Source organism: Algoriphagus ratkowskyi (assembly GCF_002150505.1).
Taxonomy (GTDB): Bacteria; Bacteroidota; Bacteroidia; order Cytophagales; family Cyclobacteriaceae; genus Algoriphagus; species Algoriphagus ratkowskyi.
Window position 1 is genome coordinate 230,685 of sequence record NZ_MSSV01000002.1, and the last position, 115,343, is coordinate 346,027.

At 38.8% G+C, this 115,343-nt stretch carries 84 protein-coding genes, 1 tRNA gene, 1 pseudogene and 1 CRISPR repeat array (1 of these 87 only partly in view); of the genes and pseudogenes, 20 read left to right on the forward strand and 66 right to left on the reverse strand.

Annotated features, from left to right (window positions below):
* Positions 1 to 460 precede the first annotated feature (460 nt).
* From BVH02_RS02690 to BVH02_RS02710, 5 genes are all read right to left on the reverse strand, one after another.
* Positions 461 to 3,058 carry an ABC transporter permease gene (locus tag BVH02_RS02690; RefSeq protein ID WP_086498634.1) on the reverse strand — a complete coding sequence of 866 codons (2,598 nt, stop codon included), beginning with the start codon at positions 3,056 to 3,058 and terminating at the stop codon, positions 461 to 463.
* Between the two features lie 194 nt (positions 3,059 to 3,252).
* Entirely contained in the window at positions 3,253 to 5,574 is a 2,322-nt protein-coding gene (locus BVH02_RS02695) for an ABC transporter permease (protein WP_223271799.1), read from the reverse strand.
* Between the two features lie 199 nt (positions 5,575 to 5,773).
* Entirely contained in the window at positions 5,774 to 6,469 is a 696-nt protein-coding gene (locus tag BVH02_RS02700; protein WP_086498636.1) for an ABC transporter ATP-binding protein, read from the reverse strand.
* Between the two features lie 209 nt (positions 6,470 to 6,678).
* Positions 6,679 to 7,047 (reverse strand): four helix bundle protein, encoded by a 369-nt coding sequence (locus BVH02_RS02705; protein WP_086498639.1) that lies wholly within the window; start codon positions 7,045 to 7,047, stop codon positions 6,679 to 6,681.
* Positions 7,048 to 7,196: 149 nt separating this feature from the next.
* The gene (locus BVH02_RS02710; RefSeq protein WP_086498642.1) at positions 7,197 to 8,444 is read right to left on the reverse strand and encodes an efflux RND transporter periplasmic adaptor subunit; all 1,248 of its coding nucleotides are present in this window, start codon (positions 8,442 to 8,444) and stop codon (positions 7,197 to 7,199) included.
* Between the two features lie 328 nt (positions 8,445 to 8,772).
* Here BVH02_RS02710 and BVH02_RS02720 point away from each other — a divergent pair, with 328 nt between their 5' ends.
* Together BVH02_RS02720 and BVH02_RS02725 are read left to right on the forward strand one after the other, a co-directional pair.
* Positions 8,773 to 10,161 (forward strand): sigma-54-dependent transcriptional regulator, encoded by a 1,389-nt coding sequence (locus BVH02_RS02720; RefSeq protein ID WP_086498647.1) that lies wholly within the window; start codon positions 8,773 to 8,775, stop codon positions 10,159 to 10,161.
* The gene (locus BVH02_RS02725; protein WP_086498649.1) at positions 10,151 to 11,503 is read left to right on the forward strand and encodes a sensor histidine kinase; all 1,353 of its coding nucleotides are present in this window, start codon (positions 10,151 to 10,153) and stop codon (positions 11,501 to 11,503) included. Before BVH02_RS02720 ends, BVH02_RS02725 begins: the two co-directional genes overlap by 11 nt.
* Positions 11,504 to 11,706: 203 nt before the next feature.
* Here the strand turns inward: BVH02_RS02725 and BVH02_RS02730 are convergent, their stop codons facing one another.
* The 4 genes from BVH02_RS02730 to fahA all read right to left on the reverse strand — a co-directional run bounded on the left by BVH02_RS02730 (position 11,707) and on the right by fahA (position 16,903).
* Positions 11,707 to 12,021, reverse strand: a complete 315-nt coding sequence (locus BVH02_RS02730) for a SpoIIAA family protein (protein ID WP_143244176.1) — start codon at positions 12,019 to 12,021, stop codon at positions 11,707 to 11,709.
* Positions 12,022 to 12,263: 242 nt separating this feature from the next.
* The gene (locus BVH02_RS02735) at positions 12,264 to 14,870 is read right to left on the reverse strand and encodes an FtsX-like permease family protein (RefSeq protein ID WP_086498653.1); all 2,607 of its coding nucleotides are present in this window, start codon (positions 14,868 to 14,870) and stop codon (positions 12,264 to 12,266) included.
* Complete coding sequence (locus BVH02_RS02740) at positions 14,860 to 15,201, reverse strand: PadR family transcriptional regulator (RefSeq protein ID WP_086498655.1); 342 nt, start codon at positions 15,199 to 15,201, stop codon at positions 14,860 to 14,862. The genes BVH02_RS02735 and BVH02_RS02740 overlap by 11 nt, the downstream gene beginning before the upstream one ends.
* Positions 15,202 to 15,637: 436 nt before the next feature.
* Positions 15,638 to 16,903 (reverse strand): fumarylacetoacetase, encoded by a 1,266-nt coding sequence (fahA, locus tag BVH02_RS02745; protein ID WP_086498657.1) that lies wholly within the window; start codon positions 16,901 to 16,903, stop codon positions 15,638 to 15,640.
* A gap of 346 nt (positions 16,904 to 17,249) precedes the next feature.
* Here fahA and BVH02_RS02750 point away from each other — a divergent pair, with 346 nt between their 5' ends.
* The 6 genes from BVH02_RS02750 to BVH02_RS02780 all read left to right on the forward strand — a co-directional run bounded on the left by BVH02_RS02750 (position 17,250) and on the right by BVH02_RS02780 (position 28,535).
* Entirely contained in the window at positions 17,250 to 19,136 is a 1,887-nt protein-coding gene (locus BVH02_RS02750) for a CocE/NonD family hydrolase (protein ID WP_086498659.1), read from the forward strand.
* Between the two features lie 213 nt (positions 19,137 to 19,349).
* Positions 19,350 to 22,322 (forward strand): SusC/RagA family TonB-linked outer membrane protein, encoded by a 2,973-nt coding sequence (locus BVH02_RS02755; RefSeq protein ID WP_086498661.1) that lies wholly within the window; start codon positions 19,350 to 19,352, stop codon positions 22,320 to 22,322.
* An 11-nt stretch (positions 22,323 to 22,333) separates the two neighbouring features.
* Positions 22,334 to 23,713 carry a RagB/SusD family nutrient uptake outer membrane protein gene (locus BVH02_RS02760; protein ID WP_086498663.1) on the forward strand — a complete coding sequence of 460 codons (1,380 nt, stop codon included), beginning with the start codon at positions 22,334 to 22,336 and terminating at the stop codon, positions 23,711 to 23,713.
* Between the two features lie 350 nt (positions 23,714 to 24,063).
* A complete protein-coding gene (locus BVH02_RS02765) occupies positions 24,064 to 24,324 on the forward strand; it encodes a hypothetical protein (protein WP_086498666.1) in 261 nt (86 codons plus the stop codon).
* A gap of 793 nt (positions 24,325 to 25,117) precedes the next feature.
* Positions 25,118 to 25,618, forward strand: a complete 501-nt coding sequence (locus tag BVH02_RS02775; RefSeq protein WP_086498671.1) for a GreA/GreB family elongation factor — start codon at positions 25,118 to 25,120, stop codon at positions 25,616 to 25,618.
* Positions 25,619 to 25,901: 283 nt separating this feature from the next.
* On the forward strand, positions 25,902 to 28,535 hold the full coding sequence (locus BVH02_RS02780) for a valine--tRNA ligase (RefSeq protein WP_086498673.1): 2,634 nt from the start codon (positions 25,902 to 25,904) through the stop codon (positions 28,533 to 28,535).
* 149 nt (positions 28,536 to 28,684) lie between these two features.
* Here the strand turns inward: BVH02_RS02780 and BVH02_RS02785 are convergent, their stop codons facing one another.
* Positions 28,685 to 31,222, reverse strand: coding sequence for a phosphoenolpyruvate carboxylase (locus tag BVH02_RS02785; RefSeq protein WP_086498675.1), 2,538 nt, complete (start codon positions 31,220 to 31,222; stop codon positions 28,685 to 28,687).
* Positions 31,223 to 31,396: 174 nt separating this feature from the next.
* On the opposite strand from BVH02_RS02785, the gene BVH02_RS02790 reads away from it, so the two are divergent.
* A complete protein-coding gene (locus BVH02_RS02790; protein WP_086498677.1) occupies positions 31,397 to 32,536 on the forward strand; it encodes a lactonase family protein in 1,140 nt (379 codons plus the stop codon).
* Here the strand turns inward: BVH02_RS02790 and BVH02_RS02795 are convergent.
* Positions 32,533 to 33,615: an o-succinylbenzoate synthase gene (locus tag BVH02_RS02795; RefSeq protein ID WP_086498679.1), complete on the reverse strand. Its 1,083-nt coding sequence runs from the start codon at positions 33,613 to 33,615 to the stop codon at positions 32,533 to 32,535. The two genes, BVH02_RS02790 and BVH02_RS02795, sit on opposite strands and share 4 nt — an antisense overlap.
* A gap of 70 nt (positions 33,616 to 33,685) precedes the next feature.
* Between BVH02_RS02795 and BVH02_RS02800 the strand changes: the two genes are divergently transcribed.
* A complete protein-coding gene (locus BVH02_RS02800; protein WP_086498681.1) occupies positions 33,686 to 34,897 on the forward strand; it encodes an S-adenosylmethionine:tRNA ribosyltransferase-isomerase in 1,212 nt (403 codons plus the stop codon).
* Positions 34,898 to 34,946: 49 nt separating this feature from the next.
* On the opposite strand, the gene BVH02_RS02805 is transcribed toward BVH02_RS02800, so the two are convergent.
* Positions 34,947 to 35,201 carry a hypothetical protein gene (locus BVH02_RS02805; RefSeq protein ID WP_086498682.1) on the reverse strand — a complete coding sequence of 85 codons (255 nt, stop codon included), beginning with the start codon at positions 35,199 to 35,201 and terminating at the stop codon, positions 34,947 to 34,949.
* Between the two features lie 303 nt (positions 35,202 to 35,504).
* On the opposite strand from BVH02_RS02805, the gene BVH02_RS02810 reads away from it, so the two are divergent.
* From BVH02_RS02810 to BVH02_RS02825, 4 genes are all read left to right on the forward strand, one after another.
* Positions 35,505 to 35,593: transfer RNA gene (locus BVH02_RS02810), tRNA-Ser, on the forward strand.
* A gap of 364 nt (positions 35,594 to 35,957) precedes the next feature.
* Positions 35,958 to 37,172 carry a site-specific integrase gene (locus BVH02_RS02815; RefSeq protein WP_086498684.1) on the forward strand — a complete coding sequence of 405 codons (1,215 nt, stop codon included), beginning with the start codon at positions 35,958 to 35,960 and terminating at the stop codon, positions 37,170 to 37,172.
* A gap of 107 nt (positions 37,173 to 37,279) precedes the next feature.
* On the forward strand, positions 37,280 to 38,233 hold the full coding sequence (gene rhuM / locus BVH02_RS02820) for a RhuM family protein (protein WP_086498687.1): 954 nt from the start codon (positions 37,280 to 37,282) through the stop codon (positions 38,231 to 38,233).
* 531 nt (positions 38,234 to 38,764) lie between these two features.
* Complete coding sequence (locus tag BVH02_RS02825) at positions 38,765 to 40,321, forward strand: carboxypeptidase-like regulatory domain-containing protein (protein WP_158093852.1); 1,557 nt, start codon at positions 38,765 to 38,767, stop codon at positions 40,319 to 40,321.
* Positions 40,322 to 40,750: 429 nt separating this feature from the next.
* Here the strand turns inward: BVH02_RS02825 and BVH02_RS02830 are convergent, their stop codons facing one another.
* The 15 genes from BVH02_RS02830 to BVH02_RS02900 form a co-directional block, all read right to left on the reverse strand.
* A complete protein-coding gene (locus BVH02_RS02830) occupies positions 40,751 to 41,746 on the reverse strand; it encodes a nucleotidyl transferase AbiEii/AbiGii toxin family protein (RefSeq protein WP_223271798.1) in 996 nt (331 codons plus the stop codon).
* Complete coding sequence (locus tag BVH02_RS02835; RefSeq protein ID WP_086498690.1) at positions 41,731 to 42,459, reverse strand: DUF6088 family protein; 729 nt, start codon at positions 42,457 to 42,459, stop codon at positions 41,731 to 41,733. Before BVH02_RS02835 ends, BVH02_RS02830 begins: the two co-directional genes overlap by 16 nt.
* Before the next feature lie 246 nt (positions 42,460 to 42,705).
* Positions 42,706 to 42,957 carry a hypothetical protein gene (locus BVH02_RS02840; RefSeq protein ID WP_086498692.1) on the reverse strand — a complete coding sequence of 84 codons (252 nt, stop codon included), beginning with the start codon at positions 42,955 to 42,957 and terminating at the stop codon, positions 42,706 to 42,708.
* Between the two features lie 194 nt (positions 42,958 to 43,151).
* Positions 43,152 to 45,767 carry an ABC transporter permease gene (locus BVH02_RS02845; protein WP_086498694.1) on the reverse strand — a complete coding sequence of 872 codons (2,616 nt, stop codon included), beginning with the start codon at positions 45,765 to 45,767 and terminating at the stop codon, positions 43,152 to 43,154.
* A 10-nt stretch (positions 45,768 to 45,777) separates the two neighbouring features.
* Positions 45,778 to 46,113: a helix-turn-helix transcriptional regulator gene (locus BVH02_RS02850; RefSeq protein WP_086498696.1), complete on the reverse strand. Its 336-nt coding sequence runs from the start codon at positions 46,111 to 46,113 to the stop codon at positions 45,778 to 45,780.
* Positions 46,114 to 46,417: 304 nt separating this feature from the next.
* A complete protein-coding gene (mobC, locus tag BVH02_RS02855) occupies positions 46,418 to 48,406 on the reverse strand; it encodes a conjugal transfer protein MobC (RefSeq protein WP_223271797.1) in 1,989 nt (662 codons plus the stop codon).
* Positions 48,407 to 48,424: 18 nt separating this feature from the next.
* Entirely contained in the window at positions 48,425 to 49,711 is a 1,287-nt protein-coding gene (locus tag BVH02_RS02860; protein WP_086498698.1) for a relaxase/mobilization nuclease domain-containing protein, read from the reverse strand.
* Positions 49,696 to 50,082 (reverse strand): plasmid mobilization protein, encoded by a 387-nt coding sequence (locus BVH02_RS02865; protein ID WP_086498700.1) that lies wholly within the window; start codon positions 50,080 to 50,082, stop codon positions 49,696 to 49,698. The genes BVH02_RS02860 and BVH02_RS02865 overlap by 16 nt, the downstream gene beginning before the upstream one ends.
* A gap of 336 nt (positions 50,083 to 50,418) precedes the next feature.
* Entirely contained in the window at positions 50,419 to 52,689 is a 2,271-nt protein-coding gene (locus BVH02_RS02870) for a lipid-A-disaccharide synthase N-terminal domain-containing protein (RefSeq protein ID WP_086498702.1), read from the reverse strand.
* Positions 52,682 to 53,434 carry a glycosyltransferase family 2 protein gene (locus BVH02_RS02875; RefSeq protein ID WP_086498704.1) on the reverse strand — a complete coding sequence of 251 codons (753 nt, stop codon included), beginning with the start codon at positions 53,432 to 53,434 and terminating at the stop codon, positions 52,682 to 52,684. The genes BVH02_RS02870 and BVH02_RS02875 overlap by 8 nt, the downstream gene beginning before the upstream one ends.
* 77 nt (positions 53,435 to 53,511) lie before the next feature.
* A complete protein-coding gene (locus tag BVH02_RS02880) occupies positions 53,512 to 54,306 on the reverse strand; it encodes a COG4705 family protein (protein ID WP_223271796.1) in 795 nt (264 codons plus the stop codon).
* A 1-nt stretch (position 54,307) separates the two neighbouring features.
* Complete coding sequence (locus tag BVH02_RS02885; RefSeq protein ID WP_086498706.1) at positions 54,308 to 56,719, reverse strand: TonB-dependent receptor domain-containing protein; 2,412 nt, start codon at positions 56,717 to 56,719, stop codon at positions 54,308 to 54,310.
* A complete protein-coding gene (locus BVH02_RS02890; protein WP_086498708.1) occupies positions 56,706 to 57,167 on the reverse strand; it encodes a PepSY-like domain-containing protein in 462 nt (153 codons plus the stop codon). The genes BVH02_RS02885 and BVH02_RS02890 overlap by 14 nt, the downstream gene beginning before the upstream one ends.
* A 59-nt stretch (positions 57,168 to 57,226) precedes the next feature.
* Positions 57,227 to 58,516, reverse strand: a complete 1,290-nt coding sequence (locus BVH02_RS02895) for a sensor histidine kinase (protein ID WP_086498710.1) — start codon at positions 58,514 to 58,516, stop codon at positions 57,227 to 57,229.
* Complete coding sequence (locus BVH02_RS02900) at positions 58,513 to 59,187, reverse strand: response regulator transcription factor (RefSeq protein WP_086498712.1); 675 nt, start codon at positions 59,185 to 59,187, stop codon at positions 58,513 to 58,515. The genes BVH02_RS02895 and BVH02_RS02900 overlap by 4 nt, the downstream gene beginning before the upstream one ends.
* Positions 59,188 to 59,473: 286 nt before the next feature.
* Between BVH02_RS02900 and BVH02_RS02905 the strand changes: the two genes are divergently transcribed.
* Positions 59,474 to 59,755 (forward strand): hypothetical protein, encoded by a 282-nt coding sequence (locus tag BVH02_RS02905; RefSeq protein WP_086498714.1) that lies wholly within the window; start codon positions 59,474 to 59,476, stop codon positions 59,753 to 59,755.
* 3 nt (positions 59,756 to 59,758) lie between these two features.
* Positions 59,759 to 60,019, forward strand: a complete 261-nt coding sequence (locus BVH02_RS02910) for a hypothetical protein (RefSeq protein ID WP_086498716.1) — start codon at positions 59,759 to 59,761, stop codon at positions 60,017 to 60,019.
* Positions 60,020 to 60,123: 104 nt separating this feature from the next.
* On the opposite strand, the gene BVH02_RS02915 is transcribed toward BVH02_RS02910, so the two are convergent.
* The 4 genes from BVH02_RS02915 to BVH02_RS02930 all read right to left on the reverse strand — a co-directional run bounded on the left by BVH02_RS02915 (position 60,124) and on the right by BVH02_RS02930 (position 63,888).
* The gene (locus BVH02_RS02915; protein ID WP_086498718.1) at positions 60,124 to 60,513 is read right to left on the reverse strand and encodes a hypothetical protein; all 390 of its coding nucleotides are present in this window, start codon (positions 60,511 to 60,513) and stop codon (positions 60,124 to 60,126) included.
* Between the two features lie 11 nt (positions 60,514 to 60,524).
* Positions 60,525 to 61,361 (reverse strand): RteC domain-containing protein, encoded by an 837-nt coding sequence (locus BVH02_RS02920; RefSeq protein ID WP_086498720.1) that lies wholly within the window; start codon positions 61,359 to 61,361, stop codon positions 60,525 to 60,527.
* A gap of 101 nt (positions 61,362 to 61,462) precedes the next feature.
* Positions 61,463 to 62,311, reverse strand: a complete 849-nt coding sequence (locus BVH02_RS02925) for an RteC domain-containing protein (RefSeq protein WP_086498722.1) — start codon at positions 62,309 to 62,311, stop codon at positions 61,463 to 61,465.
* Between the two features lie 23 nt (positions 62,312 to 62,334).
* On the reverse strand, positions 62,335 to 63,888 hold the full coding sequence (locus BVH02_RS02930; RefSeq protein WP_086498728.1) for a terpene synthase family protein: 1,554 nt from the start codon (positions 63,886 to 63,888) through the stop codon (positions 62,335 to 62,337).
* A 295-nt stretch (positions 63,889 to 64,183) separates the two neighbouring features.
* On the opposite strand from BVH02_RS02930, the gene BVH02_RS02935 reads away from it, so the two are divergent.
* Positions 64,184 to 64,630: a MauE/DoxX family redox-associated membrane protein gene (locus BVH02_RS02935; protein WP_086498733.1), complete on the forward strand. Its 447-nt coding sequence runs from the start codon at positions 64,184 to 64,186 to the stop codon at positions 64,628 to 64,630.
* Positions 64,631 to 65,012: 382 nt separating this feature from the next.
* Positions 65,013 to 65,264, forward strand: a complete 252-nt coding sequence (locus BVH02_RS02940; RefSeq protein ID WP_086498736.1) for a DUF6520 family protein — start codon at positions 65,013 to 65,015, stop codon at positions 65,262 to 65,264.
* Positions 65,265 to 65,339: 75 nt separating this feature from the next.
* Here BVH02_RS02940 and BVH02_RS02945 read toward each other — a convergent pair whose 3' ends face one another.
* From BVH02_RS02945 to BVH02_RS02955, 3 genes are all read right to left on the reverse strand, one after another.
* Positions 65,340 to 66,689 (reverse strand): RagB/SusD family nutrient uptake outer membrane protein, encoded by a 1,350-nt coding sequence (locus BVH02_RS02945; RefSeq protein WP_086498738.1) that lies wholly within the window; start codon positions 66,687 to 66,689, stop codon positions 65,340 to 65,342.
* Positions 66,690 to 66,833: 144 nt separating this feature from the next.
* Complete coding sequence (locus BVH02_RS02950; RefSeq protein WP_086498740.1) at positions 66,834 to 70,040, reverse strand: SusC/RagA family TonB-linked outer membrane protein; 3,207 nt, start codon at positions 70,038 to 70,040, stop codon at positions 66,834 to 66,836.
* Positions 70,041 to 70,053: 13 nt separating this feature from the next.
* Positions 70,054 to 71,724, reverse strand: a complete 1,671-nt coding sequence (locus tag BVH02_RS02955) for a TlpA family protein disulfide reductase (protein WP_086498741.1) — start codon at positions 71,722 to 71,724, stop codon at positions 70,054 to 70,056.
* An 808-nt stretch (positions 71,725 to 72,532) separates the two neighbouring features.
* On the opposite strand from BVH02_RS02955, the gene BVH02_RS02960 reads away from it, so the two are divergent.
* Positions 72,533 to 72,745 (forward strand): helix-turn-helix transcriptional regulator, encoded by a 213-nt coding sequence (locus BVH02_RS02960; RefSeq protein ID WP_086498743.1) that lies wholly within the window; start codon positions 72,533 to 72,535, stop codon positions 72,743 to 72,745.
* 109 nt (positions 72,746 to 72,854) lie between these two features.
* On the opposite strand, the gene BVH02_RS02965 is transcribed toward BVH02_RS02960, so the two are convergent.
* The 26 genes from BVH02_RS02965 to cas6 (BVH02_RS03085) all read right to left on the reverse strand — a co-directional run bounded on the left by BVH02_RS02965 (position 72,855) and on the right by cas6 (BVH02_RS03085) (position 108,761).
* Complete coding sequence (locus tag BVH02_RS02965; protein WP_143244177.1) at positions 72,855 to 73,481, reverse strand: hypothetical protein; 627 nt, start codon at positions 73,479 to 73,481, stop codon at positions 72,855 to 72,857.
* Between the two features lie 71 nt (positions 73,482 to 73,552).
* Positions 73,553 to 74,500, reverse strand: a complete 948-nt coding sequence (locus BVH02_RS02970) for a putative phage abortive infection protein (RefSeq protein ID WP_086498747.1) — start codon at positions 74,498 to 74,500, stop codon at positions 73,553 to 73,555.
* Positions 74,501 to 74,510: 10 nt separating this feature from the next.
* Complete coding sequence (locus BVH02_RS02975) at positions 74,511 to 77,381, reverse strand: type I restriction endonuclease subunit R (protein ID WP_086498749.1); 2,871 nt, start codon at positions 77,379 to 77,381, stop codon at positions 74,511 to 74,513.
* A 1-nt stretch (position 77,382) separates the two neighbouring features.
* Positions 77,383 to 79,131 (reverse strand): FRG domain-containing protein, encoded by a 1,749-nt coding sequence (locus tag BVH02_RS02980; RefSeq protein WP_086498750.1) that lies wholly within the window; start codon positions 79,129 to 79,131, stop codon positions 77,383 to 77,385.
* A 6-nt stretch (positions 79,132 to 79,137) separates the two neighbouring features.
* On the reverse strand, positions 79,138 to 80,376 hold the full coding sequence (locus tag BVH02_RS02985) for a restriction endonuclease subunit S (RefSeq protein ID WP_086498752.1): 1,239 nt from the start codon (positions 80,374 to 80,376) through the stop codon (positions 79,138 to 79,140).
* A 3-nt stretch (positions 80,377 to 80,379) separates the two neighbouring features.
* Entirely contained in the window at positions 80,380 to 81,948 is a 1,569-nt protein-coding gene (locus BVH02_RS02990) for a type I restriction-modification system subunit M (RefSeq protein WP_086498754.1), read from the reverse strand.
* Positions 81,949 to 82,141: 193 nt separating this feature from the next.
* Positions 82,142 to 83,224: a DUF4917 family protein gene (locus BVH02_RS02995; RefSeq protein WP_205635697.1), complete on the reverse strand. Its 1,083-nt coding sequence runs from the start codon at positions 83,222 to 83,224 to the stop codon at positions 82,142 to 82,144.
* Positions 83,225 to 83,298: 74 nt separating this feature from the next.
* The gene (locus BVH02_RS03000; protein WP_086498755.1) at positions 83,299 to 83,682 is read right to left on the reverse strand and encodes a hypothetical protein; all 384 of its coding nucleotides are present in this window, start codon (positions 83,680 to 83,682) and stop codon (positions 83,299 to 83,301) included.
* Positions 83,683 to 83,871: 189 nt separating this feature from the next.
* Positions 83,872 to 84,393, reverse strand: a complete 522-nt coding sequence (locus tag BVH02_RS03005; RefSeq protein ID WP_086498756.1) for a hypothetical protein — start codon at positions 84,391 to 84,393, stop codon at positions 83,872 to 83,874.
* A 154-nt stretch (positions 84,394 to 84,547) separates the two neighbouring features.
* Positions 84,548 to 84,814: a hypothetical protein gene (locus BVH02_RS03010; protein ID WP_086498758.1), complete on the reverse strand. Its 267-nt coding sequence runs from the start codon at positions 84,812 to 84,814 to the stop codon at positions 84,548 to 84,550.
* A 552-nt stretch (positions 84,815 to 85,366) separates the two neighbouring features.
* Positions 85,367 to 85,513 (reverse strand): hypothetical protein, encoded by a 147-nt coding sequence (locus BVH02_RS21540; protein ID WP_086498759.1) that lies wholly within the window; start codon positions 85,511 to 85,513, stop codon positions 85,367 to 85,369.
* 293 nt (positions 85,514 to 85,806) lie between these two features.
* Positions 85,807 to 86,097 carry an STAS-like domain-containing protein gene (locus BVH02_RS03020; protein ID WP_086498761.1) on the reverse strand — a complete coding sequence of 97 codons (291 nt, stop codon included), beginning with the start codon at positions 86,095 to 86,097 and terminating at the stop codon, positions 85,807 to 85,809.
* A gap of 243 nt (positions 86,098 to 86,340) precedes the next feature.
* Complete coding sequence (locus tag BVH02_RS03025) at positions 86,341 to 86,907, reverse strand: GNAT family N-acetyltransferase (RefSeq protein WP_086498762.1); 567 nt, start codon at positions 86,905 to 86,907, stop codon at positions 86,341 to 86,343.
* A gap of 5 nt (positions 86,908 to 86,912) precedes the next feature.
* Positions 86,913 to 87,071 carry a hypothetical protein gene (locus BVH02_RS21545; RefSeq protein WP_169712829.1) on the reverse strand — a complete coding sequence of 53 codons (159 nt, stop codon included), beginning with the start codon at positions 87,069 to 87,071 and terminating at the stop codon, positions 86,913 to 86,915.
* Positions 87,072 to 87,305: 234 nt separating this feature from the next.
* Positions 87,306 to 89,441, reverse strand: a complete 2,136-nt coding sequence (locus tag BVH02_RS03030) for a DEAD/DEAH box helicase (RefSeq protein ID WP_086498764.1) — start codon at positions 89,439 to 89,441, stop codon at positions 87,306 to 87,308.
* Positions 89,441 to 90,748, reverse strand: a complete 1,308-nt coding sequence (locus tag BVH02_RS03035; RefSeq protein ID WP_086498766.1) for an ATP-binding protein — start codon at positions 90,746 to 90,748, stop codon at positions 89,441 to 89,443. The genes BVH02_RS03030 and BVH02_RS03035 overlap by 1 nt, the downstream gene beginning before the upstream one ends.
* The gene (locus BVH02_RS03040) at positions 90,745 to 93,087 is read right to left on the reverse strand and encodes a tellurite resistance TerB C-terminal domain-containing protein (protein WP_086498767.1); all 2,343 of its coding nucleotides are present in this window, start codon (positions 93,085 to 93,087) and stop codon (positions 90,745 to 90,747) included. The genes BVH02_RS03035 and BVH02_RS03040 overlap by 4 nt, the downstream gene beginning before the upstream one ends.
* Positions 93,088 to 93,377: 290 nt before the next feature.
* Positions 93,378 to 99,932: direct repeats of the CRISPR family, unit length 30 nt; unit sequence GTTTCAATTCCGATAAGGTGCGATTGAAGG.
* A gap of 212 nt (positions 99,933 to 100,144) precedes the next feature.
* Entirely contained in the window at positions 100,145 to 100,408 is a 264-nt protein-coding gene (cas2, locus tag BVH02_RS03045; RefSeq protein WP_086498769.1) for a CRISPR-associated endonuclease Cas2, read from the reverse strand.
* Between the two features lies 1 nt (position 100,409).
* Entirely contained in the window at positions 100,410 to 101,414 is a 1,005-nt protein-coding gene (cas1b, locus tag BVH02_RS03050; RefSeq protein ID WP_086498770.1) for a type I-B CRISPR-associated endonuclease Cas1b, read from the reverse strand.
* Complete coding sequence (cas4, locus tag BVH02_RS03055) at positions 101,411 to 101,944, reverse strand: CRISPR-associated protein Cas4 (RefSeq protein WP_223271795.1); 534 nt, start codon at positions 101,942 to 101,944, stop codon at positions 101,411 to 101,413. Before cas4 ends, cas1b begins: the two co-directional genes overlap by 4 nt.
* A 28-nt stretch (positions 101,945 to 101,972) precedes the next feature.
* On the reverse strand, positions 101,973 to 103,043 hold the full coding sequence (locus BVH02_RS03060) for a CRISPR-associated protein Cas7 (protein ID WP_086498772.1): 1,071 nt from the start codon (positions 103,041 to 103,043) through the stop codon (positions 101,973 to 101,975).
* 26 nt (positions 103,044 to 103,069) lie between these two features.
* Complete coding sequence (locus BVH02_RS03065) at positions 103,070 to 104,401, reverse strand: hypothetical protein (RefSeq protein ID WP_086498773.1); 1,332 nt, start codon at positions 104,399 to 104,401, stop codon at positions 103,070 to 103,072.
* 2 nt (positions 104,402 to 104,403) lie between these two features.
* Positions 104,404 to 106,575: a CRISPR-associated helicase/endonuclease Cas3 gene (locus BVH02_RS03070; protein WP_086498775.1), complete on the reverse strand. Its 2,172-nt coding sequence runs from the start codon at positions 106,573 to 106,575 to the stop codon at positions 104,404 to 104,406.
* A gap of 1 nt (position 106,576) precedes the next feature.
* Positions 106,577 to 107,038, reverse strand: coding sequence for a hypothetical protein (locus tag BVH02_RS03075; protein WP_223271794.1), 462 nt, complete (start codon positions 107,036 to 107,038; stop codon positions 106,577 to 106,579).
* Positions 107,039 to 107,180: 142 nt separating this feature from the next.
* The gene (cas6, locus tag BVH02_RS03080; RefSeq protein ID WP_223271793.1) at positions 107,181 to 107,864 is read right to left on the reverse strand and encodes a CRISPR-associated endoribonuclease Cas6; all 684 of its coding nucleotides are present in this window, start codon (positions 107,862 to 107,864) and stop codon (positions 107,181 to 107,183) included.
* A gap of 105 nt (positions 107,865 to 107,969) precedes the next feature.
* Positions 107,970 to 108,761: a CRISPR-associated endoribonuclease Cas6 gene (gene cas6 / locus BVH02_RS03085; RefSeq protein ID WP_086498778.1), complete on the reverse strand. Its 792-nt coding sequence runs from the start codon at positions 108,759 to 108,761 to the stop codon at positions 107,970 to 107,972.
* 486 nt (positions 108,762 to 109,247) lie between these two features.
* On the opposite strand from cas6 (BVH02_RS03085), the pseudogene BVH02_RS22010 reads away from it, so the two are divergent.
* Positions 109,248 to 109,433, forward strand: a pseudogene (locus BVH02_RS22010) (hypothetical protein); the annotation flags it as partial.
* Between the two features lie 78 nt (positions 109,434 to 109,511).
* Here BVH02_RS22010 and BVH02_RS03090 read toward each other — a convergent pair.
* The 6 genes from BVH02_RS03090 to BVH02_RS03115 form a co-directional block, all read right to left on the reverse strand.
* A complete protein-coding gene (locus BVH02_RS03090; protein ID WP_086498780.1) occupies positions 109,512 to 110,462 on the reverse strand; it encodes an ArdC family protein in 951 nt (316 codons plus the stop codon).
* 505 nt (positions 110,463 to 110,967) lie between these two features.
* Positions 110,968 to 113,250 carry a multicopper oxidase domain-containing protein gene (locus tag BVH02_RS03095; RefSeq protein WP_086498782.1) on the reverse strand — a complete coding sequence of 761 codons (2,283 nt, stop codon included), beginning with the start codon at positions 113,248 to 113,250 and terminating at the stop codon, positions 110,968 to 110,970.
* A 33-nt stretch (positions 113,251 to 113,283) separates the two neighbouring features.
* Positions 113,284 to 114,147: a DUF3347 domain-containing protein gene (locus BVH02_RS03100; RefSeq protein ID WP_086498784.1), complete on the reverse strand. Its 864-nt coding sequence runs from the start codon at positions 114,145 to 114,147 to the stop codon at positions 113,284 to 113,286.
* Positions 114,148 to 114,240: 93 nt separating this feature from the next.
* Positions 114,241 to 114,600, reverse strand: coding sequence for a hypothetical protein (locus BVH02_RS03105; RefSeq protein ID WP_086498786.1), 360 nt, complete (start codon positions 114,598 to 114,600; stop codon positions 114,241 to 114,243).
* A 193-nt stretch (positions 114,601 to 114,793) separates the two neighbouring features.
* Complete coding sequence (locus BVH02_RS03110; protein ID WP_086498789.1) at positions 114,794 to 115,249, reverse strand: nuclear transport factor 2 family protein; 456 nt, start codon at positions 115,247 to 115,249, stop codon at positions 114,794 to 114,796.
* 22 nt (positions 115,250 to 115,271) lie between these two features.
* A protein-coding gene (locus tag BVH02_RS03115) for a nuclear transport factor 2 family protein (RefSeq protein ID WP_086498791.1) crosses the window boundary here: on the reverse strand, positions 115,272 to 115,343 show its end. 447 nt of this gene lie beyond the right edge of the window; only the last 72 of its 519 coding nucleotides appear in the window; the start codon falls outside the window, past its right edge; it ends in the stop codon at positions 115,272 to 115,274.

Below are 115,343 nucleotides of genomic sequence, written 5' to 3' on the forward strand. Positions count from 1 at the left end.
GAAACAATATATCACTGGAATATTTCAGTCTGTGAGCCACAGACCGTGGTAACACCATTCATTAAAACTCAACCTCCGCATAACCAAGACATCGATAATTGTAAAAATTGTTTAGGGTGATGGGTTCTAAAGGTCATTCTACTCACCCTTCAATTCAAAACAAACAGATTGCTTCGCTCCTCTGTCGCTCACATCCAAAAGCTATCGGATGATGAAATCGCCACCTTGGCCTGTGCCTGCCTTGTCGGTAGGCAAATCATCCAGACCATTCACTTGATCGTGAATTTAGGTTTGTGAAGACAAAAACACAGAAATATTACGCAAAATCCACCTTATACTTTTCACCTATCACTTCTCACCACTTACAACCTTTACCAATCACTTCTTCAGTTTTGGCTCTAGCTACTTGATATTCATTTGAAATTATGGCACTTCGTACTTTATCTTGAAAAGACGATACTCATTCACTTTTCAAACTTTTAACCGGATTCACAATTGCAGCAGAAATCGCTTGGTAGCTTACCGTGCCCAAAGCGATAAATAATGTTAGTAATCCTGCTATTGCAAAAACCCATATATCAAGATCAATCTTGAATGCAAAGGAATCCAGCCAAGTTGACATTGCATACCAGGATATTGGAACAGCAATTAAAAATGCCAATCCTACTAACCTGGCAAAGTTGATGGAAAGTAATACTACGATACTTCCAACGGAAGCACCCAAGACCTTGCGAACGCCAATCTCTTTCGTTCGGAGAAATGCCGTATATGTAGCCAAACCAAATAAACCTATGCAGGCAATTATAATTGCCAAGATTGAAAATACACCTAAAATCTGACTGCTAATTTTTTCACTTCGATAAAGCTGGTCTAAATCATCGTCAAGAAAGAAATATGCGAGTGGACTGCCATCAGAGTGCTGACTCCACTTGGATTCCAACCCTTGTACCACTTCAGCTTGTTGGCCGGAAGTGAATCTTACGGACAGAAAATTTTCTCTACCTCGGGAATTATTCACATGGACCATCGCAAGGGGAGTTACTTGAGTATGAAGAGATTCAAAATTGAAATCCTCCACCACTCCTATGACTACTAGCTCTACATCTCGAGATTCACCATTAATATTTGTGCTGGTTTTTAATTTTTGTCCCAAGGGATCCTGAGCTCCGAAAAAAACTTTTACCGCTTCTTCGTTAAGGATTAGAGATAATGAATCGTTGAAAGCTTCATTAAAAACTCTCCCTAACAAAGGCTTAATCCCCATGGTTTGAAAAAAATAATCATCTCCAGCAAAACTTTTTCCAGTTAATACATCTCCCCCTCCTGGTTTGGTGAATTGAATCCCAATTGCACCTTTTCCAGGTAAACTACTGGACACACCTACAGAAACCACTCCAGGCAGTTTTTCTAACTCATCTCTAAGGACTCCTCGTGATTTCTGATCGCCAAATCGCTCCAAGATCAATACGTTTTCTTTTTGAAAACCCAAACTGGTAGATTGGATGAAGTTAATCTGCCGATTTATTATGAGGGTTCCCGTAATCAGAATTATTGCAATCCCAAACTGGAAAACGACTAATCCGTTTCTAAGCCAATTGTTTCCTCCTGTAACCATCAAATCCCCTTTAAGGATACGGATCGTGTTTATTTTGGAGATATGAAATGCAGGATAATAACCTGTCAACAGTCCTACTAAAGCTCCAAAAACTAGCAGAGTTGGGAGCGCTAATACAACAGAATCTGTATCAATCTTAATAGATTTTTCTGCCAAATTATTAAAGAAAGGTAGAGCCAAATTGACAAGCAAAACACCCAAAGCCAGGGAAATAAATGTCAGAAAAAGCGACTCAAGCAAGAACTGCTTGATTATCTGACTGCGATCAGAACCCATTGCTTTCCTCACTCCTATCTCACGCGCACGATCGGCAGAACGAGCCGTGGCCAAGTTGATAAAGTTGATACAAGCCATAGCAAGAATAAAAAGTGCTATGGCAATAAAAATGAAGACATAAAGATAGTTGCCATTCACTCTCATTTCTGACTGGAGATTAGAATGCAAATGGATGGAAGTAAGGGGTTGAAGAAAATACCGATACCCATTTCCCGCGGCAGTGTATTCTGCGAAAGAAACTCCCAATTCTCGTTCTATTTGACCTGCCGCAAACTTGGATACTAAGTTAGGAATTTGACTTTCAACCAAAGATGGATCGACTTTCGGGTTAATTTTCAGATAAGTATAGGCAGAAAACCCAGTGAAGTTTTCTTGTTCCAGATCAGGAAATGAAACTGAAGAGAAAAGGAAATCTAATTCAAAATGGGAAGTTTCATGCAGGTCAGCCATCACTGCCGAGACTTCAAAATCCAAATCAAACATGCTGATCGTTTTACCTATCGGACTTTCTGATTTAAAAAGTCTCTCCGCAGCTGTTTGAGTTAAAACCACTGTATTTGGCTTAGCTAATGCTTCATATTGCACTGCTCCTTGTAGAATTTCTAAATCAAAAACATTGAAAAAATTCGAATCTGCCGCGGCGCCGTATCGCTCCTCAAACTTTAGATTTCCTACATCAATTACAACTTCCCCTCCCAATGTAAACAAGCGAGTAGATTCCTCCACTCCATTGTTTTCTTCCGCGAAAACTTCTGAATAGCTGTCCGGAATAATCGCATAAAAACTCCTGTGATCGGGATAAATCCGCTCCAAAGCCACACGATATATATTTTCATGATTAGGGATAAACTTATCATAAGAAAGCTCATCCTTGACGTAAAGCATCATGAGAATACAACAGACGAACCCAAGTGTCAATCCAAAAATAGTGATCCCAGAATAAACCTTGTTCTTCAAAAGATTTCTCAGCGCAATTTTCAGATAATTTTTGAGCATATTTTTTATTTGAAAAATTGAAAGATTCACATTATGTGTCATCTCGAGGGAGGAACCAACTAAGTAACCTCCATCGAACGTACGACCAAGTTGATTCACACCTTCATCATTGCGAGTTACAGCAAGCCACAGAGCATTCAGTCGATCGTGAATTAGGCTTAGTGCAGTCATAAACTGAGGCACATTAAACTAAGCCTACATAAAACTTTTCACCTATGACTTCTCACCACTTACTAATTTTACCACTCACCACCACCGTGGTCTGTCTCTCTAAGGCTACATACTACTTTTCACCTTTCACTTTCCACCACTTACTAATTTTACCACTCACTTCTCCCATCTTGATACATACGCTTTGATAGTTCTTATTCGCTTTTCAGCGAATTCACGGGATTGTCAGAAGCCGCTTTAAAAGCTTGAAATCCAACAGTCAACACCGCAATCATCATCAAAATCAATCCCGATCCTGCAAAAATCCACCAACTCAGGCTCGTCTGATAAGCATAGGTTTGCAACCAGTTGTTTGCGAAATACCAAGCCAATGGCACTGCTATAATGATCGATACTAGGATGAGCTGCACGAAGTCCTTTGATACCAATGTCAAAATGCTAAACGTGGTAGCTCCCATAACTTTGCGAACTCCTATCTCCTTTTTTCTTTTTTCGGCAGTAAAGGCCGCCAATCCAAATAGTCCAAGGCAGGACAAGAAAATAGCCATCAAACCAAAGTATTTTGCCAGTTTGGAAACTCGCTGCTCGGAGGCATACAGCGTCTGATAATCGGCGTCCATGAAAGAATAATCCATCGCTTGAGCAGTTTGCTTGATAAAAAGAGCATCAATTGAAGCCAAGGTTTCTTGTTGATTTTGAGCACCAATTCTTACCATAATCTTTTGGGCGAAGCCCGGGTCATATTTTAAGAAAGCTGGCTTTACAGTTTCCTTAAGAGATTCGAAATTAAAATCCTTAACTACCGCGATCACCTCTTTGTCATCTCCCCAGAGGTTGACGATTTTACCTACCGGATCATCAAAACCAATCGCACGAACTGCAGCTTCGTTCAGAATTATCTTAGATTCTTCATCTCCAAAGTCAGCAGAAAAAGCTCGGCCATCCGCCACTTCAAACCCCATAGTTTCTATCAATCCAATGTTGACCGATACATTTTCAAACTTCACCTGCTCATCAGGGTTTTTGCCTTCCCAGGTCAGTCCTATAGTAGAGCTATTCAAGCCCACCAAAGGATGACTCAGACTGGAGGCATTCTCTACGCCGGGAGACTTTCTAAGTTCTGCCAAAAAAGAATCCAACTGATTAGGATTCACTCCAGAAGCATTGATCTGAAGGAGTTGACTTTGATTGTAGCCTAGGTTTTGGTTTTGGATAAAAGACATCTGCTTGCCGATCACTGAGATTCCTATGATCAGCAAAAGGGATATTGCAAACTGAAAAACCACTAAGCCTTTTCGCGCCAGCAGTTCCCCAAAACTCCCCTTGATATTTGATTTCATCACCTGTACAGGCTTGAACTTAGAGAGGTAAACGGCTGGGTAAATTCCAGCCAAAAAGCTTGTAAGCAGCCAAATCCCCAATAAAATCAGGATCAACTCTGGCTGAAATGACATGCTCAGCGTTTTGGATGTGACTTGATTGAAAAATGGTTGTAATATAAATGTGGCTATGATCGCAAGAACTAAAGCAAAGAATGTCAGCAACAGTGATTCGACCATGAATTGTCCAAATAAACCTCCTCTGCTGGCTCCCATGGATTTTTTCACCCCAATCTCCTTCAATCGACTCATGGATCTAGCCGTGGTCAGATTCATAAAATTGATGCAGGCGATGATTAAAATAAAAATTGCGATGGCTGAAAACAGCTTCACATAACTAATCCTTCCACCGATCACTTTGCCATCTTCGTAGGTACCATATAGATAGGTATCGCCGAAGGGCTGAACAAATGCCGACACATTACTTCCCTCATCCTTGTTTTTGATAAAATCAGCGATTTGTATATTAAAAGAAGGTATATCCGTCTCAGGACGAAGCAATAAATAGGTTGAAGCATTGAAGTTTCCCCAGTGGACACCTTCCCCAAGCATCTGCTTGAAGTAAGAAAACGATAAAAAATAGTCAGCTTGATCCACCTCCATTGCTCCAAAATCTCGATAAACACCCGTAACCTCCACCTCATTCGCGAAGTCAAATGCCTGCCATTTTAGGGATTTCCCTAGAGCGGCAGCTGGTGAACCAAACAATTTTGTAGCCATGGTTTCAGACAAAGCCACACTATTGATTCCTGTCATTATCTGAGCTTTATTTCCTTCGATAAAATCCACATCGAAAATATTGAAGTAGTCCTGATCTACAAATAGCCCATCCCCTGTCAGCTTTGTATCCAAATTCTCAAAATTTACTCCCTCAATAAATGGAGAAGTCCCGGCAGATAATTCTACCTGTGGAAGCTCAACCTTCATCGCTTCCGCCATTTCACCCGGTGTAATTCCAATCGTCACTATCCCTCCGCTATTATCGTGATTGGTCATCACTGCATATATGCGATCAATCTTTTCATGATTGCGGCTAATATTCAGCTCATCCTTCACCCACATCATGACGAGAATCACCGTGGTCAGCCCTATCGCCAAACCAAACAAGTTGATTGCGAAGATCTTTTTGAACTTCATGAAGCTGCGGAAAGCGAGGGTAAGTTGGTGGCGGAGCATTTTTAGTTGTTGGTTATTGGTTGTTGGTTTCTTCATCCGATGCTTATCATTACGAGGAACGAAGCAATCTCTTTAGCATTCTGCTTCTTGTCTCGCAGTGAAGCCTATTTTCGCAGTGACGTATCTTACTTCCGTCTTTTGTCTTCCGTCTCCGGTCTTTTTACACATGAAACTGCTCTCTGATATTCTCGGTCACGACTTTACCATCGAATAAATTGATGATTCTGTGTGCATAGTTTGCATCATGAGGAGAGTGCGTTACCATCACGATGGTGGTTCCTTCGTTATTGAGTTCTTCCAAAAGACGCATTACTTCTTCGCCATTTGTAGAATCCAAGTTACCCGTAGGTTCATCGGCAAGGATCACAGAAGGCTTGGCGACGATTGCTCTAGCGATAGCGACACGCTGCTGCTGTCCACCAGAAAGCTGCTGCGGAAAGTGGTTTCTTCTGTGCATAATGTTCATACGTGTAAGCACTTCTTCCACTTTTTGCTTTCGTTCTTCTGTAGGAACTTTCAGGTATAGAAGTGGTAGCTCCACATTTTCAAATACAGTCAGTTCGTCGATCAGGTTAAAGCTCTGAAATACGAAGCCTATATTTCCCTTTCTAAGCGAGGAGCGCTGTCTTTCAGAGAATTTGGCAACCTCATGATCCAGGAAGTGGTATTCTCCATCATCAGGATTATCCAATAAACCGAGGATGTTTAGCAGTGTTGATTTACCACAGCCAGATGGGCCCATGATGGCTACAAATTCACCTTTTTTGATTTCGATCTGTATGCTATCCAAAGCTGTTGTTTCTACCTCCTCGGTAGCATACATTTTTCTGAGATTGACTGTTTTTATTACGTTCATTTTTTTGTGTTGGATGTCGGGTGTCGGGTGACCGATGTTGTGGGAGCCTCTGCCGCTGGTTAACTTTAATTTTTTATTGTCGGTTGACCGATGCCCGATGATATGGGAACCTCCGTCTTAGACTATATTAATTTGTTTGATGCTGGATTTATTGCCGATTACTATCATAAGAATGATTTCAGATTAGATATTATACTCAAAATTTCCACTTATATAATTTTGGATTTAAATGCTTGCATCATGTTCATTAAATGAAATGCTTCGGCATACAGTTTATTAAATTGTTCTTGCTCAATGTATTTTCGTCTTAGCGCTTTATGAAGACAAGTGACTACTTCTGCCAGTGACCGAATTGAATAACCCAAAAATTTCTTGTATTCTGGATTGCTTTGGGAGATAGATCCTTCAGCAATATTTAGAGCAATTGAGTCCGCAGCGCGTCTTGCCTGTGAAATCATGTTGAATAATTCATCTTTTGGAAAAGCTTTAGAGACACTAAATATATCCTCTCCAAAATCCATGGCCTTTTGCCAAATTTGAAGCTTTTCGAATTTAAAGTGCGGCGCATATTCTTCCATATTTTTTAAGTTTAAAATCAGAAATCTGAAAACATCAATCTTTAAAAATCAACAACAACAACAACAACAACATCCATCACCAAACATCGGTCACCCGTCATCTGACATCTGACACAAAACATCGGCCATCCAACATCTGTCACCCAACATCATTTAAGATCCAAAATCTCATTCTTCCCGAAATTCTCATAGCCAGAGATGATCACTTTTTCACCTTCTACAAGCCCTTCCAGTACTTCGTAGAACTCAGGGTTTTTATTACCAAGTCGGATGTTTCTCTTTTCAGCATTTCCTGAAGAATTAATTACAAAAACCCAATTCCCGCCTGTGTCCTTAAAGAATCCACCTGTAGGCAAAAGCAAACTTTGCTCGCTATCACTCAACTGCAATCTAATTCTCACGCTTTGACCTCTTCTGATTCCCTGTGGACTTTCACCGGTAAAAACCATATCCACTTCAAATCTTCCGCTGGTAATCGTAGGGTAGATTTTTGAAATCTCAAGCTCATGATCGACGCCGCTTAAAGTGAACTTTCCTCGTAAACCTCTTCCAATTCTCGGTAAATACAACTCATCGATCGGAACACGAACTTTGAATTCATCCTGCACATCGATCTGACCATATCGGGCGCCTGAATTCATGGATTGACCCACTTCTATCTGTTCCATTGCCAACTGACCTGCGATCGGTGCTTTGATCACCAGGTTATTCAGGATCTGCCCAACACCTGTTAAAGAGGCATTCATTCTGCCCTCGGACTGGCGGAGTTGGGTAAGCTGATAAGATCTCGCCATAGAATCACTCTTATAAGACTTGTAAGTCAACTCCTTCCTTTTCAAGTTGTATTCATATTGCTCTTTCACTTCTTCGAATTCACGATCAGAAACCAGCTTTTTCGTATGAAGCTCCTTAAATCTTCTGTACTGCGGCTCCAGTAAACTGATCTGATAATCTATCTCCGCCAACTGTCCCAATTGAACCAAATCATTTTGATCCAAGAAAAGACGTGTTTGACGCAGGTTATTGATCTGCTCGTAAAGCATGGTTTCGCGTTGCATTACGTCCAACTGCAAATTGGAATTGGCCATGATCAAAATCGTATCACCCACTTCTACCACTGCACCTGACTCTCGAACGATCTGAGCGACCATTCCACCTTCCACAGCATCGAGGAAAAAAGTCTGTGCTGGTTCGATCTGTCCTGACACCAATATATAATCAGTGAACTCACCTTTCGAAACAGTTGCGATACTTAAGCGATCCTTCTCTACATTCATGGTAGATCTGTGATCTGCAAATCCTATTTGGTAAATAATTGCTGCCACAATAATGACTCCGCCAAGTATCAAAGCGATTCTTTTAGGTGTCCAGGTTTTCTTAGCTATTTTTCTATCCATTGTATGTAAATGCCATTTTCGGGCTATACCAATATGCCAAATGGTATGCCATGCAAAAAATCGCCCCTACAGCCTTGCTACCTTGTTTTAAGAAAAAACAGAAGCGAGACTCGCGAACATTTTCGTCCGCAAGCGAACAAAATAATTCAAAGTCGCCTATTTTTTCCTTACCTTATAAACTCTCCTTCTTCTTCAAAAACATGCTCCTATTGTCCGAAATCAAACGTTTTGAAGCAAATCCATACTTCCTAGTTTTTCGGTATGCTTTTGGAACAAGAGCCTACAGCAAGCAAGGTATGTTTCCAAGCTTTTTTAATTCCTTTTTATTATGAGCGAGCAACGATCAGGCAAAATTCTCATTATTGATGACAACGAAGACCTTTTAAAGGCCGCAAAAATTTTCCTGAAAAGGCATTTTTCTCAAGTGGATACGGAGACCAATCCCGACCTGCTTCCCATCCTCACGCATAATGAGTCCTATGATGTAATCCTGCTGGATATGAATTTCACCAAGGATGTAAGCTCTGGGCAGGAAGGTTTCTATTGGCTTGATCGGATATTGGAGCTTGATCCATCTGCGGTCGTTGTCCTGATCACAGCTTATGGCGATGTGAATCTTGCAGTAAGAGCGATCAAAGAAGGCGCGACTGATTTCGTACTGAAACCTTGGGAAAATGAACGACTACTCGCTACGCTAAATTCTGCCCTGCAGCTTCGCAAAAAGAAGATGGAAGTGAACCTGCTGAAAGATCAAAAGCAGACCATGCATCAGGACATTGACAATAAATTTAAAGACATTATCGGTCAAAGTGAATCCATGCAGAAGGTCTTCGAAACCATCGAGCGTGTCGCTGTCACAGATGCCAATGTTTTGATTTTAGGAGAAAATGGCACTGGTAAAGAATTAATTGCTCGTGCACTACATAGACATTCCCGTAGAAATCGAGAAGCTTTTGTCGGAGTAGATTTGGGATCTATAACCCAAACACTTTTTGAATCAGAACTTTTTGGGCATAAAAAAGGCTCATTTACCGATGCCAAAGAAGATCGTGCAGGTAGATTTGAGCAGGCTCACAAAGGCACTCTTTTTCTGGATGAAATCGGGAATCTCCCCATGCCACTTCAATCTAAGCTTTTGGCGGTACTTCAAAATCGTCAAGTGACACGCGTTGGCGCAAACCGTCCAGTCGACGTGAACATCCGCTTGATCTCTGCGACCAATATGCCGATTCATGCAATGATCTATGAAAACGGGTTCCGTCAGGATTTACTCTATCGGATCAACACCATAGAAATTCAACTTCCACCACTACGGGAGCGCATTGAGGACTTCCCTTTGTTAGCGAATCACTTTATTGCTTTTTACTCAAAAAAATATAATAAAGACATCCGAAAAGCCTCTGAACCGCTCGTTAAGCGCATGACTAAGTATCACTGGCCTGGCAATATCCGTGAACTTCAGCATAGCATAGAGCGTGCAGTCATCATGTCCAATCACAATGTGCTTCAACCTGAAGATCTCTTTCTACAAAAAATGACTCAACCTGAGCGTCAGGATGAATCGGTGAGTTTGGAGCATTTGAATATCGAAGATGTGGAGCGAATCTTAATTCGAAAGGCGCTGCAAAAGCATAATGGCCATATCACCCGGGCTGCTGAAGAACTTGGCTTGACACGATCTTCTCTTTACCGAAGACTGGAGAAATATGGTTTATAAGCGGTTTTCAGTAGGTGTTGGACTAAGGATTTTCGGGATTATCGCGAGCCTTTATCTCGGACTTTGGCTTTATTACAGTCAGGATCTTTGGTTGGCACCCACGATTTTGGGGGTAATCGCACTTATACAAATCGGAGAAATGATTTTTTATGTCAACTCGATCAACCACAAACTTGCCCGATTTCTAGATTCCATTCGATACGCTGATTTCTCAAGTTCCTTCACTTCTGACAGCAAAATGGGAAACTCCTTTCGTGAGGTAAACACCTCTTTCAACGAAGTGATGGAGGTATTTAAGCAAACCCGAGCCGAAAAGGAGGAACAAATGCTTTTCCTTCAGGTAATCATTCAGCATATCAATACTGGAATTATTTCCTTTAATGATGCTGGAAAAATAGGCTTAGTAAATAATGCCGCAAAGCACTTGCTGCAGATTCCACAGTTTCGGGATATCACAGATCTGGGAAGGTTGTCTCCCAAACTCCTCGCCGATGTGATGGACATGAAGCCGGGACAACGGATTTCGAAAAAGGTCAATGCTTCTCTCCATCTGATTATCCAATCAACTTCGCTGAAAATGGGAGGTCAAAGTTGGACCTTGCTTTCGCTACAAAATATTAACGCAGAGCTTCAGTCGAACGAACTCGAAGCTTGGCAAAACTTGACTAAAGTACTCAGGCATGAAATCATGAATTCTATCACGCCTATTTCCAGTTTGGTAGAATCACTTCGAACAATTTTGGATGAGGATAGCTACGTGCAGCAGGAAGGTTTTTTGATCAAAAGAGATGGCTTTATGGATATGCAGGAAGGATTGGATACCATTGCAAATCGAAGCAAAGGCTTAGTGAATTTTGTAAACGCCTATCGTGACTATACCAATATTCCCTCTCCAAAAAAGGTAACGATGCCAGTCACTCAGCTCTTCGAAAATGTGCTAAATCTGATGAAGGAAGATTTGAAAACTGCCGAGGTAAAAATAGACACTAAGATTCATCCTGTCGATTTGGAAATCCATTGCGACCCTGATCAGATCACCATGATTTTGATTAATCTGGTGAAAAATGCCTCTGAGTCACTTCAAACGCAAGCAGATCGAACGATTTGGCTTTCTTCGATTGGGCAAGGAGATTTGGGCTTGATGATCCAGGTAGAAGATTGTGGTCCAGGAATTATTCCTGAGGCAATGGAAAGGATTTTCGTTCCTTTTTATTCTACCAAAAAGACCGGAAGCGGAATTGGACTTGCGATCTCCAGACAGATTATGAATCTCCACCAAGGCAGTCTACAGGTAACTTCTATCCCAAATGAACGGACGGTTTTTACGATGAATTTCAGGTAGAAAGTGGTTTTTAACCGCAAAGCACACGGAGGGTTACGCAGAGGCCACAATTCGTTAATCCCATTACAAGTGTGAGTGCCTTCATTACTATTGCTTCTAGAAGCTCCTAGTTGTCCTGCCTGTCCAGAAGCAGGATGAAGTCGAATTACTTTTCGAGCTATTTTCCAGTTGTCCTGCTTCTCCAGAAGCTAGACTAGATTGAATTACAATTCCAGCCATTTTACTGCTAGTTCATGATCACTTAGGCAAAATGCTTTCAGCTCACTTTTTAGCACCAAATAATTTAGCAACGAAACCACAGTTCTCAACCAATAACTATCCGTAACTATCGCATACTTGGTAAGATTGGGCAGCATCCTATAATCTCCCAGCAGCGCCTTTTTCATCGCTTCGAAACTGCTATAACCTTTGAAAGAAGTCACTATAGCCAATATTTTCAGAGATGAATTTGAGGAAAGTCGATCTTTTGCTTCCTGCAAAAGTCGCATGTCTTCACTTGTGATTTTACCTTCAATCACATAAGTTATTAGACTTTTATCTATTGAATAGCTTAGCTCCACCACTTACTAACTAAAATTAATACTAAGAGTTTTTCAGCTTGAAATAATATAACCCAGAATTGCCCTACCACGAAAGTAAGTATCTCGTCTGAATGTAACAAGGGCTTCTTTACCCATAGACAATGTGAGTGTCTCCAGTCACATTTCATACAAATATGCTATTGCCGTTTGTGTAGTACAAACGGCGGCTGGTAAGCAACCTACTCCGCTTTCAAAATAGTAGCAGGATTCGCCTTCATGATTTTCCAAATCTGAGAACCGACCGTCACCGCGATTACTAAAAGTAGGATCAACAACCCTATACTTATTTGAAATGCACCAACGCCAGAATGGAAGGCAAAGAAGCTGTCGAGAAAACTAGAAATAATCAACAGAGAAAATGCTCCTCCCAATACCGATGCAATTCCCCAAATAATGAAGTATCGCTTGCCCATTTTCTTGGACAGATCACCCAAATTGGCTCCAAAAACCTTTCTGACACAATAGTCCTTAATATCTGAAGTCATATTCAGCGAAACCAAGCCAAACAATCCCAAAGATGCCAACACCACAGCAAGGATAGCAGCGAAGAGGATAATATTCTGAACTCCGCGGACATCGCTAAACTCACGTTCAAACACTTCAGTTTGTAATTTCCCCTCAAACAAGCCTCTAGGAATGGTTTCATGCCAAATTTCCTTGACTGCTTCCATCGATGACTCAGCCGACCCCGTGGTCATCTTCAAGGTGAGGTAGCTGAAGGTAGTATCCGGAGAAGCTCGGATCACTATGGGTGCAATGGGACTTTGAAAGAAAATTGTATGGAAATCCTCCACCACACCTACCACATTAAAACTCGCGCTATCGAAAGTTATTTTCTCAGAAACGGGAAAAGTCAAACCAAGCTCATCTAAGAAAGTCTGATTAACCACAATAGACTCCTCCATATCGGAGATCAATTCAGGATTGAACAACCGTCCTTGCTTCAGCTTCAAATCCAATACCTCTGGATAGTTTGCTTCCGCATTAAGCAAGCTGATTTCAAACTTTTCATCTTGAAATATTAACTCCCCTTCACGAATCCAATTCCCTACATAATCTTGACTTCCGCTGACTTCGTTGACAGAAGCAAGAGCTAAAAGCTTGTTTTTGAGCGGCAGGTAATCCTCAGAACTAGGCACATTTACAATGATCTTATCTGCACTATCGTAGCCCCAATCTCGATTTTCATTGAGGTAATTCGTCTGAACAAAAGCTACACCAGCCACGATGCTGATGAACGCAAGCATAAACTGAAAAGTCAATAATACACTGGTAAAGACACTTTTGCTCCCGATTTTCTGATTGCCTTTGAGAATATTGATATGCTTAAAAGAAGATACATAAAGCGCTGGATACAAGCCGGAAACGAGCGTGATAAACAAGAGCATACCTCCCAAAAACATCCAAACATTGCTATCTCTGAACAGCTCAATTTTCAGGTTTTTTGAGGCGATTTCATTGAAACCCGGGAGGAAAATAAATCCTGCCAAAAGACAGCCCAAGAAAATAGCAATAAAACAAACCATCAGATTTTCACTAAGAAACTGAAATACAAGCTGACTTCTTCGGCTTCCGATTACTTTACGAACACCTATTTCTTTCAGTCTTCGCGACGCCATCAACACAGATATATTTATATAGTTGAAAACCGCTAAAATCAAGATAAAAAGTCCGATGGCTCCCAACAAAATCTGTGGTCCCAAACCTAGAAAGTCCCGCACACCATTTTTAATTTCATCTACTCTGTAAACCAAATCCGTGAAGGCGACTGTCTCTAACTTCAGGTAAGGTTTTTCAGGGTTAATTTTATTTTGTGTACTAGTTATTTCAGCCAGTCCTGTATTTAAATTTGCTATATCAGCGCCTTCCTCCACTTGCACAAAAGTCCAGACTTCTGAATTCCATGCATCTTTCAGAGGCAGATTCTCTATAGCATTAGGATGTGTATCTATATTCACCAACAAGTCAAAAGTGAACATATCCATGTCATGAAGATCAGCCAAAACACCTCCGACGGTATAGAGTTTTTCTTCTCCATTGACCACCAATGAAAGCTCCTGCCCTATCGGATGGGTATTTCCATAAAGTTTTTCTGAAAGCTCATGAGTCAAAATTACCTGATCAGGTTCCAACAAAGCACCTGGATAGCCGTAGTCCATGCGGTAAATAAACATTTCCATAAATGCTGGATCTACGAACAAGGTGCGCTGATTATAGCTCTCATTTTTACTGATCAAAATCGAGAAATCTCTAGAAACTCGCGTGTGATTGACAAGCTGATTAAATGTCTCTGGAATCAGCTCTGAAATAGGCGCAGCTACCGCTCCATACGTCACCATGCCTTTTTCCTCCTCAACAGTATATGTCAGCTGATAGATCTCGTCTTTGTTAGGCTGATGCATTCCCTTAAACCAGATATTGGCAATGAACAGGTAGGCCACCATACAACAACCCACTGCACATGCTAAGCCAAAGACAGAAATAAATGTGGTTCCTTTCTGCTTGACGAGGTTCCTCCAGCCAATTTTAAAATAGTTCTTAAGCATAGCTCCTTGGGAAAAAGTGTGATAAGTTGATTTTGAACGCTTGATATTACTCCATCTAAAAAAGCTGAGTACATGGATGAGAAATCTAAATCTGGCGAAAGCCAACCCTTTCTCTTCGAGATTAATGTAGAATAGCTCATAGGCATCTCCCTGTATCTGTTCTAACCGGTTAGGGTTGCAGTAGAACTCCAAAAATCGATCTGGCCATTTAGGTGGAAAATACTTGAGTTTAGAGTCCATGCGAAAAGTCTAAAGCCAAAGGAGGAAGTTGATTATATAGTTTATTTCTGAGGGTTTTCACCTCTTCAATAGCGGCTCGACCTGTAGCAGAAAGTGTAAATAGACGCTTTCTTCGCCCTCCTCTTTCTTCAGTAGCACCGCCCATCTGGGATTTGAGAAAGCCTTTATCCTCCAGCCTAGTCAACACCGTGTGTATCGCAGAGATATTAACTTTTCTACCAGTTTGCTTTTTGATTTCCTCCAAAACACCTACTCCGTAAGCCTCTTGATCCAAAATCCCCACAGTCAAAAGAATCAATTCTTCCAACTCACCTAAATGATACCCTTTCATACAGCTTATTATATTTACAAAAGTAAATGTAATCGATTACTTTCATATTTGTAGAATATCTTAAAAATTAAAATTGCTAAATTTTCAAACGCAATTACAAAGGATATTTACTACTGATTCAACATAAATAATTGAGTGATTTAAAATCAAAAAACAAAAAAACCACTCCTGATCAGAAGTGGTTTTAGATTATAGTTAATGAATTTTTCTGATTATCCGCAATCTTGGCAGTACCCAAAATTCCTTTGCTCACTCGTTTAGAAGACCGAAGACGGGTGACCGAAGTGGCCTAAATTCTTAAGTTAACCAAATCCTATTATGCTTGGTTTCTTAACTAGTAACAAAGCGGATATACATATTAATTTTTATCAGGGTAGCAGTGTTCAATTACTAGGAGTACGGTTGTGACCTATCCTGAATAACCATTGATTGCAGATTACTTCGCTGAAAGTACTGTAGTTTTTACTTCACCAAAGCCAACTCTTATACCATTTTTCTCGGCAAATCCTTTCATTATCACAGTATCTCCATCTTCTATAAATCTACGCTCAGTTCCAGATTCCAGCTTAACTGCATTTTCCCCATTCCAGGAAAGCTCCAACATTGATCCAAAAGAATCTGGCTCTTGACCAGAGATCGTTCCTGAAGCCATCATGTCACCTACATTAATATTACAGCCATTTACCGTATGGTGTGCCAGTTGCTGAGCTACATTCCAATACATATTCTTAAAATTGGAGGTGCAGACTTTGCTACTCTTCTCATTTTCAGGCTGAATATGAGCTTCCAAATTAATGTCGAAACTGTGAGATTTCTCACATTTTAAGTAATCCAAAACTTCAGGTTCTTGCACTGGGCTTTCCACTTTGAATCGCTCCAAAGCTTCCAAAGTCACCACCCAAGGTGAGATTGAAGAACCAAAACTTTTTCCTAGAAATGGGCCTAAAGGCACATATTCCCAAGCCTGTATATCTCGAGCGGACCAATCATTGAATAACACAAAACCAAAAATATAATCTTCAGCATCAGCTGTAGAAACAGAATCCCCGAGCTTTGTGGATTTGCCAGTGATAAATGCCAGTTCTAATTCAAAATCAAGCTTTTTACTTGGACCAAAAACCGGAGCACCATCTGGGTCTTTTGTCTGACCTTTAGGTCGAGTAATCGGCACTCCAGAAGGAATGATCGAAGATGCTCTTCCATGATAACCTACAGGAAGATGCTTCCAGTTTGGTAGAAGGGCATTTTCAGGATCACGAAACATTTTACCCACGTTTGTAGCATGTTCCTTGCTGCTATAGAAATCCGTGTAATCACCGATTTTCACAGGCATCAGCATCGTGGCTTCCTTACGGTGTAGCATCACTTTTCCCCTTGCCGAATGGTCTCTCAACTTTTCATTATCCACCAAAAGCAAATCCTGAACTCGTTCTCTGATTTTCTTAGTTATTACTTTACCTAGTCCTATCATATCATTCAGCGATCCACTTAGAAACACACCTCCGGGCAAAAACATATCCGCAAAGAAACCTTCCTGATCCAGAATACTTAAATCTACAATCTTATCGCCGATAGCAATCCCTATACGTGGACTGAGTTTTTTATTCTGAAATATGCCGAAAGGCAGATTATGTATTGTGAAATCGGAATTTTTGGTTACTTCCACCCAGGAACTTAGGGTGTTGGTTGGGCTGTCGCTCATGGGTAAAAATCAATGTGACCGCAAATTTAGCTTTTATGTACGAAATGAAAAGTGTAAAAAGCGAAGGATTGAAATATCAATCTTTCCCTAGGCATATAAGTCTTTGGTTACTTGCGCTTTGAGCTAAACCATCTAAATTTCAATTTTTATGATTCTAATTTAACTTCAATAAAATATAAATTTAAGCTACGTTTTGATCATTTCTACTGTTAAGGGCTCTTCACTAACAGCATTTGACATTAATTTCAAATACCCTGTTTTATCCACAAAATCAACCAATCATCATTTTTCAAAGCTCTCAACAAATCTCTTTATTAACTTAGACACAAATCGAAACCCCATTTAAATGAAAAATCTTTACAATTTCTTCCTGACTCTGCTACTGGTCATGGTCGTTTCTGTTTCTTTTTCTCAGGAAAAGAACATCATCGATCAGTTGGATGAAGTCGCCATTGTGGATCAAAAAGTCATGATGCCAATGCGCGATGGCGTACGACTGGCCACGGATATCTACCGCCCAAAGGGTGATGGCAAATATCCAATAGTATTTTCCAGAACTCCCTATAATTTCAATACCTGGGGAAACGGTGAAATGAATACGCGCACCATGGAGACTGCCCTATCCTGGGTGGAAAAAGGCTATGCTTATGTCGTTCAAAATGAACGAGGCCGTTATTTTTCTGAGGGAGATTGGGATATTCTCGGTGTACCATTAACCGATGGATATGATGCGTTTGATTGGATGGCCAAGCAAGCATGGAGTAATGGAAAAATTGGCACCCTAGGCTGCTCCTCTACTGCTGAGTGGCAAATGGCAGTTGCCTCCATGGATCACCCAGCATTGGGCGCTTTGGTTCCGCAAGGATATGGTGCAGGTGTTGGTAAAATTGGTGATTTCTGGGAGCAAGGAAACTGGTACAGAGGTGGTGCAGGTCAGATGCTTTTCACGAATTGGCTCTATGGCGTGCAACACGACCCTATGGCACCTAAATTCCCATCGGATATTAGCCAAAAGGATCTACTAAGGCTACAGCGTTTTTATGACATGTCTCCTGAATATCCAAAAATTGATTCGAAGGAGGCTTTAAAACATCTACCTGTTCAGGATATCATTAAAAATCAAAATGGTCCTGTGGGCATTTACGAGGAAATGATCACTCGTAAGCCAAATGACCCAAAGTGGTTTTCTGGAGGTTTGTATCATGACAAACAACCTTTTGACAAACCTAGTTTTTGGTTTGTGTCGTGGTTTGACGTATCTGCAGGACCAAACATAGCTCTATTTAATCATGCTAGACAGAATGCTGTTTCGCAGCTTGCTAGAGACAATCAGTATCTCGTAATCGCACCAGTGATGCACTGCTCATTCACCAGAGCATCTGAAAACACCATGGTGGGTGATCTAAATGTTGGTGATGCACGCCTGAACTATGATGAGATCATCACAGCGTGGTTTGACGTATGGCTAAAAGGTGAGAAATCTGAAGTTATGGAAAACATGCCACGAGTGCAGTACTATACTATGGGTTCAAATAAGTGGCAAACTTCCGACGTATGGCCTCCGGCCGAAGCAGTAATGACAACCATGTACTTGGATTCAGAAGGTAAAGCCAATTCTCTTAATGGAAACGGTAAATTGACTACTAAAAAGCCCAGAAAAGACACACCTGATACATTCAAGTACGATCCGATGGACCCTGTAACTTCCTTTGGAGGAAATGTATGTTGTACAGGAAATGCTATAGACGGTAGCGGTGGATCTAAGGATCAATCTGAGATGGAAAAGCGGGATGACATATTAGTTTATACTACTGAAGTGCTAGAAGAAGGCGTTGAAGTTTCCGGCTTTATTGAGTCCTTCTTATATCTTTCTTCTGATGCCAAAGACACCGATGTGACGATCAAATTGATAGATGTGCATCCTGACGGAAAAGCTTATAATCTGGATGAAACGATTCAGCGGGTACGCTATCGAGAAGGGTATGAAAAAGAAGTTTGGATGGAGGACAGGAAAGTTTATGAAGTCAAAATGACTCCCATGAGCACCTCAAATTACTTTGATAAAGGTCATCGAATTCGTATTGAAGTCAGTAGCTCGAATTTCCCTCGCTTTGACAGAAACATGAATACCGGTGGAAACACCTACGATGAAACCGAAGGCATAGTGGCAACCAACTCTATTCACCATGGAGGAAAAAACTTGAGTAGGATCATTTTGCCTATTGTGAAATAATTCTGCATTTTCCCATATTTCGAAGTTATAAAAAGGAGAGTCTCTGTACTCTCCTTTTTTTATTTTGATGTAGAATGAATTTGATCAGAATAATTCTAATTATACTGTTTTTCATCCTTTCGTATAAAAAGGATAAAGATTTCCTTCGCATTTTTAGAGAGTGAATTTTATTTTTTTGATTTTATACAAGAATCACATTCTAACCGACAAACTATGATAAACAAACCTTTACTCACATTGATACTCCTATTCTGTACAATAGGAATATCGTGGGCGCAATATTCTATCAAGGGTACTGTGTCCGATGAACGAACAGGGGAGCCTCTCATTGGAGCCAGTATCCTTATCAAAGGAACTACTTCTGGAGCAGTCACCGATCTGGACGGCAACTATACGCTTGAGATTAATAACTCGGGTAACGTAGAACTTGTAGTTTCTTCTATTGGGTATTTGAAAAAAACCATTCCCGTGAACCCAAATCAATCTGTAGTAAACATTCAGCTGAATGAAGATGCTACGAATCTAGAAGAAGTGGTAGTCACGGGCCTTGTGTCCTCTGTGAAACGTAGCAATCTTGCTAATGCAGTCACCACGGTATCAGCCAGAGATCTTACCGGCACCACCACTATACAGACTACCGACGGAGCACTTTACGGAAAAGTAGCTGGCGCCACTATACGTTCGAATGGAGGAGCTCCAGGGGGAGGTATTTCAATTCAACTCCGAGGAATATCAAGTTTGCAGAGTGCATCGCAGCCGCTAATCATTGTTGACGGTGTGTATATCAACAATGCATCACAGCGAACAGGACGAGCAACAGTATCTGGAGCCGGTGCATCAAGCCAAGATGATGGAGCAAACAGGTTAGCGGACATCAATCCTGCGGATATAGAAACTATTGAGGTTTTGAAGGGTCCCTCAGCAGCTGCCATCTACGGAACACGTGCCAATGCGGGTGTAATAATTATAACTACAAAACGAGGAGCTGAGGGCAGAACGACAGTTTCCCTTTCTCAGGATGTAGGCTTTGCAAAGCCACTAAGATTATTAGGAGTAGACGATTGGAGCGAGGAAAAGATTAATTTCTTCTTTCCAGAATCTAGAAGACCAATTGAGCTAGAGCGATTTAGAGCAGCCCAATCAACTGGGACATTTATTGATTATGAAGATTTTTTTTACAACAATACAGCCCTACTTCTAAATACTAGGATTAATGTATCTGGAGGATCAGAGAAGACTAAATTCTTCGTCTCTGGAAACATTACTGACGAAGATGGAACAGTCAAAAACACTGGATTTGAACGATACTCAATCCGAGCAAATATTGATCATAAGATTACCGATAAAATCAAATTAGGTATCTCCTCAAATTACATCAGATCTAATACCGATAGAGGATTCACAGGTAATCAGAATAACACAGGAGCAAGTATTGGCTATAGCATTTCTTACGTTCCTAATTATTATGACCTTAGAAGAAATGATGATGGTACTTATCCTATAAATCCTTACTTCTCTGAGAATCCAGTTTCTGTCACAGACAATGCTGTGAACAATTCTCAAGTGAATCGCTTTATCCAAGCGTTCACCTTAGATTTCGATATTCTTAAAACTCAAAACAGTTACTTGAAAGCAACTGTTGCTGGAGGATTGGATTATCTTCAAAACTCTACTCAAATATACCTTCCGGAGTTTTTACAATTTCAGCGGTCGCAGGCAAATCCTGGAGACCTATTTATAGGTAGGCAAGAGAGTTTCAATACAAATTTCCAAGCTGCATTAGTTTACAATTGGAATTTAGGTACTGTAAACATGAACTCTCAAGCTGGCCTTGTTAGACTAGATTTTGATAACAATTCACTCTTCAATAGAGGTAGAGGTTTAGTGCCAGGTCAACGAAACCTTAAGCAAGCTAATATCCAGGAGATTAATGAACAGTTCAATAGCAAAATCCAAGAGGCGGGTATATTTCTCCAACAGGAGGCAAACTGGGAAGATAAGATCGTGGGAACAGTAGGTGTAAGATGGGATAAATCTACATTGAATGGAGATCCAAACGAATTTTATGCATTTCCTCGAGCAAGTGTAGCGTTCAATATAGCGAACTTCGATTTCTGGAATAGCGGAGTAATCAGTCAATTAAAACCTAGAATTGCATACGGCGAGACAGCTGGACCGGTACCTTTTGGGGCCACGTTTACTCCACTAGGAGGAACTAACATTGGAGGGCTCCTTGGATCTACTGTTTCCACAACTATAGGTAACACACTGATCCAACCTGAGACAGCCTCAGAATTGGAATTTGGAGTTGATGCAGGATTCTTTAATAACCGAATTAGTCTTGAAGCAACTTATTACATCAAAAACACACAAAACAACCTTCAAAATCTGAACTTAGCTCCTTCTACGGGGGTGAATACAACACTTAGTAATGAGGCTGAGCTTCAAAATAAAGGGCTAGAATTAGGGCTTTCTGGAACGGTAGTCGAAAAATCAAATTTCAGATGGTTTTCAAGAATTCTATACTGGCAGAACACCATCGAAATGACACGACTTGGTGTCCCTACCTATATTTCAGGAGGATTTGGATCAGGACTAGGCACATTCCTATATGCTGAAGGCTACTCTCCTACCACTATTGTAGGTACTCCAGCAGATCCTTCTATTCCAGGTGGGTTTACTATTTGGGGTGACGCGCAGCCAGACTTTAACCTTTCATTCTCTAACTCATTTAGCATATATAAAGGACTTGAATTTTCTTTCCTTGTAGATTGGAGAAATGGTGGATCTAACGTCAACTTGTCTTCATTTTTGGCAGATGGTGGAGGTACTACCAATGGCTGGTTTGATGACGACAATGGAGATGGAATTCCAAACGGTAGGCAGAGAAATCCAGAGCCATACAACAATGCAGGTCGCTGGGTTCAGGATGCTTCATTCGTGAAAATCCGTGAAATAGGTCTTTATTACACACTACCTAAAACTACCCTTTCGGAATGGTTTGGAACTACGGTTCAAAATATCCGTGTAGGCACTTCTGTTAATAACGCATTCCTATTCACAGATTATGATGGATATGATCCTGAGACTTCCAGTTTTGGTGCTCAATCTGTTGGAAATAACGTAGATATAGCTCCATACCCTACCTCTAGAAGGATTTTCTTTCACGTAACAATTGACTTTTAATCCGACTTACTATGAAAAATATAGCAAAAAATATAGGATTTGCATTGATCGCAGCAACCATAATAGCTAGCTGTAACCCCTTGGAGCTTGATGATATTCAGGATCCAAATAATCCCTCAGTCGGCAGTATCGCTAAAAATGCAAGCCCCGAACAAATTCAGTTTCTAATCACAGGATTGGAATCCAGACATAGAGGATATGTAACAAATATTTCTCAAGCTTGGAATACATTTGGTCGTGAAATATGGTACCTCAATGCATCAGACCCTAGATTTCAGACTGACTGGCTGGGACAAAATGGTAGAGTTCCTGACCGCTCCTACTTTGGATTTGGAAACACTGGCGGAGGATCTTGGGCTACGCCATATCAAGCCATCAAACAAGCAGATGTGCTCAAACTTGCCGCAGATAATACAGATAATATTACCGCTGCACAAAAAAGTGCAGTAGTTGGGTTTTCCAAAACCATCCAAGGATATCAATATATGATTCCAGCAAACTTCGTGTATAATAATGGAATCCGAATGGATGTGACAAATCCACTTAAACCAGGGCCTTTTGTACCGTACGAAGAAGCGCTCAATCAAATCAATACTATATTGGATGAAGGCTTCCAAGCACTAGGAGCTTCTGGGTCTGGCAATTTTCCATTCAAATTAACAAGCGGATTTAATGGATTTAATACAATTACTGGACTTCAGCAAGTCAATAGAGCAATTGCCGCTAGACTTAATGCTTACAGGAAAGACTGGCAAGGAGTATTGACTGCTCTAGAAGGATCATTTATGAACCTAAATGGAAACTTAAATGCAGGACCTGCACATCCATATGGTGCCGCTCCTGACATTTTCAATCCACTTTATTACGTTCCAAATGCAGCAGTAAATACAATGATCGTAGTTCATCCCTCAGTGTTAGATGATGCAACGCCCGGAGATCTTCGTGTCCAAAATAAATTTCTAAAACGCACGAACCCTGTCACTGTTACTACAGATGCAGGCGCATTGGTCGGAACTCATCAGGATGCTAGATGGGTAAGCAATTCATCACCTATTACCTATATTAGAAATGAGGAGCTAATCCTACTGAAGGCAGAAGCTCATGCAAATCTAAATCAGGGAACAGCTGCTGTAGCGGCTATCAATATAATTCGAAATGCAGCTGGAATCGGTCCATATACTGGCGCTACTACCACGGCAGCCTTGATTGATGAGATCTTATATCAAAGGAGATATTCGCTTTGGGCAGAGCCTTGGGGTCATCGCTGGATTGATGCGAGACGATATGATCGCTTGGCAGACATACCTACTTCCTATGACAAGGGGACAATCTTTACACAATTCCCACACCCACAGGCAGAACTCAGTTGGGATGACTATATCGGTAATTAATTTCTTAGAAATAAATAATGTATTTAAAAGGGAAGCTAAAAATAGCTTCCCTTTTTTTATGTCCATCAGAATATAATAATAACTAAAAAGTTAGAATTAATTCTTGAGCAGGTGTGAACCTTGGTAAAAATATTTAGAAACTACGAACCTATATCTTTCTGATTAAATGGATTTACTAATCAATTGACCTTATTATTTGACTGGGAGATATATTCAACACTATCGGGATTATTACTCTCAATTTGAATTAGCCTAACAAGTCTAATCCTATCAAAATGGTAGAAACAGAAGGATATTTAAGTTGGTAGAAGATTTGAATTAGAATAAGTACAAACCAAAAAACTACAATTATGAACAATCCAGATTATCACGAAGTTTCCCCAGAAAAAGAAGGAGGACTAGCAAAAGCTATCGAACAACAAACTGCCAAAATTCCATCTGATGTGTACCTATGGGCATCTATGAGTGCTATGGTAATTTCACTTGGGCTGAAACTGTCTAAACAAAACCATACTGCACTATTTGTAGGTCAGTGGGCTGCTCCATTCTTATTGTTTGGTATTTACAATAAAATTGTGAAAACTCAGGGATCCGAAAGGGACGATGAATAGAAGTCATCTCGAAAAAGTTTTAAAAAAGGGATAGGAAAGTTTTTCCTATCCCTTTTTTATGTTTTACAAAGAATTTTGTACAATTGATAACCTCTTATACAAATAAACTAAGAGTAATTTTGGAATTTAAAATAGAGAAGGCATCGTAATTATTAAGACCTATACTTTAACACGCCAAAGCAGCTTCCAGAATAAAATATAATTATCTAGTTATATTTTAGCCTATTAATCAACTAAGTTCGGATGTAGATTAAAGCTGATATAACGATTACTCTTTACGGCTTCAAATCGTAAATTTCATGTTTGATACCGCACTTCACGCAAATATTTAAATTACTCTTTTTCAATGTAAATAATCTTAAGGCTTCTAATGCTGAATTATAAGGACCCAAATAATCCCGATCATACTTTGAAGGGATATCATAACAATCCTTATCATGAATAATAAATTGCCCATTGGGATCAGGTAAAGAAGATAAATAAAAGAATCTCATCACTATTAATTTGTATTTTAAATATGATACTCATTTTTCTTAACAATAAGGATTCCAAAACATTTATAGGGCTGTTAATCTAAATCTTATCCAGTTATGAACTTGAGAATATAATTATATGAGGATTTAATATTCAAATTGGGGAAAGAAAGCCTCGGATTAGCTTTCTGTAAAGAAATGTGTTCTTAAAACTTAGCTTCCTTTTATGTGTCTCTACAGGTATGAGCGCCGCAAAAGCACATGAAACTTTATCTTATCGCTAATCCTTTTGTATTAGAGACAATTAATTAGACTTACCTATGAGTAGAGGATTTGTAAAAGAAGATGATCAAGAGGAAACTCCTCTAGTTCCACCACGAGCAGATTTGCCCAATGGAATTACTAACTATGTGACACAAGTAGGCATGGAAGCTATGCTGGCAGAAAGGCAAGAAATGATAATTGAAAAGTCTACCATTGAAGCTGCAACTGAACAGGAAAAACGAATTCATTCCAATTATCTCAATGCGAAAATCCACTTACTAGAGGATCGTATTGCTATTGCCAAGGTTGTAAATCTCAGCGAGCAGCCTGAAAATGAAATTCGCTTTGGAGCAAACGTCACACTTAAAATAGGAAAGAGCACTAAGCTTCAAACCTATCAAATCGTAGGTGTAGACGAAGCGGATATAGCCAAAAGTAAAATCTCTTTTATATCTCCAATCGCCAAAATATTGATCGGCAAGAAGTTAGGAGAACAAGCAGTTCTAAAGCTGGCTAAAGAGGATCGTGTCTTTAAGGTGATGGACATCAAGTATTAATTCGTTCTCAAAATGCCCTAGATTACTTCTATGCCTTACAGCGTAAAGCTGAGATCATTTTTTTCTACCAAATCAATTTTGAAATCAAATTCCGATTTTGCATAAGTATAAAATCTAAGAAGGATAAGTTTCCTCCTTTACCAAAGTGATTAAAAGTCCCGTTCTTATCGCTTCTTTATGACGTTTGCGGTTAAAAAATTACTCAAGCCACAATTGACACTCGATTCATGCCTCCAAAGCTGGCTTTTTCCCTATTTTTGTCCCTCTAATTAATCATCTGAATATGTCTATTGCCAGCAAATACGATCCAGTAGCTACCGAAGCCAAGTGGTATGCCTACTGGATGGAGCACAAGCTTTTTTCCTCCACCGTAGATCACAATAAGGAACCATATGTGATCACCATGCCTCCGCCAAATGTCACCGGCGTCTTGCACATGGGGCATATGCTGAATAATACCATTCAAGATGTATTGATCCGCCGAGCTAGAATGCAGGGCAAAAATGCGCTTTGGGTGCCTGGAACTGATCATGCATCTATCGCTACCGAGACCAAAGTAGTAAATCTGCTGAAAGAACAAGGTATAGAGAAAAAGTCCCTCACGCGTGAACAATTCCTAGAGCATGCTTGGGTATGGAAAGAAAAATATGGCGGAATTATCTTGGAGCAACTGAAAAAGCTAGGTGCTTCTTGTGATTGGGACCGTACGGCATTTACAATGGATGCTGGATTGAGTGATGCTGTAGTTTCTGTTTTTGTGGACTTGCATAAAAAAGGAAAAATCTACCGTGGCATCCGCATGGTAAACTGGGATCCTAAGGGCAAAACTGCCTTGTCTGATGACGAGGTAATCACAAAAGAAATTGCTTCCAAACTTTACTATATAAAGTATCAGATCGAAGGAACAAAAGATGAATTCCTAACCATCGCGACAACGCGTCCTGAGACGATCATGGCCGATGTGGCAATCTGCGTCAACCCAAACGACCCCCGATTCACTCACCTGAAAGGAAAGAAAGCTATAGTACCCCTTATCAACAAAGCTATCCCGATTATCGAGGATGAGTATGTGGATATCGAGTTTGGTACTGGCTGTCTGAAAGTAACTCCTGCCCATGACATCAATGACTACGAACTTGGACTGAAGCATAAATTGGAAGTGATCGACATCCTGAATGACGATGGTACACTCAACGAAAAAGCACAAATTCTAGTAGGTGAAGATCGTTTTGTGGCTAGAAAGATGATCGCCAAAAAGCTGAAGGAAGTTGATCAGTTGGAGAAAATCGAAGATTATAAATCCAACGTAGGTCATTCCGAAAGAACTGATGCCGTGATTGAGCCAAAGCTTTCCTTGCAGTGGTTCTTGAAAATGGACGACATCACTAAGCCAGCACAAAGTGCCGTAATGGACGACATAATCCAGTTGTATCCGCCGAAGTTCAAGAACATGTACCGTGCTTGGATGGAGAACGTACGTGACTGGTGTATCTCCCGTCAACTCTGGTGGGGACATAGAATCCCGGCTTATCATTTACCAAATGGAGAGTTTGTAGTGGCAAAAACTGTTGAGGAAGCCTTGAAGATCGCCAAGGAGCAATTTGATAGCAATTACACCTTTGCCGATTTAAAACAAGATGAAGATGTATTGGATACTTGGTTTAGCTCTTGGCTTTGGCCGATTTCGGTTTTTGATCACGAAGTATTTACCACTGGTAAGCCAAACGAAGAATTAAAATATTACTACCCTACCAATGACTTGGTGACTGCTCCTGAGATTTTGTTTTTCTGGGTGGCTCGAATGATTATAGCGGGCTATGAATACATGGGCGATAAGCCTTTCAAAAATGTCTATCTGACAGGTATTGTTCGCGATAAACAAGGTAGAAAAATGTCTAAATCTCTGGGCAATTCTCCAGACCCTTTGAATCTCATTGCCCAGAATGGTGCTGATGGCGTACGTACAGGTATGCTTTTCTCCTCTCCTGCTGGAAATGACTTGCCATACGATGACAAGCTGGTGGAGCAAGGGAGAAACTTTGCCAACAAGATCTGGAATGCTTTCCGTTTGGTAAAAGGCTGGGAAATTGATCCAAGTTTAGATGGCTCGGCAAATATTTCCAGCATAGAATGGTTTGAAAATCGGTTCAATCAGTCTCTAGAAGAAATCAATGAGCATTTCGAGAAATTCAGAATTTCTGATGCCTTGATGACCACGTACAAGCTAGTATGGGGAGATTTCTGCTCCTGGTATTTGGAGATGATCAAGCCCGAATATCAGCATCCTATTGATCAGGAGACTTATGATAAAACCATAGCTGTTTTCGAAGATATTCTGAAGATCTTGCATCCATTCATGCCGTTCATCTCTGAAGAACTCTGGCATCAGATTAAAGAAAGATCCGTTGAAGAATCCTTGATTTTGGCTTCATGGCCAGAAGCTAAATCTTTTGATTCTAACATCATTGAGGAAGCTAATCAAGTATTTGAGGTAGTTTCTCAGGTGCGAAATCTTCGCGCATCCAAAGGCATGTCTCCAAAAGAGACCTTGGAGCTAACTATTAACACAAAAAACGACGCACTTTATAAGCGCTTCGAAGCTGTACTGAACAAGCTTGCAAATCTGTCTTCATTGAACTACGGTGAGAAGGTGGAAAATGCAGTCAGCTTTGTAGTCAAGTCGGACGAATGCTTTATCCCGATGGGCGATTCTATAAATGTGGAAGAGGAAAAAGAAAATATCCAGAAGGAGATCGACTATACCAAAGGCTTCTTGAACTCAGTGATGAAGAAGCTCGGCAACGAGCGATTTGTAGCGGGAGCTCCTGCTCAGGTACTCGAGACAGAACGCAAGAAACAGGCAGATGCTGAAGGAAAAATCAAGGCCCTGGAGGAGAGTTTGGCGAAACTGGGGTAAAAGCAACCTTTGAGGTTTTTTTCAAACCTCGAAGGTTTTAGCCTAAGGCAATATTCTAACCCCTTACAATCATTCGTAGTTTATGCTGAGCAAAAAAAGCCCGACTGAATCAAATCAGTCGGGCTTTTCAATTTATTTCTACTTGATTATTATGCTGCGTTTCTTGCCGCATTGATAATCCCAAACATACTTCTCAAGATCAACCGTTGAAGCACCTCTGTGGTCTCACCAGTTTCAAGAATTGTCTGAATGGCATATTGCTGCACCGTAATCAATGGCAATACGATACGCTCTCGAATTTCAATTGATTTCTTAATCACCATATTATCACCCATCAGTTCATCCATGGAAGAGACTTCTTTGAGCTTCTCGATAGATCTAAGATACTCATCATACATGATCTCCCAGAACTCTCCATAATTTTTATCTTGCTTTAGATAAGCTGTTGCTGGATAAAAGCACTTCGTAAGTGACTGCATTGAATTACCAAGAAGTGCTCTAAAGAAAAGGCTATTATTATAGAGCTCTTTTAGCTCGCCTAATTTACCTTTCTTCTCCAATACCGAAACTGCAGCTCCTACTCCATAAAAACCTGGTATATTTTGCTTCATTTGAGCCCAAGATCCTACAAACGGAATAGCGCGCAGATCTTCAAACTTTAACCCTTCTCCACCTTTACCTCTTTTCAATGGTCTGGAACCAATATTGGTCATCCCAAAATACTTGAGCGGAGTCACATGCTCCAAGTAGGGAACAAACATCGGATGACTTTTGAATTTCTTATATGATTCGTAAGCCTCTCCTGCCAGCTCATCGATCAATGCTCGCTGCTCGGTATTAAGATTTTTGTCTGCTCCTGTGTACAGATGATTTTCCAAACCTGCACTTAACAATTGTTCGAAATTATAGGTACAAGAAGCCTGCTTCCCGTAGTTTGAAGAGATCGTTTGCCCCTGAATGGTTACTTGAATCTCAGCATTTTCCACTTTCTCTCCTAATGAAGCATAGAAATTATGCATGTTTCCTCCTCCACGCGCTGGAGGCCCACCTCTACCGTCGAAGAACACGACTTCGATCCCATTCTCTCTTGACACTCTGGTCATTTCCTCTTTGGCTCTTAGAATAGACCAGTTTGCCTGTAAGTATCCTCCATCCTTCGTTCCGTCAGAAAAACCAAGCATTATTGTCTGCTTGTTTCCTCTGAATTCCAAATGTTTTTGGTACTCCGGAAGATTATATAGACTTGTCATGATCTCTGGAGCCATGGCCAAATCGTCGATGGTCTCAAAAAGAGGAACAATATCCAATGGAAGATTCTCCTTATCTGTACCCAGCGTCAGTTTTGCTAATTTGAAAACTTCAAGTAAATGTTTCCTAGACTGACAATTAGAAATAATGTAGCGATTTAAAACTTCCTCACCATTCTCTTTCTGGATAGCATCGATTACTCCAAATGACTGCAACATCTCTTGGTTGAAAGGATCATTGAAAGCATCTATTTCAGGAAGCGAAGTAAGGCTCATAATTTGAGCTATCTGCTCATCCTCGGTGCCTTGAAGCTCTTTACCTTGAAGTTGGAAAATCTCCTCAATCAGCGTGTCGTGCTTACGACTATCCTGACGCATATCCATGCATGCGAAGTGGAAACCGAATATTTTTACTTTAAGGATAAATTGGTCTAAAACGTCTAAGAAAAGCCCCTCATGATGCTTAATCAAGCCTTCTCTGGCAGAAAGCAAATCAGCTAGCAATTGATCCTTTGTCTGATAGACCGGGTTATTTTCAAATAAAGTAGCGTAAAGCCCACGTTCTATAGTAATCAGGATTTCTTCTACATGCTTGAAGGTCAACCTTCTTCTCACTTTACGAACATCTCGATAGTAGCATTTGATCACCCATTTTTTCAGGCGTTCAGCGACTTGCTTGGTAGTTGTATGTGTGACAAATGGATTTCCATCTCGGTCACCGCCTGGCCAAAATCCTATTTTTAGCAAACCTGGATTTTCCCAGTCATGAAGCGGAATATCTAATGACCCAAGTAATCTGATCATTATATCAGAGATACTTTGATAAAATACATTCTCCAAAAACCAGATTAAGCTGATAGCTTCATCATAAGGAGTTGGTTTCTCCCGCTTAGTAAAGCCTGTTTTGCCTAATTGCTGCAGCAACGAATTTATCTTACCGATGTCATCCGTTCGAATAGCATTCTCCAGATCGGTGATGATCGCTAGGACATTTCCTGGATAGAACTGAGTAGGGTGAGCAGTAAGAGTAAGACGTACCGAGAAAGTCTTTAATTTTTCGATGAGTTCTTCACGTTTATTATCATTATCCGTTCGGTCTATCAAAGCTTTGATCGTCCCTTTTCCTTTCAGATCATGAATTTTCTCATACGCAGCATCTTCAATTGAGTCAAACAAAACAACTTGCCGCTCCACATATTGAATCATCTGAAAAAGCAAATCAGATTGCTGAGTTGGAGTCGAGTCAGGCATCAATTCATCAAAAAACCCAGCAATAATTTCCTTAGGTGTTAATCCTTTTTGGAAACCATTTTGACACGCTGTACCCAAAATCGGAAGCAAAGTCCCAGTGCGGTAAATGTCATTGAAGGGAAGATCTAAAAATAAACTGTTGTAAATCGTGAAGCGCTTGGCTACTTGGGTATCGTAAGTCTTATACATTTTTCATCTACCTTTTTAATGGTTTAGCAAATTAGTAAAAATTCTAAAAATTGAAACGGCTATTGACTAATCATTAATAATTAATCTTATTTAATTCCTTTTTATCAACCAAATCAATGTTTTGCCAATAAAAACACAAAATGAGTAGTGTATATAATTCAATATCTTTCTTGAATGAAACAAACACTTTTCCTCGCAGGGCTATTGGTAGTCTCTTTTGCTTGTAACACCGAGAAAACAACTGAAATGATAACAACTCCCCTAACCTACTCATTTTTGGTAGGCACTTATACCGACGATACTAGTCAAGGACTTAATCAACTGGATTTCACACCTTCGGAAAACAAGTTAGAAGTGCGCATAATTTATCCCGGCATTCAAAGCCCATCCTTTGTCATAGCAAATCACGCAGGTGATAGGGTCTTCACTTTGGAAGAAATAAATAATGTGCCGGGCGGAAATGTAATCAGCTTTTCTCGAACTTCAGGAGAAAAGTCACTCACCAAATTAAGTGAAGTGCCAAGCTTCGGCGACCACCCTTGCCACATTTCCCTATCTCCAAATGAAAAGTTTTTGACAGTCTCAAATTACAGTGGCGGAAGCTTTAGTGCCTATAGAATAGATGAGAAGGCAAGATTAACACACCTCCAAACAATTAAGCATGAAGGAAGCAGCGTCAATAAAGACAGGCAAAATTCACCTCATGTTCATAGCACAACATTTAGCCCAGATGGCAAATTCCTGCTGGTAGCAGACCTAGGAACTGACGAATTGTCCGTGTATGATTTTGATTCGGAAGCGAAAGAGCCTTTTACCTTAAACAATGCTTACAAAGTCACTCCTGGCGATGGACCTAGGCACCTAGTATTTTCTCCTGATGGAAAAGAAATCCTGTTAGTACAGGAGATGACAGCGACATTGGAGATACTCAGTTTTGACGAAGGACGGATCAGTTCAAAACAGCGAATATCTCTAAAAGCAGATGACTATGCAGGTAGCGTGGGAGCTGCTGAAATCCGCCTTTCTCCTGATGGAAAAAACATCTATGTGTCTAATCGAGGTGATGCAAACAGCCTAACTATTTTCGCTAAAAAAGATGAGGGCAACTATGGTCTTATCCAACAGACAACCTCTGGAGGCTTAATGCCTCGAAATTTTAACCTTACCGCTGATGGCAAATATTTGCTCTCTGCGAATCAGGCAAGCAATGATATAGTGGTTTTTGAACGAGACTTAGAAACAGGAAAACTTACCCAAACTTCCTTAAAAGTTGAATTAAACAAACCGGTTTATCTATTCAGACTTGAAAATTAAGAAGGCTGGGTCCAAGAAATATGCGGATTGTAATGAATCATACCTCTTTGTATTTCCAAAGGAGAATCTAGGTTGTTCTGATACAATTGCCCCGTACCCAAACCCTGAGGGACAGCGGCTTCTAAGCTATCGGCAAGCTGAGCAATTGCATTAAGTCCAATATTACTCTCTAGCGCCGAAGTCATCCACCAGCCAATCTTACGATCCTCTGCCAGCTTTATCCACTCCATGGTTTCCAGAATCCCGCCAAGTAAAGTCGGCTTGAGGATGATATGGTGAGGCTGAATTTGATCCAGAAGTTCAGTCTTATTTATCACACCAATCAATTCCTCATCTAGGGCGATTGGAAGTGGAGTTGTTGCGCAAAGCTGTTTCATCGCTTGCCAATTCCCAGCGGCTATTGGCTGCTCTATGCTATGCAAATCATAGTTGGCCAGCTGCTCAAGCTTGTTGAGTGCATCTTCTTTCGAAAAAGCTCCATTGGCATCCACACGAAGTGTGATCTGATCTTTGGAAAATTGATCTCTGATATATTTAAGCAATTCTAATTCCTGCTGAAAGTCAATTGCCCCAATTTTCATTTTAATGCAATCAAATCCTTGTGCTAGTTTCTCATTGATTTGGGTTAGCATAAAGTCCTTTTCTCCCATCCAAATCAACCCATTAATTGGAATTGACATTTTCCCGGCATAAAAATCTTTTCCCAGAACCTTCTTTTGTCCGCCATTCTTAAGATCAAGAATGGCAGTTTCCAATCCAAAACGAATACTTGGCAGTTCAAAAGGAATTAAACTTTTTAACTGATTCAAAATACTCAAATCATCACTTCTCCAGCTTACTTGGGACATTTCTTCTAATGTCTTTCGTAGAACTTCTTCAAAATCTTCTCTATCATCTAAACTCAAGTTAACCAAAGGTGCAGCTTCTCCCCAACCCATAATTTCAGATCTACCTGTGTAAAAAGCCTTGATCCAAAAAACATCCTTGGTCTTCAGAATTCCTCGAGATGTGCCTGCGTCAAACTTAAATTTCAAAGTTCGTTTTAGGTATTTAAAGGTGATTTTAGAAGAATCAGACATGGATAAGGGAAGATTTTGGAAGGTACTGAAATGAGTTGGGCTATATTTGCAAGCAGATTCACACCTATTTATGCAGATCCCATCAATTGATTTAAAAGCTTACGAATATACATTACCGGAGGAAAAAATCGCAAAATTCCCCTTGGCGAAGCGAGACTCGTCGAAACTTTTGCAATACAAAGATGGTCAGATTTCTCATTTTAACTTTAGCGACATTTCTGAATTGCTACCAGCAGAAACCTTGCTGGTGTATAATGACACCAAAGTAATCCCTGCACGACTGATTTTCCAGCGAGAAACTGGGGCTCGCATAGAAATCTTCTTACTTCAACCTATTTCTCCAACTACTGTCATCCCTGAGATTATGCTTGCAAAGCATCCAGTAATTTGGGAAACTATGATTGGCAATGCCAAAAAATGGAAAGATGGAGAAGTCTTGAAAGGTATTATTCCTTTAGAGAACAGAACGATTGTCCTTCTGGCAAAATTAATCGACCGAGAAAGTCGTAAAGTGGAATTTTCTTGGGACGATGATGAGGTCGCATTTGTGGATGTGGTGGAAGCAAGTGGAGAAGTCCCACTGCCTCCCTATCTCAATCGTAAACCTAATGAGGAAGACAAAATAAGGTACCAAACAGTTTACTCAGAAAAAGAAGGTGCTGTAGCCGCCCCTACTGCGGGACTACATTTCACTCCAGAGATTTTTGAACTAATAAGATCAAAAGGTATCAAGGAAGCTCAAGTCACACTTCACGTGAGTGCGGGAACTTTTCAGCCTATCAAAGCAAGTGAGGTCACTGAACATCCTATGCACAGCGAGCAGATTCACGTCAATAGAAACACTATTAGGCATATTTTATCTCATTTAGGAAACGTAGTAACGGTAGGCACCACCTCAGTGCGAACGCTTGAAAGCCTGTATTGGTATGGTGTGAAATTGCTTGAGGAAAAAGGAGAGGACTTGACAATTGAAAAGCTTTTCCCATACCTAGACCGGAAATCCTTGCCTACTGCCAAAGAATCCTATGATGCTATTCTTTCCTATATGGATGAAAAAGGGATAGATACTATCATGGGCACAACTGAGATTTTCATCTTCCCCGGATATAAGTTCAAGATTGTTAATGGATTGATTACCAATTTTCACCAGCCTGGATCTACACTTATTCTTTTGATAGCCACTATTCTTGGTGAAGACTGGAAGCGCGTTTATGCAGAGGCCATGGCAAATGAGTATCGGTTCTTGAGCTATGGGGATAGCAGTTTGCTCTGGATTAAGTAATATATCTATGAATAGATTAATGATTGAAGAGAAGATTAATATATTATCCTCAAGACATGTGAAGGTTAAACTCAGTGAATTGAGAATAATCAATCTCCTTCACCATAAGAATCAACGCATTAGCGAATTCTTGCTTACATGAACGAACCTCAAAAGCATAATATAGGTCATTAGAGAGGCTTATCTCCAAAGAACCAAAAAAACGATGCAGTTCTTCTTGAGAATTAGAACGAACCAAAACACATCCAGAGTTAGGCTCACTCATTTCGATCAAAAAATTTGCAGTAGCAGTTTGAATTATCATAGTAGTCGGCTTTATAAAAAATCAAAATTACCCTCACCAAACGGAATATCTATACCCCGTATAGGGTATTTTTCACATTTCAAGAAGCTAGTTGTCAAATTATTTTATTTGATATTCAGACTATTAGACAAAAAGAGCAACTCATTAAATTCCTATCTGGCAATGGCTTGCTAAATACTGATCAATTGCCTTATATTTGCATCGATTTACATGGTGTAATAGGCAGAGAAATCTGACAATAGGCCAAAAAATCATCGTAAGGATGATTCCGTTAATCGAAAACTAAGCCACATATCAATATCTAGAGAGTTGGGTGAGCGGCTTAAACCAGCAGTTTGCTAAACTGTCGTACGCCTCAACGCGTACCGGGGGTTCGAATCCCCCACTCTCTACTAGTAAAGCATTGATAATCAGTTATTTACGAACTTAAAAGGTTCGAATACCAACTGATTTCAAAGCCTGCGAAAGTCTTAACTTATTGACTAACAGTATGTTAATCAATAAAAAGGATAAGATTTAACTCATGAGATAAAAGCCTGTAAAGAATTTCTTTACAGGCTTTTTTTGTGGTCTAAACCCCTATAATTTTCATATATGCCTGTAATTCCAGTGCGTCATTCGTGTAGTTCACCAACTCCACAAAAAAAGACGCACTGAGAACGTTATAGACAATTGATTTTCAACATGTTCAATAAGTGAGCATCTTGTGATTTAGAACTTGTATTCCGAATTTTGTTCAACCTAACTAATCGCACCATGTTAGAAAAAAGCTTCGGATTGCTCTTCTTTTTGAAACAATCGAAAAAAAACACCAAAGGAGACAGGTATGTATACCTGAGAATCACAGTTGACGGAACACCCAAAGAATTGTCAACGAAAAGATTATGGTCACCTGCACGCTGGAATACCACGATAGGACGTGCGAATGGAAATAAAGAAGAAGACAGAAACCTGAATGCATATCTGGATTCTATTTACCATAAAGTACTCCAAGCAAAAAAACAGCTTATTGATTCAGATAAAGAAGTGACAGCAGAAGCATTGAAAAATATGCTACTTGGAATCGGTGAAAAGAAAAAAATGATCCTGGAAATTTTTCAAGATCATAATCTTCAAGTAGAAGCACTTCTAGATAAAGAATTCGCTTACGGAACTCTGCAGCGATATAGGACTTCATTGGATCACACTCGAAGTTTTATCCAGTGGAAGTACAGTAAAGACGATATGGATATCCAGTCTCTGGATTATGAATTTATATCTGCCTATTCGTTTTGGCTGCGGTCAATTCAAAACTGTAGTCATAACACCACAGTTAAATACCTCGCCAATTTTAAGAAAATCGTTTTGATCTGTATTAAAAATGGATGGCTACAACGAAATCCATTCATTCAGTTTAAAATGGTCAAAAAAGAAGTAAATCGAGTCTGTTTGACCTGGCATGAAATTCAAACAATATCAAACAAACGATTTGTAACAGATCGGCTAAATCACGTTAGGGATATATTTCTCTTCAGCTGCTATACAGGATTAGCATATATTGATGTGAAAAATCTTAATCGGAAGCAAATCTCAACGGGAATTGATGATGAGCAATGGATTTTCACTCATCGACAAAAAACTAATTCTCCTACAAGAATTCCCTTATTGCCGAAGGCACTTGAACTGATAGAAAAATACCGATCACATCCTCAATGTCAAGAAGGCACTCATGTCTTGCCGGTATTAAGCAACCAAAAGATGAATTCGTACCTGAAAGAAATTGCAGATGTTTGTGAGATCAATAAACCGCTCACCTTTCATATTGCAAGACACACCTTTGCCACTACTATCACGCTTGCCAATGGCGTTCCCATCGAAACCGTTTCAAAAATGCTTGGCCACAAATCCTTGAAACAAACGCAGCATTACGCCAAAATCCTAGATACGAAGATAAGTTTTGACATGAAGGCGTTGAGGGATAAACTCTCTTAACTACCAGGATTTCATATGTAGATCTGAAGAAATATCCCAAAAAATTAATTCTTCCAACTTATAAGAAGTCGGAAACTCATAAATGAATTTTAAATAGAACGTTACTAATGGAAAATCTAATCGAAATATATCAGGGTAATGATGGCCAGACTCAAATTGAAGTGAAGTTTGAGCAAGAGACAGTTTGGCTTTCTCAAGAGCAACTCGTTCAACTCTTTCATCGAGATCAATCAGTTATATCAAGACACATTAGAAAAATTTTTAAGGAAGGTGAGCTGGATGAAAAAAGCAATATGCAAAAAATGCATATTGCCACTTCAGACAAGCCCGTTACATTTTATAATCTAGATGTAATCATATCAGTTGGTTATCGGGTCAAATCACAACAAGGCACTCAATTCCGACAGTGGGCTACCCAGCGACTCAAAGACTTCCTTGTCCAAGGTTACGCTATCAATGAGGAGAGGCTTTCTCAGAAGCAACAAGAAGTCCAAACTCTGAAAGATGGAATTCGGATTTTAAGCAGAGCAATTGAGCAAAAAGCTCAGGATCAAAACTTGGATTGGCTGAACCAATTTGCAAAGGGTTTAGAATTATTGGACGATTATGATCATGAGAACCTTGATAAAAAAGGTTTAAATAAGAGACAAGCCAACTACCCAGAACTAAGTGATTATAAAATGGTGATTTTAGCCATGAGATCAGATTTTGAATCTGGTGTATTTGGGAGGGAAAAAGATGGAAGCTTTGAAAGTGCTATTTCACAAATCACTAAAGGCTTTGGAGATGAAGATTTCTACCCTACCCTAGAAGAAAAAGCCGCAACACTTCTATACTTAATTGTGAAGAATCACGGATTCGTTGACGGAAATAAAAGAATTGCAGCAGCATGCTTCCTTCTCTTTTTGCAATCAAATGATTTGCTTCACAATAGGGAAGAAATTTCAATTATCAGCAATGACGCACTAGCCAGCCTGACTCTTTTTATTGCTTCAAGTAAACCTGAAGAAATGGACACGGTGAAGAAACTAGTGATCAGTGTATTGAATCGGAATTATTAATTTCTAAAAATCATATTACTATTGTGGGGTGGATTCAGTCTACCCCTTCTTTTTTTGGTAAGAAAACACATTCCTTCTATGCATTACCCTTTCCATCATAAAAAATAAGGATTAGCAATTTCATAAAAGGGTGGATTCTTAGTTTTTGAGACTTTGATTTATAAAATGATTTTTTGAAACAAAATGGTATCCCTTAGAAAGAGATATTACCCAGCGAGAAACTGTCTCACAAAACGGTCGTTTTTTGAGATAGGAGGCGAATACATTTTTGTAAGGGAATTTTTTTTGTGAAATGAACAAAATCCTATTTGACAGTTATTTGACTGGAATATCTTTAACTATATATATATTTGAAAATCAGACCATTGTTTTTTCTATCCAAGATGGAGATTAACGACAGATCAATTAGATTAAAAGAAATAATCAAAAAATAATTCTATGGAAAACACCTTAGGAAGCAGGCAAGCCACTTTTTTCTTTTTCATGTGAAAATAAGACCAGAAGATGTTTTATTTAAAACGTAACGATCACATGTCATTAGCAGTTAAGAGAATCATAGTTTTATTGCTATTCCTAAGCCAATATAGTTTGCTATATGGTCAGGATAAGGCCATAAATGGTAAAGTCATCGATAGTCAAACGACTTCACCCATTCCTTTTGCAAGTATTAAAGTAAAGGCTAAAATGTTAGGGGTTGTTTCTAACGGAAACGGGGATTTTCAAATCCCAATAGAATACAGAAATGCAGCCGACTCACTCACAATCTCTTGTATAGGTTATACCAGCAAAACTGTAGCATTAAGAGACCTTCAAGACTCTGTCATCAACTTCATAAAAATAGCTCCATCTATCAGTTCTTTAGATGAGGTAGTAGTTACAACAAAAAAGAAGAAGAACCTGTCGGCATCAAAAGTGCTGAATCTGGCCATCGATAACCTAAAGGTGAATTATCCCCAAGAGCCATTTTCATATATTGGGTATTACAGAGACTACCAATTACTGGACACGAATTACCTCAATCTAAATGAAGCCATTGTGGAAATATATGATCGAGGATTTCCCAGCAATGATTTAGTTGAAACAGCTATTGAGCTTTACGAATTCAAACAAAACACAGACTTCCCAATAGATACTACCACAACTAAGCCTTATGACAATGAGCCTGCCAAATATGGAAGAGGCGAAAATAAATATATTCCAAATGCAGTACTCTCACCTCTAGGGGGAAGCGAACTTAGTATTCTGAGGCTCCATGACGCCATTAGGAACAACGACCGGTTTTCGTTTTCTTTTGTCGACGTATTTATTGACGATTTCGAAAACAACCATTTTCTTGAAATGGAAGAGGAAGTTTTTCTCGACAAGATACCTCTATATTGTATCTCCTTCAAATCTAGATTTGATGCTGGGGGGCCGCGTAATTTTTCTGAAGGCAAGTTATTTATTGAGAAAGATAACTTTGCTATCCATAAAATAGAATACTCCACTTATAATAAAACTATGAAGGAGACCCAATTAATGTATAATATCCAAACGGAATATTCCCGCGTTGACCAATACATGTACCTAAACTATATCTCTTTTAATAATGGATTTAAAACCCAGAATGACACAGACTTCAAAGTCATAGAATTTTCCTACAGCGAAGACAAGAAAGCTTTCATCTTGGATCTAAATAGTATCCCAGAACAATCCTCAATTAGCGACACAAGCAATTACAACTTTATGCTGGAAGGTAAAAAACTCGGAATCCAATTAGCTCAGCTGACTGCAGAACGGCAAGTCACATTATTCCTGAAGGAATCAGCAGCAGCATTTGTGGAGAAGAATTCTGATGATATGAGTTCCAAATTAAGTATTAACACTCAGAACATCAGGGATGTGAAAAATAGAGAATTGGATAAAGAAAACAATACTACAGTGTTCCAATTCCGTGAACTGTTTGTTCAAAAAATATTTCCCTCAAAAGTCGCTCTCATGGATGGCGAATACATTGACAAAACAGTTCCATTGTCCAAAGAGGTGATAAGTAAAAAACTAAGCAAAAAAGACGATTACTGGATGAATTCTCCTCTAAGAAAACAATAATATTTAGTGTCGCTTTGTTTAAATCAGGTGATGAAAAACTTTTTCATAAAACTCATGACAAATTCGCTACTGATTTCGCTACTGACTCAAAATAAAAAGCCCTAACTATTTTAAGGATTGATAGTTAGGGCTTTTAAATGTAGAGAGGAAGGGGGATGAACCTCTCACTTAAATTATTGAATATGAGATAATTACAAACCATATTTACATATAACTACAGGATTGACGTGATCTTGCTTTTTCAACACTTAAAAAACTGGTAACCAATAGATTGCCATAAATAAATGAATCCTGTTTGCTTCTTATCTCAAAGAACTTGCTCTCGAGAAAGAGGCAAAATAAAAAAAAAACGTCAATCATTGCCTAAGAAAAACTTTGTTGAATTCGGTTTAAAAATCGGTTAGAATATCTACTTTGATCTTACCCTCCTCAATCACCAGCCTCAAGCTTCCATTCCATTGTTTGTAACCTGTCCTTTATCCGTTGCAGTGTTTTCTTAACATCATCAATTTCTGGTAAGTCTCCATATACAAGCGTTTTAAATGTGCCAGTGTAGGTTCCCGAGAGCTTAGGCCAAGTTTGATCCAGTGCGGAGAAAAGCATAGCTTGAGAAGGATGTATATACAGCCATTCCTTATTATTACGCAAACTGACATCATCATCTTGTCCTACTCTATTAAGCATCATCTCAAACTCACTGGAAGTTAAAAAGTCCGATAAATTGTCCTCTTTAAGTAATTGGTGAAGATCATAAATATGTCGGATTTTCATTCGTAAATCTGTTACAGGATCTACTGAGTTTGAAAATCTGACAAGACTGATGATTTTTTCACACAAAGTTCTCTCTGGTGCAAGTATGGTTACTGTGAAGGGCTGTAATCCATATTTTTCAATTAAGTCTGCCTGATTTTGTTCTTGCATCATCTGACCTATAAACGATACAACTTGCCCTTGAATAGTCGGTTCGCTGGCACCCAGCCAGCTTGATTCGAGAATGATCAAATCCCTAGCCTGTCCAAAATCTCCCTTGAAAACTTTTGAATAGGTATGTGCTGTTTTGCGTATCATTCCTTTTTTATTGGTGATGCCCTCAACGTCTATTTCAGGTAAAACGTCTGAGACTACATTGCTGACACGTTTCAATCGGTGCCGTAGTTGATTGGCAGATAAACCTTCTTCTCTTCTCAGTACAAGGTCAACGTCTTCGGAAAATCGATTTATAAAATTAAAGCACTTGGACAAAGCAGTTCCACCCTTGAAGATGGTATACTCAGCAGAGGGGCTGCTGAAGATGCGCTGCAATGCCAGGGTCACCCAATAGTCCTTTTCTACATATATCTCTGGTAAGCCCATTTGTTGGGCTGTAATTGAAACAGCATCCACAAAAAGCTCTTTATCTTCATGCAAGTTCATTGGATGTTCCATTCTCGTGCAGTAGTAAGTTGCTTTGAGTCTAAGCCTAATTTGAAAACCGTAAGTGGATTTAATGCTTCCCTAAGCTCATTTGTTTTTCCCTTTTTCTCCAACTCCGTTAATAGTGCCCCGAGCAAAGCCTGAACACGCGGAGGGTATTTAAAGGCATTTTCAATAAGTGACGTCAGTTGTTTTTCAGTCAAGCTTCCAATCTGATTTTTCAGAATGATGATTGCCCGATTCAAATCAAGGTCGGGAATTTGTTTTAGATCTTTAAGGGCATCCAAAAGCCCTAACAGTCTGTAGTTTTCTTCACTTACGTCCACATAACTTTTTACAGCCGTACCCTTGATTGTCCCACGATTGATAAATATTCTCCTGTCCCTACTTGCGATTTGTATTATCATCGGTACCTGGGTAGTCAGCCCCATTTGATTAAAGAGATAGGTTCCTGTCACGTAGGCAATTCTCTTTCCATTTGAATAGAGGTAGGACTTAAGTATCTGATCTTCAGCTGGGGTCTTTTCACCAAAAGGTGTCATTTTAGGCTTATAAAACAAGCCTTTCGACAGTTTCTTTATTTTCCCTTTTTTTCTCTGCCGTTCCAGAATTTTTGCCGCTGACGAATAGTCTTGTTTTGACAGCCCCAATTGTCCATATCCAAAACTGACGTCTTGAGGAAGACTTTCTATTTTTTTGGCTATTTGATCAGATAATCTTGTCATGCAACAAATATAGCATGCACAAACAAAAACGTCAAGTTTTTTGATCAAAAAACTTGACGTTTTTGTTATCAATTTGCTACTAAGTAGCGTAAGGATTCGGATATGAAACCCCGAATGAATTTTAAAGCATGATTAGAAGCATTCAAAATTTAAAAGGCAATTTAGATTCTCCTCCTTTTGGCTATATATATATATCAAAATGACATTCATGTGAAGTAATTAACCATTTTTCTCTACCCTGCTCAATCATCCCTTCTTTATCAACAAATGCTTCTGCCCCTGATCATTTAATAGTCTACCCATCTCAGCCTGGATGATGTCCTGTACATCCTGCTTGATCTGAAGGTAATTTCTCTGCACGATGATATTGTCCAGCTTTCGGATTTCAGGGATTGGCTGATAATTTTCTTGCTCTTTTTTTAATGACTTATGGTAGTTGATAATTTCAGAATGAAATGCTTTTAAAGTCAGTTTAAAATCTTGATTATCTGCCACCATCACATAGAATTTGACTGATGAAAGCGAGAGAATTGTGGATGTTAGAGCTGATGGTTCTAGCTATTATGGCCTATTTTGAGTTATCAATATTCTCAATAAATACAATGTATGCTCTATGTGATCTTACTATAATCTAGATCAAGCTAGAGTTTAGTTTACAATAGATCAACATATGATTTTCAAATAAAACCAAATCAATCGCTGCGTAAGGACTTTGTAGGATTGGTAGAAATAATTTTTTGGCTTTGGATCCAAATAATAAATAAGATCAAAAATATAGCTCCAATCAATATAAAGGCAAATGTTACCCATGGAATCTCAGTTCTGTAGGCGTAAGATTGCAACCATCGTCGGGAGAAAAACCATGCCACCGGAACTGCTACGATCAGAGCCACTGTCATCACCCAAACGAATTCCCTCACTAACACAAGCAGCGATTCCAATTGTGTTGCCCCAAATACTCTTCTAACCCCTATTTCTTTTGTTTTTCTCAAGGTATTGAATGTAGCAAGACCAACTATTCCAATAATTGCTATTAGAATGGAAACTAGGGAAAAAGCCAAAACTAAATTTGAAGCAATAGACTCAGTTTTGTAAAGCTTATCGAAAGTTTCGTCTTGAAACCAATACTTAATGCTAGTATCTGGTTCAAGTGATTTATAAATAGTATTGATATCCTGAATAGCCTCCTCTGCATGCCCAGCCTTATACTTAATGTAGATTCCCGAAAGTTGCTCTACTGGTTTGCGATAGATAATTACCGGTAGTATTGACTCCTTCAAAGAGGCTGTATGAAAGTCGTTAATTACCCCTACAATTTCGCAATCCAAATAATTAAGAATCTTTATTTTTTCGCCGATTGGATTTTTAAAACCAAATAATTTAGCAGCCGATTCTGTAATTATAGCCTCAGCCCACATTGATTCTTCAGTTTGATTTTGGTCAAAAAACTGTCTTCCCTCTAGTACTTTTAAATCAAACAGCTCGGTGAAATTATCTATTGTTCCGATTGTTTGGAAGCTGATGTTAGTATCGACAGATTTACCCGACCATTCTACCGCCATTGTTTTGCTGTCTATATGCAAAGGATTGGAATTGGTTACAGTCATACCAGAAATGACCTTACTTTTTAGAGATTGATCTTTAAAAGCATCATAGCTTTTCAACAATCTATAGGTAGGTTCCACACGGATCATATTTTCTTTATCAAATCCTAGATTTTTCTGACGAATAAAATTCAGTTGAAAATGAATCACCGTACTGAATAATATTATTCCTATTGATAGGCATAGTTGTAATGCCATAAGTGTCTTACGAATATTTACAGAGCCATTAAATCTCTTGATCTCTAAACCCTTTAAAATTTTAGCGGACTGAAATGAAGACATCACCAAAGAAGGATACAATCCGGCAAGCAGCGTGATAAATATCAAAAACCCGAACATATACAGCATCATACTTCCATCTAACGCCGATAATGATAAGGTGTCATCTACAAGGGTGTTGAATTGAGGTAAAGCCAACAAAGTCCAAACGATTCCTAATAAAAAAGCGATAAATACCATCAAAAATGACTCACTCATAAATTGGATCACCAAGCTGCTTTTTACTGCTCCAATAGCTTTTCGTACACCGATTTCTTTTGCTCTGAGAGATGCCCTGGCAGTTGCAAGATTCACAAAATTAATAACTGCAGTTGCTAGGACCAGCAAAGCAATGAGAATAAAAAGGTGAACGTAATCAATTCTTCCTCCGACAAGTCTGCCATTTTCATAAACACTATTTAGATGCCACTGCGTGAATGGAATTGCCTCATAAGAGATTTTTTTAGAGATATATTCTTCGCCTATTACTGAAGGATTATTTAGCTTTTTTGAGAGTGCTTCGGAAGACACATTTGAAACAGTTTTCAGATAAACATCAAAAAATTGCTTTTGTAAGGACTCATCATTAATTCCCCACTGTTGCTGTAAAATCTTGTAAGGCAATGCAAAATCAAACTCAATGGACGATTGAGAGGGAATATTCTTAAATACTGCTGCAATGGAAACTTCTTTCGTCCCATCTATTTTAATTATTTTACCTAATGGACTTTCATCGCCATATAGCATATGGGACATTTTCTCAGATATAGCAATCTGGGCTACATCGTCCAAAGGATTGGGATCTCCACTTAATATTGGAAAAGAAAAAGTAGAAAAAAGGTTTGGGCTGGCATACACTCCGCTGAAATAGATACAATCAGCAGACTCAATTACTGGACTAAAACACAATTCGTGTGGCCACCTTGTGCCTGTGGAAATATGAGTGACTTCCTCCACCTCAGGTAGGCTACCTGCATTTAAATTGAAACCAGCAGTGAACTGTGTTTGATAAGAATCATTCGCATCTAAATGGGTAATAACTTTAAAAATATTTTCAGAATCAGCATGAAATCTATCAAATGCAAATTCATTATTTACCCAAAGGATAATTAAGAATGTACAAGCAAAGGCTATGGAAAGGCCAAATAAGGATAATAGTGAGTGACCGGGATTTTTACGAAAGCTTCGTAAAAATACAGTTAAATTATTTTTTAACATGGCGGTGGTAATTGTGTTTGTATAGTTATCTGTGGTTCTTTTTTTGATATTTTTAATTCTGAAAAAACGAATGACATTCCAGACAAACTCTCTGTTTGCAGCCCTTTTACTGTCTACTGCCTTTCGATCGAATAACTCATAGATATCACCCTGAATCTCGTCTAGTAAATCTTCCCTACAATACCATGAAAGGAATTTCTCTGCCCACTTAGGAGGTTTGTGTTTCATTAGGAATGACTTAAGTAAGTTTAAAGTCGAAAGCAGGTTTTGGAATCATGGCGTAAAGTTGATTTCTTAACAGTTGACTTTCTTCCAACACGATTTTACCAGATGCCGTAAGAGTAAAAATTCTCTTTCTTCTGCCACCTCTCTCCTCCCTGGGTTCACTCATATAGGACTTTAAAAAACCTTTATCTTCCAAACGTATTAAAACCGAATGCACAGAGCTGATATTCAGCGTACGGCCTGCTTGTACTTTAAGCTCATCCATCACCGAAACACCATAAGCCTCAGGATATAATACCCCTACAGTCAACATAATCAGCTCTTCTAATTCGCCCAGATAAGTTCTCATAACCAAAATATTTTATATGTCCTACGAAAGTAAAAGTAATAAATATGTTTTGTATTTGTAGGATATATAAGAAAAATATTTCTTTAATAGGCCAGAGATACTAAATACAAGCATGATAGTATGTATGTCCAATCAGAAACTCCTCTACAATTGAGTGTGATTTATAAATAACAGACAGACTATTCGCTTCAACAACTAAGAAGCATATGCATGAATTAATACATGAAGAACAAAATCAAAATTTTATGGCACCAAAATCCATAACTTTTCTAAATCTCAAATTGAGGTTTTTACCAAAAAAAAATCAATCCTTCCTGATCACCAGATGCTTATGCCCCGGATCGTTCAATAACCTACCCATCTCAGCCTGAATGATATCCTGCACATCCTGCTTGATCTGAAGGTAATTTCGCTGTACGATGGTATTGTCCAGCTTTCGGATTTCAGGGATTGCCTGATAGTTTTCCTGCTCCTTTTTTAATGCCTTATGATCGTTGATAATTTCAGAATGAAATGCTTTTAAGGTCAGTTTACAATCAGGATTATCTGCCACCATGCCAACAAATTCACCAGACGAAAGTGATGAAATAGTGGAAGGTGGAACAGCTGATTCCAACTGCTTTGACTTGCTGATGGAAGTGTCACCACTATTAATCGAAAGACTCTGTCTATCCTGCATAATCTTCCCAATACGGTCGGACAATTGCCTAGCAGAATCTCCATTCACTTGTCCTGAAACGATATTCCCGACGATGCCCATGATCACATCAGCCAACTCCCTACCGTAGTCTTTTCTAAGTTGGCTAAGATCCTGAACCCCTAATGTGGTGGCTACTTTATTACTTCGGGCAGTGGCGATTAGACTATCCATTCCATTCAAATAGATCGTCGGAAACTCATCGAAAATCAAACTGCTTTTTAGCTTTCCTTTCTGGTTGACCAGCTTCACCAAACGGTTCACATAGAGTGACAATACCGCTCCATAGATCTGGATTTTCTGAGGATTGTTCCCCATACAAACCAACTTAGGCTCCTCAGGATTATTGATATCCAGCGTAAAATCATTACCGGAAAGCACATAGTATAACTGGGAGGAAGACAGCCTGGCCATGGAAATTTTAGCGGATGCGATCTGCCCTTCCAGCTGCTCCATCACATCATTTAGATAGGCATTCACAAAGGGATTGATTAGTACATCAATGTCTTTTTCAGTTCGCAATACGGTAAATAACTCATCGTAATCTGCCTGCATTAGTTCAATCACATGAGGTAAGGTGCAGAACTCTCCCCCATTATATTTTCGCAGGAACCAGATAATTGCAGTCAGGAAATTGATTGGTGATTCTACGAAGAAGTCCCCTTGCTTTTTGATCCATTCCCTGTTTAGCCCCATCAATATCGTCCGCGCCGATTCAGCTGCATCAGTAATATCCAGCATGGTTTCAGGTGCCAAAGGATTACAGCGATGACTCCGTGTGAGGTCATCAAAATTGATCACATAGAATTCCGGAACAACTTTATAGCGATGCTTATTTTGCAGCCAAGTATTATAAACAATAGCCGATAAATCATCAAACTTAAAGTCATACACAAACATTGAAAAGCCCTTTTTGATGTGCTGTGTGATCACGTGACGGATCACAAAATAGCTCTTGCCAGATCCCGGCGTCCCCAATACCATCAATCCACGAAAAGGATTTATGATATTAATCCAGCTGTTTCTAATACGTCCTTTCAAGTTGTAAAGGGCTGGAAGATTTATAGAAAATTCATTCTCAAGCAATCGTTCTTCCTGGGGAAAAGTCTCGTTCTCGGTGTTGAAAACATCGCTACTTACCTTGTCGTGGATGATTCTTGACAGCTTTGTTCCACCAGAAAGCATGCTCAAAAAGCCGACTGAAGTCAATGTAATGTAGATTACAGAAATCCATTTTATCGGAACTCGCAAACGCATCACAAAGTAACTCCCAAAGTAAAAACCCAGTCCTAAAGCCAAGTAAATCAGAGCGATTCTGCTACTCATTTTCTCACTCTTCCTACCCTTAATTCCAAGCAAAGAAATCATCAACAGTCCTAGAGCAATGAACTTGGAAGTATGGAAACTCTCAAACAATCCAGTTGTAAGAATATTCATCAGCACCCCATCTGTCAGTTCAGAAACCAACTCCCAGTCACTGAATGTAGTATAGCAATAGTAATAAAAATGCAGTCCCAAAACCCCGATCCCCATTAACCTGGTCAAATCCAAAATCTTGCGTAATCCCTGCTCGTTTTCTCCTGTCTGCATCCCCATCCCCCGCTAGTTTAGTCCCTACTTTGTTTGTGTTTTTCTCTTTTTTCGCTTCTTCTTCCGCCATTCAAATGGCAGATAACTATACGTCTCCTTTGGAGTAATTACTATCTCCAAAATACCTCTTAAAGAGCTATTGGAACTTCTGTTCTCCTTATCCATAACCGGTAGAATTGGTCGCTGATCTCTTGGGTTTTCATGACTTTGACTTGTAGGTTTGATGTATGCTACTGGAGCGACCGTGTCATTTTTCCTAGTAAGACCTATTCGATCCAACAGTCCATTCGCACTGTATTTCTTACCCAATGCACTTCCATTAAACACACATTTAGTTCGATGATCCACAAAGGTGACCCCATACAATCGGCCCTCATTATTCTCCCGTTTGACTGTGACAATACCTTGCTTCTCCAGGCTTTTTATTACTTCATCCAGACTACTTTTAGGCATCTTCAACACAGCCAGATCAATTGCTGAGCGAATCGAATTGAGGTGCTTTTTCTTTTCAAGCGAATTGGATTCAAACTTGGATTCTATAGCATCCAGCGTTGCTCGAAAGTGAAAACTGCTTGCCTTTATCGGTACTCCAATCTTATTTTCTTCTCCGTCAAATACCCGGTAAACCAGTCCTCTACTTTTAAAAATTCGTGATTCTTCAGTCCCACGGTCAGCCACTATTCGATAGCCTTTCAATACCGCATTAAGCTCTGGAAGGGTAGTGAATTTGTAGCTTTTAAGCACATGCTGAAGCACGTTCCCAATAGAACTTTTAGTCTCAGATTTGCCATAGTCCAGTCTGGAAATCGAAACAGGCTTTGCTATAAAAAGCCCTTGTTTTTGTGACTCTGCAGGCACCAATCCAAACAGCTTTTCCAATGCTTTTCTTGTAGGTTCCGACTTCAGTTTACCAATATTATGTAGGGGAATTCGCTTTCCATCTAGCTCAATATTAGTGGTGACAATATGTAAATGGGGATGTCCTGCATCGTTATGCTTATAGACCAGATAAGGCTGGTTTTCAAAGCCGATTCCTTTCATGTATTCCTTGGAAATCAACTGTAATTTCTTGGTTTCAAAGTTCTCCCCAGGAGCAAAATTCAGGGAAATATGAATCGCATTTACCGCAGTTCTGGAATTCAATTGTGCCAGTTTCAATAAGAATTTCAGTCGCAAATCAGCTGACTGTTCCGCATTTTGAGATGGATAATTAGCAGCTAGAAGCAATTCCGCCGCGCCTTGCTCCATCTTATTTTCATTGTAGTGAAACGGCCTTCTAAGCGACGAACTTGTCTTTATGATTGCAACCATTTCTCCGCCGTCTGATTGATAAATCGGTTCACCGACTGCAATGAAACTAGAATTGTATTGTGCAATTCCTGACCTTGCAACAAGTAAGAACTCGTCTCATTTTCACAAACAGAATTTAATTTTTTGACTAGTTGATTATAGTTGGTTGAAAGTCCATGCAAGTCTCTTTTCAGCACTGTCAATTCTGCGAGCAGCTCCTGCATTCCGGTATCCTGATATCTGCCAATCACAGGTTTTTTCAACAATAATTTTCTGGCATAATCACTTAGATTTTGTTGTACAGTTTCTGCAAACTCTGTTTGTATTCTCTCATATTCTTTGAAAGTCAGTCTCACGTGCAGCCACTTGTTCCTCTTGGTTTCTTCCTTCATCACAGTTCATTTTCACAGTTCAACAACTTTACAAGTTCAAAACCCACGACTTCGGAGTTAGGGGTTTCAAGATCCGGTTGTGATACAACCGTACATCTTGCCGATTTCACAGGACACAGGAAATCCACCTATCTTGAAGAATGATTTTATAGCATTAAAAAAAAATTACTCATCTAAATTTTCAAACCTTCTCTCGGGAGACACAAGTATAAAAAGTACTTATTATATATACATATCCAGATCAATTTCTAATTATGACCAATTTTATATTCATCAAAATACCATGCTAGGGAATTAAATTATACTTTCATCCTTCAAACAAATCGTTTGATTTAATCAAAAGGAATTAGTTGAATTATTTAATTTAGATATTACCCACCCATCAATGACCTTGAGTTGAGTCCAACTACTAGTACTATTAAGGGTTGGCAAATCTCTATCATATTTTGAAATCCAAATTGAACTTTCAAGAGCATTGCCAATAATCCAAACAGAATCTGATTGTAAATTGATCAAGCCAGACTTCCAATTATCATTCTGCTGAAACTGTGTTTCTCTGTTTAAGCTTTCATCACCATCATACACCGAAATCGCTTTCAAATCCGAATTAAATAACACCGATGGCAGCCGCTTATTATAAATGATCACTTCCTCAGTTGCAGGCTTATTTTGAGCAATCCATTCAGTCACTCGATGGGTGTCATTGGTCAGGCCCGGATTTTGGCTCATAAAATAGGTAGACATGCCAGTCAATCCCATGGTAAAAATAAAAGCAGAAATAACGGCTCGATCTACTCTGCGGATATCTACGTTCTGCATGGCAACCAATAGAGACGCAGTAATAAACCAGATGAAGTAAAACTTGAAATTCAGGGAGATCTTTGGGTCAATGAGCGGCAAAGAGACCAAAGCAATCAGCAGAAGCACATGAAATCCCAACTGCAATCGCTCCCATATTTTTTGCTGCGGATCAGTAAGTTTTTCCCAATAATAAATCGCACCAATCGCCAACCCGGAATACAGCGGCAAGATATACAACACCAATTTAGACTGACTGAGCGAGAAAAACAGCAATGGCAAAAGCACCCACATCACCAGCATAGCTCCTTTTTTCACGAAATCAGCCCGCTTGAGCGGAATCTTTCGCAGTAAGATCAATATCCAAGGGAAAGCCGTTCCCAGCAAAACCACTGCATAAAACCAAAATGGTTGTCCGCGATGGAAGGTATCTGTAGCAAAGCGATCTATGGTATGCTTGAACAGGAAGTAATTGAGAAAGCGGTTATCTTCTACGTGCAAGAAGACAAACCAACTCAATCCAATTCCCAGCATCAAGGCTATTCCGGCCAGGTGAATTTTGAACGAACCCATCTTCTGCTTCATGACTAGCCCTTGATAAGCCCAGATTAAAAGCGGCACAATCAGCACCACTGGGCCTTTGGTCAGAAAACCAATACCCAGAAAAATATAACATAGCATCAGTAGGTACCCTTTTCTTTTCTCCAAAAAATCAAACCAGAAATAGAGCGCTGCCAAAACGAATAGAGCCAGAAAGGTATCTGTCGTCAACGCCCTACTTCCAATAATCAATGCTGGAAATGAGGCATACAGCATGGCGGATAGAAAGGCCGGATTGGATCGCTTGAAGAAAAGAAAGGCAAGCTTATAGACTAGCCAGATTTGAAGCAGCACCGAAATCTGCAAGAGAAACCTAGCCGAAAACGAAGAAATCCCCATCACTTCATAGCATAAAGCAGTTAGCCAATAAGTCACTGGTGGCTTATGGTAGTGGTAGATCCCCATAAGTTGAGGATGCAACCAATCTCCGGTTTGCACCATTTCCTTGGCGATTTGGGCATAGCGGGCTTCACTGGATTCGGTGACAGACCAAGCTCCTAAGTTGAAAAACAACACCAGGCCGACAAAGACCAAGAGCAAAGTCATTCTCATGCTTTTGATCCGATCGAGGAAACTGAGTTTCTCCTCATTGGCTGCTCCGTAGTGTATCATCAGATTTCTCACATACACCAAGATCCCAAATGCCTGACCAATAAACTGTACAGAGTCCTTGCGAAGTATCGCATAAGAAGCGATCAATACTGCTCCTACCAAACTGATGTACCAAAAACTCAAGGGGAATTGTGATTCCTTGCTTCGCTCTGCTTCATACCATTGCACCACAAACCTAGTGGTGAAAATAACCTGACCGAGCGTGCCCCAAGTGAGTAGCATTCCACTGATCTCCGGATTGTGCACCAAGCTGTGGAAGTCATAGTGGGCATGAAAGACCAAGTACCCCAAAAACAACACGGGAAGAAGAATGAAACTCCAGCGAATCCATTTTGGGAAAAGCTGCCAGGCATTTTGGATTTTCAGGTTTCGGATGTAAATGAAATAGCCTACCAATTGTCCGCCGACAATCACCAGATCCTGGCGAAATGTCCCATAAACCAGCAGGAGAAAGGAGGCAACCAAACTGAGTTGCCAGAAAATAACCGGTGAAAGCACTTTTCCTGCTTTCTCAGACTTGACCAATTGTATTAGAAATCGGGCTGAAAAAAGCCCCTGAGCTAGAAAACCAACTCCAAGTAGCACCCAACTATTCATGGATTGCTGCTTTATAACTTTTGATGGAATTCTCAGAAATCGTATACGTAGACTGCCGCTTCATCATCCAACGCAGCGCTAGTGTGTCCTGAAGGGGGGACAAAAACCGATTCCACACGTTAAATTTGGATTTACCTGTAACTCTTGGAAAATGCTTTACAGGAATTTCAATGACTTTTTTGCCTTGAATCAACGTCAGCGCAGGAAAGAATCTATGCATTCCTTTAAAAAAAGGCATGTCCAGCGCCACGGATCTACGAACGATTTTCAGTGGACATCCCGAATCATGAACGCCATCGTGCAGCATGGAATCCCGAAACCAATTAGCAAAAGTCGAAGACATTTTCTTCACCGCACTATCCTTCCGCCCTGTTCTCCTGCCCGTCACCAAATCATAGTTTGGAATCATCGCTTCCAATCTCAGAAAGTCCATAGGGTCTGTCTGCAAATCCGCATCGATGTAGCCAACCCACTTAGTAGCAGATTTTTCGAATCCAGCCCTGATAGCAGCACTTAGTCCAGCATTTTTCTCAAACGAAATGAAACCAACATGCTCATTGTAAGCAGCAGCTTTTTTGATTTCATTCAAGCTATTATCAGTCGAACCATCATTGACCAAAAGAATAGTAACCTCAAATTTTGAAGAATTAATATAGTCTTCAAAAGCCGGTAAAAGCCTAGCAATCCCCTCCTCTTCATTGTAGATGGGTATGACGATTGTGATTCCTTTAGATTTTATTTTCATTTGTTTAAACAACTTCACTGTCTAAAACACTTCTAAATCCTCGTATGGAATGACCACTTCCAAGTGTAAGGCACTTGCTATTCTGTCTCATTTTCAGATTGTCGCATCTTCACAGATTCTCTGTGGGAGATATAAATTAAAATGCTAATGATAGCCAATGAGACAATTGAGGCATTTAACGTCCCTAGATCCAAGCCTCCCTTTGCTAGTGGTTTGGTTAAAAAATCTCCGAATGTGGCACCAAAGGGTCTGGTAAAAATAAAAGCCACCCAAAAAAGAACTATTGGATTGACCCGCGTAAACTGGTGTAACAAGAACACAATCAAAATGATACCCGCTGTGACAAAGGCTCCAATAAGATAGCTCAGCCCCAAGCTGTCAGTCAGAAAATCACCAAAAGCGGTTCCGAGACTGTTGGAGAACAAAATCGCTATCCAGTAAAATGTCTCTTTACTTTTATCTTCAATAGGAAAGACAGCTAGTGTTCCGAATTTTTTGAACCAGATAAATAAGACTAAGATTAGTCCCGCAAATAAGATGATGCTGCCTACTGTATATCCCAAATGGAGACTTCTATCCATAAAGTCAGAAACCTCAGTACCCAGCGTCGTAGTGGCAATAATAACCAGCCAATAATAAACTGGTATGTATTTGTGAGAATACAATTGGATCATCAATACCACAAGAAAGAATCCCGCGGTAATAACTAGACCAGTGAGGTAACCAAGGTTTAGCGTCATCGAGAGGAAGTCTCCCAACGTCTCTCCTAGTGTCGTAGCCACAATCTTCATCAACCAGAAAAGAAGAGTGATCTCGGCTACCTTATTAAATTTTTTAAAAACAGTCATGGCTAAATACTTATCGTTTCTCATATCAAAACTTATAACTATACCCTACCCGAAACACCTGCGTCTCGTAATAATCCGCACTCGTGTAGCTGAAGTCATTTCCATCTATAGTCTTCTTGATCACCATGGTGTTCAGCAGATCGGTGGCATTGAAAAACAATTCACCACTACCACCTTGGATCACTTTTTTCAAACCCATGTCTAGAGTAAATCTTCCTTGAATTTTGCCTTGAGGAATAATATCGGGAGCCAAATAAATGGCTGTCAATTGACCTGTGAAATTCTCAGCAAACTTGAATTTCGAATTCCATTTGGCATTTCCTGAGAAAATCTCCTGCTTATCTGCTGAAAATGCATGTGGATCTGGATAGAGATTCTCCACCGTAAATGCATCGATCTGATTGTGATATCCAGTTAGATTTAGGTCAAAAGAATACCAATCATTGACATCCTGATCCCAGATCAATTCCAAACCAGTATTGTAGCTTCTTGCAGCATTTTGAAAGATGGCATAGATCAACTTGCTGTCTCCATAGGTAGAAGAAATCCTCGTGATCGTCCCATCCACCTGTCTATGATAGGCTGCTGTATATAGTGAACCAGTACTCCAGCCCGTCTTCCATCCCAGTTCGTAGGAATTAGTAAACTGAGGTTTCAAGTCAGGATTACCCACTTTGATAATCTCCGCATCATCGTACTTCGGAAAGATTCGGATATCCACCTCATTAGGTCTATCTACTCTTCTGTTGTAGGATGCTGTGATCTTATTCATCCCATTGATTTTGTAGGAAAAACGGGTATTCGGAAATGGCTGGAAGTAATTGTACCCATCACTTTTGTAGGTCGGATGATTTGGGTTCACATCATAGTTCAGCTTGATGTATTCCAATCTCAGCCCGATTTCTGCTTCTAGTTTTTTCGACTCAAACACGTAATTACCATATACTGCAGGAATAATTTCCTTGTAGGTTGCTGCTCCACCTGCCAGAGAATCAATCGGGGAGTTTTCACCGGGAAAAAACTGCATGTTGGTCGGAATCCAACGTCGTCTAAACTTCAGTCCCGTTTCCAGCCTACCAGTCTTCATTGGCCTCACATAGTCCAGCATGACGTCCACCACGTTCTCATCTGAAAGTAATTTGAAAGCATCTTCACCTGAAGAGGCTGGTAAAATATTGGTAAAGAAATACTGCTCATCCTCTCGATGAAAAGTATAATTCAACCCTGCAGAAAGGCTATGACCTGGATCTGCAAAGTTATGTTTGAAAGCTACTGTAGCCATCACAGTGGTCTTGAGCTCGTCTTCTAAGAACTGCCAAAGCCTCAATCGCTCTGAAAAATTCCCATTGAAAAAAGGCTGATCGCCTCTATCAATTATCTTTTCACTTCCAAAAAGTCCTGAAATACTAAGTGTATTTGACTGGTCTATCGTCCAATCCATTCCTGCGCGGGTGGTCAAAAAATTGGTATTTCTATTTCTCTTAAGTTGCTGATTGATGACAGTTCCGTCATTATAAGTTCGGGTGACAAACTCATTTTTATTCAATGTCTGGGTGTAGAGGTTATCTGCCGAAACGAAGAAATTCACATCCTTCTTGCGATAATTCAGTGATATCGAAGGATTGAATTTTGGTGTGCCTTGATACTGAGGCCTTATGCTCGGAAGATTTGCTTTTTTCTCCCAAAGTGCTCCTACACCAAGCGCTAGGCCAACTTTTCCGTTGAACCCCTCCTGCTTTTCCTTTTTGAGAATGATATTGATGATGCCCGCATTTCCATTTGCATCAAACTTTGCAGAGGGATTATTGATGATTTCGATTCGCTCCACTGCGGAGGATGGAAGGTTATCCAAGCCAGTTTGATTACCAAATCCAGTCAAAGCAGTCTGCTTTCCATCGACCAAAACTGCTACGCGGTCATTTCCCCGAATCTGAACTTTACTATCCTGAACGGTTACCCCAGGAAGATTGGACATAGCCTGAAGCACGGAGCCCCCGCTTTGGCTAATATTCTGACCCAAATCATAGGTTTTCTTATCCATTTTGGCACTTACTGCTTCCGCCTGCCCCACTACCTCCACAGCTATCAAATCCTGGAAAGATGCAGTCATCGTAATCTCACCCAGATTCAGAAATGCAGAACTTGACCCCACAAAAATTGCCTTGCTCACCGTCTCAAACCCTATGAAACTTGCTTCCAATTCATAGTCTCCTGGAGCCACATCTACTAAGGTGAAAAGTCCCGATTCATCGGTAATAGCACCAGTCACAAAAATGGCGTCTTTGGTTGTTTTCAGCACTACATTAACATAGGACAAGTCCTCCAGAGAGGTCTTGTCCGTGATTTTTCCTGACACATTTATTTTTTTTTCCTGAGCCAAAAGAGCCTGAGATAACATTAGAAAAGTGATCAGAAAATAGTTTTTAATCTTCATCATCTTCTTCGATTGTTTTCTTTTCGATTAGTTTACCATTGGGATCGAAAACCAACTCCCACTCTTCCTCGCCTTTTTCCACCGCTACTTCATAGACGCTTCCCTGAGCGGTTTCAGAAATTTCCGCTTCTTCGATTTTGAATCCTGCGAAATCTTTGGCTAAGGTTTGCTTGATTGCCTCAGGGATATCAGCTTTGTTGATTTCATGCTCGGTTTCTTGCCAAGTTCCGTCAGCTAAAAAATTCGCAGAATACTCATTCCCTTCCAGTTTAAATTCAGCCTCCCATTCTGTAGCAGACTCCATGTCCCAGCTTACTTTTTTTGCAGCAGGGAATTTCTGGGAAAAGGCGGTTTTCACAGCCTCAGGAACTTTTTCGTCAGAATGTTCCTGAGCACATGCGACTGTCGAAAGTAGTACGCCTACTGATAAAATTGTTATGTACTTTTTCATAAGAAATTTGGGTTTGGTAATTATGATTACCCAAAAGTCGCATGAGATTTAGAAGACATTTAGAATTTACTGAAGCGTACCGAAAAAATGTGGAAATGATCCAAAAAATCATAGTTGATTTCCCAGCCATTTTGCTTGCAGATCTCTTTCACGATGGCCAACCCCAATCCACTGTTGGTCGTATCAGTGGTAGATATAGAAAATCGCTTAAAAAGAGTCTCTTCCTTCAAGCGTTCGACTCCTGAATTCAAAAATGAAATCTCATTTTCACCAATTCGTACAATGATTTCACCTGAAACAAGACTATGACGGATCGCATTGGAGAGCAAATTATTGACAAGCGTTTCCGCCAAAAAAAGACTACAGTTTACGTTTGCTATCCCGGTGATTTCTTTATTATAAGTCAATTTTCGCTCTGAAATATAATCCTGAAGTAACTCTTCACTCTTCTCTATTTTCTCTAAAAAATCAATTTCGGAACTATCTGAAAATTTACTGTTGTCGATTCTTGCCAACAGAAGCAAATTCTTATTCACCCGGGTTAGCCGTGCCAACGGAATCTGTATGGCATTCACCAGTTCTGATTGTTTGGCACTAAGTTTTTCATCCTGAAAAAGGATATCCAATTTGGATTTCAGCAAAGCAATAGGAGTTTGCAATTCGTGAGAAGCATTCGCGACAAAGGCCTTCTGCTGATTATAGGCATTGACATTTTCAGCAACTAACCTAGTAATGGTTTGATTCAGCTCTGTAAATTCTTCAATGTCAGTCTCATCAAATTCCACCCCTTTACTCAAACTCAAATCAAAGGATTTCAATTTTGTAAGTGTATTGTCAAAGGGTTCCCATACACTTTTAGAGATCTTCCGATTGAGTTGGATAAAGCCAAAAACGAGTAGTCCATATAACAGGACAGTCACCAGACCAATCGCAAAAATAGTCTCGTAAGCTTCCTCCACGTTGGTTTCTATATTCAATAAATAGGGTTTTTTATCAATCTCAATCACCGTTTGCAACCCGCGAAAACGATCCGATTCCAGCTCATACTCATTGTACTTCGTCACTTCGTATATGCTATCGGGCCTAGCTATATTTTCTGTTATAGGCATGATCGACGAACTCGGCTGCAGCATATTCCACGAATTAAGAATCGCTTCTAGATCATGACCTGAGAGATGAGCTTCCTTAAATCGGTTTTCAATCCGCTCCACAGTCATCTCATGGTGATCATCAATCTCGGTCACCCAAATCCAATCCACCACCAAAAAGTAAATCGGGATACTGACTAATAGAATCACTAGCGCATAGATAGTGAACGCTTTAAAGGGTTTATCGAGCAGCCTGGTCATATTTCCCACTTATAGCCTGTTCCATACATAGTTTTCAAATAATTCCCATAATCAGCCTCATTGAGCTTTTTCTTAAGGTTTTTGACGTGCGCATAGACGAAATCATGGCTATCAAACATGTCCGCCACATCCCCGGAAAGATGCTCGGCCAAAGCACTTTTGGACAAAACCCGATTCTTATTCCCTATGAAAAAAAGCAGTAGATCATATTCTTTCTTAGTCAGAACGATTGGATTCCCGTCTATATGAACAGTTTTTGAAAGCAAATCAATTTTAATCTCGTTTTGAGTAATCAGGTTTGACGGATCAAATTGCTTCCTACGAATCACCGAATGAATCCTTGCCGCCAATTCAGAGTGGTGAAATGGCTTAGCCAAGTAATCATCCGCTCCGATATTTAAACCTTTGATTTTATCCTCTAGGGTGTTTTTTGCAGAAATAATAATCACACCATCCTGCTTATTCTGACTGCGCAAATGCTCCAGAATATCAAATCCATCTCCTCCAGGCAGCATCAGGTCCAGCAAAATGCAATCGTACTCATACATACTTACTTTTTCCTTAGCGGTCGCAAAATCGCTAGCTGTCTCACAGCGGTAGTCTTCCTCCGAGAGATAGTTCACAATATCACTTGCCAGTACCTTTTCGTCTTCAATAACCAAGATTTTCATAGGTCTATTTTTCTTTAATGTTCATCCTGATTGCTATCTGCAGGAATCTCGTTTGGTTAGTGATAATTTCTGTAAGTATAATTTTTCTTTTGCCTGACTGCCTAAGACAGATTCCATTTCATCGATTCAAATTAAACATTGAAATTGAAAGTAATTTAGAATTTTTGCAAAACCATAAATGGGTCTTTTTAATTATACTCATCCTGATCAATCTCTAAATAGGCCATTTTAAAGTGATGAAGGTAGATTAGGGAATCATTATTTCTAACCCAAAACCATTTACATCATGGCTATTTCATCACTTGAAACTATTTACGAAACGTTGCTTGCAGTTCCTGGAATGCACGACACAGTGAAGATCGACCTGAAAATCCCACGAAAGACTGTCTTACTTTTCACTGAAGTTCTCGGTGCTGGGATTAAGCACAGCAAGACACCAGAAAGTGGCATTACGAAGATCTCCAAAGAGTCGGAAGAGGAACTGAATACCATCATTTCTGATAGCCTAGATAAAGCAGGACTTACGGAGCTTAGTCATAAACTCAAAAATTTAACAAACACACAATAAGCTATGACATTGAGAAAAATAGATGACCGAAAAAGGGAAGAAAGAATTGACCCTGATGCCAATCCCCTAACCTCCTTTGGTAGAGAGGATGATTTCACAGAAGATCTGATCAATGGTGTTTGCGAAAAAAATGACACAATTGTAGAAACGTCTAAAGAAAGTGACAGGCAATTAGATCACGTTAAATCAAAAAAAGGGATGGACGAGGATAGCACAATCCGAAAGCAGCGTAAAACCCGAAAAAAAAGAAGGGGGATTTCATGAAATATTCAAAATAAAAGAAATATCATGAGTACCTATCAGCAGATCTCAAAAATTAGAAAAGTTAAAGAAACTGCCAATTGTCAAATCAGCCTTTTACAAAAGATTCATGTACAAAGGGAATGAATCTTTTGTATAGGGCAGATCTGCTTTTCACTTAAGCCCTTTTCCGCTGGAACAAGGAAGTGGGCTTTTGGGTCTGCTTGACTTTTTTCTGTTTGATCAGAGTCTTTAATTTTATACTTCCCCCTATCAATCAGGTAAATGCTCCATAAAAATAAAATTAGCATTCCCAGGATCATCACGGGAATACTCACAAACATCAGGAAGCCCTCACCCATAGAAATTAAGACTGCTTTGCTATATCTGGAAAAATGCTGCAACCCCCCGGGACCGCGTCGGTAAAATCTCTTACGCTCAACCCATACGCGTAACCCAAAGCCTCCTACCAAAAGACAAATACCTACCGATACTATAAATACATCTTGCCAAAACATAGCTTTTCCTTTTAATATCCCATATCGGTATCATCCATTCTTTTTACCAAACTGTCTTTAAGGCTGTCCAGGAAAATCGTCCTGCCCTTCTTCCTGTCGCGCATGCTTTGAAATGTGCGGTAAAAGTTGCCGACTTTTACATTGAAAAGGGACTCCATAATTGATATAATCATTTTCACGTCACTCTTACCATGATTCACTGCCCCTCTTGAATGAAGCGCATAGGCTAATTCTATCAAGGCAGATTTCGAATCTGTCCATTCATGTCTGGACTTATCCGCACCTGAAGTGTTAAATCCCATGTCCAAGTTTACCAAACGCTTCTTGATGTATTCTGTCAGGTCTTCATAGGCCATAATTTTGGCTAGGTTGCTGCTATTGATAGTGGAAAATTCTGGATCAAAATCAGTCGTATAGTCAGGTATCAACGACACAGGTTTAGAATCCTTCAAAAATAAAAGCTCATCCTGATCGCTTCTATCCAATTGATGATATATATAGAGCTGGTGATTTCTAGCAAAAAAATCTTGCATCTGATCCATCATATGATGATAGTAGTTTTTCACTTGCTCCTTTTTCCCAATTGGCTTTTTAGACTCTAAATAGGTTAGTTCAGAATAGAAGATCAGTTCCTTTAAAAACATCGGTTTGTATTCTTTGAAAAACAGTACTTCCTCTTCCAAATTTTTAAACTGATATCCGGACATAGATACTTTGAGTTTGATCAATATACCATTGACCGCCCTGCCACATCTTTCGACCGTCTGTAGCTCAGTGAATGTCTCCTTTGTTACCCGCTTTAGTGACTCTTCCATCTCCACAAAAAGCGTATCTATAAATGCTTTCATCTCCTCTATGTTTAATCATCTATTGCACAAATCAAAATTCAAACTTTGGATTAAACTCCTCTGCATGTTAATCCTCGATTTTTCACCAACTCAATTAGGTATCATTCCTTTTCTTCAAATTCATCCATATAGGCTTCTAAATTTTCTCTGCATTGATCTAAAAAAACTGTTCTGCTTTTCTTTCTTGATCTGATTTCGAGAAAAGTTCTGTAATAGTCATTCAACTCTTTGCCGAATAGCTCTCCGATGGAAGTAGCTAGTTCTGCAATGCTTGCACTACCGTTATTTACGGCAGAGGATGTTTTCAATGCATATACCAACTCCACCAGATCAGCTTTTTTTCCACTCCAGTATAACTGCCGTTTTTTCTCAGAATCATAAGGATTGTCGTAAACTTTTAGAATCCGTAGTTGGTCATGGATATAATCAGCCAACGCCAACGTACCCATTATTCTGGCAAAGTATAGCGTATATACTGTGCAATATCTGGTGTCGAGTGTATGCCAGAATAGATTAGGTTTATAAACAGGAGCTTGTGCACTTCTTAAGAAAAACACTCTATCCTGATTCTCCTTTTTCATCAATAGGTAATTGTAAAGGTTTTGGTTGTTTTGCAGAAACTCATTTATACTGATCAGTTCCTTTTCGTAAAACTTTTTGATTTCCTTTTCAGGCCCTGATGGTTTGATCGACTCCATATTAAAAAGCTCAGAGAAATAGACAGATTCTTTGAGAAAGTTTGACATGTGATTTTTAAAGAATTCTATCTCTTCTTGCTCAGATTCAAAATCATACTTGTCCATAAAGAGCTTGATCTCATCCATGGCCATGTCTACCAGATGAAAGGCTGATTCAAACTGGATAAGTTTATTTTCCCCATCCAACTTCAGAATATCCAGATTCTTTTTCAAGTTGGTAAGTATCTGAATTGAAATTTCGATAATGTTCATGACATGTTAGTTAAATTACTCACTCAGGTCGTCTTATACCTAGATGAAATTGATAGAGACCAATGGACGGAACCTGCTATCTTATATTTAATCTGTTTGAGGTATTTGAGGACTCCGTTGTTTTCAGGCCTGAATTCATCTCGCCAAATTCTATCCAGTTTCATAAATTCCTCGAGCACCGCGGCATGTTCATCCAGAATTGCCTGTTGAGCGGTTGTAAAATCCATCTTTTTATGATGCATCAAAAGCGCAATGATATTCATAAAGTCTCCCTGAGATTCTTCTTTATTGTAAGAAATCAGGTCATTGGAAAGATAGATCAGCTTAGCTCCCAACTGTCGTAGCTGATCTGTCCGTAGCCAATCAGCTCCATCACTTTTGAACTTATCCACGGATTCAAAGGAGCAAAGTGCGAGGGCTAAATTTCCACCGGAGAAATATGGACGGCTTTGCCGGTATTCGTCCAATGAAGGAGGATGACCGCTATCTTTATGTTCTGATTCGGCCTTGTTATATTTGAGATAAAGGAGAACCTCTGAGAATACCATATCCATTAGATCTGTATTATATGTGACCATTTCCTTAAATTCCGTTGCCAGATCCACAAATGCGTTTAGATATACAAAAATCCTTGAGGGAATGTATTCCATCTGTTTTTCATTGATAATAGCTTCAATTCCATTTAGCAGATAGCTCCAAAAGTTCGCTTTTTGTCCTACCGGCAAATTATCAGTCATGTCATCTAGATAGAACAGCCAGAGGTATAACTTGGATATCCACACCCCTTTCTCAAAATCAATTTCAGGATAAAGACAGGAGGATAAATAGCTGAGCTTTTGTTTTTTGTAATAATCTACTTCCTCATTGTTCCTGAAAATCGAATGGAAATTAATCGCCCATGACACTGACTGGTCTTCAATCTCTACTGCATCGTTGTGAACATAGGCTGGAAATGGACATTTAAGCAATTTTTCAAGTTGCTTATTCACTCTACTAACCTTCCCAATTTTAGGAAACGACTTTATACGAGCAGCGGTGGCGTAACTTACTCCCAGCAAACTTGCTTTCTCCTTATTGGTTAGGTCATATTTGAAAGAAGGAAATTTCTCCTCTATTACTCGGATTTTATCCCGATAATTCATCTGAGTAAACGCATGCCATTCGAAATCCGCATTGCGGACTTTTGCAATTTGGGATTTAGAAAAATCCGTAAAATCTGGGATTTCTTTTAGCAATAGCTCTTCATTGTGATATGAAAGACTGATGTAAACGGAATCGCCGAGTGCTTTGAAATGATATTTGCTGGGAATCTGCGTCTGGTAGGATTCGAAGTCCATAAAGACATCGCCAGGAAAGTATAGTCGGGACAATTTCCCGGTGTAGTACATCCCTATCAATCCTTTCACAAGAAATCTGGATTCATTTTCCACTGCACCTGCATCACGAATAATAATTTTTCTTTTAGCCTGTCGCAGGTCCAAAAATGGTACAAGCTTTTTAAAAGCTGCATCACCAACTTTACCTTCAAGACTAAAAAGGGTTTTTAGAACCTTTGGGTCCAATTCATACCTTTCCATAATGGTATATCCATAAGATGTAACAATACTTCCGATTCCTATACTTCTTGCCGAAGTTCCACAAATTCAATTGCCTTTACAGTTGATGATCAACTGTTGAATTTGCCTATTGCCTTTACTGAGTGAAAAAACAGTAGTTCATTTTAAATTCACATTACCTAAAAACCAAGTAATCAATGACTTTATTTTTCAAAAATTTCATAATTGTATAATTGATACACTTTTTAAGTTTACTACCCACCTTGTGAATTGCCTTTTTTTAAAAGCCTCAACTTCCCATCAAATATAAAACTGAATGGAAAACACAGAAAAATCAGCTATCCCAAGCACCCTGCTGATCCTCTTGTGGGGCTATACAGGGTTGGATAAATTTATCCGTTGGGAAGACAGCAGAAAAGCATTCCATAACCAGACCTTTCCGGCAGAGTTAGCGGAAATACTGGTCTATGCAGTACCGACTATTGAGTTGATGATTGCCATGCTCCTGCTCTTTTCATTTTCCCGATGGTGGGGATTTCTCGCAAGCACTCTCCTCCTTGCGGTCTTCACCACCTATGTGGGACTGATTTGGGTGGGAGCTTTCCCAAGGGTTCCCTGCAACTGTGCAGGAATTTTGGAAACACTGGGATGGGAAGCCCATTTCTTTCTGAACCTGGGCTTTATTCTAGTTAGCTCATTTGGGCTATGGTTTGAAAAAATTATCCAATCGAAAAAGCTATTACCTCAAATTAGGATGGAATAACAGTCTCATAATTAAAAAAGCTGAGGATCCCAAAGAATCTCCAGCTTTTGATCAATAAAAGGGTAATGCAACTTTTACTTAAGGATAAATTCACTTAAACTAATAAATAAGCTGTTCAAAAGAGGGGCAGGAAAAGGCACTATCCCACCCCAAAAAAATATTCTCATTGAAGAATTTACCATCCTTATTAAACTAACCCTGAATGGGTAGCAAATCATTACTTCGCCGCTCCAACAGATAGTAGATCGGAGCACTGTCTGAATCTGACGAAGAAAAGGGAGATGCCGAAAACCCTTTTTTAGAGTAGGCTAACAACCCCGCCATTTTTATGGCGAATAAACGGTTTTACCTGTTTTTGATCTGTTAAAAAACAGGACATATTATGAAAACTCTATTTAAAAGATTACCTGCCTTCGCCTTTGTATTGGCGGCATTCGCAGCCTTTGCATTCACGAGCCCCCAAGTAAGTGAATGGGGACAAATTGATGAAACAACTTTTGTGAATGTGACTGGTTTAACTCCAGGCCCTAGTACTTATCAGTGTGATTCTGATCCACAAGCATGTACCAGATCTGCAGCGAATGATTCAGCTCCAGTGATCAAACAAGGGCTTTTTATCAATAATATGGATTGATAATTTCGGACTTTAAACAAATAAAACATTAAAAGAGGGGAGCTTTACTCCTCTCTTTTTTTATACCTCCATCATTTAATCCAACTTTGGGTTTAGTGAAATCTCATTGGGAGGAATGGGAATAGTGTAACCGGATCCCTTGGGAAGTAGTGTTGCATCACTCTCATTATAACTTCTATTCAAAGTTATCGCATAAACAGGATCTTGATTTAAACGTCTCAAATCCATCCACCGAATACCTCTAAAAAGCAATTCTTTACGTCGTTCTGCCAATATTCTTTTCATTAATTCCGAACCTGACAATTCCAACTCCTCAAAAGAATTTTTGATGTATCTATTACTTAAAAGTCTATTTACATCTTGCAAAGCGATGTCCTCCTCCCCTATTCTAGCTGCTGCTTCAGCGCGATTCAAAAGCACTTCATCAACAGCAAGTCCTCCAAAATCATAGAAATCCCCAGAGTACCTGCTCACAAGATTAACGTAGCCTGCTGTTCTGGCCGTATCAAATAAAACTGTCTTTCTTAAATCAAGTGAATCATATAAATCATATAGTGCAGGATGCACAAATTGCTCTTTATTAAAGGTTATTCTGGTACTTACGACATTAACCTGATGAATGATCTCCGTATTAAAGCGGGGAAAAGTATAGGAATTCCCCGAAGACAATGTATTAAAGTTCATCAATTGATTACCAATAGAAAGTGCGATTCCAGCATGTTCGAAAACTTCATCATACTTCTGCATCACTAAATAAACCCTACTGAGCAAGGCTTCTGCTGACCATTTAGATGCTCGCGTCAGAATCTCCTGTTTATCGGGTAAATTGGCACTGGCAAAATCCAAGTCTGATATAATCAACTCATACACTTCTGCAGTATTGGAAAGCCCAGTCGCCAAATTGAGATCAGCTGAAGTTCTAATTGGAATAGCGGCTAATGAAGTTTGCTCAGGATCATAAGGTGCTGCAAAAACCTGCATAAGCGAAAAATGTCCAAATGCTCTGCTGAACATTGCCGCTCCTTGTAATTCCAATGCTCTTAGTCTTTCTGTTTCATTCCTTGGCTTAAAGTCTTTTAACCCATCAAGCACCAAGTTTGCATAATAAATCATTTGGTAATTGAGAGTCCAATCAATAACCAAGTCATTTTGGGAGTACACTTCTTTTTCCCAGAAATAAACAGCCCTCTCTTCGGGCGACATTATGGTCAACAGACTTGGCCCCAATACCATGTCATCTGAGCCCAAAAGAGCAAGCGAACCTGCTGAATTCAAATACCTGGGCTCGGCATCCAAAATAGCCTGAAAATCATCCAGCGAATTTGGAATTACCAAACTCTTTTGAGGCTTGGCATCCAAGAAATCCTCACAGCCTGTAAGCGATATCGCTACTAGAACTAATAATAACTTAACTAATTTATCCATCTTATTTGTAGGTTAGAATAAGAATCCAAGGGGGCAGTTCCTGTTTTGCAGAAAACTGCCAGAGAAAGAGTAGGAATCGGATTTATAAACCATATGAAGAAAGCCTCACTACATTCTTTATCTGTTCCCTTGAGATTCAAAAGTTTAGAAATCGACCCTTAGGCCAAAAGAATATGTTCGAGGTATTTGCGTATTTCGAAAGTCAGGATCCCTCACGTCCTTTGCTGACTTCCATAGAATCCCGAGATTATTGAGATAACTATACAGTTGAACCCTCCGAAATGGTAATCCAGGATAATTGGATTTATCAAAACTATAGGCTAACTGAATATCCTGGAGTCGGATATGATCCCCTTTCCTGACTTGTCCTGAGTGATGTAATTCAAAACTAGTTCTGTTGTTATTCACCACTAGTGGATCAGCCCCAATCGATGTGAACTTTTCATCCCCTGGATTTTGCCAACGTATAGCGTAATCTGCATGCTGAAATCCTCCTCTGTTTAAGCTGGAGTAATCAATAGTCTCTCGTTTGAAATAATAACCCAATCTATAGGATATATTCATGGACAGTTCCCATCCCCTCCACCCAACTTGATTTCTTAAAGCGCCAAAATGTGTAGGAATTGCAGATCCATGATACTCGAGATCTTCAATCTCAGTTTGACTAAGTATGGCAGAATAATTAGTAGAGGGCTCCCCATCCAAATAACCCAAAGGAGCTCCCGACTGAGGATCTAACCCTGCAAAGGGATAACTAAATAGGTATTGAAGTGGCTTACCTACTATTGGCGACGGAATTGCGAAAACACCTCCTCCACCATAGCTAGCTACATTCCTTACCAAAGGATCTTGGTCATATCGAGTCACCTTTTCCTGCATATAGGAATAAAATCCTGAAATAGTCCAAGAGAACTCCCCTTCTAAAATATGAGAAGTAAGTTCTACATCAGTTCCGTACGTTCTGGTATTTGCATAGTTCTTAGTGACTCTATTATTGCCAGATGAAGGAAAATAAGGTTGCTCACCAAATAAGTCCAACCCTTCCTTTCTGTAACCTTCTACAGAACCGCGCAAACGACTGCTGAACAATTCGAACTCCACACCTGCATTGATTATTTTGATTTTCTCCCATCTAGCTTGTGGGTTTGGTGGATTGAGAACACTTAACCAAGGCTGATTGACCCAGGGATTGAAAGACGCTCCGAAAAGTATAGCAGTAGTATAAGCAGTAGCTGCTGGATTCGTATTTCCGTTGAAACCATAACTAGCTTTCAATTTAAGATAGTCCAACCACGGTGCATCCATCCAAGACTCCTCTGAAGCGATCCATCCAATCCCAGCAGACCATAAAGGAACCCGCTTAAGGTTGGCTTCAACACCATATAGATTGGAGGCATCTGATCGGATTGATGCATTAAGCAGGTATTTGGACTTGAAGGTGTAGCCTGCATTTGCAAAATAAGAAAGGAATCGGTCTATGTTTCCATTGAAAGAATCAGCATAGTCAATGTAACTTTCAAAGCCTGTATTGAGCTGCCTGTAGAGTACTTGATAATTTATAGAGGTAGGAATACCGGTATCTGGATCATAACCATAGGCTCTGCTACTGTTGGAGTTGGATTGCAAGTCCTTTACTTCAAAACCGGCTAAAGCGATAAGTTCATGAGCAGTATTCCATTTTTGATTAAAATTGAGCTGCCCACGCAAGTTGTGAGACTGCTGGTTTGTAGTGCCATAATCATAGATAGCTCCTTCTGGCATATTTCTTTGAACCTCACCTGCTGTGCCAAATTCTGTGAACAGATTCACCTGATTTCTAACAAAATATGAACTCTCTGAATAGATCTGTTCCTGATGCAGCGAACTGTTCCAATACTGGTAATTCAATTGGGCTCCTAGACCTTTCCAAATCTTATAATCCAACCCTAGGTTAAGTCTGATTTCATTCTGCGTATTATGCAGTGGACTCAAGCCGATTTCTTCATACGGCCTATAGGCCCAGTCAAGAGCGCCTCGGTTCACAGCTTGCTGCTTAAAGCGCTCATTGAAATTCTGAAAGATAGGAAGTGCTTCTGCGCTATTTCCGACTAATCGATCATAAGGATTTAGACTATTGAGGTTGGGAAAACCGTCCTTTGAACTGTTTTGGATTAAATATGTCCCCAAATTCAGTTTCAATTTATCGGCAAAGAATTTCCAGTTTTGTTGCCCGTTAAGGGTAAATCTAGTGCGACTTCTAGTTACTTCAGTGTCTTCATTATGATCATAACCCACCGAAAACAAATAGGAATATCCCTCACTTCCTCCACTTAGATCTAAAGCATACTGCTGGTTCACTGAAGGACGATAGAAATAATCCTGCAAATCTCCTCGTACATCCTGATTTTGATAGAGTGACTTCCGCTGGGAAAGTTCTTCATCACTTAATTTACCATTGGTATTTGAAAACTGATCCTCTACCCAAGGAGAAATTGCCTGTTTATCGTAAGAATTATACCTGTTAGAATAGAATCCGGAGGAATACAGACGTTCTTCTACATCCAAAAAATCTTGAATAGACATTTTGGGAGCGTAATACTGATCCCAAGCTTCTCCTATGGTCACGTTTGAATTTAGTCTCACCTGAAGGGGTGTTTCAAAATTTCCTCGCTTAGTCTTAATTACTATTACACCATTTCCTGCTCTGGCTCCCCAAATCGAAGCAGCTGTCGCATCTCGTAGCACGGTGATGCTTTCCACATCATTAGGATTGATGTTTTCGATGGGGCCGTCATACGCCAGATTATCCACCACAATCAGGGGTTGGTTGTTGTATAAAAACGTGCTCTTACCACGTATGCTGATATTTTGCCCTGGGCCCCGGTCAGTACCATCCCTATTGAATATTAGTCCAGGAGTCACATCCTCTAGCCTATCCAAAATATTGGTACCTACTCTTCGATTCACCAATTTATTATCTACTTGAACAAATGATCCCGCAGATCGCTCGGCACTCAGTTCTTGAAAACCAGTGGAGACTACTTCCACAGAGGCTAAAGAAACCTCATCCTCCTGCAGAAAAATCTCCAAGGGATTTAAGATGGGGACGTGTATAGTAAGCTCTTTCGATACATAGCCTATATAGCTAAACACCAAAGTGTAAGTTCCCTTCTCTAATGATAGCGCAAATGACCCGTCATTTCCAGACACAACTCCCTTGGAAGTACCCTTTAATAATATGTTTACTCCTAACAGAGTCGTATTATTAGTTTCACTAAGCACTTTTCCCCGAATAGGAAGTAAGTCCTGCTGCATAGCATAACCATGAGCGCATAGCACCCACAGAATCATCATAAGTAGTGATTTTTTCATGTTTTGTTAAGATTTAGTGAGAAGAATTAATTGAGGGAGTTGATAGCACTTTCAGAAACCGATCTCGGTAGTCCTTATAGTCCTCCCCATTGAGATGAAAGGAAAGCACCCTTCCTTCCCCATCTATTAAAAGCGTACCTGGATAGCCTTGTATGTGGTATTTGTTTAGCCAAGCCTTATTTTCTGAAAGGGGAAAATTCAGGTTTATCAGCTCAGTATTGGAGTAGGTAGTTAGGCTAGATTTCCAAAGAGCCTGGTCGTCATCCACGGAGACTGCCACCAGCTGATAGTTGGCTAGCTCGGCAGTTTCCTGATAGAGTGGCAACAAATAGTTCTTGAAGTATTTTTCACTATTGGAACAGGTAGAAAAATAGAAATAGAATAGCGTGGCCTTTCCCTTAAAATCATCGAGAGTCCATTCCTTACCTGCTAAATCTTTCCAGATCACCCGATCAACTACCTGTCCAGTCTGATACTTTGCTAGCGTTTTATCGGCTAGTCTTTTCCAAGTATCAGACTTAATTAATACAGTATAGTTCTCCCAAAATTTTAGCTCATCAGCCGTAAACTTGATCCTATCCAAAAGATTACCAACTAGAAGCTTATCCAAAAATCCCCCTTGGAAATTCCCAGTCACAATAGTTTCGAAGGCCTCACCACTGATCATCCGGTCAAGCTTGACCCATTCACTCGCTAAGGAATAGTAACCTTGAGATATCAAGTTGGGCTCCAATGAATCCAGATCAATCTTGATCTTTCTGGAAAGCTCAGGCAACATCAAATTCATACGATCCAGCAATTCCCGCTGCCCTTTTATCTGTGGTATTCCGTACTGATATTGGCGAAAACTTCTGAGTATCTCAGCATAGTAATTGCCCACAAGATCCGCTTGGAGCAAATCAAACCGGTCAGAAGGTATGGCTGATTTAAAGACGAGTAATTGATTCCAGCCTGGGATTTTGGCATAGTCATCATCCATCAGTTGGCTGAATGCATAATCGGCTCCATCCATGCCCAAATCAAATATTTTAAGCTTTGGTCCAAACTCCTCTTGATACTGTTCCCATTGAGCTCGATTATCTTGCTGATTCAAAAAATTTTCCTTGTCCTGCTCCAACAGTATTCGAGAATTGAAGGTATTGTCACCTCCTCTTTTCGTCGCAAATTGGGCTTCCATCCAAACAGACTCAGGTCCTCCGAAAACTATATTCATTCTCCCCAAATCCATAGAAATCATGACCGAATCAGATGGATGCAGTAGGTAATCTTCCAATAAAACTCTGCCATCAAGAAGTAGAGAAACATAGACCATTGAATCCTGCGGGACTTGAATTCGGAATTTTTTCTTTTGACTATTTAGTACTCCATCTAGAAACATTCCCTGCTCCTGTATTAAAGTAACTTCCTGTTCACCAGTAGATATCCTACCAGAAAACTTCTGCTCAGCATATACCAGTTTCAGTGGCCCAAGTGAATCAGGATTAATTATCTCTCCATAGATCAAAGCCCCATTTTGAGCAGAAGAGATTCCTCCCTTCTGCTCTGAGCCGTTCCATGGGACCGCTTTGGGGTGATTGGCAACTTTACTTTCACTAAGAGAATTGGAATTGACATCCTGTGCCTGTATAGTACTTCCGACAACACATACCTGTCCTAGGAAGCATAAGAATAGAAATTTATGCATATGAGTGGATGCCCTAGCTCAATGGGAAACGAACACGCTTCATCACGGAATATGTCTGTTACGTAATGGACAAGTTTCTCCCAGCAAGCCTAAAAGGGCTTTATAAATGAGTAAAGAAATTAACTAAAGTAATGGAGCTGATGACCTGCTGCAGCAGATGATCTCCATCATCGTGTAACGTCACTCCCTGATCTGTGTGGATAGTCCCGAGACGCTTGCGGATTCGGGATCAATCAGAGAGAAAAAGTGCCCTGGTCCTTAAATCGGATTCTTGGGCTTCAGAGGATACAAGCGATCTACCGCGGCGATGCCGTGTTCCACTGGAAACGTGTAATAGGCTGCAATAGGTAATAAGCAATGTGACCCAATGCATAAAAGCGCAGACAGATCCTTCTTCCAGAATATTGATCCCGGGGAGCTACTTAATCCAGAAAAAATCAAGGTCTGTTCCATTATACTTGAGTTATTACTAAGTCATTTTGAAACATTCTATAAGTGAATATTTCAATCGCCGTGAAAGAAAAGGCTTCAACAAAATCTAGCAAAAGTGAGCTCACGCCGTAGCGTGAGCATTTTCACTTCACTTCTACTGTCTATGTTGAACGTTGGCAGTTTTCCTAGACGAGACTATAAAGTGCAAATGCATTCTAATAGATCCGATTCAATTACTGCTTTAATATAAATAAAAATTGATCTAAAACGCTACTTTATTTAATTAAAAAATAATTTATTTTATTTAGAACGCTACTTAAATGATCCTGTGATCATTTTTGTATTGTATATATTTGGGAAACTTGGCAGTTTTCTAATGGCAAAAACAATCTATAATAGGCTCAAAGCAGTCTTAGCAGAAAAAGGTGAAAAGAATAAAGAGTTAGCAGAACATTTAGGAATTGCTAATTCTACAGTCTCCAGATGGGCTACAAATGATTCTCAACCCTCAATTGAAAGACTTTTTGAAATAGCTAATTTTTTGGAGGTCGACGTGAGAACACTTTTGGTATCCAACTTGAAGTCTTGATTTATAAAGATCTAATTCATTTTTCTATTGAGAATGAAGTCTCAGAGCCAAAATAACCAGTGGCTGAATATCACTTATAAATCTCAAAAAATACTTTAGGCGTTAGTTTCTACAGAAGCTTCCCATAGCTCCAAAAAATGAAATCAAGTTTTTTGAACTCGGTAAGTCTATTACCTGGAAAAGATTTATCAAATTCAGCGAATATTGACGCAAAGAAATCTCTCTCTATAACATATGCGTAGGTTTTGCTAATTACTTCATGTCTTGTTGAATAGTCTTTCAATTTATCGTCAAAATCACCAATAGCGCTAGTGGCTGATCCAATAATGGCTTTCGAAACTTTAGAATCATAGATTGGATAACTAGGATCAATTAGATTGATCATCTTAGTAGTAAAAGAGAATTGAAAGCTATTCTTTTTTTTCAGTGTTAGAATTTCATTTAATGCTTCTAGAATTGGGACTGGATCGATAGATTCAAGAGATCTGTTTTGCTGCATAAGCTCAAAGTATTTCACCTTAAACTCTGCTGAAAGCCCTGCATTGTCCAACCTATAAAATGATCTGAATACAAATTGGAAAAAATAGTTTTTGGTAACATCTCCCCTATTAAACTCAGATGTAAGGAAATTGCAGACATCTATTGATTCCCTATCAAGGTTATTCAATATTTCAACTGACTTTTCTTGAACTCTAGTGATAAGCTTATCAGCTTCTTCTTTCTTAAATTCTTTCACAGACAACTTTGAAGTTTAAATAGTTGATAGATATCTTAAGTGAATATTCAAACAACATTTTTTAGATTAGTCTAGACTACCGGATAACCCTCTTCATATTCAAATACAATATTCGGATAGACGCTTTTAATGTCAATTTCTGACATTTCATCAATAAAATCTTTTGGTAAATTCTTTACTAATGAATACTCAGTAATCAGACCTTCTTTTAGCCATGGCTTACCTAATTTTGACATCGAATTAAAAAACAAAAGTGCTTGCTCATGATTCGATAGTTGAGCTCTTACAGTTTTAACGTAACCCTTCTTTTCATCCGAAGACAATTTATTATTCGAGTGGACGTAGGTTATAATTTGATATAAATGCCTGAAATAATGGCCTAACCTATGTTGATGCCCTTCAAAGGGTACAAATGCCAATTTCCTGAGCTTTTTGACTTTCTTTTTTTTCTTGTGTAATATGTCCGCCAGCCTTTCCATAAAATCATCACTATAGTCAGGCATTGATCTTTTCAGAACTCTTGTTGAATTTGGACCAGTACCATAAAACAAAACCATATAAGCCAATTCAATAATTTTTAAGTTATCAATAGTCACATTATTGATTCTTGCCTCACTCCTAACAATTTTTAAGATTTCTCTATATTCTCGAATTAATAATACAAAAACTTTACGCCCACTTTCATCTTCAAGTCGAATTTCAGACATATTTTCCTTATGCAATTTCAATAACTCATAAAACTTGTTTTCAAATTTTTCATGATTAGAATTATTTCGTTGCTCTTTAAAAGTAAAGTATATTAGCACAGCACTTATTAGAGTAAAAATACTACCTATAATCCCTCCTATATAATCTCCAAAAACACCCCAATCATTTGTGTTATTTGAAACACCACCTTCTCCGAATTGATCATAATATTTGTATATAGTCCAAGTGCAAAAAATAATACATAAACAAATGATAATCTCTAAAACATACCGTTTTAAGAATCTGTAACTCTTAATTAATAATTCTTCCATAAAACAATCTCTATGCGGCTAACCCATTTATAAATATCTCAATAAATCCTAAAATCTTTTCGGTAACTCTTTCTGCTATGCTGGCTCTTTCTTTTAGGGCTGGGCGAGTGTTCATCATCCCAATTACATCATCTCTCAATGGTTTTTTCTCAGTGAATAGGTATTTACCAATTACTTCTTGAAGCTTTTCGTTATCAAGGCTTTCGTCTTCACTTAGTTTCTTGAGCGCCTCTTTTCGTTCTTCATTCCAGTAGCTTTCAAATTCTTCTGGAACATCATCCGAATCAGCAATATAGGGTAAGTTTTCATTAATGAATTTCTCTATCAATTCACGTTTACTCCTCAGTTGAGTATCGCCGGCAATAATTTCTACTAAAGCCTGCTTCTGCTTTTCATGTTCTTGAGGCGAAGCATCTTTTAACTTAGCCAACAACTTCAAAATGTATGTTACATTGATTTCATCTCGATGAATCAATTCAAGTTCAAAGTCAATATCACTCAATATGGATACTTTTTCCTTTTGTTGATGAGACTTTGCCTTATCGAACAAATCAAGGTATTTGCTTTTATAGTCTTCAAAAGACTGCTCATTCATTGATAAATCGTCGAATTTGAATTCAGTGAATGTGGATAAAACATTCTTCAATCGCATGATTTCACGAAATGCTTGAATAAATGCCATTTCCTCCTCTTCACTTGGTAAATCGGTTACACTGTTTACTGTTGGGGCAATTGCAAGAAGAGCTGTAAATGAATGATTAAACTTGGCTACATACTCCTCATAAGGTTGGATAATGATTTCATCTTTGGCGTTGATGTTTGAGAAGAGTGTAATGGCCTGATCTGTTGCAGATTTTAGATTTCTAAAACAAACGATATTTCCTTGCGATTTAACTTCGTTCAGGATTCTGTTTGTTCTGGAATAAGCTTGAATCAAGCCGTGATATTTTAGGTTTTTATCAACATAAAGCGTGTTCAAGTGCTTACTGTCAAACCCGGTCAGGAACATATTTACCACCACCAAAACATCAATTTGGCGATGTTTTACGCGCTTTGCAATGTCGTTGTAATAGTTATAATAAGATTGATTGTCTCTGCTAGTGTAGTTTGTGCCAAATTGTTTGTTGTAGTGTATAATAAAGTTTTCTAATTCATCTTTGGTATGTTGAGAATTGTATTTTGCTTCTGGTTCAGCTGCCATTGATAGGCTTTCAGGCTGAGCTGGGTCAAAATCATCATCATCCATAAAGCCAACCGCTTCTTTGTCTTCCTCATTGGCGGAATAAGAAAAAATAGTTGCCAATCTCAGATTGTGCTTGCCTTCTTCTTTTTTCTGCAAAAGCAATTTATAATACTCAATTAAAGTAGGAACACTTGAAACGCAGAAAATAGCAGTAAACTCTCTGCTATGTGTTTTCCGATTATGATTTGCTATGATGTAATCGGTAATGTTATCTAATCGCACTGGTGCATTCATTACTTCAGCTTCATCTATAGCTTCTACGTTGATATCAAGAATATGGTCTTTCTTTTTAAAGGTTCGGATGTACTCCACGGAAAACTTCAACACATTTTCATCACGTATAGCATCTGTGATTACATACTTGTGCAAGCAATCTCCAAACAACATAGAAGTGGTTCGTTTTCCATATTTATTTGAAAATGCATTGTCTTCAAAAATTGGAGTTCCAGTAAAACCAAACATTTGGCAATTTTTAAAGAACTTATTGATGTTTTTGTGAGTATCGCTAAACTGACTTCTATGACATTCATCAAAAATGAATACTACACGTTCATTTTTGATTGCCTCCATCTTACTTAAATACTTTTTCTTACTAATGGCAGTATTTAGTTTTTGAATGGTAGTGACAATTAGTTTGCTATCGCCTGAAAGTTGTTTGACTAGCGTGCTGGTATTGTTAGTGCCGTCAATACTTCCTTGGCTGAATGAATTAAATTCTTTGGTAGTTTGATAATCCAAATCCTTTCTATCTACAACAAAAACCACCTTATGAACTTCTTTTAAGTTGGTCAAAATTTGAGCAGCTTTGAAGGAAGTTAAGGTTTTACCCGAACCTGTAGTGTGCCATACATGCCCGAACTTGGTTGTGGTCTTTACGCGTTCTACAATAGCTTCTACAGCATAGAATTGATAGGGACGAAGCACCATCAATATCTTTTGCGATTCGTTCAGCACCACATATTTCGTAATCATTTTTGAAATGTGGCAAGGCTCTAAAAACAATTCTGAAAATGAAGCCAATTGTGTAATCAATCGATTCTTTTCGTCTGCCCAATAAAAAGTTTGTTTGAATGAGCGGGCTTTTAAAGGGGCATTTGCATAGTACTTGGTGTTTACGCCATTGCTAATGACAAATACTTGTACAAACTGAAACAAGCCATGACCTGCCCAATACGAATGTCTTTCATAGCGATTAGTTTGATTGAATGCTTCTTTAAGCTCTAAACCTCTTCGCTTTAACTCTATTTGAACCAAGGGCAAACCATTGATGAGAATAGTGACATCATAACGATTTTTGTGGGCGCCTTCCATGGCGATTTGCTGCGTAACCTGAAATTGATTTTGGCACCAATGAATCTGATTGATGAGTTCAACCGTTTTGTTATCGCCTTGGGCATTGGTGTAGGGCACACGGTCTCGTAATATTTTAGCACGGTCAAATACATTGCCCTTGTTGATGTAGTTTAGGATTTGCTTGAAATCGTTTTCGCTTAACTGAACCTTGTTGTGTTTCTCTAATTGGCTTTTTAGATTAGACAACAAGTCATTTTCATCACGAATGGCCACCTTTTTATAACCCAATCTTTCGAGCTGGGTAACTAAGTTATTTTCTAATATTTGTTCTGGTTGAGAGGTCATGCTATTCTTTCATAAAATCAAGTAACAATGACTTTAGATTTTCGCGTGTCGTCTCTCTCTCATTCAATGATGGTTTGTTTTTTAGTAAATTAATCAGCTTGAAATCTTGAAACTCAACAAAATCAATAAAATGGTTGATCTGTTCTTTAGTTTCATTCTCGTTCAAAGAATATTCATTTACCATGTTGATGAATCTATTCAATCTATCTTCAGACCAGAAATCCTCAATAGATAAATCGATACTAAAATCTTTTGACAGTTCAAGTTTTTCAACTTCTGAAGTATGAGAAATGGATGTTTTCTTGAATTCAGTCATTCGCTTATACTTTTCAGAAATGTATTTGCTAACGTTAGTTAGGTCAGGATAAACAGAACCAGCATGAATATTCATTGATTCTAGTTGTTCTAGAAGCGGCTTTTTAGCATTAGAATCAATAACTATATGTTTTTTAGGCAGATCATTTAACTTTTCAAGAACATCTTCTCCGTCGCCCGCAAATATAAAATCACCACTTTGGTTATTGATTCTTTGATTCTTCGCCACACCCTTTAAAAAACTTATTCCTTTTAAAAATTCACTATCTGTAACTTCTTTTTTATAGAAAGATTCCAGGACATTAAGTTTTTTATCTTCAAAATGAAGGAGCTTGACAGTTTCATCAGGTTTGAAGGCATAAATCAATCCGTCGCTCTTTGCACGTTCCAAATTATTACATGCGAAAAAAATTGCTATAAGAGGGTTACGCGAAACGTCCAAAAGTCGAGTTGGCATTCCGAAATGCTGCATAGTTATCAATCGATCATATACACTATGATCCCCCTTAAAAGCTTCAGGTTTGAGTGACAGAATATCATAATACATCTCAGATTCGTACTTGAGAAAATTCGATTCACGTTTTATACTAGCGTCTAGAATCCAAGAAGCTTCAGCTTGTCCTCTATAGAATTCCGCATTATCGAAATCACTCATAATTTCCAATAATTCTCTAAGCTCTTCTTTTTGGGCACCACCTTGAATAGAAAAGACAAAGTGGATTTTTTCTTTATAGTCTTTATGGATGTATAAAGAATTAATCTTTTGTATCAGTTCATTGTTCTTATTCGATTCTGAAATGTCATCAATAAGTTTAATTTTTACATTTATTTCAGAAAATTGGGTTAAAGAGCTAAAATGTACATATTTAGGGTTTCTAAATTGTTTTCCAGTTTGAGTAGAATAGTTGACATAGGTAATCAGAAAGTTTCGCTTTTGAATTGAAATGGCTTGCTTTAATGAAACGCGATATTTTTCAACTTGATTAATTTGGTAAGCAGAATTATCATCCTGCTTTAAAGAATGTTCCTTTGTTAATTTAACAAAGTCTTCTTGATAATTTTCCTCTAGCGTTATTAAAAGCTGCCAAAAAATATACTCTTTAATATACTCATACCGCAGAGTTTGATCTTTCTTATTACTCTCGTTAAAAATCTTTACAAAATTGTTTAAGGTAAGATCATGACGATGAGAGTTTCTGTTTACATAGAAATAAACATCAATTCGATTAAAATACTCTTTACCCAAAGTGTTAAGATTATCTTTGATTGCAACCTCTAAATCAAAGAATTCAAATTTTAAATTATCCTCATTCACTAAAAAATCAGAATTCCAATAAAAATATTTCCTTGGAATTCCTTTTATATTTAATAAAGAACTGAAATAGGTCTCAAAACTTGATTCAATTTCTTTTTGTATTTGATTAAAATCTTTCATCTCTTTTTACACAAACATTTTTTGAAGTAAACCCGTTTTATATTCTTTTGTACCTTCTATTTCAGTCACAATAGATTCAAGTAAATCATCCAATGAATTCAGAAATTCAGCAATTTTTTTTTGTTCGTCTTCAATAGGAAGCAGAACAACTAATTTCATTAATTCTACTTTAGACATATTAAACCTTGTGCTTCCTTGTGCTAATTTTATTATTTCCCTTCTAAAGAGTTCGCTTCTGAATAAATAGCGAGAATATTCTGGAACTAGTTCAGTAAGTGAGTTTGGGCGAAATCCAAAACAGAAGCTATTCAAGTAAACTTCATCCACTTCATCAAGCAAAACAGAAGCTGTACCTATCTCATTTGGGGTTTCAGATGAAGTTGTAAAAAATATATCACCGTACTGTACCTTACTTTGGTTTTCTCCTTCTTCAATTTCAACAAGGCCAAAGTCCTCTAAATTAATTTTAGAGTTACCGAAAATCTGCATGTATTGTACATATGGCTTACCCTTTCCGAAATCGACTTTGGTTTTGCCAGTGAGTCCATTAAATGTGCTTCCGATTGCTCCCAACTTCTTCTCCTCCCAATTTGGAAAATCTTTTCCATTTTCATTTTTAAATCGAGTTTCTGGAGCCTGTCCGCCTTTTGGCGGAAATAGTTGCTGCATCAGGCCTTTTTTGTAATCCTCTAGTTTAGCTTTTTTCTTTTGCAAGAGTTGGATGCGCTTGTCAAAGACTGTTAAGAAATAGGCAATTTTTTGTTGTTCACTGTAAGAAGGCACATTCCTCTTTATGTCTGAAAAATCCTTAAAGTATAACCTTAGACGATCATCAGTTAGTCCATAAGAATAAGCCCAAAACAGATAGAGACTTCGTTTTTTGGCAAAGAGGTATGAATAAAAAGAAGAGTTCTGATTTTTTTTTGGGTGTAATACAACATATGCGGGACTCACCATAGATTCAGTGTGCGCAAGCCCAATTGCTCCCTGCCACATTCTCATCATATTATAAACTAAGTCACCAGAAACCACAGCCAAATTATCTTCTGCCTTTGCATTTTTTTGAATATTTCTCTCAAGAGAATCTCGAGAAATTAAACCATGTGCTTGAGAAACTGAATATATTGGTAATGAAGCATTTCCTTTTTTGCGACTATTTATAAAAACCTCTCCCATTTTCTTCTCATTCCAGAAATCTTCAAATTCAGGAAATCTTATTTTAGGTACAATATTCACTTGTGCCATAGCTTAAAAGGGAGTTGTGATTTTGAGTTCATTACAAAATTTAGCAATGGTGTCATTGATATTTTTCAAATCTGATTCTATGTCTTTGAGTTCTGTAGATACCATATCTAAATCTATGGGAGCTTCTTCTTCAAAGGTATCCACATAGCGCGGGATGTTGAGGTTGTATCCATTTTCAGCAATTTCAGCTAAGGTGGCTACATAGCTGTATTTATCTAAGGTCTCACGGTTTCGGTAGGTGTTTACAATGCGTTTCACGTCTTCGTCTCGCAATACGTTTTGGTTGCCTTCTTTTACGTAATGGTTGTCCCCACCGGCATCAATGAATACAATATTGTCATCTACCTCACGGCATTTCTTCAGCACCAAAATACAGGTAGGAATAGCAGTGCCATAAAAGATATTGGCTGGTAAACCTATCACAGCATCCAAGGCATTCATTTCTTTAATGATGTATTCTCGAATATGTCCTTCGGCCGCCCCTCTAAATAACACGCCATGCGGAAATACACTTGCCATAATACCATTGTCAGCCAACTGATAAAGCATGTGGGTTAAGAAAGCGTAATCTGCTTTGGTTTTTGGTGCTAATCGTCCGTATTGGCTAAATCGTTCATCTGTATTAAACAGTGGGTTAGCATCACCTTTCCAATGCGCTGAAAAAGGAGGGTTGGCTACCACCGCTTCAAAACGTTTGTCCAAGTGTTGCGGATTTTCTAAAGTATCCTCTTGCATGATATTGAACTCACGAAAATGAACGTCATGCAAAATCATGTTCATTCGTGCAAGGTTGTATGTAGTGCGATTTAATTCTTGACCGTAAAACTCACTTACCTCTGCTTCTTTTTTTACCCTCAAAAGCAAGGAGCCAGAACCGCAAGTTGGATCATATACTGATTTCAGTTTTGATTTTCCAGTGGTAACAATCTTGGCTAAAATTGAAGATACTTGTTGGGGTGTATAAAATTCTCCAGCCGATTTTCCAGCACCTGCAGCAAATTTTCCTATCAAATATTCATATGCATCACCCAATACATCTGATTCTATTTCATTGAGCTTAAAATCAATCTTATCTAAATGTGTCAGGATTTTTACTATTATTTCATTTCGGGCGCTAATAGTTCTACCAATTTTGGTAGAGTTCAAATCTAAATCCTCAAACAAGGCATTAAAATCTTCTTCAGATTCCGTACCCATAGTACTTTGCTCAATATGGTTAAGTACAGATTTTAGGTCTTCTAGAATATAGTTGCTCTCACTTTCAATATCTGCATTTCCTTTAGCAGCCAACACAGAAAATAGTTGAGCAGGCTCTAAGAAGTAGCCCAACTTCAGCAATGACTCTTCTTTGATTGCAGCTAAGGTTTCTTGATCTGTTACTTTTTTGTAATCCGTTACTGCTTCACCAACTAGCAATTCATTGGCATAAAGCGCTTGTTTTTCTGATAGGTATTTATAAAAGATAAAGCCAAGAATATAGTCACGGTAATCGTCTGCACTGATTTTACCTCTTAGTAGATTTGCTATACCCCATAGTTGGGACTCGAGCTGTTTCTTTTGGTCTTCTGACATTTGTGGGAATAATACTTTTAGTCACCTAAATGGGAAAACTTTCCCTGTGACAGATTTGGAAAAGGTTGAAGATAACTAAATCCAAAAATTTCATACTCACCGCTCAGATGTTTTTTGGATTGAATATGAAATCACTACTATGTGTATTCACTATTTTTGAGGGTTTTACGCAAAAAGTCCTATGATTTGATATTTACCCCCAGACATTTGCTGTTTGAGAATCATAATAATCAATTTCTAAAGGATGTATACTCCTTGAACTTTTTAAACTTTCTGCTAAAGAAATGATGTGCTGGTTATTAGTACTTGATGGATCTCCGTAAATGCCAACAAACAATTTCTTAATCTTACCATTTGCAACTTTATTGAAAATGTGTCTATCGTTCTCGCTAAATGAAACTCCGTAGGTAAAGAGACAGGTATTTCCAGGTTTGCCAAAACCGGCTTGTGCCACTCCATCGAAACTTTCATAAGAGTTAAACAAATAAGCATTATGAGTGATTTTGCTCATTTTCTTCTCACTATCTCCCTCTGTTACAAATAGCGGAAATTTATTCAGCCGAAGAGCCATTCTTGCTTGTTGAATTAGGGTTGTGCCAGTATTTACCCACGAAAATTTTTCTAATTGAAAGCCAACATCAAATAGGTGGAGAGCACCATGTATATAATGAATATTTTGATTGGAGGCCTTTCCCTGCCATGTTAGCTCATTTGCCACCTCTATTTCTCCATTTTCTACAATTGTATCTCGTCCAAACCCATCATTATGTACTAATTTAAATCCTTCATTATCAATTTCATGCATTAGCGTCCAATAAAGCAGTAAATCATAGTTTAAAGTATACACTCTTCCTTTCGAACCTTTGAAGACAAAATTTGAAAGAAATTTACGGCAATAGGAATATTTTTCTTGTTCTATTTGTGATGGGTATTCCGGATGTCTGTTTGCAATAGTATCGATTAGAAGCTCTTTAATTTTATCAGCATCCAAGCTCATTTTACCACATAATTCATCTAATTTTTCGCTATACGCCGGCAATAATACTGATGACTTCTCTAGCGCATTAATAACAAGTTCAAAGTCTGTGGTTGAAAGTTTTTTAAATGCTAATTCTATTTCTGGATTATCGCTAAAATCAGCTTCTGCAAAAAGTGAATTGTATGTGAAAATAGTTGGAATACAAGCAATACTGAATCCATTACCTAACAGTAAATGTCTAGTGTTACAAGAAGCCGATTTAAGGATAGCCTCCTGAAAAGTCAATAACTCTATCATAAAGATATTTTTTTATTTATTTGACATTAAAACTAATCCATCAAATTTCTAGGCTTTGATACGCAACTTTTTTATTATCCCTCATGCTGCCAGCAATTACTACTTCCATCTGCTGATTTTCGTGAACACCTTGTCCCCCCTTTAGTGGTTGCTTTGCATTGACTGGATGCTTGCGTTGGTTGAGTTTGCTTCTTTGGCTCCATTTTACTCTGTTCTGAAGACAAAGGAAGAGGTTTGGCTTCCCCAGTTTCAGTACTGGAAGGCTTGCATACCAGACAGGCAGTTAAGCCTTTCTTTTTGGCCGCTACCAGATCCGATGCCCAGCCTGTTTTGGCATAGCGACAGGATTCTTTATGATACTTCGCTCCTGTCTTAGTGATGAAGACAGTTTGCGCCTGAAGCTGGGCAGCAAAGTGGAATAGAATCGTAAACAGCAAGCCATAGCCAAGCTTATACATCCGAGTTAGAATAAGTGAAAGATGGGTTTCCGGATTTAAGCCCGAAATGAGTCAATAAAAGTTGGTTATCTTCAAGGATCTTGTCCCTCTTAGAAAGTGAGAGCAACAGGCGCTTAAGAGCAAAGGCAAGAAAGGGAATAAAATGATCCGAAAACATACCCTGTACAGGGTATTTTTGAGCCTTTTAGTCTATAAATCATTTGTTTTAGATACCTTAAATGGTTTCTCTTCCAAGTCCTTTGGCACAAAATACATTTCTTCAGTTTTATATGCTTTTCGTGATTTAGTCAAAACCTTGTATTGTAAGAAGAGCTTCTTAGTAAGCAAATCAGGTGTTAGTTTGAACCGATAATACCGAACTAACTGTGAACCTGCCCCTATTGAGTGGGGTCTAGTGAATTGTTCGCGTAATTCCCAAAAACTTATTTTGGTATTCCCAAAATTGTCTTGTAGCATAAAGGTTTGCTTTGGTCCTAATAAGTGTCGCTGCTGAATCTCAGTGATAAAAATTTCATCTGTATTGTTATTGAGTATTTCAAGCTCTAAATAGGCATACCCCCCATTTTTGGTGGTTTCCCTCCGAACATATTTGATTTTCACTTGGACTTTGGAATTCTTTCTTCTCCAGCTAGGCAGATTCCTAATCAAAAAATAAATGAGAAGAGTCAAGAAGAATATCGCAATAACGGTTTCTAGGATATCATTAGCCATAACTTGCTTTGTAAAAACGTTAACTAATTTTAATTAAAGCAAATCGTCAAAATCGCAAGTGCCCGCCTGGGTGTAGTCAAATCGTCATTTTGACTGGGTGGGATTTGTAATTCCACCCTTATATACTTACCAATTTACAATTGGCTTCATAACCTCACACACTATCCTCATTCTTATTTATTCGATTCCGTCTAGGACGCATCACGACTTTGGTGTTAGTCGCAGGTAAGAATATTTTGTCATGGATCAGATTGTGACTCTGCACTCGGGTAGGATTGTGGTAGATAACTATCCCACATTTAAGCACCTCTTTTTTAATATTGCCTTTTTCCAGGTGATAATTCAGTACTGAATAGGCCTGATCCCAGTCATGGCCGTTTAATTTGATGATTTCTTCAAAAGTGATAATGGGTACATCCATTGTAGATAAGTCTGTGGGTTTACCTAACCAATTTCGGAATTATCAGCAATAAACCAGTAGATAGCTTATTGATCCAAAACCTTAAAAGCCAAAAAATGTAACACTTACTTCTGTATTCATATACCATATCCTTTTAGTAAAGGTTGAATGCTAAATGAGTCATAAGTAAGCAAGTTGGATAGGGCCGCTCTATCAGTTGATTGCTACTGAAACTACGGTTTCCACCCCTTCTTTCACGTATGCATTTTCGACCCATCTTCGATGCCTGATTGGACAAGCATCGTAGGAGCATCGTATGAACTTCGTAGGAGAATCGAATTTAAGCTTACTTTCAAGTCGTTATATTACTAGCTTATACTATGGATTAAACATGAGAAGACCTAGAGAAAGAACAAGGCAATAAATAGGAAGGAATGAAGAAGTTTCTTCGTCAAGGTTAGCTGAGTTGGTAGGACTAGAATACCTTGTAGGTAAGAAAGAGACTTTAATACTCAAAATAATACCCTGTACAGGGTATTTTCAAGGTCTTGGGTATCCAATAAAACAAATTATCTACTTACACCCATTCTTTGCGCAGGTTATTCTTTCATTGGTATTCACCCAATGCTCTGCTTTTTCAGTGGTATCGAAACCACATCCGGTTCTATCTCCTTTTTGCCCTTGATGAACTTCGTTCGTTGGATTGTGCTTAACAGCCATGATGATTTTGATTAAGTTGATTATAGGTGGAAAGCACATAAACCCATGTTTTCATGATTCTTTGTGCTCTTCGACCGATTTACACTCTAAAAACACATCAAGCACAAAACAATACAGACAGTATATGTCTAACAATCAGCATTTTACAAAATTTCACGGCCACACTTTATACCTCATCCTTAAACTAACACCTAGATTTTTAAAGAAAAGTGTGTGGATAAATGATTTTCTGCCAGACACAAAAAAAAAGGAACCCTAAAGAGTTCCTTTTCAATATTCAATACTATTTCAAATCAAGCATTCGCTCCTGAGCGGAAGCCCTGGATGTAGTGCCTAAGCATATTTGCTTGCGTATGGGTAACTTCTGAAGGTTTCACAAGAGAAAGAAAATTATCCAAACCCATTTCTTCAATCAAATTACCAAAGGAGGAATTTAAAAATGAAGAGGATGGGGCACTAGCACCACTAAAAGAAAGTGAAATCTGATCTCCCCCAACCAATGCACTTTTTAACACCGCATAAAGCGTATAGCCAGCAGTGTTGGTGTAAGTATCTGTTACTACGTCTGTTAATTTAATTTTCATAAGGCTGCAAATTTAGAGTTAAAATCAATGATTCAACCGCCTTCACCAATGGAAGTTTTCATATCACTCTTGTTGACTGGCTAGAAAGTCCAAACGAAATCTTGGTAAAGCAATTGGTTTTTCCCTGAAAAATCTTCTACCTCGTATTCAACGAGATAGCTTCTTAAAGAAGAGGTCTCACATTGCAGTAAATGATAATCTAATCCAACTAAAAATCAACATCACTTTCCAAAACAACTTGTATTATTTTGTATTTAATTTATGAGGGTATAAATCAAAATACATTTGCCGTGTATCGGCATTTTTATCATCCTCAGTAAATAAAACAAATCCATTCCTCAAGTAAAAACTAATTGACCTCATGTTGTTATAGGCATCTAAAGTGATGAATCTACATCCTGTTCTATTATTATCAATGAATAAAGTCTTTATGTAATCAAGAAGAGCCTCACCCACTCCTTTGGATTGGTAATTTTCTGAAACTCCAAACCTTCCGATTTTCATAGCAGGATGACTCTTATAATTTCTTTTAGCTGTTCCATGCACAAATATTTTTTGGATTTTTTTTAGCCAACTTGATTTAGAAAATTGCTCATAGCTAATGCGATCGTTGAGTAAACTAAAAAACGCAATGATTTCGCTATCATCCTCCAAAATATAAGTGACCGCCAAAAGTTGATCCATATGATCCAATGCATCATTTAACAAGAACTCATTTAAATCAGAATCCCCACAATCGAATGGTTTAAATTCATATTGTGGGGATAATCTTACTAGTCTATATTTACTTATATCAAATAATTCGCTCATCAAAATCAGAAAGTTGCTATACTTTTCAATTTTTCATAGTTAGATTTCATTCTTGCTCTAACCTCCGTACTCACTTTAGCGCCTCGGTTATTTTTAATATCTTGATTGAATTTAACCGCATCCTTGCCCTTCAAGAAAGGGGTTTCTTTAATAGGTTTTGCCATATTTACGATTTCATTTACAATTTAGTCCTTCGAAATTTCTTATTGATTTACAAGTTTAAATCTCGGAATTATGCTTCAGCCTTTAACTACAAATATACTACCTGAATTTTGATTTTAACAATTTAAAACAAAAACCTCTCATTACTAAACATTCAGGACCCTACTTTGCTTCTAGTATCGGATAGACTTCCTGACTGGCTCAAACTTTTCATCTCACTCACATGAGAGACAAAACTAGCAATTCCTAATCAGCTTCATTTGATCAAGTAGCTTTTTCGCCGAATCAAAATCAAAGTATTTCTGCTTCAGTAACATAATTTGAAATGAAACAGGGAGGTAATAAGCCCATTTGGAAAAGCCCAAAATTCCCGGTGCGGTTTCGATTTTTTGTTTGAGCAATAAATCGAGCTCCTCCTCCGCAATATTCCATTTGCCCCAAGATGATTTAAGCTCCACTTCAGAAATTTGAATTTCCAAGGCACTTTGAGCCTCTACATTCACGGTAGTAATATCTGCGATATCAAACAAAAACTGGATGGTTCTATTAATTTGGCTTCCCGTAAACGTGAACAATTCAAGCTTTTTCTCTGATATCTTTAAAGGTCTCTGAAAGTTTTGATTTGTGATATCAAAAACCGAAAACTCCCTCCTGAGTATATTAATTTCAATGATGCTCAACTCATCCAGAAAATCATAGTGATCGCTAGAATAAAGGATCTCAAACATTTTTTCCCGAATCTTCGGATGGATCATCCCAACTCCTCCTGAAAAGATCGGCTTTTTCCCATCGTGTGCAGGGATTACCTCTACCCGCTTTGCCTGCTCATCTACAAATTTGATTTTCCAGATCCGAGCTGCCAAAAGAATATTTTCATTTTCCTTCAGCTGGGAAGAATAGGGAACTTCACCTATATTATTTCCTGCATGTACTACTTTGAAATTGTCTTCAGATTGAAACATGCTATAGAAGTTTCGGCTATTGACCAACTTCTCTCCTTCTACTCCAATGATCACCTCATGTCTGAGTTGCTCCAGTAGATCGATTTCAATCAAATGATCAATAATTTCTTTGATCTCATTCCGATCAATAGATCTAAAGGTGAAGTTTTTAGCAAGCTGATCAATCAAATCTGAAATAGGCAGGCCTGAGTATCCCTTTGTAATCGATAAGGCTTGATGAAGTAAGATGTCAACCGGTTTTTCTGTGACTTGAGGAGGTTCTGTAAACCCTTCTTTGTACAATAACCAACATGCGATGGACTGCAATAAACTCCATCTGTCTGTGGCATAAAGAAACAGGTTACTTTGCTGGCCGTCCTTCCTCCCGCTTCTTCCTACCCGCTGGATCAGAGAAGCAATACTGTGGGTCGAATCTATTTGCACCACTTCATCCACAGAACCAATGTCAATCCCTAGTTCCAAAGTAGAGGTACACGAAATGCAAAAATTCTGTTGCTTATTGTTTTTAGCAAAGTATTCTACGTACTCCCTTACCTGTCGATCCACAGAGGAATGATGAGAGAAATAATTGGGGTGACCTTTCAAGCGATCCGAGATCTTCTTCAATTTCACGGCAACCTCCTCCGCCCTACCCCGACTATTGGGGAAAATCAAAACTTTTGACTCTTTTGTCTCATTATACAAATCTTTCAACAACTCAAGAGGTAACTCCTCTCCCTCAGCTTTGAAAAAACGAAAAACAGCATTTATCTCTTTAGGAGTTCTGTCAATCAGGATTTTGGTATGTTCTATTTCACCTGTGAATGACTTCACTTCCAAAAATTTATTTAACTCACTCATCGTAGCAGACAAGCCTACAATAGAAAATCTAGAACTGTTTACCTGCTGGAGTCTTGAAAGGATAGACTGGAGGTGAATCCCTCTGTCAGTTCCTACAAAAGAGTGAATCTCATCAATAACCACATATCTAAGATTCGAAAAAAGCGCCTTAACTTGATAAGGACGATTGACGAACATAGCTTCAATAGATTCTGGGGTAATCAGGATGATACCGCTGGGGTCTTTAACCAATTTTTCCTTAAGTGTTCGATTAGCTTCCCCATGCCACTTAGTAACTTTTACATCTAAGTATTTGCAGAGATCCTCCACTCTGGCAAACTGATCGTTTATCAATGCAATAAGTGGAGAGATATAAAGCACCTGTACTCCAGTATCAAAAAAATTAACTTTGGATAAGATTGGTAGAAAAGCGGCTTCTGTCTTGCCTGAGGCTGTTCTGGAGACTAGGATGTAATTTTCCTCCGAACCCATGATCTTGGTAATGGCAGCGTTCTGGATGGGTCGCAGACTTTCCCAGCCTTTGTCCCTAATAAACCTTCGAATGGGTTCTGAGAGCAATTGATAACTCATTACAGCTCCTCTATTCCATCTAGTCCCGATTCATCTGGTCTTTCATCAGACACTTCTATCTCACCGAAAAGGATACTTTTATCGACATCCGCGTTTTGTCTAATGATATTGAGGATATTTAAGAAATCTCGAATTACCTCACGAGGAGTGAGAAACTCGGATGCTCCAGGCTTATTGAACAGTTCTTCCATAAACTGCTGAATTTCGTCGTCAGAAATTTGAATTTGGGTTTTGTAATTAAAATCAAAAATCTCCTTTAATTTTTTGAGCAACACAAATATTTCATTGTGATCCAAAGGGAGAAGCTTAATCACGGGCTGTGCAAAATCTCTAATCTCAGCAGTTTCAAATTTATTGGTTGCTAGCCTTGTTTTGAGGGCATCATAGCTAAAAAAACCTCTCCTTGGGTTTTCAAGAACTTCCTTCGTGCCAGCAAAATTGATAAATAGGTTCTCTACTTTACCTTGAAAGCAATCATTATAAATGGTGAGGATCTTCTCATAATTTTTTTCCCTCATCGTAGAAGTAGAAATTTTATACAAATTAATGGCCTCATCCAGGTTGATCATAAATCCACTGTACCCCATATTGACAAAGAGCTTGCAAAAATTCTTCAGCATATCGTAATAGTTGAGGTCATTAATTACCTCACGTACTCCCAAGTCTTGACGGGCTTCGGTTTTAGTTCTATACTCTCCCTTTAGCCATTTGAGCGCATTTCTTCTTAAGCTCTCATCATGTTTGATATACCCTTCATAGTATTTCATGACAACTGTTCCAAAATCAAAACCACCCACCTCAGTGATCTCATTGATAGTCTTCATGATATTATTCTGAATCAGACTCAAATACTTTTGATCCCTAATCTCTGTAAGTAGAATAGTATTTTCTTCAGCTGTTTTAGTGATGATCTGCTCTATCCATTTCTCCAAAAGTGTGGGCAATGCGCCTCCTTCAGGCTTCGTTTGAATTGCAATATTATCCATGATTGCTGTATAAAGGGCTACTCCTTTTCCATCATTGGCATACAATCTATGGTCGGGAGTAAAGTCAGCATTAGCAACTACGAACCGCTGCTTTAGGGCAACTGTATTTAAAAGATGAAGCATAAAAGATTTTCCTGACCCAAAGTCTCCAATCCAGAATTTAACCATACTATGGCCATTTTTCACTTCGTCCAATGCTGAGACCATAGCATTGATCTCAGAAGATCTACCTACTGTAATATGCTGAACTCCTATTTTTGGGACGACTCCACCGATAAGTGAATTAATAATAGAGGTGGCCTCTTTAGGTTTAATGATCATAATTCTTGAGTTGTAATAATATTGAAATAAGATGTTTCAATCGTATAAAAATCCCCGTCCTCCTCGATTAAAATATCATCCAGCACTTCATAGCAAGCGTCATTGATACTCTCGATTAGCTGATTTCGAAAAACACCATTTAACTTGGCAAATAATTCAAATTTGCTGATAGGTACTGTAAAGTTGTTTTTAGCAAATAATTCTAATGCTGTGTAGTGAATTGGTTTAAATTCAATTTCTTCTAAGAATTTAGATTCAGTTTTCGTTTGCAGAACTGAATCAATATGGATTTCAATTTCTTCTGATTCAGAAGTTTCTTCTTTGAATTCCACAACAGCTTCTTCCTCCTCATCCTGTAAATATTCATTGAGCAGATTAACTGTACCAGCGTGTTGCTGCTTCACATCTTCAATGGAATTCCGATCAAGCTTAATTCTTTTCCTTTTAATAGCATAAAGTTGAGACACGGCGGCAACAGCTTTTCCAAGATCTTGAGTCTTCAACAAATTACTAACAATGGTTTCGAATTGCTCTACCTGTTCTTGAGTCTTAAAGAGATTTCTCTGAATAGTTTTAGTGAGCTGCTTATTATCAAATTTTACTGATTTGAGATCGTGATATAGATAATGCATATATAGAATCAGCGATGACTCTTTGTGCTTAGAGGCTATGAACTTTGATGCTTCGTAGAAAATATTTTCGATTGATGGGTTTTTTGCATTAAGCTCTCCTAGTTTAAAGATGTCATCAATAAACACTTTTTCATCACCTGAAAAATCAGTACAAATTCTCTGAAACTCATCTTTCCATCTACTGGTGTTGAGAAAATTGAGTTCTTTTTGGGTGGCTTCGTCGGGATCAGGGATTTCCCCAGCAAGCCCACCTATCACGCTTGAAAACGGAACTAATATCTTTGCCTCAAACTGCTCGTTAATCGAAGGGTCAGAATATCGAATTTCTGTACTTAACTTTCTCTTGTGACCGTAATGCTGCCTAAGAGCATTCTCACATAATTTAAAAATCGTTGTGTAAAATTCATCTGATGTGTTTTTCACACTCATCTTATAATTTGCACTCCCTTTACGATATCTGAAGATTTTTCTGGCAATCAGATCAGATGCTACTAAAAATTCTTCTTCCAAATTGGATCCAGATTTTTCACACTGGTCAGCGAAGACTGCAATAGCATCTAGGTAAAGTCGTATCACCTGAAAATAACAGAACTCGATGCCACAGAAATTAGTGGTTGATTCCCATAGCTTGTTCAGTAAGCCTACTTCTAAATCATTAAGATCAAGTTTTTCCTTGTATTTACTCCCTACTTTCCAATAGACATAATCAGGCTCGGAATCGTAATAACTTTCTTGCTCAGGTTTAATTTCAATTCTCTGTCCAAACTTATTATCCAGTCCTGGAATCAAACCACGTTCTCTCCTAATATCATTAAGGAACTTAATACTATAAGACCTAGTCTTGTAAAAGTTGTTCCCCAAATTATTGATTTGGGATTCAAGAAGACTTATATCCTTATGAGATTTATAGTCATCCAAAAGGTCAAAAAGCAATACAAAGGCATAATTGGTATTGCCCATGATGTTCAAAACTATCCCTTCTAAAAATTTCCCTTTAAAATGGTAATAAAATTCCTTTTGTTCCCCTGAGGCATAATTTAGATCAGATTTGGAGTAGACATACCTGTGATTCCATGTTGGAACCAGCAGTGATACCTCTTCTTTCTTGGGAATTGGATCCGACTTAGAAAAACCACTGGCAACATCAATAATGCTTTCATCATTTTTGATTGACGATTCAATTAGTTTTTTTCTCAGATCAGTTCTAACAGAGATAGGGACTCGATTTAATAAATTCTCATTTACCCTCGATACTTTTTTTGGCTTCGGCTCTAATGCTAATTGTGAATTTTGAAAGTCGGTAATGCTTTTAGAGATTCTTTTATTTCGCCTTCTTCTAGAAATTTCAAAAATTAAAAACAAGGCGAGAAACAAAATCAGAAGGCCTACTCCAGGATATGACTCCTTTTTTTCTTCAACAACTGACTCATCAATTAGATCAGTAATAGGCTGCACGCTGATTTTCAAAAACTTGCTGGAAACGTATCCGATTTTCTCTTCAAATTCTACCCTAAACCAGTTTGGGTTTGACTTATCAAGAACATTAATTTGGTCACCCGCTTTCGCTATGCCTATTGCCTCATAGCTTGTTCCTATTCCTGATCTGACAAAAACATCACTCGTGACTTCATAGATCTCAGCAGCAAAGGATCTTGTATTTACGAATAGAAGTAATAAGAAAATCACTGAGGTAAATAAGACCTTCATTCGGTTTTAAGGGTTAAACTTTGATTTGAAAATTTCCTAATTTCCTTAGAAAGGGAAGCTACTCTTCTGACAATACCGTTAATTTTCTGCTAAGAAAATGATAATTCCAATCTTAAATATACCCTATACAGGGTATATTTCATCTGCCGTAAATTATATATCGACTAAATTAAGATTGGTAAAAATCTTTGAAAGTTCTGAATTTTGATAGAAAAACTCTATGATTTATCACTACACTAGTATTGACACCTTGAGACTTATTCTTGAAGCTGGCAAAATTCAATTTAATAATCTAAATGCCATTAAGGTGCGATTGAAGGTCAGACATCTCATGCTCCAGCTTTCCGATGATCCCAGTTTCAATTCTAATAAGGTGCGATTGAAGGGTATAGGGCTGATCGTTCTTGATCCACTTGGATGAGTTTCAATTCCAATAATGTGCGATTGAAGGCCTCTCCCTCTTCCCCCTCATCGACGCCTCCTTCGAGTTTCAATTCCGATAAGGTGCGATTGAAGGCTCCCAGCTATCTACTTTCCCGTTCAGGTTCTTATCGTTTCAATTCCGATAAGGTGCGATTGAAGGGCTATAAGTTCTTTTTCTATGATTATCCTGACCTGAGTTTCAATTCCGATAAGGTGCGATTGAAGAGACAACCTTGTTTTCACGCTCGATTCGGATATCGAGTTTCAATTCCGATAAGGTGCGATTGAAGGTATGGAGCCGTGATGGTGTAGAATCTTTGGAGTTACGTTTCAATTCCGATAAGGTGCGATTGAAGGTACTTCAAGAAGGCCATCATTTCCGCTGATTACATGTTTCAATTCCGATAAGGTGCGATTGAAGGTATTATGCCAATTTAGTAACAATTTGCCTGATTATGTTTCAATTCCGATAAGGTGCGATTGAAGGATCTTGTACATCTTGGCTTTGGCTATGGATAGTTCGGTTTCAATTCCGATAAGGTGCGATTGAAGGTTTTCTAAAATTGCCTTTTGGATAGCTTCAAATTCAGTTTCAATTCCGATAAGGTGCGATTGAAGGTGGAGTCCATAGGTATCTCATGTGTCTTCCTTAGTTTGTTTCAATTCCGATAAGGTGCGATTGAAGGTCGTTTGCGCGCTGGTTGAATGCGCTGGAATTGCCGTTTCAATTCCGATAAGGTGCGATTGAAGGACACTTTGATTCCTCGTTTATTAATATCTCAGGAACGTTTCAATTCCGATAAGGTGCGATTGAAGGTATTTGCTCCTGCTATCACATCCTCTAAATAAGGTCGTTTCAATTCCGATAAGGTGCGATTGAAGGGAGGGTTCTAAAACCAACAATCTACCCAGCAGCCCAGTTTCAATTCCGATAAGGTGCGATTGAAGGTGGATCAGCTCAATGAAGCACCGGATGACTATACTTGTTTCAATTCCGATAAGGTGCGATTGAAGGACAATCAGCGCAACCTGGACATCGTGAAGCAAATCAGTTTCAATTCCGATAAGGTGCGATTGAAGGTATCCCAATGGATCACCGGCACAGCCTATCTCGCGCGTTTCAATTCCGATAAGGTGCGATTGAAGGTCCCCACTTCGGACGAACTCCCACTCGGACACAATGGTTTCAATTCCGATAAGGTGCGATTGAAGGTGGCTGATATTTGATCAGGCATATCCGGGCATGTTCTGTTTCAATTCCGATAAGGTGCGATTGAAGGTCCACATCGACATGGGCATTCCGCTATTTCTGTATCGTTTCAATTCCGATAAGGTGCGATTGAAGGTGTTTGATTTGCACATCCGGAGCTTGTCTCAGTACAGTTTCAATTCCGATAAGGTGCGATTGAAGGGTTTTTTTATCTGCTAATCATATCCATCATACTCGTGTTTCAATTCCGATAAGATGCGATTGAAGGAACCAGCAGTCACAGCTTGTCTAGTGTTTTTCCTAAGTTTCAATTCCGATAAGGTGCGATTGAAGGTACTGTAGATCCTGCTTACACCTATAATCCAATCCGGTTTCAATTCCGATAAGGTGCGATTGAAGGACATAGCGGAGTTTTCAGGAAGATTGGACTACTACTGTTTCAATTCCGATAAGGTGCGATTGAAGGAGTGCCCAAATACCCTTAGTAGTCATGACATACAGGTTTCAATTCCGATAAGGTGCGATTGAAGGTATGGACATGAAGTCCTGGAATATCGGACTCGACAGTTTCAATTCCGATAAGGTGCGATTGAAGGAAGATTCAATGCCGCCTCCTTAGCAGCTGTACTATAGTTTCAATTCCGATAAGGTGCGATTGAAGGTAGCGATCACCTACTTGGTAGCGGTGTCCCTCGTAGGTTTCAATTCCGATAAGGTGCGATTGAAGGATACAGAAGATTGTCCCTTTGACAATGCAGAGGAAAGTTTCAATTCCGATAAGGTGCGATTGAAGGTTGGGATCTTTCATCACCTGTTTCATGATGAGTTCCGTTTCAATTCCGATAAGGTGCGATTGAAGGCTACGCCAGATGCACTGGCAGATCGATTGGTTGAATGTTTCAATTCCGATAAGGTGCGATTGAAGGTTTTAAGCATACACGGGGCTGTCACATGGTTGACGAGTTTCAATTCCGATAAGGTGCGATTGAAGGGAGAAATTATTTATCAAACTATAATCAGATAGCCAGTTTCAATTCCGATAAGGTGCGATTGAAGGAAATCTAAATTAACCAAGGATGATATCCTTAATTTCGTTTCAATTCCGATAAGGTGCGATTGAAGGAGCACAGGCTCTGACGGTCGAGACATCTACGCTCAGGTTTCAATTCCGATAAGGTGCGATTGAAGGTCTTTGGATTAGGTGGCAACTCTACATTGATTGCAGGTTTCAATTCCGATAAGGTGCGATTGAAGGTATTTGAGAAAATAGGGGAAAAGCGGGTGTTTCTAGGTTTCAATTCCGATAAGGTGCGATTGAAGGCTCAATTGGTGGCTCGATAGGATCAACTGGATCGGGTTTCAATTCCGATAAGGTGCGATTGAAGGAGACTTTCCTCTACGGTTTGAGTTCTTTTTCTCCTGAGTTTCAATTCCGATAAGGTGCGATTGAAGGAGGTCAATTACGAATCGGTTCGGAGCAAAGAGCCACGTTTCAATTCCGATAAGGTGCGATTGAAGGGTTCCTGTTTTTGCGCCACGTCTTGCGCTTTCGTGGGTTTCAATTCCGATAAGGTGCGATTGAAGGTCAAAACCAACATCCTTCCTAATAATGATCTCCTTTGTTTCAATTCCGATAAGGTGCGATTGAAGGTCTGATTTGCGCCTCGTCTAGGATTGCTATATGAGTGTTTCAATTCCGATAAGGTGCGATTGAAGGCCAGGTCGCAGTGGCTTACCGTCGGACTTGATTCTATGTTTCAATTCCGATAAGGTGCGATTGAAGGTGGGGCTGAAAATACCGCATACAAATTCTTTACTGTTGTTTCAATTCCGATAAGGTGCGATTGAAGGAAGCACATCCGTTGCTTGTTCTACTTGCTCAATATCGTTTCAATTCCGATAAGGTGCGATTGAAGGTTTGTAGCCAATTGAGGTAGTACAACTGACAAAGGCGGTTTCAATTCCGATAAGGTGCGATTGAAGGTCCAGACAATTCCAAAACCTCTTATCTGTCAGGAAAGTTTCAATTCCGATAAGGTGCGATTGAAGGTTGGTTCATGCTGACGGCTAGGCCATCAATAAATATGTTTCAATTCCGATAAGGTGCGATTGAAGGGTTGTTTGCCAAATAAGTATTCATCTGGTCAAGCGTGTTTCAATTCCGATAAGGTGCGATTGAAGGAAAGACAAAGCCTGGCAATCCTTCGATGATCCACTGTTTCAATTCCGATAAGGTGCGATTGAAGGGTGTCCACGTTAAGTTCTCCTGTAGTGTGGAGCTTCGTTTCAATTCCGATAAGGTGCGATTGAAGGAATAGCTTCTAGACACATTGCATCCAAACGTCTCAAGTTTCAATTCCGATAAGGTGCGATTGAAGGCCATCCTGAAAAGCAAGGAAAAGGCCGACCAGCTCAGTTTCAATTCCGATAAGGTGCGATTGAAGGGGCATCTCTGGATAGCGCAGCAAGTAGCTGATGTACGTTTCAATTCCGATAAGGTGCGATTGAAGGCCCATTTACTCTTCTCATGGAATAGCACGCCATCCAGTTTCAATTCCGATAAGGTGCGATTGAAGGAAAGTAGTTTCTAGGCTCAGGAAAGAGAATAAAATAGTTTCAATCCCGATAAGGTGCGATTGAAGGAAGCCTAAATTTGATGAATGGGAGGGGGTGGAGTTTGGTTTCAATTCCGATAAGGTGCGATTGAAGGGTGCCAGTTCCTACGCCTCTAATTTCAACCCTTCCAGGTTTCAATTCCGATAAGGTGCGATTGAAGGCCTTTCATTCATCAATTGAAAGAAGTAGTTAAACTCGTTTCAATTCCGATAAGGTGCGATTGAAGGAATCTTGTAAGGCTTCTCCCAAGCTGTAGCTGGAATGGTTTCAATTCCGATAAGGTGCGATTGAAGGGCGATTACATGCGTGAACTCACGATCTTTATCTGCGTTTCAATTCCGATAAGGTGCGATTGAAGGTGTTGAAATCGTATTTCAGTCCGAAGTAGTTCTTCAGTTTCAATTCCGATAAGGTGCGATTGAAGGGGTAATTCATAAACATCTTTATATGTTTTCATAATAGTTTCAATTCCGATAAGGTGCGATTGAAGGATAAGATCCTGTAATGTTGCTTCCAACCACAACTCTGTTTCAATTCCGATAAGGTGCGATTGAAGGATGCGTGATGTCTTTCCCTTCTTCGTCCTTTTCGTAGTTTCAATTCCGATAAGGTGCGATTGAAGGGAGAATCCAACGGTCGTTAATTTGACTGTGACTCCGGTTTCAATTCCGATAAGGTGCGATTGAAGGAAGCCTACACCATCAAGATGCCACAGCGCCAGTATAGTTTCAATTCCGATAAGGTGCGATTGAAGGCCTGGCTAAAAACCGAGTACGACACAGCCACTTTAGGTTTCAATTCCGATAAGGTGCGATTGAAGGCAAGATGTTTAGCTCCTGTACCGTGTGCTGCATGAGTTTCAATTCCGATAAGGTGCGATTGAAGGATTTGGGTGCCCAAGGGAGGTAGCTTTTGCCTACTTGTTTCAATTCCGATAAGGTGCGATTGAAGGCTTCTGGCTGATGCTCAGATCCTAATCTTGTTCCAGGTTTCAATTCCGATAAGGTGCGATTGAAGGTGCAGTGTATGAAAATGGTGTTAATGAATCTCATCTGTTTCAATTCCGATAAGGTGCGATTGAAGGAAAAAGCGGGAGCCTAAGCGAGGTTCACTCATGATGGTTTCAATTCCGATAAGGTGCGATTGAAGGTCCAACTGAAGGCGAAGACTAAGCCTAGTTATTCAGTTTCAATTCCGATAAGGTGCGATTGAAGGTCAGCTTCCCTATTAAGGGGCACTTTTGGGTAATTAGTTTCAATTCCGATAAGGTGCGATTGAAGGTACTTATCCCTCCAATGTGCTGCACTTCCCTGCTCGTTTCAATTCCGATAAGGTGCGATTGAAGGTGGGTTCTACAAAGGCAAAAGCTCAACAGAACTGCAGTTTCAATTCCGATAAGGTGCGATTGAAGGTATGTCCTATGGGGCATTCCCTGGAATCTCATCCTGGTTTCAATTCCGATAAGGTGCGATTGAAGGAGTTGGATATTGAGCTCCCTACCAAGGTTGATCCATGTTTCAATTCCGATAAGGTGCGATTGAAGGTTCAAACTGGAAGGTGTCGAAGTAAGTCTTCGCCTCGTTTCAATTCCGATAAGGTGCGATTGAAGGCAAACGCTACCGCTCTGGTAGAAGCTGCGATCACTGGTTTCAATTCCGATAAGGTGCGATTGAAGGCCGGTGTAGAAGAGCTCGACACAACTGTGATCGAGAGTTTCAATTCCGATAAGGTGCGATTGAAGGTATTCTCGCGAGCGATGCGTACGCACATATCTATGGTTTCAATTCCGATAAGGTGCGATTGAAGGTATCGCAAAACCGTCTAATATCTGACCCTCTGAAATGTTTCAATTCCGATAAGGTGCGATTGAAGGCTATTCTGATAATTAAACCTTGCATGTCAGAGTCATGTTTCAATTCCGATAAGGTGCGATTGAAGGTTCATACCGACACTCATAATTACATCTTTGAAGTAAGTTTCAATTCCGATAAGGTGCGATTGAAGGAGATCTAAGTTTAATCCTGTTCATAAATGACTCAGGTTTCAATTCCGATAAGGTGCGATTGAAGGGTTAGTCGGTTAGGTTTCAGCCCTGCTTGAGACAAGTTTCAATTCCGATAAGGTGCGATTGAAGGGCTTCGACTGACAGCGTAATAGCTGCGCTCATCTCAGTTTCAATTCCGATAAGGTGCGATTGAAGGCTTGTCCTGCAAAGTTTTTTCCGCTGGTGTAAACATGTTTCAATTCCGATAAGGTGCGATTGAAGGCGAAGAGTGCTGCTTCGTCTGCGTAGGGGTCCCCTGGTTTCAATTCCGATAAGGTGCGATTGAAGGTGAGAATATACTGGAGGTCCCTGTTATACATTTTGAGTTTCAATTCCGATAAGGTGCGATTGAAGGCAGTAAATCCCCCGGTATAGTACCCTGAGCCCACTAGTTTCAATTCCGATAAGGTGCGATTGAAGGGGCCTTTAGGCAAGCAAGTTCTTGCATCCACTACAGTTTCAATTCCGATAAGGTGCGATTGAAGGGCTGGTCGGGTGCGTTGGTAGTAATCGTTAGAATCTGTTTCAATTCCGATAAGGTGCGATTGAAGGCCGTTCGGCCAAAGTCAAAAATAGGGCAAATTTTAAAAATAAGAAGGTTTTTCTACTAATTTTTAGAAGGAAAAGTTGTCGATGTGAAGTACCCGATTTTACCCTGGGGTTCGACAACATCTTTTGCAGCGAGTATTCAAGGATTTCTGTATTTTCTTCCAAAATTTAGCTGATCTCTATTGAGAATTTCATCTTATCGACAATCAATTACCTTAAAGGAAGTTGTCAAGACTGTTTTTCTCTTTTCCATAAACTTCTTTTTCAAGCCACTTCTGATCCCGACTTTTGAAGATAATGATACTATCTTCCTCTTGCCGCATTAATTTTTTGGTATTAATCAGCAACTCCTTGAGTTTTACATCTGTAATCTCCCCTTCAAAAACAGAGTTTTGAATCCAATTGAGGTATTGCCGACATAACTTGAGCATTTTCCCTACTCTCTTCTCTCCCATATCATAAACCAAGATCACATACATATTACCACCAGATTTTGAATGGTTTATATGTCTCTATTCCTAATAGATGCTTGCTTAGCTTGTAGCATTCCAACTTAATAAGATGCTTGTAGGACACTTTCTTTTTCAACACCCGATGCTGTATTGTCTCGGACAGCCGCTCCTCAAACGCTTTCAAAAACGTCTTCTTTCCTGATTCTTTTAGAATCACTCGATTGACTTGAATATCAAAATCTTTGGACTGAATTTCTCTTTTATTCAGCACTCTAAAAATAGTACGATCCACCAAAATAGGTTTGAAAATTTCTGCTAAATCCAAGGCCAAAGAATACCGTCGATAGCCTGGCTCGTGAAGAAAACTAATCGTCGGGTTGAGTTGAGTGTGATAGATCTGGTCTAGAACTTGGGTATAGCAAAGCATGTTACCAAAGCTTACCAATGCATTCACCTCATTTAATGGAGGTTGCTTGCTTCGCCCTTCCATTGCATGATCATTAAGGATTACATCAAAACCCGAATAGTAACTTTGTCGGATATTCCCTTCGATTCCCATTAATTCGGGGACCGAAGTTGTACTTCCAATTGACTCGGTTAGACTTTGGATGCGTGTCAATTGGCTTTCCAAATCTTTAGATCGATTGTCATAATATTTGAGATTTTTGGTCAGATTAAAAGCAGATCCTTCTACAAATTTTTTGGCCAGTACCAATCGCTTGGCAACATTCAGGTAATGCTGCGTTTGCTGTATCTGCATTTTTCCTGCAAGCAGATATTCCTTGGGCTGAAAGCTTCCGGTGTAATGCTCGTAGTAATCGAAAAAATGTACACTTATTCCAGCTTTTCCTAAGAAATTGTATAAAGCGGAATTAGCATCCAGACTTCCAAAACAGTAAAGATCGGAAACTCCTTCCACAGGAATGTATTTGGGCTGCCCCTCCCTCCCATTATCATCCACCGGAGTAAATTTCAAGGTATTGTCTTTGCGGCTTAGCCGACCAGGATTGAAGAGGTAGAAAGTCTTTTTCATACTTCGTGTATATAGCAAAAGTCAAAGTAACTGCAGGATTTGCAAATCGGTTTTTTATCAAGTGCTGGACATTCTGCTCGAGTGATTAAATCTTGTACTTCCTTAATCCAGTTTTCTATCTTTTCCTGATCACCCTGCTCCCATAGCACGGACTCTTTTTGGCGCAGCTTGGGATATTCGATGATAGCCTGAGGATCCTCAATTCCGTTTTTCCGAAGGATATATAGGTAGTATTTAACCTGGGCTATGTGAGCATATTCAACCTTATTGGATTTTTTCACTTCATGAACAATCCGATTTTTGGCATCGTAGTAGTCGATCTTGATTCCATCCAGCGCCAGCTCTGTGTACTTGGTAGCCCGATCCGAATAGCTGCTCTCGCCTATAAGCTTCCCTTCAGACACTAATTGCGAAGTATGCTCCATTTGGATTCCATTAGCAAAAAGCCATAGCTTTCGATGGCAGGTGTGGAGGTAGGCGATATGGGTGGCAGTTAGCAATTGATAAAGGTTGAGATTAGATTGAGCCAAACTGATTTGTTTGGCTCAAGTGTGGACTTTATATCTGATTTTCGTAGTCAAATGCCATCATCAAATCAATGAGTTTTTGTTCAGCACTTTCCAGAGCGTCAGCTGAACCCACAGATCCTACTATATACGCCGACGCAATTGGAGAAATGAATAAATCTGCTTTTGCAGATTCATCAATTCGCGGTACTGCCTGTAAGCGTTCTGTATCATCTCTCAATTCACCTCTTATAGCATAAGAAATTTGATTTGCATTATCACTAATAGCCAATGCAACTGTTTCCATCAAACTAAATGTACGTGATTGGTTAGATGTGATTCTCCAATTAACCAGAGCATGAGCCAAAGCCTTAATAATATCTTCTCTTTTTCCTTTTGGGCAAATCAAACAGTTTCCAAAGATATTTTTCCCTTCAATCCAACCTTCACTTCTTAACTTTTCCTCAATATTTGGAAATAATTCAGGTTCTAATTTATTGGTAGAAACACAAAATAAAGTTCTTAAATCTATGGCAACATCATACGAAAATAATCCTGTTGCTCGAGTTTGGTCTTGAATAAATGCCCGATTAGGAAGCGCTCTGTTATTAGTCGTTAACCACTCATTTAATTCTTCTTTTGAAAGTTGCTTCCCTCTTTTTTTACTTTCTAACCAAAACACTTTTACTTCATGATGTTCGGGATGTGAAGTTCTGTCAAATGTCAAATTTTCAGTTGGATATTCAATTCCTCCTAAGAGTGGATGAAGTGGACGCATTGCTGAAATAGACAAAGGACTCCTTCTTTTTACTGTAAAACTTCCACTCTCTGCTTTCATATACCCACCTAAAAGTTGATCACTAAAGGTCGGATCGCAAGGGGAATGTGGCTCTTTTTGCAATGCCTTATTTTCTTTTTTATCAATTTCCCAATTAAATGTCATAGCTGCAAAAGGCAAATCTAAGGCTTCAATTATTGATCTTTTTACTTGTTGTCCACTTGAATAGGCCATTTTTTTTCCAAACTGTGGGTCAACGTAAAATTTTTGCCCATCATTAACTGCGAAAACGGTGTGTTCTGCATGGCGCAAACCTCTTAAATAGATAAAATTTGATGATTTCATATTTTTTGAATTTATTGAATTAACAATTATTTAGTCTTTAGGAAGGCATATTCAAAGCGAATTAGTGTTGAAAAGAGCGGGAAATTATCCGATGGCATTTTCAAGGTTTGCTCTACGACCTCTTTGAAAATATCCGCATTTTCTTTTATCACCAATTCAGTTAATCCATCAATGAAATTTTTCAAATTCTTTGAATCTAAAATTCCTTTTACTTGATTTGATTTTTCACTTTTCCCTCTGTTCTCCTTCGGGTCATGGGATTCATGTGCTAATAGAGCCCTAGAGACATCGGTAGCAAGTTTTAATAATTCTGTTTTGTTAAGCATAGCGATAATCCAAAGTTTATATAATTGAAAATTTATTAAAGATCTTTCGTCTGTGAATTTATAGTCTTTTCCTTGGGTATAATCTACTGTCCCTTTTGACATAAACTCTCTTAAACCTCGAGGCTCAATGGATTTCAAACCAATAGTCCCCATTTTACAGGCTTCGTTGAATCGATAAAAAGGTTCAAGCGTTTCTATTTCTTTATCACTTAATACCATTTTTTCTTTATCGAGAAATAATTTGTCTCTTAACTCAAACATCCTTCTTACATCAGGTAGGTATAAGTTGATAAAACCAAAAGTTGTATTTGTTTTACCAAGAAAATAAGCGTGAGAAGTAATTACAGTATTGGGAAACTTTCTTGATAGAGCAAAAATTATCTTAGCCCAATTTAATGTAGCAATAGAAATTGTACCTTTTTCTTCTCCACTTGTTCCAATTGGTAATTCGAAAAATGTCAAAGGATGTTCTTTGTTAAAATCTTTACTAAAACAATGAGCTAACCAATGCCCATTCCAAGTCTCGATTTGACGACCTTTTATGTTTGGAGTTTGATTGATGTACTTCCGGTATAAAATCCATCCTTTAAACAAATTCCACATAATTTCTTCGTTATCAATTAGAATTAACCCGCCTGAAAAGCCGATTGATAAACCTTCTCCAACCCAAGAAGCATAGACTTCTTCTGATTCGATATTGTGGCCTATTGAACTAACCTGTCCAGATGTTGGCTGGTCAATTTTACCAGCAGCGTATCCAACATATGTAGAACCACTTATTCGATTGTTAGCAATATCTTGATGTAATCTGTTAAGCCTGAAATAAGATTCTGATTCACCTGTTTTTAGGTCATTTTTGCCCACTGATTGAAAAAATGTAGAACCATGAACGTGCATAAGATGCTTTTCATCGTCAAAAAAGACAGGGAACAAAACTTCATCAAAAAACTCTTTCGCAGTGTAATTCTCAGGTTTTTTTTCCTTCTCTTTATAAATTCTTAGAAATTTCTTTCCGATATAACTTGTATACATACCTAAATAAAATTATCATGTTCAACTAATTGTAATCCGTATTTTTGATATTCAAATTCTTGCTGCGGAATAACAAATGGATAAGATCCAACCTCTAATTGCTCAAATTTAGATTCATGTCTGCTAATGGTTCTATAGTTAATAGGAATTTCCATTTGTAACCTTTCTTCCCAGTTTCCATCTAAATATTTTCCTCTGTCTGTTTCTAAAATACAAGTGGAACTTTCGATCTCTAGCGCATCTACCAAAACGGCCTTCTTGTTATTAGTTAATTCCTTGATTTGGTAGCGATCGTTTTTGTAAATTAAATGAACATCAATTTCTTTCGATTCAAGAATCGGATATACTACATCAATTTTTTCTTGAAGGCTTCGTTCTTTCAACACTTCAAATTCGGAAGGCAATTGGTCGAAGCTGGCTTTCAAAATTTCCATTTTGTAAGGCAATACACTTCCGCTCGGTTTGATTACATGTACTGGTTTAAATTTGCCGATGGTGTCTATAGTACGTTTGCGATTAACTCTTCCAAATCGTTGAATCATACCGTCCAATGGAGCACATTGAGTAATCATTCTGTCAAAACTAATATCAAGGCTTACTTCAACAACTTGTGTTGAAACAACCATACAAGGCATCAACCCATTACCAAATAATTCGCTTCCATCGCCATTGAATTCCGACTTTAATTTCGTTTCCAATTCAACTCTATCACCGCGTTTGAATCTACTATGGATTAACATTTTTGAAATGAATCTGAAATCCTCTTCTTCTTCTATCTTCTTGTAAAAATCTTGTGCCTTTTTAATCGTATTGAAGATTACCAATACCTTTTCATTATTAGCGAATGCATCTCTTAAAATTCCTTCAATCATAGATTCATCCTCTAGTTTATCAATTCGATGCCTATCGAATGTGTCCAAAATTTCTTTAGCTAAACTCACTTCATAAACTTGTTCTTTTCCTCCAAGCATATTTAAAAGTTCATTGTAAAGAACTGTTGGCATTGTAGCGGTGCCAATATGGATTCGGCAGTCTAATCGGATCAACGCTTTTACGATTTCTAAAACCATAGACCTAGAAAAATCAGAATATGTGTGGATTTCATCAAGAATCACATCAGTCCCATGCAAATCTAGCATGACAGTTTCGAAACCAGAAGTTCCGAAAATTATGGATGCTAATTGATGAGGCGTTAATATTTTGACTGCAGAGCCTGCTAGCGGTTGCAAAATTTGCTCATCAATATTATTCTTGGTTACAATTCTAGAAGTCGCATGTAATAAACGAATGTCTTTATTCGGAACTACAGATTTGATTCGCTCCCACATAGAGTTAATAGATGCTTGATAGGGCAATGTATAAAACACCCTTCCTTCGCTTCTCCTTAAAAGGAAATCAGTTTTTCCAGCACCTGTTGAAGCAACTACTAATGTATGTTTTCTCGAGTCGTCAGTTGAAATTTGAGAAAGCGGATAAAGGTCACTTTTTCTTTCTTCATCACGAAAGAAGCTTAAATCTGGAGTTTCAAATAGATACTTTAAATGACTGCTTGTATTATGTGTAAATGCAGATGCGAAATGATCTGCTGACTTTAATAGACCTCTCAGAGGAGAATATCCATTATTTTTTCTTTCACAAAATCCAATCACATAATCTAAAGCTGATTTTGCTTCTTCATAACTAATATCTTTTGTCTTGATCTTAAATAGATTTAAAATCTCGAAACCATATCCCTTCCAATCATTCCAGTCTTTTAAATGATTGTCAATTAGCATTCTATCATTTTCCACCAAATCAATTATACCTCTTCCGCTTGGGTCATTTTCAATAGATTTATGGTGACCAATAACTAGATCTATTAAACTATTCCATTCTTCTTTAGGAAAACACGGAAGGAATGCCAGTGAAGATATTTCGTGTCTGTGAACAAAATTCCATTCTCTGATTTCGGATAGACTTCCGCTATTTATATCCTTTATTTTTCTTTGAAAATAAGGGTGTGCTTTGCCTAAATCATGTAAAATAGCCCCTCTTCTAGCAACATCAATATTGAAATTGAATGAATATTTGGTGGCAAATAATTCAATAGCTTCTGTCACTTGCTGCGTATGTTCAAGTAATGTTAAACCACCATAATTTTTACTCTTGGCCAATATTTCAGTTAAAGGAATCATATTAAGTGCGAATGGGATTGCCAAACACTTTTAATTCACCAAACATTTCAGAAGCATTTTCGAACCTATTGTGCCCAACTTTAAAGCCACTTTCAGCCTCCGTGAAAATTAATTCAAAGCCATTAATTTCGTCAAATTTATCATCTTCAATTTCTTCGAGAGATTCAGGAAATATTAAATCCTCGTTTCTACATAGACATAAGGTTTGAGTAAAAGCTATTTCTGCATCTTTTCTATTTTGAAAAGCAAGGTATAAGTTGGGATTTAACATTACGCCTCTGTTCAAAACGCCTAAATTAGTCTTATAGATCCCTTTCTCTTTGTTAGAAGAAAATCCACCTTTTGACCATGTTCTTTCAAGCTGACCATTTATACCTTGATAGTTTAGCCTGTATCTTTTAATTTTAAGAATTCGACCCCAGTATTCTGGCTTTAGTAATTCAGGGAAAAGTTTCTTTTCCATTCCTTCTAATATTGATGGAGTCAAAAACTGCTGAGTCATCGTATTTATTTCCCCTGGATTACCGCCATCCCTAACCGCCGTCCAAGGCTTGATAAATCCAAAAGGCCCGGAATACTTCACAACATAATAATTCATATTCAAATCAGTTTAAAGCTCCAAATCCAATACCGGTGCTATTTCCCACACCCACATTCCAAATAAATGCAATCTGTTCTGGTGTGCCCTTCACGATCACAGGACATACGTTTGCTCTGTTCTTTATCCCATTATAATTGATAAGTTTGGTATGAGCTGATCGATAATCAGGATCAAATGAAATAGTCATGTCAGATGAATCTATCCCAGCTATATTCATTTTATTTCTCATAGATAATATAAGAAGTTCATCAGCTTCCTGGTCGGTGGACAAGCAGTGTTTAATCCTGTTCTCTTCTTTCTTTTTGATCAGTACCGGACTCGCAACAGAGAAATATTCTTCTTCTCTATCAAATGAGGGATTACTTTGCATACGGATCTCCCTCACTTTCATTCCTGCAAATAGCTCAGGTTGATCTACTGCATTTCTAACTATAAGCTTTATTAAAGTCTCGTCATGCGCGCTAATAAAAAAGCTAGCTCCTTGGGGGAAATTTAATCCTCCATTTCCTTTCCTCGCACCTTGGAGCCAAGAAAAGGAATAGAGTGATGGGTTTCCATGAAATGGATTATTTGATCCAAGCCACTTGTGGACAACTCCAACTAGTAATGGGATGTGATCAAATGAAAGATTTGACGTATTGGGCGTTAGGAAAAGCTTGATTCTCATTTTGTAATATTCATTAGACATTAACTATTTAATTTCTTAAAAAAAGGAAGGGAAACGTTTTCCTTTGAGCTTCGATAAAGATTTTATCTTGAACTAAAATTAGCGATTCGAATAACTTTTAAACTCTTAACTTTTCACTTCCACACACCCAAATCCCTGGCTCCCTAGATTCCCAAACCCAGCGTAATAGCCAATCTCTTGGAGTTCGGCAGGAGCATTAAGTTCAAATTCAAAGCTGTATCCGATCAGCTTGGTTTGCTGGGGTGTCAGCTGCTTAATTATTACACCATTTTTATAAATTTTGCCTGAAACCGACATGCCTATTTGTGGACGATCTTCTGCTAAAGAATTCCCTTCATTTTGGAATGACATAGAAAGTGCAATGCTTTTAGATAGAAGGTTTTCCAGTATCAGCTCACTATATCCTTTCACATCTGGACTGAGGTAATCTTCTCCTCCAGAGATGCGTTTGCGCTTTACCAAAATGGGCGAAAGACATCGATACTGCATCACTTGTTTAAACATAGGCTTAGCTTTTGCCTCTATCCGCTGAACCTGATAGGTAGTGCCTGAGATCTGGTCCCCCAAAAATATTTCCTGTCCCAGAAAAAGCCCCTTAATAAACTCTTCTGCTATTCTATCCACCAGAAAACTAACCTCAAATTCTACTTGATGTCCATAGTGCTCAATCCGACCGGATTCAACATGTACTTTGAACCCCTTGAAAAACAACCTCGAAAATGTAAACAACCTAAAAGGCTTACCTCTAGTCCTATAACCTACTTCATGAAGAAAAGAGGCAAAATCAGAATTGGACTGATCAATTATCCTATAGATAGCAGATGAAAGTTCGTACTGATAGTTGATTGGGATAAACTTTCCAATGCCAGACCGATGAAGAATTAATTTGAATCTCATAGCGAAATAGGATAAATACGTTTCTCGAACCTATCATTTATAATCGATATCAAAAACATTTTGACACATATTGACAAGAAAATGAAATGAGTATAACAAGTTTATAGCCATTATACTTCAAAAAAAATACCCTATATAGGGTATTTTTTAACAATACTATACTCATTCCGAAGGTTATAAGTCTTTAGCTGATCGAGTTGATCCAAATCCTTTTTGAGAAGATAGAATAAGGCTAAAATATTTATATAATAAAGATGATTCAAATAAAAGAACTTATCTATCGACCACAAATTTTGGATACAATTAATAAGTAACTCCAAAAACCCCCAACTCAAATTGTTGTTCGCAAAGCATCATGCATCTTTGCACTCCAACTAAGAGTTATTCATGAAGCGATTACGAATTCTATGTGCAAAAAAAATATCTGAAGTACCTCTTGGGGGAAGTATCACGCATGTGTGAGGGGTAAATGGAACTGGTGATAAATGGACCATTTCTACCAAAGAGGCAATTGAGGGAATCAATTCGGGGACTTGGGAATTCTATATCACCGAAAATCGTGAAGAATTACAAGTTACTGTTTGCACCTCAACTGATTCCGAATCCATTCTAAGTGCGAAAGGAAATGACTATTTACATAATTTACTAGAAGAATTACCAGAATGTCCTTGATTTGATACGAGCAAGGCTTTATCTCGTTTCTGTTAGTAACAATATGGAATGACCAAAAAAAGGGGTTTCCCCCTCTTTCTAAAAAGGACAGGCATTGAGAATATAATCCACTGCTTTTTGTGCTTTTCCAGCTGCTTCAATTAAAAGATGCTTGTCGTTTTTAAGTTCATTCAGCCAGTTTTGGATATAGGCTACTGAGTTTTCCAGTAAATTCTTATCCAATATTACGGTGTAATTATTCAGGTATCCAGCTCCCATTTCAGCAATCAGTTCTTCTTTGCTGTATTCTTCAGAAGCAAACTGGTGAGGATCTGATACTCCAACCCTATCCAGTCTTGAAGAATGTCCTGTTGAGTGGATCAACTCATGGTATAGTACTCCATAATATTCTTCACTGCTTGGAAACAGCTTTCTTTCTGGAAGTGTAATTTGATCGAGATCTGCTCTATAGTAAGCAGATGATCCTTTGTGATTCAATTCTGGAGCTCTTAGCATTTCATCATATACTCTTTGGCATTGCTCATTTACGGTAAATTGTATATTCTTATTTACCTCAGGAAACTCCCAGTCAATCCCATCAATCTGTTCGATAGGAAATACTTTAAACTCTCTGAGAAATCCAGACCTACAAACCTGTTTTAAATCATACATCCCTATCAATCTTTCAGGAATCACTTTTCCTGTTTTCTTATCTCTAAAGACAAAGTTCCAGTAGCAGATAGGAATTGCCTTCGCTCCCTTTAGGATTTTTCCACCTAATGCATTCGCTTGTTTGAAGGTGAGGTAGTAAGGATACTGATGTCCATAGGATAATAGCAGCCAAAGATTGATTCCTTTGTAAGGCTTTTTAGTCTGATAATTCGAAGGCAGTCCCAACTCACTCCAAGGTTGTTTCCAAGGAATAATTCCCTGTTCCAATTTCTCGATGATCAGGTTAGTAAACTTCTCATAGATATCCGAAGAGTCTCCGGAAGTTTTAAACATGTCCTGTCTCGTTCTTTTTGCTGATTTTTTTACTTTAGTCTTCATAGCTTTTGTGTTTTAGTTTTACAAATACTTATGAAGCTCCACCAGCCTGAGCCCGGCACTAAGTGCAAGAGGAAACGGAATAAATAATGAGCCGAAGGCGAGTGGCTTTATGCCGTAGTCTCTTGCCTCGTGTGCTGGGATTAGGTTAAATTGCTGTAATAAGGAATAGAAAAAAATAATTCAATTCTTTTAGGCGTAATTAAATCACAATTAGTACATCTTGATAGGATTCAAATATGATAATTTTTAAAAAAAACTGTTCCTTAAATTCAGGAATAGTTAACGAGACCATTAACGGTTTTGTGAGAATCGGAGTTTGAGCAATAGTCCGCTGCCTTCTATACAATTACTCACTGACATTTTCCTTTTCGCTGTTAAATACCTAAAATCTTATTTCAGCGTGCGTGAAGCAAACGCAAAGCCATACTCTTTAGCAATTCTTGAATACCTGATAAGCTAGGCGAATAACGTATAAGTATGGCTTTAAGTGAAAACTTTTCTTTCATCAATAGTTTAGCATTGCACCAATACCAAATCCCATATCACTGTCGTAATGAGTGGTTACTCCCAAATTCCGAGTTGCTATATATCGTAATCCGGCCATATATTCTTTGTCAGTATTCCACATAAGGTTCATACGCAACCTTTGGGTTAGTGGAATGTCATTACGCTCAAATTGCAACCGAACATTTCCATCGGTGAATATTTCAGCCTGAGCTACTACGAGCATTGGCAACGTGTAAGCGACACCTAGACTAACTAATGAACGATTATCCTTGGTGTCTTTTTGACCGAAAAGGTTTTTCTCGACCTCATTATGACCCAATTTTCGATAGCGCCAATCAAAGCCGACAAACGGCATCAACCATTGCATTTTTCCAATATATCGGCCTATATGGGTTTCTGTTTCATACCCGTGCATATCATTGTATCCCAAACGCCATTCGGTACCAATACTCCATCTTGTACTTTGAATCATCAGTTGCCCATCATTTCCATTGGTAGCAAAATCGTTTTCTGCCATCACGTGGAAGGATCTATCATCACCTTTTAGTTTTCTCAAGGCGAGTGCTGGATTTGGAATCAAGGGATTAGGTTCCTGATTTTCGTAGCTAAACACCCTACCCATACCACTCATCATATGGTACAGAATATGGCAGTGAAAAAACCAATCGCCTTCAACATTCGCCTCAAACTCGATCACATCAGTTTCCATAGGCATGATATCCACCACATTTTTAAGTGGAGCGTATTCACCTTGCCCGTTTAGCAACCTGAAATCGTGGCCGTGCAAGTGCATCGGATGTCGCATCATAGAATTGTTGTACATGGTTATCCTCACTTTTTCACCTTTTTTTATCAGGATTTTATCGGTTTCGGAAATAACCTTGTTGTCTAAGCTCCAAACATAACGGCTCATATTTCCAGTAAGCGTAAAATGTAGCTCTTTAACAGGTGCATCCTCGGGAAGCGTCGTTACGGTTGGCGACTTCAACATGGCATAGTTGAGCGTAGTAATATCGGATAGCTCATTGCTTTTGTACCTATCCTCGCTCATTTTCATTCCATTCATTTGATCCATTTTATGGCCTGAATGTTCTTCATCATCCTTTTCCATTTTCATACCCTTTCCATTAGCTGCAGGCCCAGTTATTTCAGGATACATTACCACATTCATATCCATTTGCTGCATACTCATATTCATTCCCATCTGGTCCAGATCGCCGTTCATTTTCATCATTCCGTTCATCATTTCCATCCCCTCAAAGTATTTCAGTTTGGGCAGTGGCGAAGTGAGCTGTTTAATACCATCGCCTAAATAGATGGAAGCCGATTTTATGCGGTCTTCCGATGTTGCCAAAAATTCAAATGCCGTATTGTCCGAAGGTATGGTGACCACCACGTCGTAGGTTTCTGATACGGCAATGAGCATTCTATCCACATCCACGGGTTCTACATCATTACCGTCATTGGCGACCACGGTTATTTTTCCGCCGGCATAAGTGAGCCAGAAATAGCTGGATGCACCTCCGTTTGAAATCCTCAGCCGTACCTTATCCCCTGCTTTCAAACCTTTCAGAGATGTATCCTCATTTTCGCTTTTACCATTGATGAGGAATTTTTCATAATAAACATCACTTACGTCCATTGCGAGCATTCGTTTCCACTCATTATGGAGCTTAATTTTGAAGTATCCAGTTTTAACGGCCTCTGCATAGCTTTGTGTAGTCCCTTTTTTTATTGCAAACCAGTCCGATGCATTGTGAAGCATTCTATGAACATTTTCTGGTTTAATGTCTGTCCATTCACTTAAAACTATGGGGATAGTGGCTAAATCATCTATCCCTTTTCTGAATGTTTTGTCATCGACTCTTTTATTCAAAATCATAGATCCGTACATCCCTATCTGTTCCTGTAGTCCAAAATGGCTGTGGTACCAATGAGTGCCGTGTTGTATGATGGGGAAGGTATATTTATGGACAGTGTGAGGCGGTATGGGCATTTGGGTAAGGTAAGGAACGCCATCTTCCTTATTAGGCAAAAACAAGCCGTGCCAATGCAGGGATGTTTCTTCATCCAATTCATTGTGTACATAAATTTCGGCGATGTCTCCCTCCGTAAACGTGAGCGTTGGCATTGGTATTTGCCCATTCACCGCAATGGCGTGCCTTTCTTTGCCGGAAAAATTGACAATGGTATCGCGCACAAAAAGGTCGTATCGCACTATATTTTGTGCTTGTAGGGAAAACGTCCCAAGAAACAGAAGCACTAAGATTAATTTTTTCATTTCGTTATCTAAAAATTAGATTTTTATTGTGCTTCAGTTTTTGTCATTAATAGTTTCCACAGTGGAGCCGCAGTTTAACATCTGTGAACCGTAATAGGGGTTTTTAATTGTCTTGTCCTTGCTCAACCAATTGGCATCCTGCATTGGGCAATATTGATAGTAAAGAGTTTCATTGGAGCTGTAAAAAGCTATGATTTCGTGCATGTTCTTTGACAATCCTTTGAATTTCTCCCGTTGCTTGACGATATCCTTGGTTTCTGAAATGCCTTTTGCGTCTGCCACTATTGAAGGCAACACTTTGGTTAATGCGGTTTGTTCTTCCGCTTTAATCGACTCTATTTCCAAGGCCTTAATCACATTCAACAGTTCTGATGCCATGGCACTTGCCGTAGCCGAATTGGTTTTTACCAAGGCATCGTTTATAGCAAAATAAGTTTTAAAAACTGCATCCAAAGCATTAGGTTCTTTCATTTCAGCCATCGCTGTATGGTTTTCAGAAGTTGTCTCATTCATCTCCATCTCCATTTTAGATGGCATCATAGCCATTACAGGCTCTTTTTTTAGTCTTTCATATTTACAATCTTCCGACAGCTGTGCATACGCATTGTCCGGAGCCAAATAGTGGTCATTGTCATAACCTGCCAATGCAATTCGTTTTAATATTTCGTCTCGATTAGACTTTTTAGAATCGTAGGTAATTTCGGCCATCTGGCTGTCTTTGTTCCAATGGACGCTGGCCGTATTTTTAATGTTTCCTGCGCTTTCGATAGCAGTTTTACACATGTCACAGTTACCGAAAATTTTTACGATTTCCGTTTGAGGGTTTTTTATTTGAGCGATAAGCGCTGTTGATGATAGCACCATAAGTGCAATCATTATAATCTTAAATGATTTCATTTTTATGAATTTTAAACTATGATAGAAGGAAGCGAATACAAGCCTTTGGTTTGTATTCAATACAGGACAGGTTAGCTCCTGTCAAAAAGTGAATCAGCTTATTTCTGGTGGTTGCCAGATAGAAAGATAAACTGCTTTAGGGATGTGGTGAACGTAAGTCCCATGGTTAAGCAAAAGAATAAAGTTATTAATGTTCGATGATTCAAAATCATTGGTAAAAACAGGCATATTAATTATACATGGATAATGGCAAGCTGTGTTTTCACAGTTTACTCCCCCACCTACATCATGATTATCTCCGTTATCACAACACAATTTATCATCCGGATAATTATCTTGTTTTGAGCAAGAAGTTTTTCCTTTTTCAACAGAATTCCCGGAAGCTGAAATTGTACTGGTCAAAATAACCAGTAGCATCAAAAACAAGGTTAATCTATATGGGATGTTTTTCATAAAATCTAATTACTAAAATAACTAAAATTCAGATTTCAGTTCCGCTTTTCTGAGCTTTGTCAGAAACAGCTCTTTTGGTTTTTTCAACGTTGGTTTTCTTGTCCGGCAAAACGCATGGTCAATCTGATAGGTAAATCGTACCAAATGCTCAATCACTCAAAGCCAAACGCATGGATATATCCTTTCATTTCCATTACTTCTTGGCTCTGGAAGAGCTATGCGTTTTGATAATTTTCAAATCTCCTTCGATCTTCTTCAAAATCGAAGTGGCTGTCGCTTTTCGCTCTACTTTCTTGTCCTCATCTTTAAGTACAATGTTGTACATATACGATTCCGTAGTGAAAGCATAGGGCAGATCAACCACAACTTCTATTTCGTATTCACTAAAAGTGAAAGAGGAAAAATGACCAAGCTCCGGACCAATGTGATTGGCTATGTAGTCACGATAGGTTCCTTCGATTTTGCCTTGTTCCAAAACTTGAGAATTTTCCGTGAACAGGGCGTAAGATTTAGAAACATCCAAGCTTTCCAGTATCTCCTTGTATTTTTTCATTACCTGCTTTACTTGGTCTGTCTCAGTTTGAGCAAAAATTACATGGCTATAGAAAATGGAAGCCATAAATAAAGAATATGTCGCGATGGTTTTCATGGTTATTAAATTTTGAAGTGAATTAGTTACCTGCTTCTGCCTCTGATTTTTTGGCTCTTGCAGAGGTATGAGTCTTTAGGATTTTCCATTCTGC

Coding starts and splice junctions, on each gene's coding strand:
- BVH02_RS21540 (WP_086498759.1), bottom strand. CDS start 85,513: ATGGCTGTTAAGCACAATCCAACGAACGAAGTTCATCAAGGGCAAAAA.
- BVH02_RS03060 (WP_086498772.1), bottom strand. CDS start 103,043: ATGAAATCATCAAATTTTATCTATTTAAGAGGTTTGCGCCATGCAGAA.
- BVH02_RS02940 (WP_086498736.1), top strand. CDS start 65,013: ATGAAAACTCTATTTAAAAGATTACCTGCCTTCGCCTTTGTATTGGCG.
- fahA (WP_086498657.1), bottom strand. CDS start 16,903: ATGAGCGACAGCCCAACCAACACCCTAAGTTCCTGGGTGGAAGTAACC.
- BVH02_RS02830 (WP_223271798.1), bottom strand. CDS start 41,746: ATGGAACATCCAATGAACTTGCATGAAGATAAAGAGCTTTTTGTGGAT.
- BVH02_RS02705 (WP_086498639.1), bottom strand. CDS start 7,047: ATGGAAGAATATGCGCCGCACTTTAAATTCGAAAAGCTTCAAATTTGG.
- rhuM (WP_086498687.1), top strand. CDS start 37,280: ATGGAAAATCTAATCGAAATATATCAGGGTAATGATGGCCAGACTCAA.
- BVH02_RS02995 (WP_205635697.1), bottom strand. CDS start 83,224: ATGATAGAGTTATTGACTTTTCAGGAGGCTATCCTTAAATCGGCTTCT.
- mobC (WP_223271797.1), bottom strand. CDS start 48,406: ATGGGGATGCAGACAGGAGAAAACGAGCAGGGATTACGCAAGATTTTG.
- BVH02_RS02735 (WP_086498653.1), bottom strand. CDS start 14,870: ATGGACTCTAAACTCAAGTATTTTCCACCTAAATGGCCAGATCGATTT.
- BVH02_RS02980 (WP_086498750.1), bottom strand. CDS start 79,131: ATGAAAGATTTTAATCAAATACAAAAAGAAATTGAATCAAGTTTTGAG.
- BVH02_RS03090 (WP_086498780.1), bottom strand. CDS start 110,462: ATGAAGACTAAAGTAAAAAAATCAGCAAAAAGAACGAGACAGGACATG.
- cas6 (WP_086498778.1), bottom strand. CDS start 108,761: ATGAGATTCAAATTAATTCTTCATCGGTCTGGCATTGGAAAGTTTATC.
- BVH02_RS02885 (WP_086498706.1), bottom strand. CDS start 56,719: ATGATGAAGATTAAAAACTATTTTCTGATCACTTTTCTAATGTTATCT.
- BVH02_RS02700 (WP_086498636.1), bottom strand. CDS start 6,469: ATGAACGTAATAAAAACAGTCAATCTCAGAAAAATGTATGCTACCGAG.
- BVH02_RS02970 (WP_086498747.1), bottom strand. CDS start 74,500: ATGGAAGAATTATTAATTAAGAGTTACAGATTCTTAAAACGGTATGTT.
- BVH02_RS03025 (WP_086498762.1), bottom strand. CDS start 86,907: ATGAGCGAATTATTTGATATAAGTAAATATAGACTAGTAAGATTATCC.
- BVH02_RS02895 (WP_086498710.1), bottom strand. CDS start 58,516: ATGACCAGGCTGCTCGATAAACCCTTTAAAGCGTTCACTATCTATGCG.
- BVH02_RS02795 (WP_086498679.1), bottom strand. CDS start 33,615: ATGTCTGATTCTTCTAAAATCACCTTTAAATACCTAAAACGAACTTTG.
- BVH02_RS03010 (WP_086498758.1), bottom strand. CDS start 84,814: ATGGATGTACCCATTATCACTTTTGAAGAAATCATCAAATTAAACGGC.
- BVH02_RS03105 (WP_086498786.1), bottom strand. CDS start 114,600: ATGAAAAACATCCCATATAGATTAACCTTGTTTTTGATGCTACTGGTT.
- BVH02_RS02870 (WP_086498702.1), bottom strand. CDS start 52,689: ATGAATAGTTGGGTGCTACTTGGAGTTGGTTTTCTAGCTCAGGGGCTT.
- cas2 (WP_086498769.1), bottom strand. CDS start 100,408: ATGTATGTGATCTTGGTTTATGATATGGGAGAGAAGAGAGTAGGGAAA.
- BVH02_RS02755 (WP_086498661.1), top strand. CDS start 19,350: ATGATAAACAAACCTTTACTCACATTGATACTCCTATTCTGTACAATA.
- BVH02_RS02900 (WP_086498712.1), bottom strand. CDS start 59,187: ATGAAAATCTTGGTTATTGAAGACGAAAAGGTACTGGCAAGTGATATT.
- BVH02_RS02875 (WP_086498704.1), bottom strand. CDS start 53,434: ATGAAAATAAAATCTAAAGGAATCACAATCGTCATACCCATCTACAAT.
- BVH02_RS02840 (WP_086498692.1), bottom strand. CDS start 42,957: ATGGTGGCAGATAATCAAGATTTTAAACTGACTTTAAAAGCATTTCAT.
- BVH02_RS02945 (WP_086498738.1), bottom strand. CDS start 66,689: ATGGATAAATTAGTTAAGTTATTATTAGTTCTAGTAGCGATATCGCTT.
- BVH02_RS02950 (WP_086498740.1), bottom strand. CDS start 70,040: ATGAAAAAATCACTACTTATGATGATTCTGTGGGTGCTATGCGCTCAT.
- BVH02_RS02725 (WP_086498649.1), top strand. CDS start 10,151: ATGGTTTATAAGCGGTTTTCAGTAGGTGTTGGACTAAGGATTTTCGGG.
- BVH02_RS02985 (WP_086498752.1), bottom strand. CDS start 80,376: ATGGCACAAGTGAATATTGTACCTAAAATAAGATTTCCTGAATTTGAA.
- BVH02_RS02935 (WP_086498733.1), top strand. CDS start 64,184: ATGGAAAACACAGAAAAATCAGCTATCCCAAGCACCCTGCTGATCCTC.
- BVH02_RS03040 (WP_086498767.1), bottom strand. CDS start 93,087: ATGAAGGTCTTATTTACCTCAGTGATTTTCTTATTACTTCTATTCGTA.
- BVH02_RS02760 (WP_086498663.1), top strand. CDS start 22,334: ATGAAAAATATAGCAAAAAATATAGGATTTGCATTGATCGCAGCAACC.
- cas1b (WP_086498770.1), bottom strand. CDS start 101,414: ATGAAAAAGACTTTCTACCTCTTCAATCCTGGTCGGCTAAGCCGCAAA.
- BVH02_RS02775 (WP_086498671.1), top strand. CDS start 25,118: ATGAGTAGAGGATTTGTAAAAGAAGATGATCAAGAGGAAACTCCTCTA.
- BVH02_RS02955 (WP_086498741.1), bottom strand. CDS start 71,724: ATGCATAAATTTCTATTCTTATGCTTCCTAGGACAGGTATGTGTTGTC.
- BVH02_RS02975 (WP_086498749.1), bottom strand. CDS start 77,381: ATGACCTCTCAACCAGAACAAATATTAGAAAATAACTTAGTTACCCAG.
- BVH02_RS02850 (WP_086498696.1), bottom strand. CDS start 46,113: ATGAGAACTTATCTGGGCGAATTAGAAGAGCTGATTATGTTGACTGTA.
- BVH02_RS21545 (WP_169712829.1), bottom strand. CDS start 87,071: ATGGCAAAACCTATTAAAGAAACCCCTTTCTTGAAGGGCAAGGATGCG.
- BVH02_RS02750 (WP_086498659.1), top strand. CDS start 17,250: ATGAAAAATCTTTACAATTTCTTCCTGACTCTGCTACTGGTCATGGTC.
- BVH02_RS03035 (WP_086498766.1), bottom strand. CDS start 90,748: ATGATCATTAAACCTAAAGAGGCCACCTCTATTATTAATTCACTTATC.
- BVH02_RS02860 (WP_086498698.1), bottom strand. CDS start 49,711: ATGGTTGCAATCATAAAGACAAGTTCGTCGCTTAGAAGGCCGTTTCAC.
- BVH02_RS03070 (WP_086498775.1), bottom strand. CDS start 106,575: ATGATTCCTTTAACTGAAATATTGGCCAAGAGTAAAAATTATGGTGGT.
- BVH02_RS02880 (WP_223271796.1), bottom strand. CDS start 54,306: ATGAGAAACGATAAGTATTTAGCCATGACTGTTTTTAAAAAATTTAAT.
- BVH02_RS02915 (WP_086498718.1), bottom strand. CDS start 60,513: ATGTTTTGGCAAGATGTATTTATAGTATCGGTAGGTATTTGTCTTTTG.
- BVH02_RS03030 (WP_086498764.1), bottom strand. CDS start 89,441: ATGAGTTATCAATTGCTCTCAGAACCCATTCGAAGGTTTATTAGGGAC.
- BVH02_RS02800 (WP_086498681.1), top strand. CDS start 33,686: ATGCAGATCCCATCAATTGATTTAAAAGCTTACGAATATACATTACCG.
- BVH02_RS03075 (WP_223271794.1), bottom strand. CDS start 107,038: ATGGAAAAGAAACTTTTCCCTGAATTACTAAAGCCAGAATACTGGGGT.
- BVH02_RS02805 (WP_086498682.1), bottom strand. CDS start 35,201: ATGATAATTCAAACTGCTACTGCAAATTTTTTGATCGAAATGAGTGAG.
- BVH02_RS03020 (WP_086498761.1), bottom strand. CDS start 86,097: ATGAAAATTAAATTAACAGACGTAGTAACAGATACTTACACCAACACT.
- BVH02_RS02825 (WP_158093852.1), top strand. CDS start 38,765: ATGTCATTAGCAGTTAAGAGAATCATAGTTTTATTGCTATTCCTAAGC.
- BVH02_RS03100 (WP_086498784.1), bottom strand. CDS start 114,147: ATGAAATCATTTAAGATTATAATGATTGCACTTATGGTGCTATCATCA.
- BVH02_RS02925 (WP_086498722.1), bottom strand. CDS start 62,311: ATGAACATTATCGAAATTTCAATTCAGATACTTACCAACTTGAAAAAG.
- BVH02_RS02865 (WP_086498700.1), bottom strand. CDS start 50,082: ATGAAGGAAGAAACCAAGAGGAACAAGTGGCTGCACGTGAGACTGACT.
- BVH02_RS02990 (WP_086498754.1), bottom strand. CDS start 81,948: ATGTCAGAAGACCAAAAGAAACAGCTCGAGTCCCAACTATGGGGTATA.
- BVH02_RS02695 (WP_223271799.1), bottom strand. CDS start 5,574: ATGAAGTTCAAAAAGATCTTCGCAATCAACTTGTTTGGTTTGGCGATA.
- BVH02_RS02710 (WP_086498642.1), bottom strand. CDS start 8,444: ATGGATAGAAAAATAGCTAAGAAAACCTGGACACCTAAAAGAATCGCT.
- BVH02_RS02815 (WP_086498684.1), top strand. CDS start 35,958: ATGTTAGAAAAAAGCTTCGGATTGCTCTTCTTTTTGAAACAATCGAAA.
- BVH02_RS02905 (WP_086498714.1), top strand. CDS start 59,474: ATGGCTATTTCATCACTTGAAACTATTTACGAAACGTTGCTTGCAGTT.
- BVH02_RS03065 (WP_086498773.1), bottom strand. CDS start 104,401: ATGTATACAAGTTATATCGGAAAGAAATTTCTAAGAATTTATAAAGAG.
- BVH02_RS02930 (WP_086498728.1), bottom strand. CDS start 63,888: ATGGAAAGGTATGAATTGGACCCAAAGGTTCTAAAAACCCTTTTTAGT.
- BVH02_RS02720 (WP_086498647.1), top strand. CDS start 8,773: ATGAGCGAGCAACGATCAGGCAAAATTCTCATTATTGATGACAACGAA.
- BVH02_RS02785 (WP_086498675.1), bottom strand. CDS start 31,222: ATGTATAAGACTTACGATACCCAAGTAGCCAAGCGCTTCACGATTTAC.
- BVH02_RS02845 (WP_086498694.1), bottom strand. CDS start 45,767: ATGAAACACAAACCTCCTAAGTGGGCAGAGAAATTCCTTTCATGGTAT.
- BVH02_RS02910 (WP_086498716.1), top strand. CDS start 59,759: ATGACATTGAGAAAAATAGATGACCGAAAAAGGGAAGAAAGAATTGAC.
- BVH02_RS02690 (WP_086498634.1), bottom strand. CDS start 3,058: ATGACTGCACTAAGCCTAATTCACGATCGACTGAATGCTCTGTGGCTT.
- BVH02_RS03000 (WP_086498755.1), bottom strand. CDS start 83,682: ATGTATAAGCTTGGCTATGGCTTGCTGTTTACGATTCTATTCCACTTT.
- BVH02_RS03005 (WP_086498756.1), bottom strand. CDS start 84,393: ATGGCTAATGATATCCTAGAAACCGTTATTGCGATATTCTTCTTGACT.
- BVH02_RS02890 (WP_086498708.1), bottom strand. CDS start 57,167: ATGAAAAAGTACATAACAATTTTATCAGTAGGCGTACTACTTTCGACA.
- BVH02_RS02740 (WP_086498655.1), bottom strand. CDS start 15,201: ATGAAAGGGTATCATTTAGGTGAGTTGGAAGAATTGATTCTTTTGACT.
- cas6 (WP_223271793.1), bottom strand. CDS start 107,864: ATGTCTAATGAATATTACAAAATGAGAATCAAGCTTTTCCTAACGCCC.
- BVH02_RS02780 (WP_086498673.1), top strand. CDS start 25,902: ATGTCTATTGCCAGCAAATACGATCCAGTAGCTACCGAAGCCAAGTGG.
- BVH02_RS02790 (WP_086498677.1), top strand. CDS start 31,397: ATGAAACAAACACTTTTCCTCGCAGGGCTATTGGTAGTCTCTTTTGCT.
- BVH02_RS02920 (WP_086498720.1), bottom strand. CDS start 61,361: ATGAAAGCATTTATAGATACGCTTTTTGTGGAGATGGAAGAGTCACTA.
- BVH02_RS03110 (WP_086498789.1), bottom strand. CDS start 115,249: ATGAAAACCATCGCGACATATTCTTTATTTATGGCTTCCATTTTCTAT.
- BVH02_RS02960 (WP_086498743.1), top strand. CDS start 72,533: ATGGCAAAAACAATCTATAATAGGCTCAAAGCAGTCTTAGCAGAAAAA.
- BVH02_RS02765 (WP_086498666.1), top strand. CDS start 24,064: ATGAACAATCCAGATTATCACGAAGTTTCCCCAGAAAAAGAAGGAGGA.
- BVH02_RS03095 (WP_086498782.1), bottom strand. CDS start 113,250: ATGAAAAAATTAATCTTAGTGCTTCTGTTTCTTGGGACGTTTTCCCTA.
- BVH02_RS02835 (WP_086498690.1), bottom strand. CDS start 42,459: ATGACAAGATTATCTGATCAAATAGCCAAAAAAATAGAAAGTCTTCCT.